At 43.6% G+C, this 115343-nt stretch carries 102 protein-coding genes, 2 tRNA genes and 2 riboswitches (2 of these 106 cut by a window edge); of the genes, 26 read left to right on the top strand and 78 right to left on the bottom strand.

Annotation, left to right across the window (positions count from 1 at the left end; translation table 11 throughout):
* A protein-coding gene (kbl, locus tag DWW23_RS07030; protein WP_122352561.1) for a glycine C-acetyltransferase crosses the window boundary here: on the top strand, positions 1-603 show its 3' portion. It extends 588 nt beyond the left edge of the window; only the last 603 of its 1191 coding nucleotides appear in the window; the start codon falls outside the window, past its left edge; it ends in the stop codon at positions 601-603.
* A gap of 207 nt (positions 604-810) precedes the next feature.
* Here kbl and DWW23_RS26530 read toward each other — a convergent pair whose 3' ends face one another.
* Entirely contained in the window at positions 811-981 is a 171-nt protein-coding gene (locus tag DWW23_RS26530) for a hypothetical protein (protein WP_187576553.1), read from the bottom strand.
* A 125-nt stretch (positions 982-1106) separates the two neighbouring features.
* On the opposite strand from DWW23_RS26530, the gene DWW23_RS07025 reads away from it, so the two are divergent.
* Complete coding sequence (locus DWW23_RS07025) at positions 1107-1958, top strand: histidinol-phosphatase (RefSeq protein ID WP_122352560.1); 852 nt, start codon at positions 1107-1109, stop codon at positions 1956-1958.
* A gap of 209 nt (positions 1959-2167) precedes the next feature.
* Here the strand turns inward: DWW23_RS07025 and DWW23_RS07020 are convergent, their stop codons facing one another.
* The 3 genes from DWW23_RS07020 to DWW23_RS07010 are packed head-to-tail and all read right to left on the bottom strand — an operon-like array spanning position 2168 to position 4880.
* Positions 2168-2734, bottom strand: a complete 567-nt coding sequence (locus DWW23_RS07020) for a cob(I)yrinic acid a,c-diamide adenosyltransferase (protein ID WP_122352559.1) — start codon at positions 2732-2734, stop codon at positions 2168-2170.
* Position 2735: 1 nt separating this feature from the next.
* Positions 2736-4364 carry a flotillin family protein gene (locus DWW23_RS07015; RefSeq protein ID WP_122352558.1) on the bottom strand — a complete coding sequence of 543 codons (1629 nt, stop codon included), beginning with the start codon at positions 4362-4364 and terminating at the stop codon, positions 2736-2738.
* A gap of 21 nt (positions 4365-4385) precedes the next feature.
* The gene (locus tag DWW23_RS07010) at positions 4386-4880 is read right to left on the bottom strand and encodes a hypothetical protein (protein WP_122352557.1); all 495 of its coding nucleotides are present in this window, start codon (positions 4878-4880) and stop codon (positions 4386-4388) included.
* Between the two features lie 103 nt (positions 4881-4983).
* Between DWW23_RS07010 and DWW23_RS07005 the strand changes: the two genes are divergently transcribed.
* Positions 4984-5691, top strand: a complete 708-nt coding sequence (locus DWW23_RS07005; RefSeq protein ID WP_187576554.1) for a DNA alkylation repair protein — start codon at positions 4984-4986, stop codon at positions 5689-5691.
* Here DWW23_RS07005 and DWW23_RS07000 read toward each other — a convergent pair.
* Together DWW23_RS07000 and panB are read right to left on the bottom strand one after the other, a co-directional pair.
* Positions 5684-7009 (bottom strand): cobyrinate a,c-diamide synthase, encoded by a 1326-nt coding sequence (locus DWW23_RS07000; protein WP_122352555.1) that lies wholly within the window; start codon positions 7007-7009, stop codon positions 5684-5686. The genes DWW23_RS07005 and DWW23_RS07000 overlap by 8 nt on opposite strands.
* Before the next feature lie 203 nt (positions 7010-7212).
* Complete coding sequence (gene panB / locus DWW23_RS06995; RefSeq protein ID WP_122352554.1) at positions 7213-8040, bottom strand: 3-methyl-2-oxobutanoate hydroxymethyltransferase; 828 nt, start codon at positions 8038-8040, stop codon at positions 7213-7215.
* A 150-nt stretch (positions 8041-8190) separates the two neighbouring features.
* Between panB and DWW23_RS06990 the strand changes: the two genes are divergently transcribed.
* The 4 genes from DWW23_RS06990 (at position 8191) to DWW23_RS06975 (ending at position 11489) form a co-directional block, all read left to right on the top strand.
* Positions 8191-8706, top strand: a complete 516-nt coding sequence (locus DWW23_RS06990) for an outer membrane beta-barrel protein (protein ID WP_122352620.1) — start codon at positions 8191-8193, stop codon at positions 8704-8706.
* Positions 8707-8850: 144 nt separating this feature from the next.
* On the top strand, positions 8851-9927 hold the full coding sequence (locus tag DWW23_RS06985) for a GNAT family N-acetyltransferase (protein ID WP_122352553.1): 1077 nt from the start codon (positions 8851-8853) through the stop codon (positions 9925-9927).
* An 82-nt stretch (positions 9928-10009) separates the two neighbouring features.
* Complete coding sequence (rhuM, locus tag DWW23_RS06980) at positions 10010-11020, top strand: Fic family protein (protein WP_233564283.1); 1011 nt, start codon at positions 10010-10012, stop codon at positions 11018-11020.
* A gap of 1 nt (position 11021) precedes the next feature.
* Positions 11022-11489 carry a hypothetical protein gene (locus tag DWW23_RS06975; RefSeq protein WP_122352551.1) on the top strand — a complete coding sequence of 156 codons (468 nt, stop codon included), beginning with the start codon at positions 11022-11024 and terminating at the stop codon, positions 11487-11489.
* Positions 11490-11575: 86 nt separating this feature from the next.
* Here DWW23_RS06975 and DWW23_RS06970 read toward each other — a convergent pair whose 3' ends face one another.
* The 3 genes from DWW23_RS06970 to DWW23_RS06960 are packed head-to-tail and all read right to left on the bottom strand — an operon-like array spanning position 11576 to position 14423.
* Positions 11576-12532, bottom strand: coding sequence for an ABC transporter permease (locus tag DWW23_RS06970; protein ID WP_122352619.1), 957 nt, complete (start codon positions 12530-12532; stop codon positions 11576-11578).
* A complete protein-coding gene (locus DWW23_RS06965) occupies positions 12525-13265 on the bottom strand; it encodes an ABC transporter ATP-binding protein (protein ID WP_122352550.1) in 741 nt (246 codons plus the stop codon). Before DWW23_RS06965 ends, DWW23_RS06970 begins: the two co-directional genes overlap by 8 nt.
* Positions 13266-13268: 3 nt before the next feature.
* Complete coding sequence (locus tag DWW23_RS06960) at positions 13269-14423, bottom strand: NEW3 domain-containing protein (protein WP_187576555.1); 1155 nt, start codon at positions 14421-14423, stop codon at positions 13269-13271.
* A gap of 323 nt (positions 14424-14746) precedes the next feature.
* Here DWW23_RS06960 and pgk point away from each other — a divergent pair, with 323 nt between their 5' ends.
* The 3 genes from pgk to nrdG all read left to right on the top strand — a co-directional run bounded on the left by pgk (position 14747) and on the right by nrdG (position 19066).
* On the top strand, positions 14747-16018 hold the full coding sequence (gene pgk / locus DWW23_RS06955) for a phosphoglycerate kinase (RefSeq protein WP_122352549.1): 1272 nt from the start codon (positions 14747-14749) through the stop codon (positions 16016-16018).
* 166 nt (positions 16019-16184) lie between these two features.
* Positions 16185-16393, top strand: a riboswitch (cobalamin riboswitch).
* Positions 16394-16515: 122 nt separating this feature from the next.
* Positions 16516-18609: an anaerobic ribonucleoside-triphosphate reductase gene (gene nrdD / locus DWW23_RS06950; RefSeq protein ID WP_122352548.1), complete on the top strand. Its 2094-nt coding sequence runs from the start codon at positions 16516-16518 to the stop codon at positions 18607-18609.
* Positions 18593-19066 carry an anaerobic ribonucleoside-triphosphate reductase activating protein gene (gene nrdG / locus DWW23_RS06945; protein WP_122352547.1) on the top strand — a complete coding sequence of 158 codons (474 nt, stop codon included), beginning with the start codon at positions 18593-18595 and terminating at the stop codon, positions 19064-19066. Before nrdD ends, nrdG begins: the two co-directional genes overlap by 17 nt.
* Before the next feature lie 7 nt (positions 19067-19073).
* On the opposite strand, the gene DWW23_RS06940 is transcribed toward nrdG, so the two are convergent.
* Positions 19074-20174 (bottom strand): Gfo/Idh/MocA family protein, encoded by a 1101-nt coding sequence (locus DWW23_RS06940; RefSeq protein ID WP_122352546.1) that lies wholly within the window; start codon positions 20172-20174, stop codon positions 19074-19076.
* 99 nt (positions 20175-20273) lie between these two features.
* Here DWW23_RS06940 and proS point away from each other — a divergent pair, with 99 nt between their 5' ends.
* The 4 genes from proS (at position 20274) to DWW23_RS06920 (ending at position 28317) form a co-directional block, all read left to right on the top strand.
* Positions 20274-21755, top strand: a complete 1482-nt coding sequence (gene proS / locus DWW23_RS06935; protein ID WP_122352545.1) for a proline--tRNA ligase — start codon at positions 20274-20276, stop codon at positions 21753-21755.
* A gap of 223 nt (positions 21756-21978) precedes the next feature.
* Positions 21979-24696: an alpha-L-rhamnosidase gene (locus tag DWW23_RS06930; protein WP_122352617.1), complete on the top strand. Its 2718-nt coding sequence runs from the start codon at positions 21979-21981 to the stop codon at positions 24694-24696.
* 199 nt (positions 24697-24895) lie between these two features.
* The gene (locus DWW23_RS06925; RefSeq protein WP_122352544.1) at positions 24896-26455 is read left to right on the top strand and encodes a DUF4435 domain-containing protein; all 1560 of its coding nucleotides are present in this window, start codon (positions 24896-24898) and stop codon (positions 26453-26455) included.
* A 95-nt stretch (positions 26456-26550) separates the two neighbouring features.
* Complete coding sequence (locus tag DWW23_RS06920; protein WP_122352543.1) at positions 26551-28317, top strand: glycosyltransferase family 39 protein; 1767 nt, start codon at positions 26551-26553, stop codon at positions 28315-28317.
* Between the two features lie 23 nt (positions 28318-28340).
* Here the strand turns inward: DWW23_RS06920 and DWW23_RS06915 are convergent, their stop codons facing one another.
* Positions 28341-29717: a DUF1080 domain-containing protein gene (locus tag DWW23_RS06915; RefSeq protein ID WP_122352542.1), complete on the bottom strand. Its 1377-nt coding sequence runs from the start codon at positions 29715-29717 to the stop codon at positions 28341-28343.
* Positions 29718-29995: 278 nt separating this feature from the next.
* On the opposite strand from DWW23_RS06915, the gene DWW23_RS06910 reads away from it, so the two are divergent.
* On the top strand, positions 29996-30631 hold the full coding sequence (locus DWW23_RS06910) for an HAD family phosphatase (RefSeq protein ID WP_122352541.1): 636 nt from the start codon (positions 29996-29998) through the stop codon (positions 30629-30631).
* Between the two features lie 99 nt (positions 30632-30730).
* Here DWW23_RS06910 and DWW23_RS06905 read toward each other — a convergent pair whose 3' ends face one another.
* From DWW23_RS06905 to DWW23_RS06860, 10 genes are all read right to left on the bottom strand, one after another.
* The gene (locus DWW23_RS06905) at positions 30731-31669 is read right to left on the bottom strand and encodes a T9SS type A sorting domain-containing protein (RefSeq protein WP_122352540.1); all 939 of its coding nucleotides are present in this window, start codon (positions 31667-31669) and stop codon (positions 30731-30733) included.
* A gap of 15 nt (positions 31670-31684) precedes the next feature.
* The gene (locus tag DWW23_RS06900) at positions 31685-33625 is read right to left on the bottom strand and encodes a TonB-dependent siderophore receptor (protein WP_122352539.1); all 1941 of its coding nucleotides are present in this window, start codon (positions 33623-33625) and stop codon (positions 31685-31687) included.
* Entirely contained in the window at positions 33622-34701 is a 1080-nt protein-coding gene (locus DWW23_RS06895; protein ID WP_147382598.1) for a YncE family protein, read from the bottom strand. Before DWW23_RS06895 ends, DWW23_RS06900 begins: the two co-directional genes overlap by 4 nt.
* 53 nt (positions 34702-34754) lie before the next feature.
* The gene (locus tag DWW23_RS06890; protein WP_122352537.1) at positions 34755-36074 is read right to left on the bottom strand and encodes a DUF5074 domain-containing protein; all 1320 of its coding nucleotides are present in this window, start codon (positions 36072-36074) and stop codon (positions 34755-34757) included.
* 146 nt (positions 36075-36220) lie between these two features.
* A riboswitch (cobalamin riboswitch) is annotated at positions 36221-36403 on the bottom strand.
* 200 nt (positions 36404-36603) lie between these two features.
* The gene (locus DWW23_RS06885; RefSeq protein ID WP_122352536.1) at positions 36604-37110 is read right to left on the bottom strand and encodes an outer membrane beta-barrel protein; all 507 of its coding nucleotides are present in this window, start codon (positions 37108-37110) and stop codon (positions 36604-36606) included.
* Positions 37111-37149: 39 nt separating this feature from the next.
* The gene (locus DWW23_RS06880; protein WP_122352616.1) at positions 37150-38790 is read right to left on the bottom strand and encodes a dipeptidase; all 1641 of its coding nucleotides are present in this window, start codon (positions 38788-38790) and stop codon (positions 37150-37152) included.
* 10 nt (positions 38791-38800) lie between these two features.
* Positions 38801-40210 (bottom strand): sodium:proton antiporter NhaD, encoded by a 1410-nt coding sequence (gene nhaD / locus DWW23_RS06875; protein WP_122352535.1) that lies wholly within the window; start codon positions 40208-40210, stop codon positions 38801-38803.
* Positions 40211-40312: 102 nt separating this feature from the next.
* Positions 40313-41149, bottom strand: coding sequence for a deoxyribonuclease IV (nfo, locus tag DWW23_RS06870; RefSeq protein WP_122352534.1), 837 nt, complete (start codon positions 41147-41149; stop codon positions 40313-40315).
* A 37-nt stretch (positions 41150-41186) separates the two neighbouring features.
* Positions 41187-41663, bottom strand: a complete 477-nt coding sequence (locus tag DWW23_RS06865; protein ID WP_122352533.1) for a PaaI family thioesterase — start codon at positions 41661-41663, stop codon at positions 41187-41189.
* A gap of 173 nt (positions 41664-41836) precedes the next feature.
* Positions 41837-42376: a pyruvoyl-dependent arginine decarboxylase gene (locus tag DWW23_RS06860; RefSeq protein WP_122352532.1), complete on the bottom strand. Its 540-nt coding sequence runs from the start codon at positions 42374-42376 to the stop codon at positions 41837-41839.
* A gap of 293 nt (positions 42377-42669) precedes the next feature.
* Between DWW23_RS06860 and DWW23_RS06855 the strand changes: the two genes are divergently transcribed.
* Positions 42670-43332: a superoxide dismutase gene (locus DWW23_RS06855; RefSeq protein ID WP_122352531.1), complete on the top strand. Its 663-nt coding sequence runs from the start codon at positions 42670-42672 to the stop codon at positions 43330-43332.
* An 86-nt stretch (positions 43333-43418) separates the two neighbouring features.
* Here DWW23_RS06855 and DWW23_RS06850 read toward each other — a convergent pair whose 3' ends face one another.
* Positions 43419-45221, bottom strand: coding sequence for a TlpA disulfide reductase family protein (locus DWW23_RS06850; protein WP_122352530.1), 1803 nt, complete (start codon positions 45219-45221; stop codon positions 43419-43421).
* A 394-nt stretch (positions 45222-45615) separates the two neighbouring features.
* Here DWW23_RS06850 and trxA point away from each other — a divergent pair, with 394 nt between their 5' ends.
* Positions 45616-45978, top strand: a complete 363-nt coding sequence (trxA, locus tag DWW23_RS06845) for a thioredoxin (RefSeq protein WP_122352529.1) — start codon at positions 45616-45618, stop codon at positions 45976-45978.
* A 94-nt stretch (positions 45979-46072) separates the two neighbouring features.
* Here the strand turns inward: trxA and DWW23_RS06840 are convergent, their stop codons facing one another.
* On the bottom strand, positions 46073-47479 hold the full coding sequence (locus DWW23_RS06840; RefSeq protein WP_122352528.1) for a Gfo/Idh/MocA family protein: 1407 nt from the start codon (positions 47477-47479) through the stop codon (positions 46073-46075).
* A gap of 229 nt (positions 47480-47708) precedes the next feature.
* On the opposite strand from DWW23_RS06840, the gene DWW23_RS06835 reads away from it, so the two are divergent.
* A tRNA-Thr gene (locus tag DWW23_RS06835) sits at positions 47709-47782 on the top strand.
* 95 nt (positions 47783-47877) lie between these two features.
* Positions 47878-47960 (top strand) — tRNA-Tyr (locus DWW23_RS06830).
* 259 nt (positions 47961-48219) lie between these two features.
* Here DWW23_RS06830 and DWW23_RS06825 read toward each other — a convergent pair.
* The 26 genes from DWW23_RS06825 to DWW23_RS06700 all read right to left on the bottom strand — a co-directional run bounded on the left by DWW23_RS06825 (position 48220) and on the right by DWW23_RS06700 (position 79837).
* The gene (locus DWW23_RS06825) at positions 48220-48465 is read right to left on the bottom strand and encodes an RNA-binding protein (RefSeq protein WP_122352527.1); all 246 of its coding nucleotides are present in this window, start codon (positions 48463-48465) and stop codon (positions 48220-48222) included.
* Between the two features lie 532 nt (positions 48466-48997).
* Positions 48998-49996, bottom strand: a complete 999-nt coding sequence (locus DWW23_RS06820; RefSeq protein ID WP_122352526.1) for a glycoside hydrolase family 130 protein — start codon at positions 49994-49996, stop codon at positions 48998-49000.
* Positions 49997-50029: 33 nt separating this feature from the next.
* Positions 50030-51976, bottom strand: coding sequence for a sodium:solute symporter family protein (locus DWW23_RS06815; protein ID WP_122352525.1), 1947 nt, complete (start codon positions 51974-51976; stop codon positions 50030-50032).
* Positions 51977-52147: 171 nt separating this feature from the next.
* The gene (locus tag DWW23_RS06810; protein WP_122352524.1) at positions 52148-53035 is read right to left on the bottom strand and encodes a hypothetical protein; all 888 of its coding nucleotides are present in this window, start codon (positions 53033-53035) and stop codon (positions 52148-52150) included.
* A gap of 83 nt (positions 53036-53118) precedes the next feature.
* A complete protein-coding gene (lsrF, locus tag DWW23_RS06805; protein ID WP_122352523.1) occupies positions 53119-53991 on the bottom strand; it encodes a 3-hydroxy-5-phosphonooxypentane-2,4-dione thiolase in 873 nt (290 codons plus the stop codon).
* Between the two features lie 37 nt (positions 53992-54028).
* Positions 54029-54643, bottom strand: a complete 615-nt coding sequence (locus DWW23_RS06800; RefSeq protein WP_122352522.1) for a DAK2 domain-containing protein — start codon at positions 54641-54643, stop codon at positions 54029-54031.
* A gap of 9 nt (positions 54644-54652) precedes the next feature.
* Positions 54653-55669 carry a dihydroxyacetone kinase subunit DhaK gene (locus DWW23_RS06795; RefSeq protein WP_122352521.1) on the bottom strand — a complete coding sequence of 339 codons (1017 nt, stop codon included), beginning with the start codon at positions 55667-55669 and terminating at the stop codon, positions 54653-54655.
* A 36-nt stretch (positions 55670-55705) separates the two neighbouring features.
* Positions 55706-56026, bottom strand: a complete 321-nt coding sequence (locus tag DWW23_RS06790; RefSeq protein ID WP_122352520.1) for a hypothetical protein — start codon at positions 56024-56026, stop codon at positions 55706-55708.
* A gap of 39 nt (positions 56027-56065) precedes the next feature.
* Positions 56066-58510 carry a cytochrome c biogenesis protein CcsA gene (ccsA, locus tag DWW23_RS06785; RefSeq protein WP_122352519.1) on the bottom strand — a complete coding sequence of 815 codons (2445 nt, stop codon included), beginning with the start codon at positions 58508-58510 and terminating at the stop codon, positions 56066-56068.
* A gap of 113 nt (positions 58511-58623) precedes the next feature.
* Complete coding sequence (locus DWW23_RS06780) at positions 58624-62634, bottom strand: SUMF1/EgtB/PvdO family nonheme iron enzyme (RefSeq protein ID WP_122352518.1); 4011 nt, start codon at positions 62632-62634, stop codon at positions 58624-58626.
* A gap of 43 nt (positions 62635-62677) precedes the next feature.
* Positions 62678-63418: a hypothetical protein gene (locus tag DWW23_RS06775; RefSeq protein ID WP_122352517.1), complete on the bottom strand. Its 741-nt coding sequence runs from the start codon at positions 63416-63418 to the stop codon at positions 62678-62680.
* 67 nt (positions 63419-63485) lie between these two features.
* Complete coding sequence (locus DWW23_RS06770) at positions 63486-64580, bottom strand: endoribonuclease L-PSP (protein ID WP_122352516.1); 1095 nt, start codon at positions 64578-64580, stop codon at positions 63486-63488.
* Positions 64581-64592: 12 nt separating this feature from the next.
* A complete protein-coding gene (locus tag DWW23_RS06765) occupies positions 64593-66365 on the bottom strand; it encodes a YncE family protein (protein WP_122352515.1) in 1773 nt (590 codons plus the stop codon).
* A 9-nt stretch (positions 66366-66374) separates the two neighbouring features.
* The gene (locus DWW23_RS06760; RefSeq protein WP_122352514.1) at positions 66375-67184 is read right to left on the bottom strand and encodes an IclR family transcriptional regulator; all 810 of its coding nucleotides are present in this window, start codon (positions 67182-67184) and stop codon (positions 66375-66377) included.
* 99 nt (positions 67185-67283) lie between these two features.
* Positions 67284-68378: an ABC transporter permease gene (locus tag DWW23_RS06755; protein ID WP_122352513.1), complete on the bottom strand. Its 1095-nt coding sequence runs from the start codon at positions 68376-68378 to the stop codon at positions 67284-67286.
* A gap of 10 nt (positions 68379-68388) precedes the next feature.
* Entirely contained in the window at positions 68389-69504 is a 1116-nt protein-coding gene (locus DWW23_RS06750; protein ID WP_122352512.1) for an ABC transporter permease, read from the bottom strand.
* A 1-nt stretch (position 69505) separates the two neighbouring features.
* On the bottom strand, positions 69506-70240 hold the full coding sequence (locus DWW23_RS06745) for an ABC transporter ATP-binding protein (RefSeq protein WP_122352511.1): 735 nt from the start codon (positions 70238-70240) through the stop codon (positions 69506-69508).
* 62 nt (positions 70241-70302) lie between these two features.
* On the bottom strand, positions 70303-71208 hold the full coding sequence (locus tag DWW23_RS06740; protein ID WP_122352510.1) for an ABC transporter ATP-binding protein: 906 nt from the start codon (positions 71206-71208) through the stop codon (positions 70303-70305).
* Positions 71209-71239: 31 nt separating this feature from the next.
* Complete coding sequence (locus DWW23_RS06735; protein ID WP_122352509.1) at positions 71240-72154, bottom strand: HlyD family secretion protein; 915 nt, start codon at positions 72152-72154, stop codon at positions 71240-71242.
* Positions 72155-72166: 12 nt separating this feature from the next.
* Positions 72167-73459, bottom strand: coding sequence for a TolC family protein (locus DWW23_RS06730; protein ID WP_122352508.1), 1293 nt, complete (start codon positions 73457-73459; stop codon positions 72167-72169).
* A gap of 8 nt (positions 73460-73467) precedes the next feature.
* Positions 73468-74109, bottom strand: coding sequence for a TetR/AcrR family transcriptional regulator (locus tag DWW23_RS06725; RefSeq protein ID WP_122352507.1), 642 nt, complete (start codon positions 74107-74109; stop codon positions 73468-73470).
* Between the two features lie 148 nt (positions 74110-74257).
* Positions 74258-75205 (bottom strand): glycoside hydrolase family 43 protein, encoded by a 948-nt coding sequence (locus tag DWW23_RS06720; RefSeq protein ID WP_233564282.1) that lies wholly within the window; start codon positions 75203-75205, stop codon positions 74258-74260.
* Between the two features lie 63 nt (positions 75206-75268).
* The gene (locus DWW23_RS06715) at positions 75269-76471 is read right to left on the bottom strand and encodes an L-serine ammonia-lyase (protein ID WP_122352505.1); all 1203 of its coding nucleotides are present in this window, start codon (positions 76469-76471) and stop codon (positions 75269-75271) included.
* Between the two features lie 26 nt (positions 76472-76497).
* Complete coding sequence (locus DWW23_RS06710; RefSeq protein WP_122352504.1) at positions 76498-77631, bottom strand: acyltransferase family protein; 1134 nt, start codon at positions 77629-77631, stop codon at positions 76498-76500.
* Positions 77632-77642: 11 nt separating this feature from the next.
* Positions 77643-78758 (bottom strand): acyltransferase family protein, encoded by a 1116-nt coding sequence (locus tag DWW23_RS06705; RefSeq protein WP_122352503.1) that lies wholly within the window; start codon positions 78756-78758, stop codon positions 77643-77645.
* 26 nt (positions 78759-78784) lie between these two features.
* On the bottom strand, positions 78785-79837 hold the full coding sequence (locus tag DWW23_RS06700) for a YhcG family protein (protein WP_122352502.1): 1053 nt from the start codon (positions 79835-79837) through the stop codon (positions 78785-78787).
* Between the two features lie 109 nt (positions 79838-79946).
* Here DWW23_RS06700 and DWW23_RS06695 point away from each other — a divergent pair, with 109 nt between their 5' ends.
* Positions 79947-81431 (top strand): cobyric acid synthase, encoded by a 1485-nt coding sequence (locus DWW23_RS06695; protein ID WP_122352501.1) that lies wholly within the window; start codon positions 79947-79949, stop codon positions 81429-81431.
* A gap of 7 nt (positions 81432-81438) precedes the next feature.
* On the opposite strand, the gene DWW23_RS06690 is transcribed toward DWW23_RS06695, so the two are convergent.
* From DWW23_RS06690 to DWW23_RS06680, 3 genes are all read right to left on the bottom strand, one after another.
* Positions 81439-82113, bottom strand: coding sequence for a tyrosine-protein phosphatase (locus DWW23_RS06690; protein ID WP_233564279.1), 675 nt, complete (start codon positions 82111-82113; stop codon positions 81439-81441).
* 391 nt (positions 82114-82504) lie between these two features.
* The gene (locus DWW23_RS06685) at positions 82505-83362 is read right to left on the bottom strand and encodes an urea transporter (protein ID WP_122352499.1); all 858 of its coding nucleotides are present in this window, start codon (positions 83360-83362) and stop codon (positions 82505-82507) included.
* 52 nt (positions 83363-83414) lie between these two features.
* Positions 83415-83912, bottom strand: coding sequence for a UpxY family transcription antiterminator (locus tag DWW23_RS06680; protein ID WP_122352498.1), 498 nt, complete (start codon positions 83910-83912; stop codon positions 83415-83417).
* 84 nt (positions 83913-83996) lie between these two features.
* On the opposite strand from DWW23_RS06680, the gene DWW23_RS06675 reads away from it, so the two are divergent.
* Together DWW23_RS06675 and DWW23_RS06670 are read left to right on the top strand one after the other, a co-directional pair.
* Entirely contained in the window at positions 83997-85319 is a 1323-nt protein-coding gene (locus DWW23_RS06675; RefSeq protein WP_122352497.1) for a Gfo/Idh/MocA family protein, read from the top strand.
* Positions 85320-85424: 105 nt separating this feature from the next.
* A complete protein-coding gene (locus tag DWW23_RS06670; protein ID WP_122352496.1) occupies positions 85425-87584 on the top strand; it encodes an ATP-binding protein in 2160 nt (719 codons plus the stop codon).
* Positions 87585-87597: 13 nt separating this feature from the next.
* On the opposite strand, the gene DWW23_RS06665 is transcribed toward DWW23_RS06670, so the two are convergent.
* The 10 genes from DWW23_RS06665 to DWW23_RS06620 form a co-directional block, all read right to left on the bottom strand.
* Positions 87598-89859 carry a Helicase associated domain protein gene (locus DWW23_RS06665; protein ID WP_122352495.1) on the bottom strand — a complete coding sequence of 754 codons (2262 nt, stop codon included), beginning with the start codon at positions 89857-89859 and terminating at the stop codon, positions 87598-87600.
* A gap of 405 nt (positions 89860-90264) precedes the next feature.
* On the bottom strand, positions 90265-91350 hold the full coding sequence (locus DWW23_RS06660; RefSeq protein ID WP_122352494.1) for a Wzz/FepE/Etk N-terminal domain-containing protein: 1086 nt from the start codon (positions 91348-91350) through the stop codon (positions 90265-90267).
* 35 nt (positions 91351-91385) lie between these two features.
* The gene (locus DWW23_RS06655; RefSeq protein ID WP_122352493.1) at positions 91386-93782 is read right to left on the bottom strand and encodes an SLBB domain-containing protein; all 2397 of its coding nucleotides are present in this window, start codon (positions 93780-93782) and stop codon (positions 91386-91388) included.
* Positions 93783-93805: 23 nt separating this feature from the next.
* Positions 93806-94195, bottom strand: a complete 390-nt coding sequence (locus DWW23_RS06650) for a lipocalin-like domain-containing protein (protein WP_122352492.1) — start codon at positions 94193-94195, stop codon at positions 93806-93808.
* Positions 94183-95646 (bottom strand): capsule assembly Wzi family protein, encoded by a 1464-nt coding sequence (locus DWW23_RS06645; RefSeq protein ID WP_122352491.1) that lies wholly within the window; start codon positions 95644-95646, stop codon positions 94183-94185. The genes DWW23_RS06650 and DWW23_RS06645 overlap by 13 nt, the downstream gene beginning before the upstream one ends.
* Positions 95647-95978: 332 nt before the next feature.
* Positions 95979-96245 carry a DUF4248 domain-containing protein gene (locus DWW23_RS06640; RefSeq protein WP_122352490.1) on the bottom strand — a complete coding sequence of 89 codons (267 nt, stop codon included), beginning with the start codon at positions 96243-96245 and terminating at the stop codon, positions 95979-95981.
* On the bottom strand, positions 96242-97420 hold the full coding sequence (locus tag DWW23_RS06635) for a DNA primase (RefSeq protein WP_122352489.1): 1179 nt from the start codon (positions 97418-97420) through the stop codon (positions 96242-96244). The genes DWW23_RS06640 and DWW23_RS06635 overlap by 4 nt, the downstream gene beginning before the upstream one ends.
* A 13-nt stretch (positions 97421-97433) precedes the next feature.
* On the bottom strand, positions 97434-98789 hold the full coding sequence (locus DWW23_RS06630; RefSeq protein ID WP_122352488.1) for a DnaB-like helicase C-terminal domain-containing protein: 1356 nt from the start codon (positions 98787-98789) through the stop codon (positions 97434-97436).
* On the bottom strand, positions 98786-99286 hold the full coding sequence (locus tag DWW23_RS06625; RefSeq protein WP_122352487.1) for a hypothetical protein: 501 nt from the start codon (positions 99284-99286) through the stop codon (positions 98786-98788). Before DWW23_RS06625 ends, DWW23_RS06630 begins: the two co-directional genes overlap by 4 nt.
* A 321-nt stretch (positions 99287-99607) precedes the next feature.
* On the bottom strand, positions 99608-100030 hold the full coding sequence (locus tag DWW23_RS06620) for a hypothetical protein (protein ID WP_122352486.1): 423 nt from the start codon (positions 100028-100030) through the stop codon (positions 99608-99610).
* 416 nt (positions 100031-100446) lie between these two features.
* On the opposite strand from DWW23_RS06620, the gene DWW23_RS06615 reads away from it, so the two are divergent.
* The 4 genes from DWW23_RS06615 to DWW23_RS06600 are packed head-to-tail and all read left to right on the top strand — an operon-like array spanning position 100447 to position 101984.
* On the top strand, positions 100447-100896 hold the full coding sequence (locus tag DWW23_RS06615; protein ID WP_122352485.1) for an HU family DNA-binding protein: 450 nt from the start codon (positions 100447-100449) through the stop codon (positions 100894-100896).
* A gap of 12 nt (positions 100897-100908) precedes the next feature.
* Positions 100909-101367, top strand: coding sequence for a glucosaminidase domain-containing protein (locus DWW23_RS06610; RefSeq protein ID WP_122352484.1), 459 nt, complete (start codon positions 100909-100911; stop codon positions 101365-101367).
* Positions 101368-101400: 33 nt separating this feature from the next.
* A complete protein-coding gene (locus tag DWW23_RS06605) occupies positions 101401-101715 on the top strand; it encodes a hypothetical protein (protein WP_122352483.1) in 315 nt (104 codons plus the stop codon).
* Positions 101712-101984, top strand: coding sequence for a hypothetical protein (locus tag DWW23_RS06600; protein WP_122352482.1), 273 nt, complete (start codon positions 101712-101714; stop codon positions 101982-101984). The genes DWW23_RS06605 and DWW23_RS06600 overlap by 4 nt, the downstream gene beginning before the upstream one ends.
* A gap of 60 nt (positions 101985-102044) precedes the next feature.
* Here DWW23_RS06600 and DWW23_RS06595 read toward each other — a convergent pair whose 3' ends face one another.
* From DWW23_RS06595 to DWW23_RS06520, 16 genes are all read right to left on the bottom strand, one after another.
* On the bottom strand, positions 102045-102527 hold the full coding sequence (locus tag DWW23_RS06595; RefSeq protein WP_122352481.1) for an ATP-binding protein: 483 nt from the start codon (positions 102525-102527) through the stop codon (positions 102045-102047).
* The gene (locus tag DWW23_RS06590) at positions 102517-103212 is read right to left on the bottom strand and encodes a helix-turn-helix domain-containing protein (protein WP_122352480.1); all 696 of its coding nucleotides are present in this window, start codon (positions 103210-103212) and stop codon (positions 102517-102519) included. Before DWW23_RS06590 ends, DWW23_RS06595 begins: the two co-directional genes overlap by 11 nt.
* A gap of 270 nt (positions 103213-103482) precedes the next feature.
* Positions 103483-104625 carry a DegT/DnrJ/EryC1/StrS aminotransferase family protein gene (locus DWW23_RS06585; protein WP_122352479.1) on the bottom strand — a complete coding sequence of 381 codons (1143 nt, stop codon included), beginning with the start codon at positions 104623-104625 and terminating at the stop codon, positions 103483-103485.
* Positions 104618-105313 (bottom strand): HAD family hydrolase, encoded by a 696-nt coding sequence (locus DWW23_RS06580; RefSeq protein ID WP_122352478.1) that lies wholly within the window; start codon positions 105311-105313, stop codon positions 104618-104620. Before DWW23_RS06580 ends, DWW23_RS06585 begins: the two co-directional genes overlap by 8 nt.
* On the bottom strand, positions 105303-106268 hold the full coding sequence (locus DWW23_RS06575) for an ATP-grasp domain-containing protein (protein WP_122352477.1): 966 nt from the start codon (positions 106266-106268) through the stop codon (positions 105303-105305). Before DWW23_RS06575 ends, DWW23_RS06580 begins: the two co-directional genes overlap by 11 nt.
* A gap of 4 nt (positions 106269-106272) precedes the next feature.
* Positions 106273-106881, bottom strand: coding sequence for a sugar transferase (locus DWW23_RS06570; protein WP_122352476.1), 609 nt, complete (start codon positions 106879-106881; stop codon positions 106273-106275).
* 46 nt (positions 106882-106927) lie between these two features.
* The gene (locus DWW23_RS06565) at positions 106928-107779 is read right to left on the bottom strand and encodes a polysaccharide deacetylase family protein (protein WP_122352475.1); all 852 of its coding nucleotides are present in this window, start codon (positions 107777-107779) and stop codon (positions 106928-106930) included.
* Positions 107776-108798 (bottom strand): GNAT family N-acetyltransferase, encoded by a 1023-nt coding sequence (locus DWW23_RS06560; RefSeq protein WP_122352474.1) that lies wholly within the window; start codon positions 108796-108798, stop codon positions 107776-107778. Before DWW23_RS06560 ends, DWW23_RS06565 begins: the two co-directional genes overlap by 4 nt.
* The gene (locus DWW23_RS06555) at positions 108737-109735 is read right to left on the bottom strand and encodes a 3-oxoacyl-ACP synthase III family protein (RefSeq protein WP_122352473.1); all 999 of its coding nucleotides are present in this window, start codon (positions 109733-109735) and stop codon (positions 108737-108739) included. Before DWW23_RS06555 ends, DWW23_RS06560 begins: the two co-directional genes overlap by 62 nt.
* A 9-nt stretch (positions 109736-109744) precedes the next feature.
* The gene (locus tag DWW23_RS06550) at positions 109745-110509 is read right to left on the bottom strand and encodes an SDR family NAD(P)-dependent oxidoreductase (protein ID WP_187576558.1); all 765 of its coding nucleotides are present in this window, start codon (positions 110507-110509) and stop codon (positions 109745-109747) included.
* Positions 110497-110736, bottom strand: a complete 240-nt coding sequence (locus tag DWW23_RS06545; protein WP_122352472.1) for an acyl carrier protein — start codon at positions 110734-110736, stop codon at positions 110497-110499. The genes DWW23_RS06550 and DWW23_RS06545 overlap by 13 nt, the downstream gene beginning before the upstream one ends.
* A gap of 42 nt (positions 110737-110778) precedes the next feature.
* Complete coding sequence (locus tag DWW23_RS06540; protein ID WP_147382597.1) at positions 110779-111900, bottom strand: glycosyltransferase family 4 protein; 1122 nt, start codon at positions 111898-111900, stop codon at positions 110779-110781.
* Position 111901: 1 nt separating this feature from the next.
* Positions 111902-112795: a phosphorylcholine transferase LicD gene (locus tag DWW23_RS06535; protein ID WP_122352470.1), complete on the bottom strand. Its 894-nt coding sequence runs from the start codon at positions 112793-112795 to the stop codon at positions 111902-111904.
* Positions 112792-113811 (bottom strand): NAD-dependent epimerase/dehydratase family protein, encoded by a 1020-nt coding sequence (locus DWW23_RS06530; protein WP_158583163.1) that lies wholly within the window; start codon positions 113809-113811, stop codon positions 112792-112794. The genes DWW23_RS06535 and DWW23_RS06530 overlap by 4 nt, the downstream gene beginning before the upstream one ends.
* A 52-nt stretch (positions 113812-113863) precedes the next feature.
* Complete coding sequence (locus DWW23_RS06525; RefSeq protein ID WP_122352468.1) at positions 113864-114580, bottom strand: 2-C-methyl-D-erythritol 4-phosphate cytidylyltransferase; 717 nt, start codon at positions 114578-114580, stop codon at positions 113864-113866.
* 16 nt (positions 114581-114596) lie between these two features.
* A protein-coding gene (locus tag DWW23_RS06520; protein ID WP_122352467.1) for a glycoside hydrolase family 99-like domain-containing protein crosses the window boundary here: on the bottom strand, positions 114597-115343 show its 3' portion. 369 nt of this gene lie beyond the right edge of the window; only the last 747 of its 1116 coding nucleotides appear in the window; its start codon lies beyond the right edge, outside the window — the gene reads right to left on this strand; its stop codon occupies positions 114597-114599.

Here is a 115343-nt window from a genome sequence, read left to right as displayed (position 1 = left end):
CTGGCTGAAAAATACGATGCACTGGTCATGGTAGACGAATCTCACTCTGCCGGTGTTGTCGGTCCGACCGGTCACGGTGTGGCAGAACAATATAATGTATATGGTAAAGTAGACATCTTCACAGGTACATTAGGTAAAGCATTCGGCGGTGCAATGGGTGGTTTCACTACAGGTAAAAAAGAAATTATCGACATGCTTCGCCAGCGTTCACGTCCTTATCTGTTCTCTAACTCAGTAGCACCTGCTATTGTCGGAGCCAGTCTGGAAATGTTCAAGATGCTGAAAGAAAGCGATGCCCTGCATACCAAACTGATGGGTAACGTATCTTACTTCCGCGATAAGATGCTGGCTGCCGGTTTCGATATCAAACCGACTCAGTCCGCTATCTGTGCCGTTATGCTGTATGATGCTAAATTATCTCAGGATTTCGCTGCCAAGATGCAGGAAGAAGGAATCTATGTAACAGGATTCTATTACCCGGTAGTTCCGAAAGACCAGGCACGTATCCGTGTCCAGTTGTCTGCCGGACATGAAAAAGAACATTTGGATAAAGCGATCGCTGCATTTATCAAGGTGGGTAAAGAGCTGAACGTTATCAAATAAGACAAAAAGAAGGAGTTGTCTAAAAAGTCTATATTAAGGAACGCAGAATACGCAGACAGAGCGCAGAGTCTCGCAGACCATATGTATTATTAATTAAAAAATCTGCGAAACTCTGCGTATTCTGCGTTATCTGCGTCCGGTAATAGCTTTTAGGCATCTTCTTCTTTTCTTTCTAAAACAATCTATTAACCTAATAAATATACGCTTTCAATAATTATTATCTTCCTCGCCATCCACGAGGTTGTTCAGTTCAAACTCCAGACTCACCAGATCCTTCTTCCACGAATTCAAAATATGGGAAGGAACATCCTTAGAAGCTTTATCTATCTTTTCCTGAATATTGGTAACTTCCAACTCCAGCCTTTCACGCCTGTTCATATCTCTTAATATTTATCACCTGTTTAACAATCTCTCAACTATTAAACAACAGTACGGAACAATATGTTTATGATAACCCGGAAAGATTTCCTATCTTTGTGTCCCTAAATAATCGACAATAATTTATGCAGCTTAGTAACTATCACAGTCATTGTACATTCTGTGACGGGCGTAGTACGCCTGAAGACTTTGTAAAGTTCGCTATATCCCATGGGTTCCGGGCGTATGGATTTTCATCGCATTCTCCCCTGCCCTTCGAAACATTCTGGAATATGTCGAAAGACGATATGCCCGAATACCTGGCTGAAATAAACCGGCTGAAAACAAAATACAGTGACCGGTTGGAAATATATACAGCCCTGGAGATCGATTATCTGGATGAAACCTATAATCCTTCTATCGCCTATTTCCGGGAATTACCGTTGGATTATCGCATCGGCTCCATTCATTTCCTCCCTATATCAGAACATTTGTGTGAAGAGAACATGGTCTGCATCGACGGTTCTTTTACCGATTACAAAGCTTCCCTCGATCACTATTTTGAAGGTGATATCCGTAAACTGGTTGCCCGCTATTTCGATTCGACCATGAAGATGATCCAGGCAGGAGGAATCGATATCGTTGGGCACATGGACAAGATTTATATGAACGGACACAAATGCGAAGGTTTCTCATTTGATGCGGACTGGTATCAGGAACCGCTCAGGGCAACCCTCGATCTGATCGCAGAAAAGGGGTTGATGGTAGAAGTTAACACCAAAAATCTGGTTAAAAAACAGCAGCTATTCCCTCGGAAAGAATATCTCGGATTACTGAAAGAGATGAATATACCGGTAATGGTCAACTCCGACTGCCACTATCCGGACCTGGTGAATGACGGGCGGGAAGAGGCTTTTAAATTGCTGAAAGAGATCGGTTTTACGACTACCCGCGAACTGGTGAAAGGGACCTGGCAGGATATCCCTACCGGGGAGTAAACCTTTACATCCTTATATGTAAAGTAAAAAGGGGCATACTTTAAGCTCATTCCTCCCTAGATTAAAATACGTAAGGTTGGCATAACAAAAAGGTAAAGCCAAAGCTACAAATACGTAAGGCATGCCTTGCTATTTAGTAACTTTGGCTTTATTTATTCAAAACTGCGGACAAAAGACATTAGATATGCTATCCTAGCATATTGAAGTTCCTATCTTTTACGCTTATACAAGAAGGAGTTCCAGCGCTCTTCGGCATGATCCTGCCTGAACATCTCGTAACGAGCCATTGTAAAGAGCAAGTCTGACAAGCGATTGACAAACTGCATGATCTCTTCCGGAAGCGGGTCTTTCCGGTACAAAGTCCAAAGGCGGCGTTCGGCACGGCGGGCAACGGTACGCGCCAGTTGCAGGTGAGCCGAAATCAATGTACCACCGGGCAGGATAAAGAAGCCGTTATCCTGCATCTGTCCCGTCAAGACATCGATCTGTTGTTCGCAGAAAGACACCAGGTCGTCCGAAAGGCTGTTCGGATTCTTATTACGGATAGCGGACGGGGTTGCCACGTGCGACATCACCACCATCAACTCCCGTTGTATTTTACCTAAGACATCCTGCCACTCATGTTCCGGAGGCAATAAAGCCCGCACGATACCGATCTGTGCATTCACTTCATCCAATGTACCGTTCGCTTCGATACGGATATCGTCTTTCTCAACCCGTTCGCCGCCGTGGATACCGGTGCGGCCTTTATCCCCTCCTTTGGTATAAATTCTCATTTTACTTCTTTGTTGTATCTTTCTTATCTTCTTTTTCTTCCGGGTGAATGATTCCTTTTACCGTATCACCGATAGGCAGCTTATCCAATACGCCGAGACTCGGAGCTACAGTTTTAACCAATTGGTTCAGGAAGTTACCGGTTGTACCCTGGCCTCCATCGAAGACAGTGATATCACCCAGTTGTATATGTTCGAATGCCTTCACTTGTTCGCCGGCAATTTCTTTCCACTGATCTACCATCTTATACTGGATAGCGATAGCCGGATTCGATTCGGCGGCCTCGACCATCGCCTTGAAACCGTCGGCTTCAGCAAGCAATGACTTCTTTTTACCTTCAGCTTCGGCTTCCAGCTTCATCTGGATCGCTCTTGCTTCGGCCTCTGCCTGCGCCAATGTTGCCTTTGCTTTTGCTTCGGCTTCACGGATCATCTTTTCGGCAACAGCTTCCGCCTGGAGGATCGCTTCCTGACGGGCGATCTCTGCCGGGACGATCTTTTGTGCTTTCAGGGCAGATTCCACCTTCTTCGCTTTTGCTTCTTCCACTTCACGCTGAGCTATTTCGCGGGCTGCTTGTACGGAGGCTTCTGATCTAGCTGCTGCTTCACCGGCCTGTTTATTTGCTTCTGCTTGTGTTACTGCTAATTCGGCATCCGATTTGGCAACCTCTTTATTTGCCTCATTTCGCCCTACGGCTGCTTTCTTTCCGGCATCGGCTTTCTTGATTTCCATGTCGGAATTCAATTCTGCGATACGGCTTTCCTTTTCTGTATTTGCTTTTTCGATATTGATATTCTTATCTGCTTCTGCTTTGGCTACCTGCGATTCTTTCGAAGCATTGGCTACGGCAACCTGCGAGATACGTTCCTTGTCGGCATTTGCTACGGAGATTTCCTGCTGCTTCTTGGTTTCGGCAATCGCGATATCCTGGTCCTTACGTGTTTCGGCTACAGTCGTTTCACGTTCACGAATCTGGTTCGCAATCTTGATAGCACCCAGTTTTTCCTGTTCTTCGATATTCGCCTGGGCTTCATTCAAAGCTTTACTTTCCGCTTCTTTACCCAGGTTGACGATATAGTTGGCTGCGTCGCGGATATCACTGATGTTGATGTTCATCAGGTAGAGACCGAACTTGCGTAATTCCGTATCGATATTGTCGCGCACTTTAGAAAGGAATTTATCACGGTCGGAGTTCAGTTCCTCGATCGTCATATCGGCAATGACCAGACGCATCTGACCGTACACGACATCGGTAATAAGATTCTGCTTATCTTCCGGTTGCAGCCCCAACAGACGTTCGGCAGCATTCTGCATCACCTCGGGGTCGGTACTGATCGCGACCGTAATGGTCGTCGGGACATCCACACGGATATTCTGGGCAGACAAGGCTCCGGTCAGTTTACAATCGATCTGAAGCGGTTTCATCGACAGGAATTCGTACCCCTGAATGATAGGCCAAACGAAGGCAGCACCACCATGATAGAGTTTAGCAGACTTCTCACCGGAGGTCTTACCATACACCACCAACACTTCATCACTCTTACATTTGCGATAACGGGAAAGGATCCCGATAAAAGAAAGGATGATAACCCCTACAAGGATGGCTACCATGATTAACATTTCCTGTGTCATAATTTACTCGCTGATTTATTATTATTGTATATAAATTGTTCCCGATTCAACTTTACAGATCAACGTCCGGTCTCCGGTCTGGTAGTTTTTACCTTCCAGGGAACGCACTTCCACTTCACGCAAAGCTCCGTTCAAAGCCACCTGTACGATATAACGTATTCCGTCGTGGGCATAAATAGTACATTCCCGTCCGACCAGGGCTTCCGTCTTCTCCGGCTTATTCTCCTTCTGAAGCTGGTAAGCTTTCTTATACAGAAACCATAAGATGAAAACAAACGCCAACCCGATCAGGATTCCGATCAGAAAAGTGGATATGGCTGTACTCTTAGCAATATACATATACCATCCGAAGCCGATACAAAAATGGGTTAATCCTTTAAAGGAAACCACGCTGCCGAGATCGACGTCGACATCGGTGTCCGTATCCAGATCACCAAAGAAGACAGACATGATGAACTGTATCAGAAATATTGCGGATGCAACGATGGCAATCCCCAGAAAAATAGTATTGACCATGGTATGAATTATTAGTTTTCACGAAAATAAGGATAATTTCGATAAAACGGACATATATAGGAAAAATATGTATGTTTGTAATCAAATATATTATATATACCTCATGAAAACGACTATAGAACAAGTATGTCAGGCACTGGAAGAAAACATTGATGAAAAGACCCGGCTGAATGCACAGAGCTTCTTCAAAGAGAAGATCTTGTATCACGGAGTAAAAATTCCTATGGTCAACAAGATCAGTAAGGAGTTTTATCAGTCGATCAAGGAACTTCCCAAGAACGAAATCTTTGCTTTATGCGAAGAATTGTGGAAGTCCGGGTATTCGGAAGAATCTTATATTGCCTGCAACTGGTCCTATTATATCCACGAACGATATGAGCCGGAAGACTTTTCCGTATTCGAGGGATGGGTGAATGAATATGTATCCAACTGGGCATCCTGCGACACATTATGCAATCATACCGTTGGAACTTTCCTGGAAATGTACCCGGAATATATTACCCGGTTAAAAGAGTGGGCGCATTCCGACAACCGCTGGACGAAACGTGCCGCCGCTGTAACATTGATCATCCCTGCCAGAAAAGGGCTTTTCCTGAACGATATATTTGAAATAGCCGATATTCTCTTCAATGATCCGGATGATCTGGTACAAAAAGGATATGGCTGGATGCTGAAAGCGGCCAGTGAAGCCCATCAGAAAGAAGTCTTCGATTATGTGATGGCAAAAAAAGCGGCTATGCCACGAACTTCCCTGAGATATGCGATCGAGAAAATGCCCAAAGAGTTGAAAGCATTGGCAATGGCTAAATAAGTCCGTTCAGATAGTCGATGAACCATTGGTTCCTTGCCGGGTCTCCCCAATAAAGATGGGTATATCCGGCGAGCACGTTCTTATATCGGTATAAAGGAGTGTCGACGGGACTGCCCTTAGCAGTATAGGCCGTTGCGACAGACAGGAGTTTCTCTTCCTGAGATTCTATACGCGAATAATGGAATTCGTGGCCCGTTAAGATGTGATCCTGATAACGTAACGTACGGTATCCGAGACGAAGTTTCATCTGTTCCATAGTCGCCGATTGGTTCAATAGGCCGACTACCGGATAACTCGTTCCTTCGGACGACTTTATATCATTACAGAGATACATCATTCCACCGCATTCTGCAAGCAACTTCCCTCCTGCTTCGGCATAATTGCGAATGGATTGGAGCATGGATCGGTTGGCTGATAATCCGGAAAGGAATAATTCAGGATAACCACCGGGCAAATAGACAAAATCAGATTCCGGCAATGTTGAATCTTTCAATGGACTAAAAAAAGTAACCTTTCCTAACTGGTGTAGGAAACGGATATTTTCCTCATAGGCAAAGTTAAAGGCGGCATCACGGGCTATGGATATTTTCAAAGGAGAAGATTGTCTTTCCTCCAGGAAAGATACGGGCGAAACAGTATCCGACCGGCAAGCTGTCAATGCTAAAAGACGATCGATATCGACATGTTTCTCCACTAATTCGGCTACACGGTCGGCAAAAGTATCGAAACAAAATGCTTCATCCAGCGTTAAACCCAGGTGACGACTCGGTATTTCCACATTTGCCTGTTTGGGTAGATATCCCAATGCTTCCACTCCGGCATCTTCACAGGCTTGTTTCAGAAAGGAATAATGGCTTTCAGAGGCAACGAAATTAAAGACTGCACCGACAATGTTTATTTCTTTATAGAAGTTCCTGAACCCATATAATAAGGGGGCAACGGAGTAAGCTGTACTTTTCGCATTAACGATCAGAATAACAGGGATATTCAGTAGTCGGGCAATTTCCGCACTGCTGCCCTTCATAGCGTCATAGCCGTCGAAAAGTCCCATGACACCCTCGGTTACGGCATAATCGGCACCGGATGTATAACGTTGATACAGTTCCCGTATATGTTGCTCCGACATCATGAAACTGTCCAGATTTACGGAAGGGAAACCGGCCGCTTCCTTATGATGGCGTGTATCGATATAGTCCGGTCCGCATTTAAACGGTCTGACTTTTCCACCCCGGTTCTTCAATGCCCGAAGCAATCCGAGTGTAAATGTTGTCTTTCCGCTTCCCGATGAAGCGGCACCTATTAAAAGATGAGCTTTCATAAATAATGTGCTAAATATACCAATGTGCCAATAGAGATAGCAATGGGAATAGTTTCATCAAATGTGAGCCATTTCAAAAGTTGACAGTTGACAAGTGACAGTTGACAGTTATGTCGGCTTTCAGCCGATTTATTTACCGAACGCGAAGCCCAACTGTCACTTGTCAACTGTCATCTGTCAACTGAAAAATGTTTCACATTTTTCTAATATTGTTCTTTTTCATTCGGGAAATCCTGTGTCTTTACATCTTCAATGTAAGCTTGTACGGCACGAGTGATCTCTTCTCCGATATTGGCGTATCTACGAAGGAAACGCGGAGAGAATCCCATATTGATGCCCAACATATCATGCATCACCAAAACCTGACCGTCTACACCTCCACCGGCACCGATACCGATTATAGGAATAGTCAGTTCGGAAGCGACACGTGCAGCCAGGTCTGCCGGAATCTTTTCCAACACGATGGCAAAACAACCGATCTCTTCCAACAGATGTGCATCGTCAATCAACTTCTGTGCTTCAGCTTCTTCACGGGCACGAACTGTGTAAGTTCCGAATTTATTAATAGACTGCGGAGTCAAACCCAAATGTCCCATAATAGGTATACCTGCACAAAGGATGCGCTCAATGGATTCTCTTATTTCACTTCCTCCCTCCAATTTAATACAATCAGCGTGAGTCTCTTTCATGACACGGATAGCGGAAGCCAAAGCCTCTTTCGAATTACCCTGATAGGTACCGAAAGGCAGGTCTACTACTACCAATGCACGATTAACGGCTTTCATAACAGACTTACCATGATAAATCATCTGATCCAGTGTTATAGGAAGCGTTGTTACATTTCCGGCCATCACATTCGATGCAGAATCGCCGACCAGGATAACGTCCATACCTGCCTGATCAATCAGTTTAGCCATAGAATAGTCGTAAGCTGTCAACATGGATATTTTTTCTCCACGTTGTTTCATTTCCATCAGGCGATGTGTTGTCACCTTTCTTGTATCATCTAAATCCCTCTTTGCAACTGACATAATGCTTTTTTGTTAATTGTTACGGCGACAAAGTTAAGGATATTCTGTAATAAGCAAGACAAACAATAAAATATTTATGCCGTACAACATATGTTTATTTTTGTATATCTTTGCAGCCGTTTACATTTAAAGTTTAAAATACAAGCAAAGATGAAAAAGTTAGTTTTTACTTTGGTGGTTGCTTTTATGGCAATCATCAGTGCTGATGCACAGGTTTATGTAGGTGGTTCTTTCAATCTGACTCACGATAAGAACACTGATATCACCAATTTTACTATCGCTCCTGAAGTCGGTTACAACCTGAACAAGAATTGGGCTATTGCTGCAGAAATCGGCTATACTCATGTCAAAAAAGATGAAGCAAAAGCAAATGCATTCAGTTTTGCTCCTTATGCCCGTTTCTCTTTCTTTGAAAAAGGTATCGTTCGTTTATTCCTGGATGGTGGCGTTGGTATTTCTACTTATAAAGAAGAAGGTTATGACAATGTCAATGGCTTCGAAGTCGGTATCAAACCGGGTATTGCACTGGAGATATGCAAAAACCTGACATTCGTTACCAAATACGGATTTGCCGGTTATCGTGACGATTACAAATATGCAAACAGCACTTCCGGTATCAGTTTGAGTTCGGAAGACCTGAGTTTCGGTTTCCACTACGAATTCTAATTAAGAAAACAAAAGACTGTGGTTTTTGACACAGTCTTTTCATCCCGGGCTTGACCCGGGATCGCTTTCTACTTCTCCCCTAAAATATCCGATTGCCCGAAATATATCATTATATTTGCATCTGCTGAAATATAAGTATATAATATGGACAATAGAAATATCACCTCCGACTTACAATTCCGGAAAGCTGAAGAAACGGATATCGAGCGTATCTGGGTCATTATCGGGCAGGCAAAAGAACAAATGTGCCGACTTAACAGCCACCAATGGGATGAAAGTTACCCGGCTCTCGAAACGATCGATCAAGATATAAAAACAGGTAACGGCTACGTGTTTTGTAAAGAGAATAAAGTGGTAGCCTATGGTGTCATCTCATTTGACGAAGAACCTGTTTATAAAGAAATAGATGGTAAATGGACGAATGAACTTCCTTATATGATCGTCCACCGTCTGGCTATTGCCGACGAAATGAAACGCCAGGGAATAGCCAAACGTTTCATGCTGGAAGCAGAAAAGGTCAGCCGTCGGAAAGGTATTTATAATTTCCGTGTCGACACCAATTACGACAATGAATACATGCTTCACCTGATCGATTCGCTAGGGTTTGAATATACGGGAGAAGTCTGTTACCGAGGTAACAATACAAGAAAGGCATTCGAGAAATGTATTTATCCTCATGTCTCGTCTTTCGGTGTTCCGGGTTATACTATCCGTGAAGCTATTTACGAGGATGCCGAAGTTATTTATAACGCGATAGATAAAAATCGTGACGATCTGCGGACCTGGTTACCGTTTGTCGATAGCCTGAAAAGTATTGCCGACGAACAATCGTTCCTGGAATCATCCTTAAAGGTCCCGTACGAAGAACGGGATATCGTCTATATCATTGAGAAAGGCAAAAGCATCTGTGGATTGATTGGCTTCCATTTTTCAGACCGCGCCAATTATCGTACGGAAATAGGTTATTGGCTGCTCCCCGAATACAGAGGGAAAGGCATTGTGACACGAGCCGTACATCATTTATGCCTGTTGGCTTTCTTTGAAAAAGGTTTCAACCGCATCCAAATAAGATGCGCCGTAGGCAACGCAGCCAGCAATGCCATTCCTCAACGCTTAGGATTCACACAAGAAGGTACGGAACGCGACGGTGAACTTTTAATAACCGGAGAATATACAGATATTAATGTATATAGTATTTTGAAAAAAGAGATTGCAGAATAAATAATTCTCAAAGGAAACATTGAACATAACTATGGAACAAGAAATTCAATTAAACGAATACAACAAACAGGAGTATCCGTCTATGCATATGGAGGGTGTTGACGCCTCCTCCATTATCATTTATACAACTAAAGATAGCCAAATATCATTAGAGGTAAAGATGAATAGCGATACCGTATGGCTCACGCAATCCCAAATGGCAGAGTTATTTGGAAGAGAAAGAACAGTAATAGGCAAACACATCAAAAATATTTTTAAAGAAAAAGAACTAAAACAGGAAGTGGTATGTGCAAATTTTGCACATACCACTTCACATGGTGCGATTAAGGGCAAATCACAAACACGAGAGGTGGCTTATTATAACCTTGATGTTATCATATCCATAGGATATCGGGTAAAAAGTCTACGCGGTACCCAATTTCGTATTTGGGCAAACAAGATATTGAAAGATTATCTTATTAAAGGATATGCCATCAACCAAAAGATAAAACTAGAACATTATCAAGAGCTAAAAGAGATGGTTCACATCCTCGGTAATACGCTCAAAAACCAAGAACAGTTAACATCTGACCAGTCCAAAGGATTATTGGCTGTTGTAACTGATTATGTCTATGCCCTTGACACTTTAGATAAATATGATTATCAGCAACTCCTCATCGAGGACACGACCCAAGGAGGTAAATTTCATGCCACATATGAAAATGCGATGGAAGCTATTCGTAGCTTAAAAGGTAAATTTGGAGAAAGCGAACTCTTTGCACATGAAAAAGACCAGTCATTCAAAAGTTCGGTTTCAACTATTTATCAAACATTCGATGGTATTGAGTTATATCCAAGTATTGAAGAGAAAGCAGCCATGTTACTCTACCTGGTAACTAAGAACCATTCTTTCAGCGATGGGAATAAACGAATTGCAGCTATGCTATTTCTCTGGTTTATGGAAAACAACGGTATCCTCTATCACCCAAATGGTGAAAAACGTATTGCTGATAATACATTAGTTGCCCTCACTTTGATGATTGCAGAAAGTCGTACGGAAGAAAAAGACGTTATGGTAAAAGTAGTAGTAAATTTAATAAATCAAAATAATTGATATGGAACAGGAAATCCAATTAAACGAGCATAATAAACAGGAATATCCACCTATGCACACTACCGAACATATTCTTAATCAGACAATGGTCCGGATGTTCGGTTGTCCCCGTTCTAAGAACGCTCATATAGAAAGGAAAAAGAGCAAATGTGACTATATTTTATCGGAAGCCCCCTCTGCGGAAACAATGGCAGAAGTGGAACGCCGTGTCAACGAAGTCATCGAACAACATCTGCCGGTTACTATTGACTTTATGCCACGTGAAGCGGCTGCCGATATTGTAGATTTGAGCAAACTACCGGAAGAAGCCAGCGAAACATTGCGCATCGTACGGGTAGGCGATTATGATGCTTGTGCCTGTATCGGTGCCCATGTCAGCAATACATCTGAAATCGGACGGTTTAAATTGCTTAACTACGATTATACCGACGGACGGTTACGTCTGCGTTTTAAACTGGAAGCTGTGTAAACCAGGATAAGGTTTCGAGAAATAAAAAAGAAAGGCTCCAATCTGATACAAAACAGACAAGAGCCTTTTCTCTATTTATTATCAAATTATCGGGAACGCACTTCTCGTCTCATAAAAGAGACATACGATAAAGCAAAACAAATAACTGTCGCAGCAATCAATCCGGTCAACTGTGGCCAGACAACCAGCAGGCTCTGCCCTAGCGGCAGCGGACTAGGAATAGCCCCATGTACCTGCTCCATAGTCAACGGTCCCAGGCTACGGACTGAAGGCATCAACAGAGTTGTCGTTGCCTCATTGAACAACTGACTCGGTGCAAACCGTAACAGATTCAGCATAAAACGCTGATAATGTACAATCTGATAATCACTGGCAAAGTCTGAAGGACTAAGTGCTTTCCCGATCAGATTAATGATCATATTATAGAAAACACTGAAAAACAGCCAGATCGCCACACAGGCCAGCGCTGAAGTCGCAGCTTGACGGAATTGTATGGAAAAGAAAATCGACAGATTCAGCCAGAATGCTACGTAGAAGATACTGACGATAATAAAGAACACCATTCGCAAAAACTCTTCCGCCGTTGGAGGAATCCCGATCGCAATCAGGCCAAAACCCATCACCAGAAATCCGAGGGCAAACAACATGATACCTATCACGATCAAAGCACCTACGAATTTCGCATTGATCAGGAAATCCCGATGGATCGGTTGAGACAGGATACGACTCAATGTACCCCGGTTCTGTTCCGAGTTTATCGCATCAAATCCCAAAGCAATCCCTAACAGTGGTCCCAGGAAACTGATAAACACGACAAAAGAAGGTAGAGTTCCATCCGATACAGTAAACAGTTTCAGGAAAAGGAACGCATTGTCCGGATCATTCGGTTTAATGGAAGCCTCAATATTCGTCAAAGCCGTATACAGTGACCCCATACAAGTCAGAGCGATAATGACGATCAGGATAATGAACCGCCAGCTCCTTACATGATCGGACACCTCTTTATTCACAATAACCCAAAATGGATGATACACTCTATTCATGATCTTTACCTCCTTCGAAATAACGATTATAAATATCATCGAGCCCATGCTCCCTCTTCTGCTGTTCGGTCAGTTCAATATCTGCCAGCAGTTTCCCCTTACAGAACAAGCCAACCCGGTTACAAACCTGCTGCACCTGGTCCAAATGATGGGAAGAAAACAAAACAGTCAATCCCTCTTCGCTACTGAGCTGATGGATCAGATCCATAAACTCACGCACACCGGAAGGGTCAATTCCCGAAGTCGGTTCATCCAGAATAATCACTTCAGGCTCTTTTATCAGAACATCTGCCAAGCCCAGGCGCTGACGCATACCTCTTGAATATTTACCAGCCTTCTTCTTTCCTTCATTGGCAAGCCCTACCCTTTCCAATAATTGCCCTGCCTTTTCCTTGGCTTCATTCTTCCGGATACCGTTCAACTGTGCGGTATATACGAGATTCTCAATACCGGTCATATCATCGTAAAAGCCGACATCTTCCGGTAAGTAACCGACTATCCGTTTCACATCGATCGGATGTGTTGTAGAGTTTATACCACAAACGTTCACTGAACCGGCAGTTGGCTCCGTTAGACCCAACATCATCAGGATCGTAGTCGACTTCCCTGCCCCGTTAGGCCCTAGCAATCCGAATATATCTTTCTTGTTTATCCGGAGGTTCAAATCGTTCACCGCAGTAAAATCACCATACTTCTTTGTCAGTCCGGTAAGTTCAATAACAGGTTGACACATGGCTTACCTCCTTCCATATTTGCGGAACAGATAATAAACACCTCCCAATACCAAAACAATAATCAAGACACCGACCCATCCCCAGATCATCGGGGTCTTCACAGAAATACGGAAATCGGCTGTAGCATTCACCTCCGGAGTTTTGGCCTCCATCTTCGTCACATAATCGCCGGGAAGCGCTTTTTTAGAAGCCTTTACGGTAGCAATCACACTGGTTGTCTGTCCGGCTCCCAGCTTTACCACTTTGGCAGGATCGAAGGTCACCTCCCAGTCGACCGGTTTACTTGCAGAAAGCTGCACATCCTTCAACTCTGCCGAACCTGTATTCTTAACAACCAGATCGATCTTTTTTGTTTCTCCCGCTGTGATATCGGAACTAAGCAAACCTCTTGGTGTGGATAGCTCCATTTCGTATGAACCCGTTATCACAACCTCCAGATCCAGATCGGCAGAAGTGGAGCCGGTAGAAGCATGAACAGGAATTTTGTAGCTACCGGCAGCAACATTAGCCGGAGGATTGATATCGATCGTTATATTTTGAGTAGCATTCGGTTCAACCTGCGCAGATGTCGCCTGCTTATAATTTGGTTTGAATACCACATTCCAACCTCTTTCTACTTCAGCCGTCAGGGCATAAAGCTGTTGTTCCGCAGTACGGTTCTTGATCGTTGCATTAAAGGTAAAAGTAGATTTGGAGTTACCCTCCATATTCGGCTGAGTTGTTGTAAAATCAGTCTGATAAGTTCCCTGCTTGGAAACGGTAATCGTAAGCGGAAGCTTAGCCATACCATCGGCCGAAACCGTAAAATTATAAGTTCCCTTATTCACTTTCACCGGCACTTCCACTTTCAGGGAAAAATTCTTCTTCTCATCAGGAAGGACCGAAAGCTGGCTGATCGAATATCCCCCGGACTTTACTTCATAACTCCATCCCCGAGGCATTCCCTCGACAGAGATAGTCGCGTTTTTCACTTCGTCACTCTTGTTAATGACGTCAATACTGTAATCGATCGACTCCCCCGGCGGAACCGCTATTTTTGTATAGGGAGTGTACAACATCACGCTCTTTTCAGAATCACCAGCGTGGACTTTACTACAAGGGATTATTCCCAATAACAGTACAAATAATAGGTTTAAACAGTTAATTTGCATTTTCATAATGATTTTTATAGAGTATACAAAAATGATTACTTATTAGCCGGGGGCAAATATATATACTGAGAGTATTAGATACTTTTAAAAGAATTAAAAAAAAGCTATCATAAAAGTTCCCCCCTTTCCTATCCGGTAAATCTCTGTCATGAATGCGATAACAAACGAACTTTTCCTTATACATTATATATAGACACCCCCCAAAGAAGCCATTTGTATGCTAAACAGACCGAATTATTCTGCAAATGTAACATTGAAATAAAATATTTTTGTGTAAGTTTGCGAGCGCTAAGAAAGACATTTTATACAGAAATTTAAATACAAGAGTTATGCAATCAATTGACAATTTCAATTTTGCCGGCAAAAAGGCATTTGTTAGAGTTGACTTCAACGTTCCATTGGACGAAAACTTCAACATCACAGACGACACTCGTATTCGTGCCGCTCTTCCTACACTTAAGAAGATCCTGGCAGACGGTGGCAGCGTAATCATAGGTTCTCACCTGGGCCGTCCGAAAGGCGTTACTGATAAATTTTCACTGAAACATATTTTGGGTCGTGTATCTGAATTACTGGGCGTAGAAGTTCAGTTTGCTAACGACTGTATTGGTGAAGAAGCTGGCGCTAAGGCTGCTGCTCTGCAACCGGGCGAAGCTTTATTGCTGGAAAACCTTCGTTTCTATGCAGAAGAAGAAGGCAAACCAAGAGGTTTGGCAGAAGATGCAACAGACGACGAAAAGAAAGCTGCTAAAAAAGCAGTAAAAGAAAGCCAGAAAGAATTTACAAAGAGATTGGCTTCTTATGCAGATTGCTATGTAAACGATGCATTCGGTACTGCTCACCGTGCTCATGCTTCTACAGCTCTGATTGCTGATTACTTCGATGCTGACCACAAGATGTTCGGTTACCTGATGGAAAAAGAAGTAAAAGCTGTAGAAAAAGTAATGAACGACATCGCTCGTCCGTTTACTGCTATCATGGGTGGTTCTAAAGTTTCTTCTAAGATCGAAATCATCGAAAACCTGTTGAACAAGGTAGACAATCTGATCGTAACAGGTGGTATGACTTATACTTTCACAAAGGCTATGGGCGGTAAGATCGGTAACTCTATCGTTGAAGACGATAAGTTGGATCTGGCTCTTGACCTGATGAAGAAAGCAAAAGAAAAAGGTGTAAACCTTGTATTGGCTGTCGACGCTAAGATTGCTGACGCTTTCAGCAACGACGCAAATACAAAATATGCTAATGTTAACGAAATTCCTGACGGATGGGAAGGTCTTGACATCGGTCCTAAGACTATCGAAATCTACGCTGATGTTATCAAGAAGTCTAAGACTATCCTTTGGAACGGTCCGACAGGCGTATTTGAATTCGAAAACTTCACTGACGGTTCTCGTGCAGTAGGTAACGCTATCGTTGAAGCTACTAAGAACGGTGCATTCTCTCTTGTTGGTGGTGGCGACTCTGTTGCTTGCGTTAACAAGTTCGGTATTGCAAGCGAAGTTTCTTACGTATCTACAGGTGGTGGTGCTTTACTGGAAGCTATCGAAGGCAAAGTTCTGCCGGGTATCGCTGCTGTTAAAGGCGAACCGTACAAATAATTTCAGATATTGTTTATAATATCCTAATTAAATATAAAACTCCGGTGAAGTGATTTCACCGGAGTTTCTTGTTTTATAATCACTACCTCATAATATCCCATCCGGGATATATTACGGAAGAATAACATAGCCATATATGTCTCCTTGCAATATTGAATTAATTCATATCTTTGTTATCGACAATGGTTTCCGAATCACAATTCAGTGAGGAAGATTAAAAGGGAATCCTGTGAAAATCAGGGACTATCCCCGTAGCTGTAAGTTTTATTCCTGCAAAGGAAAAATGTTGTAACCTCTGTATACCACTGGTCTCAGACCGGGAAGGTGTTACAACAGAAACAAGTCAGAAGACCTGCCATTTCAATCAGACAGAATCCAGCGCTTTCGGGTGAAAAGCAGTGGTATGAATCCTTTATAAGATCCATTTATCACTTTATCTCCGGGAATCATTGCGGAACTGCATGAACAGAAGTATTGTTTAATCTTAAATAAAAAGTATGATCAGCACGGAGATTTTTATTGTCAAGAGAGATGGTAAAAAAGAAGTATTCTCACTTGACAAAATCAAAAATGCAATAGCTAAAGCATTTTTATCAGTAGGTAGTTTCGCTACCCAGGAAGTAATAACCAATATCCTCAGCCGCATCAGTGTCAGCGAAGGGACAAGTGTGGAAGATATTCAGAACCAGGTGGAAGTTGCTTTGATGGCAGAACATTATTATGCGGTAGCAAAGTCATATATGCTATACCGGCAGAAACATCTGGAAGATCGGGAAGTTAGGGATAAACTGCGCTTTCTACTGGATTATTGTGATGCATCCAATCCGGCTACCGGAAGTAAATACGACGCTAATGCCAATGTAGAGAATAAAAATATCGCCACACTGATAGGTGAGTTACCGAAATCGAACTTTATCCGCCTGAACCGCCGCCTGCTGACAGACCGGTTGAAAGATATGTACGGAAAAGAAGTATCGGACCGTTACCTGGAACTGCTGAATCACCATTTCATTTATAAGAATGATGAAACGAACCTTGCCAACTATTGTGCCAGTATAACCATGTATCCTTGGCTGATAAGCGGTACAGCTTCCGTGGGAGGCAACTCTACAGCCCCAACCAATCTGAAATCTTTCTGTGGTGGTTTCATCAATATGGTATTCATTGTTTCAAGCATGTTGAGCGGTGCATGTGCAACTCCCGAGTTTCTGATGTATATGAATTATTTCGTCGGATTGGAGTATGGAAAAGATTATTACCGGCACGCTGATGATGTGGTAGACTCGTCCAGTAAACAACGTACAATAGACAAAATGATTACAGACTGTTTCGAACAAATAGTCTATTCCATCAACCAGCCGACCGGTGCCAGAAACTTCCAGGCTGTATTTTGGAACATTGCCTATTATGACAAATATTATTTCAACAGTCTTTTCGAGAATTTTGTATTCCCTGACGGCAACAAGCCCGACTGGGATTCGTTAAACTGGTTGCAAAAGCGGTTCATGAAATGGTTCAACAAAGAACGTACCCGCAACGTCCTGACCTTCCCGGTCGAGACTATGGCGCTCCTGTCGAAAGATGGAGATGTACTCGATAAGGAATACGGGGATTTTACGGCCGAGATGTATGCCGAAGGACATTCCTTCTTCACTTACATGAGCGATAATGCCGATTCGTTAAGCAGTTGTTGCCGTTTGCGCAACGAGATACAGGACAACGGTTTCAGTTATACGCTGGGAGCCGGAGGGGTATCTACCGGTTCTAAAAGCGTATTGACAATCAACCTGAACCGTTGTATACAACATGCTGTGAAGTCCGGTATACTTTATCCGTTCTTTCTGGAAGAGGTAATCGATCTCGTACATAAAGTCCAGTTGGCCTACAACGAGAATCTGAAACAGTTACAATCCAAAGGCATGCTCCCCCTGTTCGATGCCGGTTATATTAATATGAACCGCCAGTATCTTACGATCGGGGTGAACGGATTGGTAGAAGCTGCCCAGTTTATGGGTATCGAAATCAATGACAACCCTAAATATGAAACTTTTGTACAAGAAATACTCGGCATGGTAGAAAAATACAACAAAAAGTACCGTAATAAAGAGGTCTTGTTCAACTGCGAAATGATTCCTGCCGAAAATGTAGGAGTAAAACATGCTAAATGGGACAGAGAAGCGGGGTATCAGACATTCCGCGATTGTTATAACAGCTATTTCTATATCGTGGAAGACACGACACTCAACGTTGTCGACAAGTTCCGTATCCATGGCCGACGTTATATCGAGCATCTGACCGGTGGTTCGGCACTACACATGAATCTGGAAGAACATCTGAGCAAAGAACAATACCGCCAGTTACTACGTGTCTCAGCTATAGAAGGTTGTAATTATTTTACATTCAACATTCCTAATACCATTTGTAACGATTGCAACCATATCGACAAACGCTATTTGAAAGAATGTCCCAAATGCCACAGCCAGAATGTGGATTATCTGACCCGCGTTATCGGTTATATGAAACGTATCAGTAATTTCTCACAACCCCGGCAGAAGGAAGCTCATATCAGACATTATGCTACGTTACACTGATTACGATATTGTCTTTCAGGAAGTACCGGACGAGATAACGTTGGCGATCAACATATCTAACTGTCCCAACCGATGCAAAGGTTGTCATAGCCCCTATTTACTAAAAGATATCGGCGAACCACTGACAGAAGAAAACCTTACCGTACTTCTCAGAAAGTACGGTAAGGCTATTACCTGTGTCTGCTTCATGGGCGGAGATGCTTCACCTGCAGATATAGAACAATTAGCAGAATATCTGCATCGTCAGACTGTCGCTCCGGTAAAAGTCGGATGGTATTCGGGAAAGTCCGAACTGTCTCCGGCTATTGATCTGGATTTCTTTGAATACATCAAACTAGGTCCCTATATAGAACACCTGGGAGGACTGAAATCACCCGCAACAAACCAACGTTTCTACCGTATCGAGAACGGAGTGATGAAAGATATCACTTACCGATTCTTTTCTACAGCTAAATAACAGACGGCTAGAATCGGACCGGTTTACCGCTTTTAGCACTCTTTATGGCAGATTCAAGAATCTCCACAACAACCAGGTTGTTCTCCAGCGAAGACAAATCGGTGGGAGCAACCTGGATTTCTTTACGAACGGCTGCTTTCAGATAATAGAAAGAATCATTATAGGGAGCTTCCAATGCTGGAGGTTGTACTGTAGTTTCTTTCCGGTCGGTGTAAATACGCATGGAAGTCGGCGTGTCCTGATAAATATATCCTTTAGTTCCGTAAATATGCATATCTTTCCGTCCTTTCGGCCAGTTCCATGATCCCATAATCTGTACGGTTGCGGAAGGATATTCAACCAGAATCGTCGCATCATCGTCCACGTTCGGATATTTATCCGGTTTAAGCTGTTTCAGAACTGCATATACACTTACCGGCCTCTCTCCGTCCATCAGCCAGGTAACCAGATTCGCCCCGTAACAACCGAAATCGACAACAGCCCCGCCCCCATTCAGTATCGGGTCAGTCAACCAGTCGGTAAACTCTTTACCGCATCCGATCTCGATAGGACCTTCATGCCCGTCATAGACCTCCATACGATTTATTTTACCTATCGCATCCCCTTTCTTTATTAAACGGTAAGCCTCATGGTTCGTATTATACCAGGTTGTCTCATAATTGGTAAGCAACAAGGTATTATTTTTGCGTACCAACTCGGCCATCCGGTTAGCATGTTGCATATTGACAGCCAAAGGCTTCTCCACCATCACATGAATACCACGCGGTGCACAAGCCTCTACTACGGCCAGATGATCATAAATAGAACCATAAGCTACCACTACTTCCGGCTTTGTCTTATCCAGCATTTCTCCCAGATCGGCATAAAAAAGAGATGCATCCAGTTTCTTCCGAAGCGGGTTATTAGCCCTCAACTGCTCATCCGGTTCGGCAACACCTACTACTTCAAAATCTCCCCTATCCATGCGGATAACTACTTCATGGAGATGTCCGTGCGACACACCTGCCACTCCCAGACGAAGCGGCGCCGTATTCTGAGCATTCAATATAAAAGGTAAACAAACAACAGACAGTAACAAGAATGTCCTGATAATCTTGTGAGTATTCATGGCCTATATAATAAGAATTGTTTGTGACAAAGATATAAATATTTTTGTACCTTTGCCCCTCATAAAAAAGAATAGGTAACATATATAACAATAAAGAAGATGGCAAAAGAGCTGAAAGAACTGACCAAGAGAAGTGTAAACTACTCTCAGTGGTACCAGGATCTGGTAATTAAAGCGGATTTGGCAGAAAACTCTGCTGTACGTGGCTGTATGGTTATCAAACCTTACGGATACGCTATTTGGGAAAAGATGCAACGTATCCTCGACGATATGTTCAAGGAAACAGGGCACGTAAACGCTTATTTCCCGCTATTGATCCCGAAATCATTCTTGAGCAAGGAAGCCGAACACGTAGAAGGCTTCGCCAAAGAATGTGCAGTTGTTACACACTATCGTCTGAAAACAAATCATGACGGTACAGGTGTAGTTGTCGACCCGGCAGCTAAACTGGAAGAAGAATTGATCATCCGCCCGACTTCTGAAACGATCATTTGGAACACATACCGTAACTGGATCCAGTCTTACCGCGACCTGCCTATCTTATGTAACCAGTGGGCTAACGTAATGCGTTGGGAAATGCGTACCCGTCTGTTCCTTCGTACTGCCGAATTCCTGTGGCAGGAAGGACATACTGCTCATGCAACCCGCGAAGAAGCAGAGATCGAAGCAAAGAAGATGCAGGAAGTATATGCAAACTTTGCCGAAAACTATATGGCAATGCCGGTTATCAAAGGTGTAAAATCAGCCAGCGAACGTTTTGCCGGTGCTTTGGATACATATACTATCGAGGCTATGATGCAGGACGGAAAAGCTTTGCAGGCAGGTACTTCCCATTTCCTGGGACAGAACTTCGGTAAGGCATTCGATGTTACTTTCATCGACAAAGAAGGAAAAAGCGACTATGCATGGGCTACTTCGTGGGGGGTTTCCACCCGTCTGATCGGTGCGCTTATCATGTCTCACTCAGACGATAACGGTTTGGTATTGCCTCCTCATCTCGCTCCGATCCAGGTAGTGATCGTTCCGATCTACCGCAGTGAAGAGCAACTGGCACAGATCAGCGAAAAGGTGAACGGTATCGTTGCCAACCTGAAGAAGATGGGTATCTCTGTTAAGTTCGACGATGCAGACAATAAGAAACCGGGATGGAAGTTCGCCGAATACGAACTGAAAGGTGTTCCCGTACGTCTGGCTATGGGTGGACGCGATCTGGAAAACAATACGATTGAAGTAATGCGTCGCGATACGTTGGAAAAAGAAACCATCACTTGCGACGGTATCGAAGAATACGTACAGAACCTGTTGGAAGAAATCCAGCAGAACATCTTCCGGAAAGCACTCGATCATCGTACAGCCAGCACGATTACAGTCGATACCTATGAAGAGTTCAAAGAAAAGATCGAAGAGGGCCTCTTCATCATGGCTCACTGGGACGGTACTCCCGAAACAGAAGAGCAGATCAAGAACGAAACCAAAGCAACTATCCGTTGTATACCTCTGGCAGGCGACAAGACACCGGGTAAATGTATGGTTACCGGCAAACCTTCTGCACAACGCGTATTGTTTGCACGGGCTTACTAAGCGAAATACATATAACTATAGAATAGAGAGGATATGCTTGCAGAAGTATATCCTCTTTTTTGTTACAATACCTAACCATACTCCCTGAAGTAAAGTATCATTTTACAAAGAAAAAAGGTCAAAAATAGAACCTCCCCTAATACTCAAAGTTCTAATTTTGTGCAACAAGGGACATGAATTATCCCTATCTCTGAATAATAGACCTAACATAATTCAAATGCAGATGAAAATAACCTTATCCTCTTTATTAACCTCTCTGGTTATCATTCTGGCTGGATGTACTTCCGGCCAAACGGTCAATCTGAATGATCTCCGGGTTGAGATGAAAGAAAACCCGGTAGGTATCGGTGTCGCACACCCACGCTTCATGTGGAAACTTTCTTCCGGATCACCCGATCTTATGCAGACTTCGTATCAGATACAGGTCGCCGAATCGCCCGACCAACTGAAAAGCGGCAAGGACCTGTTATGGGACAGCGGCGAAGTAAAAAGCGATGAATCCGTATTGATCCCTTACGGCGGAACCCCACTGCAATCCCGCAAACAGTATTACTGGCGTGTTAAAGCCAATACAAACCAGGGACCGACCGAGTGGAGCAAAACAAATACCTGGTCGATGACCCTTCTCAACCCGTCTGACTGGAAAGCGACATGGATCGGAGAAAAGAACCTTTCCAACCCCGGAGAAACATATAAAGGTAAGACACGCCTTGCCGCCCGTTACCTTCGTAAAGAGTTCACGGCAGACAAACCTGTCCACAGAGCTGTCCTTTATATATCAGGGCTCGGTTCTTCCGAATCATACATAAACGGCAAACGCATCAGCGAAGATATCTTCGCTCCCGGACCATCCTGGTATCCGTCCCGTGTATATTATAATGTATATGACGTGACCGGGTTATTATCAAAAAACAAGAACACGATCGGCATCACCCTCGGTAACGGCCGTTATTTCGGTATGAGAGACTTGCAGGAAGCAACTTTACCTTCCTTACTGGCACAGCTGGAGATCGAATATGCCGACGGTTCACAGACAATCCTCGTTAGCGATACTTCCTGGAAGGTAACCTCCAAAGGTCCGATCATCGCCAACAACGAATTCGACGGAGAAGAATATGATGCCCGCCAGGAATTGAACGGATGGAACAAAAACGGCTTCGACGACAGTAAATGGCTCACGGCAGATGTAATGGATACTCCCGCAGGCGAATTAACCGTGCAAGCAAACCCGAACCTCCGTATCCAGGATCAAATCAAACCTGTCGGCATCACCGAAAGACCGGACGGCAAATACATCATCGATATGGGGCAGAACATGGTAGGCAGACTGGCTATCGACCTGAAAGGGAAAAAAGACCAACCTATCACGCTGAAGTTTGCAGAAATACTGAAAGAAGACGGCTCACTCTACCTGGATAACCTGCGTAGTGCCAACGTTACCGATATCTACACGCCCGCCCAGGACAGTAAGTTCAGTTGGGAACCGTCATTCGTTTACCACGGCTTCCGTTTTGTCGAAATCTCCGGACTCGACTATAAACCGGAGTTAGCATCTTTCACCGGAAAAGTCATCTACGACCAGATGAATACGACCGGTAAGTTTGAGACATCCAATCCGTTGGTCAACCAGATTTACCAAAATGCTTACTGGGGTATCCGCGGTAACTACCGTGGGATGCCGACCGACTGTCCGCAGCGCGACGAACGCCATGGCTGGCTCGGAGACCGTGTAACCGGTGCTTACGGGGAAGCATTTATCTTCAACAATGCCCTCCTTTATAATAAATGGCTGCAGGATATCGAAGATTCCCAAAGTCCGGAAGGAAGCATCTCCGATGTATCGCCTCGCTATTGGACGATTTATAACGACGATGTCACCTGGCCTGCCGCTTATTTCTATGTTGCCAACCTCCTATACCGCCAGTTCGGGGATAAGAGTGCCATCATCAAACACTATCCGTCCATGAAACGCTGGATGCAACACATGGAGGCGACGGCAATGCAGGATAATATCATGATAAAAGATACATACGGCGACTGGTGTATGCCCCCTGAATCGCAGGAACTGATCCACTCGCAGGACCCTGCCCGTAAGACCGACGGTGCAATCCTGGCAACTACCATGTACTACAGCCTGCTGAATATGATGAGCGAATTTGCCCGTTTAAGCGGACAGGAAAAAGATATTGCCACTTACCAGCAGCTTGCCGCAAAGATGAAAGAGGCCTACAATGCCAAATTCTTCAATCCGGAAACGGCCCAGTATGGCAATAACACAGTTACAGCAAACCTGTTATCATTACGCCTGGGACTCGTTCCGAAAGGCTACGAAACAAAAGTCTTCGCCAATATCGTAAAGAAAACAGAGGAAGACTTCGGCGGACATGTCAGTACAGGTGTCCTGGGTATCCAACACCTGATGCGCGGTCTTAGCGAATACGGTCGTGTAGATATCGCCTGGAAAATCGCCACCAACGAGACTTATCCCAGTTGGGGATATATGGCGAAAAAAGGCGCTACCACTATCTGGGAGTTATGGAACGGAGATACTGCCGATCCTGCAATGAACTCCGCCAACCATGTCATGTTGCTGGGCGACCTGATCATCTGGTATTACGAAGACCTGGCAGGTATCAAATGTGCCCCTGAGTCAATCGCTTACAAGAAACTGATCATGGCTCCTGTATTCCCGGAAGGATTGGATAGCGTATCCGCATCCTACGAATCAGTCTACGGAGAAATAAAAAGTGCCTGGACAAAGAAAGACGGAGCTTTCAAATGGGATATTACCATCCCGGGGAATACTTCAGCTGTGGTACGCATACCGAAAGAGTTCGGTGTGACCGCTTCCGGGCAGCCGGGCATCAGACAGACGAACGAGACAGCCGATTATACAGAATTTGAAATCGGTTCGGGTAGTTATCATTTCGCAAACAAATAATTCGTTTCTCTCAAAGGAACAGAACGTATCTCATTTGCACACACTGTGATTAACTAACATATAAGAGAACCAGAAGCAGGAAAGAACAGTCCGGTCGAAAAGGACATTCTTTCCTGCTTTTGTTTTCCGGCAGTACAGAAAATAATGACAGAATACGGATAAATTCATTATCTTTGGAAGAAAAATAAGCTGTACTTGTATGGAACTGATTCTCCCCACCAGATTGAATGCTTTGGAACCGACTGTGCTTGAAACGAAAGTACTGGTTGTGATCGGAGCTAACGGAGCCGGTAAAAGTTCGTTCGGCAGAGATTTGCAGGAACGCTATGCTGAGAATGCTAAAAAGATATCGGGAATGCATTCGTTGTTCTTATGCAGCAACGAAGAGCCAGTTTCGTCGGAAGGCAACGAACTGGCCCGCATGCAGTCGATGATAGCGGAACGGATCTTCATGCCCCGGCTGTCGGACTACGAAAAACTGATTCTCCGCTTGCAAAGTGAAGAATTTGAAGTGGCAGTAAACTATAAAGAAGCATGCAAACTGCATCCCGACCTTCCCCCACCCGTCACCAAGATCGACCGGATACAGACGATCTGGGAAAAGATGTTCCCACACAACCGGCTGGTACGTAAGTCGGGCTTTATCGAACTCGCCTCGACCAGTCGCAACGGTAACTCCTATACAGCCGGAAGGATGAGCGACGGAGAAAAGATTGTCTTCTATCTGATCGGTGCTGTGCTCTGTGCCCATCCCAATGAATTGCTGATTATCGAAGAGCCGGAAATACTGCTTCACAACTCGATCAAGAACCTGTTATGGGACGAAATAGAGGCTTTGCGTCCGGACTGCACGTATGTCTATCTGACACACGACATTGACTTTGCGACCTCCCGTCCGGAAGGTAAACGGATATGGATCAGGGATTATAATGCCGATGCCCATGTGTGGGATTACCAACTGATAGAAGGAAGCGACAGTCTGCCCGAAGAGGTCTATATCGACATACTAGGAAGCCGCAAACCGATCCTGTTTATCGAAGGGACCGACTCCAACAGCATCGACAACCGACTCTACCCGTTGATCTTCCCCGACTTTATGGTCAAACCGATGGGTGGCTGCCAGAAAGTAATCGAAACAACGAAGGCTTTCCGCCAGTTACAGGATTTCCATACACTGGAATCGATGGGCATTGTAGACCGTGACCGCCGTACGCAGGGAGAGATAGACTATCTGCGCGACCAGCATATCTTTGTCCCCGACGTAGCCGAAGTAGAAAACCTGCTGATGCTCGAACCGGTTATCAAAACAGTGGCCCGCCGTTTGATGAGAGACCCCGAACAAGTCTTCGAGCAGGTAAAGGATAATGTGATCAAACTGTTTGAGAAAGACCTGGAAAGCCAGGTGATCCTGCATGCCAAACATCGTGTCCGTAAGAAACTGGAGACAACCGTCGACCGTAAGATAACGACCGTCGAACAACTGACTGAACATGTAGAAAGCATCCGCTTCAACGTGCATGTCGACGAAATATACAGCGGCATCAAGGATAAATTCATTCAATATACTGAAACCGGAGACTACAAAAATATCCTCCGTGTGTACAATCAGAAAGGAATGCTCCCGCAAAGCCGCTTGTGTAACATCTGCGGAATCAGTAACAAAGAGAGCTATCTGAACCTCATCCTTTCCATATTAAAGGAAAACAAAGAGGATGCAGAAGTGATCCGTTCCTCTATCAAAGAATCTTTAGGGACATAAAAAGTTATCTAAAATGCGGAAAAAGTCCGTAAAAAATTGTTCTTTTGCAAATTGATATAACGACATTAACTGGTTTAGTCCTTTACAAAAAGAATATGCGTACACCGACATTACAATATCTTTACCTGCAAAAGCCGGTAACAATGGTTATCATAATCTGTATAATCTCCGTCCTTCCCTGGATAGGGTTGGGAGATTTCTCAACGAAAGGGGAACCACGCGAAGCATCTGTTGCCATATCCATGCTTGAAACCGGCAACTGGGTTCTGCCGCAGGTTTATGCCAACGAGTTTGCTTACAAACCTCCGATGGCACATTGGCTGATGGCTGCTTTCTCTTATCCGCAGGGATATGTATCGGAGTTCACTTCGCGTCTGCCGTCTACCCTTGCCTTTATCTGCCTGATGGGATGCACACTGGTCTTTTTCGGGCGAAGGATAAAGTTTCAACAAGCATTTATCGCCACCCTCCTCTTGCTTACTTGTGTGGAGATGCACCGGGCGGCCATGACTACCCGGGTCGATATGTTGCTGACGACTTTTATTGTCATCGGGCTTTACCAATTGTTCCGCTGGGAAGACAGGCTCGAACTAAAGGGCCTGCCGATCATTATCCCGATCCTATTGGGGTGTGCAGTACTGACCAAAGGGCCGGTAGGCATTATCCTGCCTTTGTTCGTATTCGGAGTCTATTTGCTGATGCTCCGTAAATATAGCCTGCTGACTATCTTCAAAGCACTTCTTTATATCGGCGTTGCGTCCTCATTCCTACCGTTATTATGGTATATTGCAGCCTGGAAACAGGGAGGGGACAAATTCCTGAATGTCGTACTTGCGGAGAATTTCGGCCGTTTCTTCCATCTCGATACGCCCGATATCACTTATGATCTGGGACATGAGAACGGAGTATGGTATAACTTTGTCACTTTAGCGGGTGGTTTTATCCCCTGGACAATCTTTTTCTTCTTTTCTATATTCGGACTGAAGTGGCAACTGAAGAATATCTCTTTCAAGCAGATCGCCAAAGATAGCTGGAACAACATTCTATCGATGGAAAAGGAGAAGTTGTTCAGCCTGGTGGCATTGGTTTGCATTATCTTTTTCTATAGTCTTCCATCGAGTAAGAGAAGCGTATACCTGATGCCTGCCTATCCGTTCATTGCTATATTCCTGGCTCAATATGCCATCTATATCACTGAATACAGGACAAAGGTAACCCGTATATTCGCTGCTTTCCTGGTCTCTGTCACAACGGTCGTACTGATTGCTATCGGATTGACAATGACAGGTATTATCGACCCGGTTGCCATTGCATCCCAATATACCAGCCGTCCTTCTACCCTTGCACAGGTAGAAGCTGTATCCAACATGTTCTCTTCCGGTTGCGGACTGACTGTCTGTATCGTTATCATCGTATTGATAGCCCTACTGACTGTGCTTTATCAAATGTCCAAGAAGATAAACATCAAGATTCTTTATGCTACGATAGCACTGACCTTTGCGATCAATTTACTGGTCGACGGAGTTATTATGCGCGGTATCCGTCAAGAAGGTTCGGCCCGTCCTTTTGCTGAAAGGGTGATGAAAGAATATCCGCTGACTAAGGATAATATGTTCGTCATGAACAACCTCAAAGTATACAGGAACCTGTACGGACTTAACTTCTATCTGGGTAACCGTTTCCATAATTTTGAGGAGGTGATGCCTAAGGAAGGATTCTTCTTTGCCACTCCCAGCGATCTGGAAATCGTACAAAAAAATTATGGAGGCCAATATACATTTAATATACTGACCTCCTCTGAACGTATCATTCACGAAGTACGCCGACCGGTTCTCCTGTGCAGCTTCCTTCGTATAGAATAAACTTATTTCAATTCAAAACAGAACTATTTTAGTTCTTTGATCTTGATACTGCGGAAAGCGACCTCATCGCCATGATCCTGTAACAGGAGGTGTCCCTGGGGAGCTTCGCCGAAGCGTCCTTTCTCGTTATAAGACGGGGCTGCATATTTACTTCCTTTTACCATTTCGCGGAAAGCATCCGAACCGCGTTCATATTCCAATGTCTTGAAACCATTCAGCCAATGTTCCACACGATTGTCAGGAAATACTTTCAGGACAGCCTGGTTCCAGTTTCCTACACCATTGAAACGTTTGTTCTTTGCGGGCATCATATCGTAAAGGCTGGCCAGTGTACGGCTGCCGGGAACGGTAGTGTATAATTTGGCATCCGGATGACGCTGGTCGTCCAATATCTGATATTCCAGGCCATAAGCGGAACCGCTCGGTTTCTCTGCTTCCGTTACAAAATATTTGATACCGCTGTTTGCTCCCGGAGTAATTTTGAATTCCAGGCTCAGTTCGAATGCTGCATATTCTTTATCGGTTACGATATCACCTCCGTTTGTAGATTCACCGCCACCTGATTTCAATACGATCAACTGTCCGTCTTCTACTTTCCAACCGTGGTCAGGGAATGCTTCTTTATGGGCACCACGCCAACCGGTTGTTGTCTGACCGTCGAATAACAGATTCCAGCCATCCGCTTTTTCTGCATCGGTCAGATAATTGGGTACACGGTTCACTTCCGGAGCTAATGTGCCCTGCATACGTTCCGCTTCCAGGTTTTCAGTCTTTATACGGATATTGCGCCATTTGATTTCCTTACCTTCCAGATCGGTATTCTTTCCGATACCATGTACCTGGAATGCAATAAAACCTTTTGCCGTTTCATCGTCATACAGATTGGCTGTATTTACACCGTTCAGCCAAATGCGGATGTTGTTACCGATAGCTTCGATGCGGTATTTGTTCCAATCTGTCTTCTTATAAGCTGCTTGCCCGGGTTTGTTATCGACAAGCGTTACCAGCCAACCACGACGGGCTTCGTCATAAACGCCACCGCTCCAGGCTCTGTCGGAAGGGTCCATCTCGCACTGATAACCATGCACACGCCCATTCTGATAATCCGGACGGCTTTCGCTGCGGAACTGTACACCTGAGTTCAGCGAAGGATCACACAAGGCTTCAAATTCCAGGATAAAATCTCCATATTCCTGCTCGGTAGCCATAAAGCTATTCGGCTGGCCTGTCACGGAAGTTCCCACCAGGCAACCGTCTTCTACCCGATAGGGTGCTTCCCCATTCAATTGTTTGAAACCGGTAAGGTCTTTACCATTGAATAACTTTTGCCAACCATCATTCGGCTGACAGGAACAAAGCAGCGCTAAAGACAAGGCTGCAAACTTCAAAGATGCTTTCATTCTGTTTTTCTTTTAGGTATTATAAATAAGTAAATAGTATCTACTGGTCTGTCAAGCAACACATGTGTACGGGCACAAAGATAAAATATTATTCATAAATGTACTGCAAAAGTGTAGCTATTTTACAGCAGAAGAATCTTTTTCAAAGAAATAGGCTTATCTTTGTTTCAAAACGAAGATAAGCTGCGCCTCGGTATAAAAAATGAACAAGTTCATTTTATTCTACTCTCGACTTGCATTATCTTTGCCACCAAAATGTAATCAATAAAAGTATTTTTATGAAATTAAAAACGGCTCTCTTTGACTTTGACGGTGTGATAGTCGACACTGAACCAATTTATGATATTTTCTGGAATGAAGCGGGCGAACGGTATGGAACCGGCATAGACAACTTCGCAGCTGTTATCAAAGGCACAACACTCCCTTACATAATGGAAAAGTATTTTTCCGACCGTCCAGAAGAATTCCGTCAGATGGTAATAAAGGAATCGACCGAATATGAAAGTACAATGCCCCTGCCTGCCATGCCGGGTTCTCTGGAATTTCTGCATTTGCTGAAAGAGCAGGGTGTACAAATGGGCCTGGTCACCAGCTCCGACAACTCAAAAGTGGAACGTGCATTCAAATTACATCACCTGGAAGGTATGTTCGATACAATCGTTACCGCCGACCGTATCACCCGGGGCAAACCGGACCCGATGTGTTACCTGCTGGCAGCAAACGATCTGGGTGTCTCCCCTTCCGACTGTCTTGTCTTTGAAGATTCCTTTGCCGGGATACAAGCCGGTACAGCTGCAGGTATGCGGGTCATCGGACTGAGCACTACCAATCCGGAAGAATCACTAAAGGATAAAGTTTATGAAGTGATACCGAACTTCGAGAAGATCACTTTAGAAGATTATATAAAATGGTAAACAACCTTTTTCGCTAAAAGAAAGTGGGACGAATCTATTGAAATAAGACTCGTCCCACTTTCTTTGTTATTCAGTAAAATAATATCTCCAAACAGCCAGTTAATCGTTTACTACAAATTTATAGGATACCGATTTATTTCCTTTGACTGCAGATAATATATAAATACCTTTTTGCAGATTTACAGGAAGAACTTCTTTTTCATCCCGGACAAGGAAATACTTTACGACACTACCATTCATCGATACAATCCGGCAAGTATAATCATTCATATTCTCCATAAATAATGTCCGGGCAAAATAATATACTTTCGTATCTGAAAACGACAATGATTCATTGCCGGTAGGATCATTAGCCTCGGCAGCCTGCATCAGTTTAGAAACCGGCGGAGTATTCTGTTCACTGACATAATCGATGGCCGACAAGGTCCAGGCATCCCAGGAACCGTTTGTCAGATAACGCTGGCTTGCCCCGAACTGCGAGTATTGGAAATCGGCTGTAGAAGGAGCCTCGTTTCCTACAGGGCCAGTATAATATGAACAATAATATTCTTTCCATCCTCCCATCCAGTAATCAGCAACATCCACCGGCCTGAAACCATCCGGATCAGCTTTGAGAGAAACTACTCCATCAACAAACTGATCCTGTTTAATGGTTACGGAAGTAGTTTTGTTCAAGAGGGAAAAAGAACTGCTGTTATCGGCATCATATCCAAATCCCCAGATGACAGGATCCTTTCCTGCATCTCCCAGCATTACATAAAAACGTGAATCATTTTGGGCAACGGCACGTATCATATCCAGGGCAGAAGGTTTCTCCCCATCTTCCCAGCGATAGCCCCATACAAGAAAATGAATATCTTCCGCGACCAGTTCAGTCGGGTCTTCACCGGTAACCCACTGAACTGCTAAAGCTGCCCGATTCGGTCCGGTTCCAGTCCAGTTCTTAATATCATCCATCGTGAAGGGAGACACATTTTGTTGTGCGAATCCTCCGGAAACCAATAATAAAGCTATAAACAGATAAAATAGTCTTCTCATATTTTCATATTATTGTTAGAAGTAAAACATCATCGAACCGAAAAAGCGCCGGAGGGGCATAGGGTAGAATTCAGTACTTTCATAATAGGCATTGAAAATATTGTTTACCCTCAACTTAAACTCCGCTTTATAACGACTCTTCGGGAAATGAAACATATATCCGGCTTCCGCATCGTGGATCGTAAAAGCAACCGTACTGTATTCCTCATCGGTCGATGTATATCGCTTATCCGTAAAAGCAACTCCATACTTAAAGGAAAAGTCTTTTACCTGCAATAAATAATGCAGGTTCCATTTATGCAAAGGGATATAAGGCAATTGTTTATCTACCGTTGCATCTTTATCCGACGAACGAGTTTTATTGATAGCAGGACTATATCCGTAATTTGCAATCACCCGGTGAGAGAATACTCCGGTCTTCAACCCTACCTCTCCCATAATTTCCGCGCCATGAGAAAAAACCTTTTGTATATTTTTGGGGCTCCACAGATAGGTCTGTTGTGTCGGAAGCCATACAATCCAGTCCTTCACCGTCATCAGATAGTAACTGGCATCCAATTTAAAAGAAAAATTACCTAACGTCTTATTCAGACTGACAGTGGCATCATAAGCAAATCCTTTTTCCGGATTCAAATCAGGATTACCACCGGGCACCCAATAGAGATCATTCAATGTCGGATAATGATAGTTGTAAGCAACACTCCCTTTCACATCCAACAAATCCCGAATCAAAGCATAACTGGCACCGGCAGAAAAAGTCGGCATGAAAAGATGATCGTTTTGTTCACCCATCAATTGCAGGTTCAGAGTAGTACGCTCTTTCGGCCTCCAAACCAGATTAGTAGTCAACGTCACCGTATTTCTTTTGATCGGATCGTCATAGTTATTGGTATGTACCCAGTCATAGCGGTAATTCAGGCTGCCGCCCAGTTCGAGATTCTCCCTGAAATGATAGGTATAATCGGTTTTAACGATCAGGCTATTCGATTTATTGTCACTGTCTGTACCACGATAATCACCGTCAAAACGCTGCGTATAATGGAGATCATCACGCAAATAAGCCAGGTTGGCCTTAAAATTATGTTTTCCTTCCACCAACTGATAACCGGCATTCAGACGCACATTTTGTGTCACCTGCAGTTCATGTTGTTTCTTATTCACAAGTATCGGTTGAGGTAATTGGTTCCGATTATACATATACCATCCGGCCAATGACAGTTGCTGTGAATCCCCCAGTTTATAATATAACTCTTGCATCAGGCCACCCTGCCAATATTTGGCTTCTTTCCGGCGTTCATAAAACGGGTCTTTTTGCAACACTTTATTTAGATATTTAAAGTCGTTATCCGATTGCTGGTAATAAAGCCGTGTATTGGATAGCAGACGGGGAGTAACATGCCTGTAAGCCAATCCGCCGGTATAGGTATCATTTGCCCCGTATTCCAGCAAAGCACGAAAACGGTTTGTTTCTTTATTCCAGTCCGGCCGGGTATTCATATTAATACTGCCGCCGAATGCACCTGTCCCGTTTTTCAGATACGTATTACCATGAAATAACGTTACCTCGTCGGTAAAAAAGTTCGGGAACTGGGAGAAGTCAAAACTCCCTCCCATAATCGGATTGATCGTAATCCCGTTCCAGTTAACCTGGGTATGACTGGAGGATGTTCCACGAAAAGAGGAGGTCGATAAACCGCCCTGTCCCAGACTTTTGATATAGACAAGGCTGTTTTCGGAAAGGAGTTCACCCAATGTTTGTGTCTTGCTGCTTTCCAATAGTACAGATTGAATATCGGAACGACGGCTTCCTATATTGTTATCCCGTTGCCGCCTTTCGGCAGAAACCGTTACATTCCGTATCTGGATAACAGTATCGGTAATAGATGTTTGTGCCTTTCCTTCAACCAGGGAAAAGAGCAAAAGACAGAAAACAAAGGATGAAATTCTTATATTCATTTGAATAATATATATTGCGGAATAATACCTACCTGATATTCATTCAGACGTTTTCCGCTTAGATCGAATTCATAAACCCAGCCACGCTGGCGGTAATCCAGGGCATCACAGATAAAGATCGTTTCTTCGGGCGAGACTACCATATTATACAACAGTTCGACTTTATCGCTATAAACGAAAAGCGGCTCTGCCGGTAATTGTTCTCCATCGATAGGGAAAGAATAAATTCCTTCCTTATTATCATGGATCACATTCAGATATAACTTATCTTTTGCCTGATTAATGTCCAAACGGGCACCGAACTTACTCACCGTATAATCCGATGGGAATTTTACGGTCTTCACTGTCTCCAGGGTAGTCGGATCGATGCCGTTCAAAGAGGTTACCGTCCGGGGAATGATACTTTCGGGATCGTCATCAAATCCGCAAGCAAGTGCCCAGATCAGGCCATTCTTATCTTTCAAGAGTTTGGAATCGCCCACCACAGGTATATCCAGTTCTTTGATCACTTTCAGGGAAGATAATGAAATAACCGCTATTTTCTTTGCTGCCAACGTAACGAACAGTTTTCCATCGGCAACAGCCATCTGCTTCGTTGAATAGGTAGATACTGGTATTTCCTGTAAAACCTTATACTCTTTCGTGTCGATTATCCACAAAAAGGCATTCCACAGATCGGAAACAACAGCCCGGTGATCGTCGATCTGCATAACGTATTGCGGACTTATCGTTCGCTCAGGATACAGGATGGTTGCTACAGATTTATAATCCGATTCATTTACAACTTCAATCTTTTCAGAGTTGTTCAGTGTAATAAATATCTTTCCATCGATGATAGAAAACGATTGCGCGACATCTCCCAGCGGACGGTTATTTGCATTTCTGAAAATATCAGTCTGCACAGTACCATCCTCCATGATAGCATTCAAAGAGGCCGTTCCTTTCGTAAAGTTTCCCTCACAAGCCACATAAGCCCTCACCTTTAAATCAGGATCAGGCCCATCGGGAATATCGTCATTGTCTGAACAACTAACAAAAAGCATACTCATGAATGCAACAGCAAGTATTGCATTCATGAGTATATTCCCTACATATTTCATCTGTTTATACATATAGAGAAACGATGTTACTATTCAAAATCATAGGTAAAGAAAATACCGGCCGGAAAACGGGTATGCCCTATATAATTTGCACTCAGTTTCGGTTCACTACCACTGAAATCAAAGAAACTAATGTTATTAGTTTCATCATAATTTTTATAATCACCAATTGTATTTAATACAACTTCACCAGAAACAGGATTTACAGCCAAATTATTATATACATAATTGGTATTATCCACCATAGTAGATGCATCTACCATAAAGTCTGTTTGATTTTTACTGAAAACATGACGATAGATTTTTGTTGTTCCTCCACTAAAATACAAGGTATCACCTTTAGCACTAATAGCAGGAGTAGACAGATAACTAATGCTAGAGAAAGGCTCTACTTCATTTTCTTGCATAACAGAATAATCTTTTGCATTAATCTTCATGATCTTTTTTCCACTTGATACCCACAAATTACCATCAGATGCTTTGATCAGTCCGGAAATAGCATCATCAAATTCTATCGTATGAGAAATAGTATCTTTTCCAGTTTCTATTGTTACAATCGTTTTCGAATTTGTCGAAGCAAAAACTTTATTATCAGCTACGGCCATTCTATTTTTCCGAGCACCTTCAGTTCCTTTTATAAATGTTACAGTTTTACTAGACGGATTAAACAAAGAAACTCCATTATTATCACGAAGGTATATATCATTTTCTCCCAATACTGCAATATGAGTAGGCCATGATAGAGTTGTTTTTAACTCATCTTGATAACCAACCTCTTTCTTCAAGGTTTCAGCATTGGCGATAACTAAAAAGCCATCCCCACCCCCATTTTGGGAAACTATATACATCTTATTGTTAGCGATAAACAAATCCTGTGAAACACCTCCCAAGAAAGAACCATTTGCCTTATAATAAATACTATCAGTTATCCCCCCCTTCGGACTGATAAATATTAATGTACCATTGCTACTGCTTCCTTCATTCAACACAAACGTACCATATTTATACTTTCCATACACCTCTACAGATGTTGTTGCCGAATGTTCCCCATCCGCATTTTTAGCAGTCAGGGCAATTTCAAATTTACCCATTTCTTCGGAAGTAAACTTCAAGATAGAATCAGTAGAAGCTTCTTTGCCGTTTACTGACCATTGGAAAGAACTTTCAATCGGACTTTCGATATTAGCTTTAAAATAAAGTGTATCTTCCTGGGCTACAGAAAGCGTTCCACTTGTATTCTCGATAGATACAACAGGAGGAATTGGAGTATATTTTTCATCATCATCACTACATGAGGCAACAAGGCCTGCAAACACAAAAAGGGAAAAATAAATCAAATTTTTCTTCATGATTGTTTTACTTAATGTTATTACTAGAATCATTTATATAGACACATTAAGTAGCTTAAGGTAAAAACACAAGAAGGGAAGAAATAATAAAAATAAGCAGAAAAGTCCTACCTATTCTATTGTTCTTCAGCTCTAATCCTCGAAAGCCTTAAACTACATTTTGGAGTAGGTTTTCTGACTTGCTTCCGGTTTTAAGCGCCTTCCCAACTTTATCGATCAAAGTCAGTGGCATGTATGCTTAACCGTTCTTGAAGCTTACAGCAGCGGGTCTGTTCAGGACTTTCACCTGATTCCCTATTCCCAAAAGGATTGCAAAAATAACAATAAACAAGAAGCGAACAAAATAATGCATATAAAAGAAACATAGGTCTTTTGACTTCAAAGCATATATGTTTTGTAATCAAAAGATAGGAGTTTTGAATTCAAAAGACCTATGTTTTGCAAAACAAAGAAGCAGCAACGAAAAAGGCCTCCCGGATGAAATAATCTTCCACCGGGAGGCCTTTCTATTTATAAAGTTATCTGTTTATCAGAAATTATATCCGACACGAACACCTAAAATAGGCTGATCGAAATCTTTAATGATATTGTATTTGAATTCCAAACCGACAGTTAACTGGTCTGTTGCATAAACTTCACCACCTAAACCGATATTAGCTCCGAAGCGGGTAGTATTTGCACTAGCTTTCACATGATTTCCATTCCAATCGCCACTTACACTAGCCTTCCAGAAAGAAAGGTCAAGACCTGCCAACGGATAGAACCCGAACATATCGCTCAGTTTGAATACATAATGGACATTCATATCGATAGCCCAGGCACTCAAACCATTATCCTTCACAAAATAAGTCAATGAAGGAGCCAGACGAACTTCGTCAGTCAAATTATAACGATAATCGAGCCCTAGCAGCGCATTACCGTTATCATTAAACCCATAACCAATATTAAAACCAAAAGACGATTGTCCTTGCTGAGTCTGTGCAAATGCACTCATGCTGATAATCGCCAGCATACACATAACAATTAATTTTTTCATACTCTCAATTAATTTAGTTCAACATTGCAACAAATATAATCATTTTACTTTAAGTCTGTCGCCTGCACTCTTCACAATACTACGATAATAATCTTCATCATAGCCTGGGAAGTCCGGATATTCAGACAATCCGTAACCATTTTGTTTGAACTGGCCGTTTTCTTCTTTCTTAACGTTTCCGTCCATATATTTTACTAAAAGATACTCACCGAGTTTCTTCCAGCGGGCAGTTGCCTGATCGGCCGTTGTCGTACTGAACCAGGTCAGGAACCTGACAGCTTCTGCCGGATTCTTTGCATACAACTCGGATGCAGCCTTGTCGATGGCCGGAATGGCTTCCTTATAGCTGTTTTCCAACTCCTGCTGAACCGGACGGATATCCCGGATCATAAAGCTGTATTTACCGTATGCCTGGTTAGCCACCCAGTTATGGATCCAGAAAGCGGAAGTCCAAGAGAAATTCATGATATCGCCGTTCCCCACCCGGTAACATTCGGGAGATTCGGTGATGGAGCAATATAACGGAGTAAATACAGCCATGTCTGCATCATCCACACCAAACCAAAGGATACCGCCGATAGCATCCGGCAACCAGTTACGCATCTGCGGAACGATCACAAAACCGGTCTGCTGCGTAGCTATAGCACGTTCGTTCGTATATTCTTCACCATCCACTTTAAATGTCATCGGACGCCAGCGGTAGGGCACTTTATAAGAACCTGCTCCGGCATCTTTCGTCATATCCAGGTCTGTCCCTTCAAAATGATCGCGCATACCGTTCTGAACATCCTGAACGGACAACAGACGATTCGGTTTTACATACAATGGCATCGGTTCTTTAGAAGGATCGCCTTTGATAAGATCCGCATATTTATCCATCGTAGTATCATACTTACGGAAGAAAGACCATACGCGAGCTTCACAACCTCTCAAGCCACTGAAGTCGTAAGGACAATATGCCTTCTGGAAACTGAAATCCTTATCTTTTCCGCTGAAATAACCTTTTTCACGGGCGAAAGAGACTACATCGGGCGAATATATACAGTTTTCTTTATCATCAAAAGGAATCTGCTGGATACGTGACTGATTGGCATGTGCAGAGATGCAATCATCCGGAATACGGATCGCTACCCAGACTGCCCCTTTGTTACCCGGACCTTTTCCGATCAGTTCCATTACCCACGCTTCGTTCTTGTCAGCGATGGAGAATGTCTCGCCGCTGCTGTAATAGCCGTGTTCCTTCACCAGGTCGGTCATAACCTTGATCGCTTCGCGAGCCGATTTGGAACGTTGCAATGCGATATAGATCAGGCTTCCGTAATCCATAATACCTGTCGTATCCACCAACTCGGGACGGCCGCCGAATGTACTTTCCGTGATAGCCACCTGATGTTCGTTCATATTGCCGACTACCGAATAAGTCTGTTCCACCTGCGGGATCTGCCCCAGCGGTTTATTTGTATCCCATTCCCTGACTTCCAGCATCGCCCCTTTTGGCCAGGTTGCTGCCGGCCAACGATACAACTCGCCATACAAAGTATGCGAGTCTGCTGCATAACTGATCATGACCGATCCGTCGACCGATGCTTTCTTTCCAACCAGCAAACCCGTACAAGCCATTGCCTCCATCCCGGAAAGCAAAACGGCACAGGCTGCTGCGATAATCCATTTTCTTTTCATATAAATAAGTTTAAGCGAATAATAGCATATATACTGCCGCACCGCAAATATAACCAATCAATGCCAATATAGAAAATCGCTTTGTATAGTACATGAAATCAATCTTCTCCAATCCCATCACCGTTACACCTGTTGCCGAACCGATAATCAGGATGCTACCGCCTGTTACGGCACAATAAGCAAGGAACGTCCAGAATCCGCCGTCGGAAACAAAGAACTGGGCATAAGGAGCCAGATCGGGAGCCTGCTGTACGATCGGGTACATTCCCATCGTGGCAGCCACCAAAGCCACGTTATCCACACAAGAAGATAAAACTCCGATCACGAAACTGATCAGATAAGGTTCATGTACATGCTGGTCGAGATAGGCAGACATGATTCCCAACTGTCCCGATGTTTCCAGTGCACCTACAGCCATCAGGATACCCAGGAAGAAAAAGATCGTTGCCAGGTCGATATTAGGCAACAACTGTGTGATACGCAACTTTTCCGATTCATGGACATGCAAACGGCTGTACATAATGTCGGTATATATCCAGAGAACGACCAATCCGAGCAATACGCCCAGGAACGGCGGCAGGTTTGTCAACATCTGAAATACAGGAACCAATGCCAACGAAAGGACACCGATCACAAATATCACCCGGCGGGAATGATTCGGTATCTCCGGTATAAACTCGTCGGCTGCCTCTTCCTCACTCATGACACGCAACCGGGCATCTTTCTTGAACAGCCAGAAGTGGGCTATCGTCAGCGGAACCAGCATATTGATCAGTGCAGGAATAAATACATGGGAGATCTGATGCATAGCCGTCACATTCTTTCCCACCCAGAGCAGGATCGTCGTCACATCACCGATCGGCGACCACGAACCACCGGCATTCGCCGCAATGATCACCATACAGGCATACTTCAAGCGGTCGGTCCTGTCGGGAACCAATTTACGAAGCACCGCCATGATTACAATCGCTGCCGCCAGGTTATCCAGTAAGGCAGAGAAAAAGAAAGCGGCAAAACTGATGTACCATAATAATTTTCTTTTGTTGGAAGTCCGAATATATCCCGTAACGGCCCTGAAACCACCATGTTTATCGACAATATCGACGATCAGCATGGAACACATTACAAAGAATAATGTCTCCGCTACGTTTCCCAGATGGTAAACGATGGAACGGTTGGTGATAAAGTTAATGAACTGATCTTTAGCCGACAGGTTTGTCATTTCAGGATTCTGTACCAGAAACTCCTCGAACAAAGGGTTAGAACGTTCGATAAAAATGTTGTAAGCATCGAACATCAATATCATCCATAAGGAAATGGCCATAAAAAGAGCTATTGCCGCTTTGTTGATCTTAATCTTATCTTCAAGCGCAATACCCAGGATGCCCAAAACAAAAATAATTGGCATTAATATAAACATACGTGTATTTTATTTAGTCTGCCCTTTCATCAAAGGGGCTTATTAATATATGGAAAAAGAGGAGGCTTGCTCAAGTGCCCCTTCTCCCGGTTCATTCTCTACTTATAAAATGTACAGATAGCTGATCTCCTCCGCCCAGATCGATTCGTCCGGCGTCTCCAATATCAGAGGTATATCGTCAAAACGGGTATCCTTCATCAACATCTGAAAAGTCGTCATTCCCATCACGCCTTTCCCGATACTGTCATGCCTGTCTACACGGGTTGCCAGGTCTTTCTTGGAATCGTTGATATGCATTCCACGCAGGTACGAAAAACCGATCACTTCATCGAAATGGCGGAATGTCTCCGTAAAGCCCTGTTCCGTTTTGATATCATAACCGGCAGCCAGCGTATGGGCGGTATCGATACAAACACCTACACGGGATTTGTCGTCCACCCGGTCGATGATAGCCGCGATTTGCTCGAAAGTATATCCCAGATTCGTACCCTGTCCGGCCGTATTCTCTATAACGGCACATACTCCCACAGTCTGCTCCAGTGTCCGATTGATCGATTCGGCAATACGTGCCAGGCAATCGTCTACCGAAATTTCATTCAGATGGCTTCCCGGATGAAAGTTCAGCCGGTCCAGTCCCAGTTGTTCGCAACGCTGCATTTCATCCAGAAAGGCATCGCGTGACTTTTGCAGGCCGTCCGGGTCCGGATGTCCCAGATTGATCAGATAACTGTCGTGAGGTAAAATATGTTTGGCTTCGTAGCCGAATTCCTCACAACGTTCTTTAAATAAGGAGATACTTTTCTTCGTCAACGGAGAAGATTTCCATTGACGTTGGTTTCGGGTAAAAAGGGCAAAAGCTTTCGCCCCGATGGCATTAGCGTTTAGCGGAGCATTCTCAACCCCACCCGACGCGCTTACATGAGCTCCAATGTACTTCATTTGTTAATCGTTTACTTTATTCTTTTCGTCCAGTGTTTTATTTTTCATCTTCGGTTTTACAACCGCAAAAATGAAACTTCTCCGTTGCCTGTTCTTTAGTGACAACAAAATATATAATGTCCGCGCGTGAACAAAGTTCGTTCTGCGAATTGTATATCTCCGTCTCTATGAATATGGCATTCCGTTTCTGCTCTTTGATACGCCCCCGTATCATCAAGCGCGGTTCGCGTGTCGAGATACTTTTCAGGAAACGGGCATCCAGCCGTGAAGTCACGCCCGATGTCTGTAATTTCCTCAATACTACCCAACCGGCCAGTTCATCCATCATTGTCGTCTGGATTCCCCCGTGCAATGTCTCCAACCATCCCTGGTAATGGCTTTCCGGTTCCCAGAAAGCAACGATGTCATCGCCATCCTCGTAAAACTCCATGTGCAGTCCTTGCGGATTTCCGGGTGCACACCCGAAACACATATAGCCCTCCAGCCCCTTCCAGGGATTAATAATCTTTTTCATACAACAACAGCTTTAAACGGATTGTTTCTTAAATAAAAAGAATTTTATGACCTAAGTCGCTTACAAATATAACAAACTTATGCCGTTTTTTCCCGTAAGGACAAAAAAACAGAGATAAGAACCTGCGCCTTACCTCTGTTTTCCATACTGATTATCGGGTATATTATCTTTCTTTAGTCCTCGATCTCAGGCATTAAGAAATCCACGAAACACAGAGCAGCCAAAGCTGTACCGTATCTCTTTTCGATGGTAATACCTTCGGTAATAAAGTTCAGTTCACCCAGATAATACTTACCGTAAGTTTTCTGGTGCAGGTCGTTGATTACACGAATCAGACGTGACTCCAACTCCTCGATACGATAACGGCCGCTAACCTCACATACCAGGGCTCCAACCTTCTCATCGAAGTTTTCGTCCTTGTACATCCAGGCGTAAACCACACCGGCAGATACAAACTCATCCTGATAACCATGCGAAACCGCCATAATGGTTTTCAATTCAGTGCCAAATGGAGGAAGATCAATTTCATCCATGGTTGCAAGATGCGCTGTTGCAGGGATTACAGACGAATAAGTCATAATGTTAAAGTCTGAAATACCAGCATCATAAAGAGCCATGTGATAAGAACCTGCATGTTTTTCCAGGTCTGAATCACCACTACCCTTTGTAATAAAAAAGGTGTTTGGAATTAAATTCCCAACTTTCTTTACCATCTACAAATATGTGTTACTTAATTAATAATATGAGGGCACAAAAATAGAAACTTCTTTGGGATTTTGCTCTCTGCTAACGATAAAAAAACAGCTTTTTACATATTATTATTCATTTTATTTCCAGCCCTTTTCAAAGATGTATAATAATCAAGCGTTAGAGGACCTTCGGTTAAAGGTCATAAATTTTACTTATCGTTTAATCAATAAAAGTTATCGCTTTTGCTCCGATTTCTTTGAACAAATACCAAACCATCCATGTTAGAATAGTAGAAACAAGATAAAACTTAGTAATTATGCTTACATTATGTCTTAGTTTATTATTGTTGGTAACTAATAATAGTAATAGTAGTAGTCAAATAACAGATAAAAAAGAAGAAATTATGAAATTCGAACTAATTAAATTGCCTTATGCTCCAGAAGCATTAGAACCAGTCATCAGTAAAGCAACAATTGATTTCCATCACGGAAAACATTTACAGGCTTATGTAAATAATCTGAACAACCTGATCCCGGGAACCAAATTTGAAAACGCTCCTCTGGAAAAGATCGTAGCAGAATCTGACGGTGCTATCTTTAATAATGCCGGACAGATACTCAATCATAATTTGTATTTCACCCAGTTCTCCCCGAAAGGCGGCGGCGAACCTAAAGGCAAGTTAGCAGATGCTATCAAAGCAACCTGGGGTTCATTTGAAGACTTCAAGAAAGAATTCAACGCAGCAGGAGCCGGTTTGTTCGGTTCAGGATGGGTATGGCTGGCAAAAGATAAAGACGGCAAACTTTCAATTACCAAAGAAGCTAACGGTAGCAACCCTGTTGCCAAGGGTCTGACTCCGATTTTGGGATTCGACGTATGGGAACATGCTTATTACCTGGATTACCAGAATCGTCGTCCCGATCATCTGAACGCTTTATGGCAAATCGTTGATTGGGATGCCGTTGGCGAAAGGTATTAATATTAATATGTAATTATATTTAGGCACGGGTTACCGGATTCTACGATTTAATGTTCGTAGAATCCGTGTAATTCGTGCCTAAGTGATTAAAAGAACGTCTTAAACACAGAGGCTCCTTTCCTTATTCCTTTTTCATTCAGGAACTTTTCTAATTGATAAATATCATATCCATCGTCCAAGATCTCCCCTTCCGGATTAATCAATACATAACGGGGAATTCCACTCATAGCGAATAATTCCTCCAAATAAGCATATTCGTAATCGGAAAGAAAATAGGACTCTTCCCCTTTCAGATGCTCGGCGATATATTTCCTGTAATCCTTCTCCGGAGAATTCTGAGAGGATGTGATAAAGAGATATGCAAAGTCCGGACTACCCGTATATGACTTTCTTAATTCAGAAAACTGATCGATATCCCCTCGGCAAGGTCCGCAAGTTGTGCCCCAGAAATCGAGTAATACATATTTACCTTTATGAGGAGCTATCAGACGACGGACAATCTCGCCTCCTTTTGTTTGTTGAAGCGGGTCTGACGAAGAAAACCGTTTTTGGTACTTTTCTCTCATAACCTCTTTTATCGTATTATCGGTAATAAAGGAAATACGCTCATTATACAGCGTATCGGCATCGGCCGGTGAAGCAATTCCTTTCAGTTGTCCGATAAAGTATTGCAATACAAATATATCGAATGCCAGCGACGGAGTTTGAGGATACATCTTTTTAAAAGTATCATTACATTTCTCCCAGCGCTTTGTCAGTGATTCCAGATCGTTTTCTACAGAACTTATATGAACGCTCAATACAGAATTACCGGCGTCCACATCTTTCTGTAACTTTACATTAAAGGAATCGCACCAGGCTTTGTATTTTTCTTCGAAAGGAGAATAAACCGATCTGTCCAGTTTTTCGTTGAAAGCTTTCAGGAAAGCCGGATTAGCCTTATGTGTTCCGATAAAGTAACGATGACCTTCGGCTATCTTGCGTTCTTCATCCGTTAAAGGAACATTTTTATCCAATAAGTAAGTGAGAAAAGTGTATTTAACCGTTATAATGGTGTCTTTAACCGAGTTTCCTGCGTCCATGATCGGTGGTGCAAACCGGATACTCCCTATCATGTCCCTGTATTGGGATAACGACACAGCATCTTTCTTTTCAAAAGGCATATCCTGTAAAAACGTATAATAATCCGGTGGTGTGGACTGTTGGAGTATCTGATTATCCGGCTTTGCTCTACCGAGGTGTCTGCGAAAATCAGCAAAGGATAATAGAATATATCCGTTATACAACTGTTCATGATAATGAATCAAATCGGCTATATCCTGAGATAGATTACGGGCAGTTTGCAAAGAGTCGATCGTGCGAAGCCTTTCAGCCAGGACCTTTTCCCTCTTGATTTTAAAATCGTTGGGAGAAAGACGTTCCATATCGGATTGCATTCCTGAAAAGTCATTGGAATAATGTGTTCTCCTGAATCCATAATAAAAATTCAGTTCTTTGGATATATCCGCACCGTCCCCTTTATATTCGCAACTATCGGGGTAGTCCGGATTCAGGGTGAGATGCAACTTTCCCTTAGGCAATGCATAAAGGGTATAATAGCGTGAACCGACATTCAAATTCATTTCCTGTGAGTGACCGAGCGGAATCGAGGCCTGGAAATACCCTCCCGGAGCTACTTCTGTTACTTTTACCAGAGGTTTACCTGTAAATAATTCTTCATAGTAGATTTTCCCTATCAGAGGTTCTGCCGCCGGTTTATATCCCTCAATATGACCGGTAAGCAGAAAGTCATCAGAATTGATTTCCGTATTGTTTTTTACAGAAGATGTACACCCCAGCAAGGCACAAGAGCAAACAAGTAGAAATACCTGTTTCATATTTTTTTCCATAAGTATTATATTTTGTCCTATCAATGCTTGTATCAACGTCAATCAGGAAAGATATCAATCTGTTATTACAAAACAAATTATCTGAGATAATTACCAAAAACAATGTGTAGCTTTCCTATGGAACGTAAAGCTAGCAAATCTATCAATGGGTTGATACGAGTTTTCATTATTTAACAGAGAAATTGTAAAACATGGGGTTCGGGAATTTTACCTTTTAAAAAGAACATGACTCTGCAACATATCCTATATAGCTTCCTTCTGCGTTATATCGCTACAGAAGGACAAAATGTCAATTATTAAGGAAAAACAGCCAATAATTACAAGAATAACAGGTAGTAACTTTGTTATGTAAATAGAGATATGAATAGTAACTAAATAACAAGGAGTTATAATTATGAAAATTAACGAATTAACAAAACAGGATTTTTTAAGTAAAGTAGCTAACTACGAAGCAAGTCCCGATAAATGGATATATGAAGGCGATAAGCCTTGTATCGTAGATTTCTTCGCGACTTGGTGTGGCCCTTGCAAGATGATCGCTCCTATCCTGGAAGAATTGGCAGACGAATATACCGGACAAATTGATATATATAAAGTAGATACTGAAAAAGAAGAAGAACTGGCTGCCGCTTTCGGTATCCGGAGCATTCCTTCCCTCCTGTTCTGCCCGATGGGCGAGCAACCGCAAATGGCAAGAGGTGCGATGAGTAAGGCCGACTTCAAGAAAGCAATCGACGAAGTTCTATTAAAGAAATAAAGTAAGCAACGCAATTATCTTACTGAAGGAACTCCAGAAAGTGCAGGCAGACAGAAATGACCGCCGGCTTTCAGGAGTTTTTTATTTTTACAATTTATCCGTGTAATATCTCTTTCATGTCAATAACAGGCCATGGCTTATAATCGCGCCAGGCACCACGTGTAAAGTCAGGAACAGCCACCGAACAGCTCTTATTCAATACGGAGCGCTCGCTCAACTCGACGATACACGACCAGGCTGCCGCATCATATACACTCTGATCCAGCGGATAACCGTTACGCAGACAGTAGATCAGGCGCCAGTCCATGATAAAGTCCATACCACCATGTCCTCCTACCTTCTTCGCCCGTTCGCCGATATATTTGCTTAACGGGTGTTCATATTCTGCCATCACGTCTTTTTGCGGACCTTCTTGCAGGAATGAATGTGTATCAGGTTGGATAGCCACCTTCTGTTCAGGATACTTGACAGCCATACCTTTGGTACCCTGTACCAGATGGATGCGGGAATAAGGGCGCGGAGAAGTCGTGTCGTGCTGGATCATAATGGATTTACCGTTCACGGTATGAATGATCGTGGTATTCATATCGCCCATTGCATAACGTTCTGAAAGGGTGATACGTTCGTCGTCCGTCAGGTTTTCTTTTGCCCAAAGTGCAAGACCGAACTGGTTGGTGGAAACAGACGAAAGATAATCCATACGGTCCCCCTGGTTAATTCCCAGTATCTGGGCTACCGGGCCAAGTCCATGTGTAGGATACGGATTGCCTGTATGGTACTTGCTATATTCCAGGCGCCAGTGTTTATAATAACCTTTAAATTTCGAACTTCTCAGATCATGGATATAAGCGCCTTCGGTGTGGATAATCTCTCCCAGCAATCCCTGGCGTGCCATATTCAGTGTTGCCAGTTCAAAGAAATCATAACAACAATTTTCCAGCATCATGCAATGAAGCTGGGTTTCTTCTGCCTTATCAACCAATGCCCAGCAATCTTTTACCGTGAGTGCAGCAGGGACTTCGATAGCTACATGTTTTCCATGATCCATGGCGTAAAGGGCAATCGGTACATGTAATTCCCAGGGAGTAGCATTATAGATCAGGTCGATGTCATCGCGTTCGCACATCTTTTTCCAGTCTTCTTCGCCTGTATAAGCAATGGCTTCTTTCCGTTTGCTGTTGTTAAGGGTTTTCTGGCTGTTGGCAACTCGTTCCGGATCCAGATCACAGATAGCAACGATCTCCGCGCCTTCAATCTGTGCCAACCGCTTTACGGCTCCGGCTCCCCTACCCAGGCCAACAACACCGACACGAACGGTGCTCAATGGTTTGCAACGTAATCCTAAAACGGATTTCCCTTTTGCAGGGGGAGATAAATCCTCCATGGGAGAAAAAGAAGGGGCAACAGCCGGTGTCGAAGCAGCATTCATGTCTTTACCTACAACGATAGCCGCGCTTCCAGCCAATGATCTTCTTAGAAATTGTCTTCTGTTAATGCTCATGATAATAGATTTTAGATTAAGTGAGATTATATGAGTTGACAAAATAAGAATTAATTTTCACATCTGCTATTTTTCTAAAAAAAATATAGATTCTTTTCTTATTATTAATCAGGAAGATAGATTCGATCTTACATAGGCAATGAAAAAAAATGCGTAGAAAAATGCACTCCCCTATTGCGAGATTAGAAATAATCACTACCTTTGCACTCGCAAAACAGAAATACTGAATGCCTCTTTAGCTCAGTTGGCCAGAGCACGTGATTTGTAATCTCGGGGTCGTTGGTTCGAATCCGACAAGAGGCTCAAAAAATTAACAGTGGAAAGTTGACAATTGACAGTTAATGTCACTCTCCGATTTTAATCTGTCAATTATCAGTTATCAACTGTCAACTTTAGCGGGGCAGTTACCAGAGTGGCCAAATGGGGCTGACTGTAACTCAGCTGTCTTTCGACTTCGGTGGTTCGAATCCATCACTGCCCACAGAAACCTCAGGAATTTATTTCTGAGGTTTTTTGTTTTATATACTATCCTGTTCCGATAATCGGGATTGACAAAAGCAGGAATCCTATTTCGAGACTGCCACTTCCCAGAGTTAGAGGATATTCAATGCCAATCCGGCAGATAGTCTGAAGTCAGAATGAGAGAAGGAAAACAAAGTATGCATCACTAAAATAAAAAAGGATATCCATTACCGGATATCCTTTTTCTACTGATGTATTAATTATAATGTGTCAGTTCATTAATTCTTAGGAAGTGCTTCTTTTACCACCATTGCACGGCCTTCATATTCTGCTCCGTTCAGTTCGTTGATAGCTTTGATAGCTTCTGAACTTTCAGGCATTTCTACAAAAGCAAAACCTTTTGATCTTCTTGTGTCGCGATCTACAATAAGTTTTACAGAATCAACTGTTCCGTACTCTTCCATTACATCTCTCAAATCTGATTCCTTAACATTGTAGCTAAGGTTACCAATATACATGTTCATAAATATAAAAATAAAAAATTAATAATTTAACAATAAAACTTTAGGAAGGTCTTTATCAGAGATGGAAATACCCGGTGTTTGAAAACCGGAAAGATACATGTTAGAGTAAGATCGAAATAAATCTCTTATTGTTTCTGATGCAAAGTAACGGAAACTATTTGGATAACGAACTATACATACTGATATTTATTCCATAATAAATCTTTTTTGTAAAATAAGACCATAAATTGGCAAGGAATAGGGTGTTTTTACTTTAGAATAAATCGGTAGGCATTGCACCCTCAAGGAAGGCTTTTTGTGATTATAAACCATGAGAAAAGATACAGCAAAAACACATACAACAAAAATGATATTCAGACAAATGACAAAAACCTTACCCACTAAAATACCGATTTTAAAAAACTGGGTAGAGATTTTTGAGACTTTTGAGACTCTCCGATAAAAAAACTTCTAAGATCAAAGTGGATATACTTTAATCTTAGAAGTTTCATATAAAGACAAATTCTATTTCAATATCCCCAAAAGGATTTATTTATACAATAGAATTCTTCTTTGTAAATTCAATGATCTCACTGATATGACCAAAAGCAAGACCCGTTACCGTATCGGCACAACCATAATAGATCGCAATACGGTCCGATTCAGGATCATGCAGCGCAGCACATGGGAAAGTAACATTAGGCACATCCCCTACACATTCATAATCCTTCTGCGGAGAAAGCAGATAAGGACCTGTACGATATTTAATCTTCCAGGGCTGATCCAGATCCAGCAAAGCTGCACCGAAGCTATATACATAGCCGTTACAAGACTGCAATACCCCGTGATAGATCAGCAACCAACCTTCCGATGTTTCGATAGGAATAGGACCTGCACCGACCTTCAGGCACTGCCATGCACTCACTTCGAACGGAGCCGGAGCCATCACATGACGATGCTTTCCCCAGAAACACATATCAGGAGATTCGCTATAGAAGATATCCCCGAACGGAGTATGTCCGTTATCACTCGGACGGCTCAGCATAGCAAAGTTGCCGTTGATTTTACGCGGGAACATCACACCGTTACGGTTGAAAGGCAGATATGCATTCTCCAGCTGGTGGAATGTTTCGAAGTCGAACGTATAAGCTACGCCGATCGTCGGACCATGATAGCCGTTACACCAGGTAATATAATAACGATCTTCGATGAAACACACACGCGGATCGTAGGCATAAACGAACTTTCCGATCTCTTCGTCTTCACATTCGAACTCCAGCTTTGTTTCGGAGATATTCCAATGGATAGCATCGGCACTGAAACCTACATGCAAACGCATACGGCGGTTTGTGTCGTCACAACGGAATACACCGGCATAGCCTCCCTTGAACGGAACGACCGCACTGTTGAATACACTGTTAGATGTCGGAATGATATCACGCGGTATCACCGGATTCTTCGAATATCTCCAAAGTACTTCCTTACAATCGGCCGGGCGGTCTTCCCAAGGCATATCTGGCAACGGTTCGCCAATAATTTTCAGTTTATCCATTTCTTTTGATTTGTTTTATTTGACAATACAAAGTTACTTCTTTTCGTCCAGTTTTAATTCTTTCATCAGCTCATTATATTCCACTTCATCTTTGCTCATCTTATCATACCAGTTCTTCTTCAGAACAAGCGTCGTGATAGCAAGGATCAGGACACTGGTCAACAACGGCATTCCTTCACGAATCACGATATACATCGGAATAATGGTCAGGCACATCTGCCAGATAATCCCCACAGCCACATTGAACATATCACGTTTGAAGTTTTTGTTAGCTTTCACCTGCGGATATTTGGCAACCACCTTATCGTGAACCGGTTTCCAGAATCCCCACGGACGTATGGTAATATAGAAACGTTCCAGCGTTTCGTCTTCTACCGGAGGGGCGGAGTAAGTGCCGACCACACACCCGATCAAAGATACGACCAGTAATACAGGGAAATAGAACAACGGCAACATCGGAGCATTATTAGCATATTCTCCCACTCTTTCTACAAAATGACCGTCCACCATTGTGTAACCGTCAAAGATAAACGGACATACCATAGCTGCCAGGATACCCGTGATCATTCCCCAGAAATAGCCGTTGCCATTGAAACGCCACCAGTGCCATTTCAATAAGTTTGCAGCGATATATCCACCATACAATGCAGAAGTGATCCATTGCAGTACAGAGTTCACACTCTCAACAAAGAATCCGATCACAACACTAACAACCACAACACCGACCGTCACAATATAACTGGCACGGATCATCGTCTTGTTGCTGGCATTCGGATTCATATATTTCTTATAAATATCGTTCACGATATAAGCAGGAGCCGCATTGGCTGTAGATGCGAAAGTAGACATAAACGCAGCAAGCAACCCGGCTAGCAACAAACCGCATACACCCACAGGAACAAACTGGTTGATCGCATTCGGAAGAATCAACTCAAAATCGATCGCTCCTGTTTTCGTTGTCAGATCCAGATCTTTGAAAAAAGCCAGGGCAAGGATCGTGAAGCCCATGATCATCAGATAACGCGGTATCAGCAAGATAACGGGAACCGAGCCACTCATTAAAGCGGCCTCTTTACCACTACGGCAGGAAAGGATCTTCTGCATATCATAGTTAGGTGCAGGACCAGCCATACTGTTGAATACCCCCTTAAAGAGCATCATCATAATGAAGATACCGAACAGGCCGAATTGGTCGTTCATGATCTTTTCATTCACGTCGCTGAAGATATCAGTCCATTTCAAATCGAGCGTCCATCCGGGCATCAGACTGTCCCATCCGGCAGGCACGATAGAAGCGATTGTTTCCGGACTAACTTTCATCATGGCAATAACGGCAATCGTTACACCGGCAACGGTCATAATAGCGAACTGAACCACGTCGGTCCATACGATACTCAGCATACCGCCCAACATCACATAGATGGTGGCAATGGCAGTAAAAAAGATGCCATAAGCATGCGGCACATATTCAGCCGGAATATCGAACGGGACAAACTGGGAAACGTAGTCCCAGGGGAAGAATATTTCCATAAACTTACCTACACCGATAAAACCGTAGCTAAGGAAACCCAGCACGCCGATCAGGGCATAGATAACGACAATTGTATGCGACAAATTAGCACCCTTGTTCTTACCGAAACGTGTCCGAATCCATTCGGCCCCCGTCAACACATTTGAACGACGCAGCCAGACAGATAGATAAACCATCAGGAAGATCTGGTTGAACACCGGCCACAACCAGGGTACCCAGGCACTTTTAATTCCATAAATAAAGGCTAGTGTAACCATCCACATAGTGCCGGAAATATCGAACTGGCCGGATGCGTTAGACAAGCCTAACATATAAAAAGGTAGAGTTTTACCTCCCAAGAAATAGGAGTCCATGTTTTTCGACGCTCTTTTCTTCAGGATCAGTCCGATGACTATCATCGCCACCAGGTAGAGTCCGATGATAAAGATGTCGATTGGTTGCAATTTCATGATATTGATTTTGTTTTTAGGTTTAACGTTTGGCAAAGATATATAAATAGTTGACAGTTGACAAGTGACAGTTGACAGTTATTCCGGCTTTCAGCCGAATAGGTTCATTTTCATGAAACAAACTGTTACTTATCAATACTTGTCAACTGTCAACCGTCAACTGTCAACTTGTTAGTCGATCGGACAAACAGAAGAGATCATGCCGAATGTTTCATTATCATTCAGGCTCCAGATAACTTTATTATTACCGTCGATCTCCATCAACTGCGGATTGTTCGATTCCTTTGCACTCGGATCGTGTCCCTGCCAGTTACAGATATACAGACCGTTGTTAGATGTCGGCAGCAACTGGGCTACAAAGAACAGAGAAACGCCGTCGATATCGGTAGCACCGATTTTACGGATCACTTCGCCTTTGTCCAGATTCACTTCCATCAAAGAATGACCGTCACCACAGGCTACCATGTAATTGCCGTTGTTCAGCAATACAGTACTATACGGAGTACCTTCCAGTTTGGTTGTTTTAACCAGTTCGCCGGCCGGAGAAATCTCACGTACTTCAGAAGTGGCGAACAGAGGCATCAGGTAATTACCAGCCTTGTTCTTATTCACCTGACGGAACTGGGCATGCGGATGATCAATACCTGTCTCGTATTCTGTCGCCGAAAGTATATCACCCTTCGGACTTACCTCCATGACCTTTGCCGGGTGTCCGCACCATGCCAACAGGTAATTGCCATCGGGCAGGACACGTGCCGTCTGCATTTCGCAGCCTTCCGGAGCAGAGATGTTCCATATTTCTTTCTGGTCGCGAGTGATCAGTTTAGCTCCTTTTGCATAGGCAAACAAGATGTTACCGTCGGGAGTAGCTACAGCCGAGTTACATTCCCAACCTTTTTGCAAAGGATGTTCCCATTCTATTTGTTTTGTATTCTTGTCAATGATAACGATCTTATTCCAACCGGAACCTGCCAACAATAATTTCTGGGCCTTTTGCTGGCAGGAAGTGGCAGCAAACAAGAAAAGAGCCGAGCATAATAATGTGAATATTTTCTTCATGGCAATTCAATATATGTATTAATTATGTTTGGATACAACAAGGGGCAGAGTAGCGCCCCGCCCCTTTGAAGTATACTTATCAATTATTTAGACAAATCCTGGAACATTTCAAATCCCTGCTGTGGAGTCAATCCTTCATGCACTACTGCATGAACAGCCTGGATCATAGCGATCGGATTTTCTGACTGGAATACGTTACGTCCCATATCGACACCGGCAGCACCGTCGTTGATAGCGTTGTAACACAGTTCCAATGCTTCCAGTTCAGGTAATTTCTTACCACCTGCGATCACTACAGGAACCGGACAAGCAGCAACCACCTTTTCGAAACCTTCGCAATAATAAGTCTTCACGATATTTGCACCGTTTTCAGCACAGATACGAGAAGCCAAACCGAAATAACGGGCGTCGCGAGCCATTTGTTTTCCAACAGCAGTCACACCCATTACAGGAATACCATAGCGGGTACCTTTATCTACAGCCTTGAACAGGTTAGCGATCGTTTTAGCTTCGTGAGCTTCATCGCCGATAGCCAACATAACAGCCATAGCTGAAACGTTCATACGGATAGCATCTTCTATATCGATCAGAACGTTGTCGTTCAAGTCTGTCAGGATAGAAGTACCTGCATCCGAACGCAAACAGATAGGTTTGTTTGTTGTAGTCGGGATTGCAGACTGAAGGATACCGCGTGTACACATGATACAGTCGGCATACTCAATCAGCGGTACGATATTCAGGTCGATACGTTCCAAACCAGAAGTCGGTCCCATAATGAAACCATGGTCGAATGCCAGCATTACAGCTTTGCCTGTCTTCGGGTTAAAGATACGGGATAAACGATCTTTCATACCCCAGGGAAGGTTTTCAGCACCCTTCACATGGAAACTTTGTTGTTGAGAGCTAACACCTAAACCGAAGTTACTGCCTTCTCTCAAATCATCTAAATCTGCCATTTTTCTATTTTCTATATTAAAAAAGTGAATTATTCAATTATAATGCTTCTGCAAAAGAAGCCAACATACAGCTCCATGATGTAGCACCGCTATCAGCATAACCGATAGAACGTTCGCCGTAATTACGGGCACGTCCGAAGTTCGCTTTCATATCTACTGTTTTCTTCGCACCTTCCAGAGCTGCATTAGCACCGGCTGTCAGGATCTCTTTGATATCGTCCGACGTACAAGCTTGCATAGCTTCTACGGCAGGAACCAAAGCGTCCATCATCGTTTTGTCGCCCGGTTGTGCCTTCGTCTGTTTCTGCACGTTGGCAAGGCCACCGGCAAACATTTTCTTCACACCTTCGGCATCCAGTTCAGATCCGGAAGCACTGTCGCTCATTCCAAGGAAGAATGCACCTAACAGGGTACTTGTCGATCCGCTTGTTTCCAGCATCACACCAAATCCCATATCATTCAGCATAGATTTGAATTCCGTTCCTTTTTCCGAGCCTTTAACGACAACAGAAAAAGCCGTTACGATAGCCTGTCCGTGATCACCGTCACCGATTACCGCATCCAGTTTAGAGAATTCGTCTTCGCGGGCTTTGATATGCGTTAAGGCGTTATTCAGCATACCTTTGAAAGCCTCAATAGTCAGTTGTTTCATGTTATTTGTTTATTTACCAATAGTTGTCCAATACGGTGCGTTTGCACTCTTGTTCTTCAAATAATCGATGTGGTCTGCATCCAAGATACCCATGATCATCTGGAAACCAGCTTGTTCCTGAACAGTCAGGATTTCCTGGATACGGCCGAACACGACTTCCATGCCACGTGCTTCCAGTTCTTTGTAAGCTTTACGGAAGATGATATTCAATTCCATATGGGTAGTTGCACCAACACCGTTGATGATAAGCATCATCTTGTCACCGGCTTTCGGTTGCAGTTGCTGGCAAAGCAGGTCAACCATTTCAGCAGCTGTAGCGTCGGCAGACACTAACGGTTTCTGACCGCCACCACCTTCACCATGCTGTCCCATACCGATTTCCATTACACCGGCAGGCAGGTCAGTGATTGTAGCATTATTCTGCGGATGCGTACAAGAACGCATAGCAACAGCCAGGGTTGCCACCTTATCGTTATAACGTTCACCGATCTCGATCAGTTCGTCCAGAGATTTGCCTTCGTCTGCAGCAGCGCCCAGGATTTTATACAAAGGAACGCAACCGGCCAAACCACGACGATCGTCTGTCGGAGCACCGATACCTGCACTGATATCGTCATGAGTCAGGATCTGTTTTACTTTGATACCAACACGTTCAGCCAACTGACAAGCCATGTTTGCACTCATCACGTCACCAGAATGGTTCAATACAACCAACAAGATACCTGCTTCACGTTTCATCAGCTGCAAAGCCTGGAACAGACGCTGTGCACCCGGAGCAGCAAATACGTCGCCCACAACAGAGCAGTCCAGCATACCGTCGCCAACGAAACCGCTCAATGCAGGTTCGTGACCGGAACCACCTAATGTAACGATAGCTACTTTGTCTTCGCTTTTAGGATTTGCACGTACAACAATATTTTCTGCAGCCAGTTTTACCTGATCAGGATAAGCCAATACATAACCTTCCAGTAATTCCGGAGTTATTTGTTCAGGATCATTTATAAATTTAGTCTTAATTTCTGCCATGGTGTTTTTCCTCCTTGTTTCGTTTAGGTTTATAAATTATTTAATTTCCATTAATTCGATAGCGATACCTTCTTCTTCGATGAAAGCAATAGTCAAATGTTCGTCGCATACAGCCGGGCCAAAGATAACTTTTGCATCTTTCAGCGCTTCCTCCAATGAAGGAACCGTATAAGCGATATGACCATTCGTTTTAACCAGATCAGGCAGGCAGCTCTTAGCAGGATCGTCAAACTTCAGATATTCGATCTTGTTAGGACTCTTGCTGTAATCGGTTAGCCACACGTTCAAACCTTCGTTGAACATTGCACCTTCTTGGTTTTCGTTGGTAAGGATACCTACATGATTAAATGTTCTCATGATCACTAAAATTTAATGTTTAACTTGTATATTAATAATTCATTCATTTCCCTTTATCTTATTATATCCGATCCTCGATAAGATCCCCAGGATCACCACTACGACCCCGGCTATATAGAGATATGTAAAGATTCCGTGTACATTATCGTTCTGTCCGTATGAGTGCATTCCGCTCAGGAAATAATTCACTCCGAAGAATGTCATCAGAACAGAAGAGAAAGCCACCACCGAACAAAGGTTGAACAGCCAGTCACTATACCAGCGTTTCACCAGATGCAGGTGAGTAACGACTGCATACACTACCATCGTAATCAGCGCCCAGGTTTCTTTCGGGTCCCATCCCCAGTAACGTCCCCACGATTCATTCGCCCAGACAGCTCCCAGGAAGGTTCCGATCGTCATCAAAGCCAGACCGACCCAAAGTGCCATTTCGTTTACGATGGTCAACTCTTTGATACGGGCTTTCAACAAGGCTGTATTTTTCTTTCCAGCAATACTTGTCAGCACCAGATTGGTCAGTCCGATCAGGCAGCTGATACCGAAGAAACCGTATGCAGCCACAATAACAGCCACATGGAACATCAGCCACGGCGATTTCAATACGGGAACCAGCGGGTTGATCTCCGGGTCCATCCAGTTCAGTCCGGAAACGAACAGGATAATTCCACCGAACAAAGTAGCCAATGCAAAGGTCACCGTACTACGACGTACGAACAACAAACCAGCCAGGACAGTTGCCCAGGCCACATACACCATTGTTTCGTACGAATTACTCCACGGTGCATATCCGCCGATATACCAGCGCATTCCCATTCCATACATATGGTAAAGGAACACGAGCAACACGCCTACCCCCAATATCCAGATACCGAATTTCATCCACTTCTGCTGCTTGAACAGCATAACGAACGAAAGGACCAGTAACAAACCACCCAAAATCAGATAACCGATCTTACACTGACGGAATATATCCATCTTGTTATATTTAAGCTCGGCTTCAATCCTTTTAGCCGAGATATCGAGTGTCTTATTTTTTGCCTGCTGATATGTGCCGATCATATCGACCACCTCATCGGCCTTCGACCAGTCGCCTTTCTGCAAAGCATCCTGCACTTCCGCCAGATACCATCCCATAATACGGGAAACGAACATGGAATCTTTTCCTGTAAATGCAGAGAGGTCGTCACCGGCCGCATACCATTTGTGATTAGGATCATCCTCTTTCGGGAAAAGATTCAACATCTGGTAATTGATCAGCTGGTGGAATATATTGATCTGCTCATCCAGTTTAAGCAGGTCTTTATCGAAACGGGTACGCTGGGCAGGCATCTTGTTATATGCCTCTTCCAACTTTTCCTGCAACTTATAATCGCCATTGTTATCGAACACCTGCAGATAAGCACATTCACCGTCTGTCAGATCATAATAATTTGCCAGTTCCGGATTGGATAAAGCGATGAAAGGTACACGCATCCACATATCCGGCATAGCCAACAGGCTCAACAGGAACTGATCGGAATCCAATTTACCGATCTTATCTGCTTTATGCAGTTTACGCAGGATTTCCGAAGAGAATGTATTGATAGGCATCATACGTCCGCTATGGGACTGAATGGGCAATGCCCCGAATTTTGCCGCATGTTCAGGAGATACCGTATATTTCTGCACGGCATCCAGCATGGGCGAAGTTTCTTCTTTTGCATTCACTGATACCGACAGGGCCAGTAACGCAAGGATCATTGTTGCCGATTGTGCAACAGAACGTAATTCTTTTAAGCGACGACTCAACGTCATAAAGCGGCAATTCTTCCCTACCAACGAAATAATAAGTCCGATCACCAACAACAGGTAACCGGTATACGTTATGTTCCGTCCGGCTACATCGCGATTGACGGAAAGTACGGTACCCTGTTCATCCGGATCGTAAGAAGCCTGGAAGAGACGGTACCCTTTTATATCTAATACATTATTCATAAATACCCGTTCGCGACGTGTCTGACCGTCTACACGCACCACTAATTCGCTTTCGTAAGAAGACGGGCTGGATGAACCGGGATAACGGGTCAAAGTAAATTTTTTCAGTTCTACAGTGAAAGGTAAGGTATTGAAAGTGGTCAGATCGCCCTGGCGGACCGCCATCTGATCAGTCGATTCTCCTTCGCGAATATGAAGGATTCCCTCTTCGCCGAACTGGAAAGAAGCAAGGGCTCCAAGAAGGATAATAATAAAGGAGGTATGAACGAGCATCAACCCCCATCTGCGGAGTTTTAGATACTGGTACTTAATAGCTATGACAAGAAAATTAACCACCAGAAGAAATTGCAACAAAAAGAATAAAGGGGAATAATAGATCATCGCTTTGGCAGCAGCCGTACCATGATATTTTTCAATAAAAGTGGCGACAGCCAGACCAAAACCATAAAGAAGTAACAAAACGATTGTTGTTACAAAGGAAGAGAGTATTCTTTCAAGAGTTGCTTTCATTTGTTGTTTTAATTAAGTTATGCCGCCAAAGATAAGAAATTTCAATTAAGTGACCCCGGCCACACCGGGGCCACCTAATAGATTTTATCTATATCTAGGACATATCTCAGGGATTAGTCTTCGATTATTACACGGAAACCTACGTTAAATACACGCTGATACGGATAGTATGCTTTACGTGCATAAGCTGTAGAGAATTTCGGACGTTCGATATATGAACCACCACGAACCACTTTATGATCTGAAGTCAGTTTAGTCTTCGGATTATAAGGATAAGGCACATAATCTGAACGGGTCCATTCTGAAACATTACCGTGCATGTTATACAAACCGAACGGATTGGCTTCGTAAACCTTTTCGCCTGTCTGGATCAACTGTCCGTCGTCTACACCTTCTTCTTTCGGCAGATAAGTATAGTACTTATACCACATAGAGTTCGGAGACATAGGTTGCGGGTCGATACCGCTAACAGCGAACAACAACGTTGTCTTGTCAGCCAAGTTTTCATATTTACCGAAGTCAGTATTCATATCGCCATACCAGAAATCGCTGTCGCTACCTGCGCGGCAAGCCCATTCCCATTGTGCTTCTGTCGGAAGCGTAATGTTCAAGCCTGTCTTTTCACTCAGTTGCTTGCAATATTCCATAGCATCGTTATAGCTTACACGGATAACCGGTTGATTCGGCTCATTAGCCGGATAACCCTGGTGTACGTGGTCTTTCCACAACTGGTCGACGAAACGACTGTCGTGTTCAGGATAAATAACACCAAACTGCTGGTTGGTTACTTCCATTTCACCCATCCAGAACGGTTTGTCGATCTTCACCTTAGCTGTAGGATAAGCATCCGATTCGCCGTTATAGCTACCCATTACGAATTCACCTGCAGGGATACGAACGAAGTTGATCTTCACACCCGGAGCGATTTCGATCTCTTTACGGTTGCTGGTTTCCTTAGCAAGCATATCTTTGATAGCTGCCTTATCGAACGGCCATCCTTTCGCTTTCACTTCTTTCACCTTTACAGGAGCTGCTTTTTCAGGCATAACCGGAGTGATCGGACCTTGTGCTTTCAAATAAGAAGCATAGTCAGCGATTTCCTTCTTCCAGTCTACACCCATACCGTTAGCATACTTGTCTGTCAGTTCTTTACGACGTTCGATCTGATCGAATCCCTGGTACGGAATGATTTCCTTACCCAGAACGTTTGCATCGAAGTAACCTTTATCAGGAGCGTTATAGTCGATCCAGTTATACAGTTTCAACCATTCTTCGTCTGTCAGTTTCACGTTATGGTGACCCTTCTTCAGGATACGAACCAATTCGCTGGTGTTCGGATGATATTCATACGGCTGAAGAACAACCATATCACCTTCACCACCCTGACGGTGTACGTACGGATGGATATTCAGATAAGAAGTACCATAACCCAGTCTGTCTTTCTTACCACCACGCAGGTCGAATGCTTTGCCTTCGCCATTGTGACAAGCGATACAAGCACGATCCAGGATCGGCTGAACTTCCAGGTCGAAGGTGAATGAACGAACACCACCTACAGGCGCTTTCAAAGGAGCAGCAGCTTTCTGAGAAGCGATCACACGTTTAGGAATAGGAATCTGGTTCTGGTCTTCGTGACAACCGATACAAGAAACCACTTCACCCGGCTGACCGGTTACCCAACTACGCATCCACTGGATAGCAACACCATCCTTGTCGATCGGCTGGATAGAGATCGGAGTATTAGCCGGTACCTTGAAGATAGCCGAACCGTCTTCTTCAACAGGTACAGTACCTAACAAACGTTTGATATCCCAACCACTCTGAATACCATGCCAGTTATGGTCGGAACGAGTCTTCACATAAGCATATTCATAAGCATGCAGACGAAGTTCTTTTACTGTTCCGCGAGGAATACCGTGCAGACCTTCACCTTCATAAATATCCTGAATAAAGATAGTAGCTTCTTTTTCATTCAGCTTCACACGATCAGGAATTGCCGGAGGTGTTTTTGTTTCTTTCACCAGGATCGGGCTGATATAACCTTCGCCTTCTGCCTGTTGCAGGCAAGTTACGTTATCATAGATGTCAACCAGATAAAGTCCCCACAATGACTGAGGATTCAATTTGGCAGCAACCAGGAAATATTTGTCATTCAACGGAGTCGGTTTTACGAACTGCGGCCATACGCCATTTACCAGTTCGTCTTTGATCAGCTCAACAATCTGACGATTGCGGTGAGGGATTTCCTGCACCATACCTTGAACATTCTTACGTCCCTTTGTCGGATCGAAGATGATCAGACGACCGGAACGAGCTACACCGTGGTGGCCGGAAATGATACCTACGAAAGCAGATCCATGACCTGGCAACGGCTGGATATCGAATGTACTGTTCGGGAACATGGAACCGCTACCATAGAGTGCCTTGTTTTCTGTTCCGTCCGGGTTCATGTGCATAACGATACGAGAGTAATAGTGAGTCAGGTCGGTATATTCCCAACGAGTGTACATAACACGTCCGTTATTCATAACAACCGGATTCCAGTTAGCATCCTGGTCGAAAGTCAGACGACGCAGGTTCTTTGATTCCGGTGTGTAAAGAACCATATTACCTACCGGGTCATCACCGCTTACACAAGGAACACCCTGATAACCGATGTTAGAGTTAGCGATAATACGTCCGTCCGGCAGATAAGTACCGTCGTAAAATTCCAGATCCGGTTCTTCGTTCTCTACCAGTTTCTTGCAACCTGTTCCGTCCAGTTTTACTTCATATACGTTCCAACGTTTGTCGTTGTCACCCATTAAAGTTGTGAACATCACACGGTCGGCATTCCAGTGCAATCTCAGGTCAGCGATAGAAGCGTCGGCAACGATCGGTTTGAAGATGCTCTTCATCTGCATATCACCACGCAGGTCTGTCAATTCAATGATCTCAGCATCGAAACCACTACGGCGTGCAGATTCCTGATTACTCCAGTTATTAGCCTGTGTTCCCAGATCCGGAGCCATTGCCTGACGTGCTCTTGAACCTAATTTATAACGTACAGCAACGATCTTGTCGGCATCCAGCAACGGGTTACCCAACAGGATAGCCTTTTTGTTTTCCAATGCTTTGCGGGCATCGGCTATCGCTTGTTCATCACCTTTGTAAATACCGCTGAAACCTTTCTGCTGGAGTTTTACCAACTCATCCAACATCGGCTGATATTTAGCAGCATCAAAACCTTTCTGCTTGCTCATATCGGCAAATGCCAGTTTGATAGCATCGATATTCAACCATTCCAGGTCACCCTGCAATGCATAAACATCCTGAAGTTTTTCAAACAATTCCAGATATTTACGGATCTGGGTATTCACTTCTTTTTCATTAGCGATCTGCTGAACGACATTCTTATAATAAGAACCGTCTTTCAACTTATCCACCATTGCTTCTACAGCTTGTTTTTCAACAGAAGCATCCGGAGTGATCAACCAGGTATCCAAGCCGTCCATCATAGCGCCCAGCATACCGATCTGTCCCGGATATTTAGCGATCAGTTCGTCACCGACAAATTTCGGAACAACGTTCAAAGCCTGGAAATAAACGCTACCGCCGGAAGAAGTATCGTCGATACCTACTTCTGCTTCAAAGCGAACATATTCACCTTTTATCGGATAAACCAATGTACCGTTTGCATGACAGAAAACACCGTGTTTGTATTCCTTGCCACCAATAAAGATCTCATGGTCATAAGCGTTAATATTCATTTTAGGCTTTGCCCAACCGGCAACACCATATTCGTAAGGAACTTCATCCAACCAAACAGCAGTACCGTCCGCTTTAATCAAACGAGCGTTACCCCAAACAGCCTGGTCGTAATCCGAACCATCCGGACCTCCGGCAGTGATAAGCACCAGCTTATCCACGCCTTTCAAATCCACAGCAAAAGGTTCTGCTTTTTCCTTATGCTTCTTCCAGGTGGAAATAACAGGCATATTAGCCTTCTGAAGCTGGGTCTGCAGTTCCGTTTTTGCTTTAATTGATGCATCAATCCAAGTATCTGCCTTCTTTTGTTTCGGACCTGCCGAAACAAGGAAGGAAGTAGATAAAAAGAGTGATACCAATAAAAAATATTTATTCATGTATCTTTTTAAATAAGGTAATAACAACTAAGATTGAATATCATTAAAGAGAAGCCTTAGGATTTGTAAAACGAAGACCATCGTTATCATGATAACATGCCCATTCGTCAACAATAGCACCTTCCGGACCAGCCATCATGAAGTGGAATGATTCCAGTTCTTTCAAACGCAAAACATCGCCTACTTTCTGAACTGCAAAGTTTTTGCTCTTGATAGGACCATGACTAGCCGGGATTGCCGGAGCATTCGGAGTTTCATCACCGATTACAGAGAAGTTATAAACCCATCCCTTTTCAACCATCCATGATTCGTGTTTTGCAGGGAATTTGGTTTTTACATGAGCGTGTTCAGGGATCATCTGTCCCGGAAGCAGGTAGATAGCGTGAGCAAAGTATCCGTGTTCTGCATCGTTGATCCAGAAAATACCGCCCATACCAACATTTTCAAAGTCACCCAGACCGAAGTCGGTTACCCACATGTCTTTAGCCATCAGTTCTGTGAAAGGAACATCATAGAACTTGAACATGTCTTTCATTGCTTCGATAGCCACTTGCTGATCGAATTTGCCGTCTTTGTAGAAGTCGGCGTTTGTGTACTTCTTAGAATAAGTCATTTCTTTTTTATTTTTACAATTAGAATCGTTACTGCATTTGCATTGTTCAGTGCATCCGTTTTCCCCATTACAGCAAGTTGCATCACTCGTTGTCTTGTTACCGGTACATGCCACCATGGAACTTAATAATAGCCCCACTGCCATTGATTTAATACTTAATCCTTTTTTCATTTTTGTTTTAATTTATGTTAGTAATATTTGCTATTTTTCGCTAAACGGTCAACATGATCCGGCAGGATTACAACACTGCTATTCCCTCAATCTCAATTAATAATTCATCCCGACAAACATCAGCCCACATATAAGATATGGGGATGTTCAACTCATACGCATTTAAAAGTCTTTCAGACTCTTCATAGAAAGATTTATCTTTCAGATAAACCCGGAGCATTTTAAGTTTCGCTTCCCCGATCAGTTCCGCGATATTCTCCATCGTGATATGAAGCTGGCGCTCCAGCCCCACTCCTATCAGGCTTTCTTCGCCGCGAATGGCTGCCGTACCTGATATATAAACCAACTCACGATCTCCGAACGTCATGCTCTTGGCACGCTCGAACTTCGGAGTTGTTTTCTTACAATGGGCAGCTTCCAGCACACCGTCGGAGTAAGCATGTGCAGCAACCTGCAGCTTATTGTCGATCGGTGTCGTATAACAATCCGGATTCGAGAACAAGGCTGCATCCAAGTCTACCAATATACCACCCAAGTTCGCACCGATACCCGTTGCTGCCGGATATCCGTTTTCCCAGGTTGTCATAGCGTAATAGTCGCTACGGGCATTATTGAATATCTGGTAATGCTGGTCTTCACCGTCAAACTTCGTGATCTGCTCGATATAATTCCACTGACGGATAATACTGTTGATCGGGAATCCTTCCTTTCTCAACAGGTCGGATACCAGCTTGAACACTTCCTTCGACTGTTGTTCGATACCAAAATTGATTACATCACCGTGGAAACCTCCGGCAAACAGGAAACGGCCGCTGCCATTTTCCAGCAACACATACGGAAATGTTCCGATATGTTTATATGTAATATGGTCACCTTCATCCGGCGTATACATATGAGCTTCCAACAGCAGCCCTCCGTTCAACGGCGGCTGAGAGACATAAGTCAATACCGGCTCATGGTTCCCATAATATTTACGTACCTTCTCGCGTAATAATATACGACGGGAAACATACTGTTCATTATCACTCGGTGTGCCGAAAAAGGCCAACCTGAATATTTGTTTATCACGGGGCAACTGAGCAAGCAGTTTATCCACCATTTCCTCAAAACCCGCTTTTTCTGTAGAATAAATGTTATAGTTTATCTTATCGCAATAATTCATCGATCCCTCCTTTTAGAGTGAGTTTACATATTCAACCAAAGCCTCAATATCTTTCTTGGACACTTTCTTATCGATTCCATGTTTGTGCACTTCAAATACTTCTCCCATTGTTGCCGCACGACCATCGAATAGATAAGGAGCCGTACGCCAAACTTCTCTTAAAGTCGGAGTATCCCATCCCTTTTCAAATTCAATATCCTCACCGATACGATGATATTTCATATCTGTATAATAAGGTCCGCTATGACATTCGCCGCATTTCAGTTTCTCAAATACTTTACGTCCTTCTTTTGCCAAATCCGACAGTTCGCCATTTACCAGAAGAGGGCTCGGCACCGGACGCAACGATTTCAGATATTCGTCCACGCAGACTGCATCCTCTTCCGTAATATCGAAGAACTGGATGAAATTATATCCTGCGCGTACAGCGATTTCTGCATGGGCACGGATACCGGAAATCATATTAGGCGGTGTCACATGGCTAAATAACAAACTCTTGCAATTCTTGGAGTTACCAACCCCGTCATTCATCAGGTCCCAGTTCATACCGTCCGTACGGGCATCTCCCGGATGACAACCGTTACAACTCTGCCAGTTCTGGAAACAGTGAGAGGCATCATTGAAATATTTTTCTCCTTTATTGATATCAGATTCCGTACGTCCCGGATTCAGTTCCGTAGAAGTTATTTCCCGTGTATTTATATCCATTACGTTCAGGACATCTGCAAAATAAGTCGGAACTATCAGCTTCTCATTGGTAAGCACCATCGAACGCGGACCGTTACCCTGCAAAGGTACACGTTCGCGGATACCATACAGGAAGTTCAGGTCATAATCCAGCATCGCTTTATTAGGATACGATTCAAACTTCTCACGCAAAGCCGGATGGTCGATCACACTGACTTCGTGAGTTCCTGAATGAGAAATAAAGATATGATCGTCATTACAGTCGATACTCCAGATACCGGCAGCACCTCTTTCCGGTTCGTCGACAACAACAGCACCGACAAACTCCTGCTTTTCCGTATCGATCACACTGAATGCACTCGTATTCATCCAACCCTGCTGCAACTGTGAAGTCGGCACAGTGAAACGTCCCAGGTTATGGGAAACATAAATATATTTTCCGTCCGGTGTAATACAAATACCACGCAAAGCATTACTACCGTTAGCCAACTTAATATCTTTTACTTTGGTGAAACCATCCATTTCAATAACAGAAACACACGCAGCCACATAATCCAGGTCCGCACGCTGTGCAGGAAGGAAATTTGTCACATACATATATTTTCCGTCTTTGCTGAATACGGCTGATTTCGGTTCACGCAACACTTTTACGGTACGCAGTACCTTATGATTTACCGGATCGATCTCCGATACACTGTCATCGAACTGGTTACATACATAAATAGTCTTCTTGTCCGGTCCGAACATCGGATGGCAAGCACCGGAACCTGTTGGGATAGCAGCTTCTATCCGGCCTGATTCCAATAATAATATCTGTAGTTTTCCAGTCTTCTCAAACGTCGTCACATAGGCTTTATCACCGTCAACCAGAATACCGGTCGGCGTTTCATCCATCGGGAAAGAACGTAACAACTTACCGTCAGGAGAAAAAATATCCACCCGTTTCAACCCTTTTTCCGTCAGGAACATCTCTCCTTTGTCATTCAGTTTAATATCGGTTGTAAAAAACGGAGGATTGTCAGCCGATGCAAACGAGACGCAACAACTGACAAAACAAGCCATCAATGAAGTTTTTAATATGTATTTCTTTGTGTTCATGGTATGTTGTTATTTTTTTTGTGTTTTACTATATCCTAATTCTCCCGAGATGTTCTGTGCCACCTCCTTAATACTCGCAACCGTCGAACGGAATATTTCCTTCGTCAACCTGTCTTTCGGCCCGGATATCCAAATCGCCCCACAAGGATATCCTGTGTAATTAAAAATAGGAGCACCAACACATATCACTCCATTCAATTCTTCTTCATTATCCATAGCATAACCTAACTTACGGACCTTTTCCAATTCCTCCAGATAGGCTTCCCGGGTAGTAATTGTCCGCGAGTTATATTTCTCAAATGTCATATACGACAGATAGCGGTCGCGGACCGTGTTTGGCAGATAAGCCATAATCGCTTTACCGGGTGCTGAACAATGCAGCTCAAATGGTTTTCCCGGTGATAATACAAAACGGAACGTATGATGTCCCTGTGCCTGTTCTATAAAAATACCCTTTTGATCTCCTAGTACACCAAAGCAGGCAGTCTCTCCTACTTTATCGCGTAAATCGCGTAAACAAGGCAGCACTGTCTCCAACAAATTATGCTCATTCAACGATCTGAAGCCCAAAGTTAGCAATTTTCGCGACAACTTGTAGCGCTTCGTATCTTCATTATAGTTAAGATAATCCAAACGAACCAATGTATTCAAAATACGGTATGCAGTAGTCTGGGAAATATCCAGCTTACTTTTAATATCCTGCAGCGTCTCACCCTGTGGACGGAGCGAAAGATATTCAAGCACCGCAATTCCTTTCTCCAGATTCGGCACTTTATAATTCTCTTCACCTTTTTCCATATTTGGAATAACGCTTTCCATATTTGAAATATTGTTTCAGATTTGAATCAAATATAAAAGAGTAGCGTTAATAAAGTGCATATTTGGTGTAAAAATTGGTTAAGTCTGCTGTAAAGCATATTATTTCTTCCTATAGCTGGCCACAGCCAGAACATTAAAGAAGAGAGCAAATAAACATACGACCACAAAATGCCCTGTTAAATCAGCAAACTGGCTGCCTTTCAGGTAAACCATACGCATCACTTCCACAAAATAACGCACCGGATTGAACAGGGTTATTTGTTGCGCCCAGTGGGGCATACTGCTAATAGGTGTAAAAAGACCGCTCAGCAATGCAAAGATAATTAAAAAAAAGAAAGCCGTGAACATGGCCTGCTGCTGGGTGGAAGAAATGGAGGAAATGGCCAATCCCAAACCGGTAAAGGCAATGAGGTAAACCGCGGCGAATAAATAAATGATCCCGATATTTCCGACAGGCAACAGGCCATAAATGATCCAGGCCACAATAACCCCGATTGTCAGGAGAATAAAACCGATGATCCAGAAAGGGATCAGTTTCGAGAGCAGGAACAGTGTTTTGGGAACCGGGGTCACATTGATCTGCTCGATCGTCCCCTTTTCCTTTTCACTGACAATATTCAGGGCGGAAAGGAATCCTCCGATGATCGTCAGCAAAAAAACCATGATACCCGGAACCATGTAATTTTTATAATTCAGATGCGGATTGTAAAGACTCGTAGAACGTATTCCGCCGGATTGTAAACCGGAAGTAAAACCTTTCTCTTGATTAAAGTCCTGAATGATCTGGGAGAGATAAGAGCTTCCCATCCCTCCTTTCGTCCCGTTCACAGCATTGGCAGCGATCAGCACTTCAACCGCTCCTTCCCGTCCCAGTTGCTGTTCGAAGTTCACTGGAATCTCCAACAACAAGTCCGATTCGTTACTTTCTATAGAGGTTATGCCCTGATCATAACTGTCCGAAACATTCGTCAGACGGAAATAACCTGAGGCCACAACCTTTTCGACCAACTGGGCAGACAGGACGGAATGATCGTTGTCTATCACACCCAGGTTGATATTACGCATTTCAAAATTCGCAGCAAAAGGCAGAATGATCAGCTGCATCAGTGGAACCAGAAAGATAATACGCGGCAGGAACCGGTCGCGCTTGATCTGTTTGAACTCCTTCTCAAGTAAATATCGTAATGTTCTCATAACTTTCTTGTTATAAACGGATCTTAAAACGTTTCACACTCAGTATCACTAGGAATACGACCATAAACAACAATATCCCCACCTCTTTCATGATGGCACCGGCACCCAAGCCTTTTATCATTACATCCTTCACAGCGATGATATACCATTTAGCCGGTACGATATTCGAGATCCATTGTAATATATCGGGCATATTCTCTATCGGGAAAACCATACCACTGAGCAGAATAACCGGAAGCATCAGTACCATCGCACTGATCAACATAGCAGCCTGCTGCGTATCGGCAATGGTCGAGATCAGCAGCCCCAGGCAAAGAGAAACCAAAGCATACAGAATAGAAACAGCCACCAGCAAAGCCAGACTGCCGGAAATCGGCACCTTGAGCAGAAAATAAGACAAAAAGAGAATCGTCGCCACATTCACTATACTTAATAATAAATAAGGTATCGCTTTTGCCACGATAATATAAACCGGCTTCATCGGAGAAACCAGCAATATCTCCATCGTCCCCATCTCTTTCTCCTTCACGATACCGACCGAAGTCATCAGGGCACAGATCAATATCAGGATCAATCCCATTACACCGGGAACAAAATTATAGGCCCCTTTCATCGTCGGGTTATAAAGCAGATGAGTGACGGGGGTAACACCAGCTTGCATTAACGCCGCCCTTTCAGCCGGTTGCAATAGTTGCCCTTGTATCTCTGCCTTTGCAGAAGCAATAACAGCCGTTGCATAGGAAGTTAGCTGGGTTGCTTCATTCGGATCGGTCGCATCCGCCAGAAGCTGGGCATCGGCATCAGGCGAAGAAGCATACTGCGGAGGAAAGACCACAACCATTTTCACTTTTCCCTGCTTGAAGAGGGACTCCGCCTCGGACATATTTTCTATCATCTTATAAAGCTCGAAATATTCGCTGGCCGCCAAGTGGGCACCGATCTTTGTCGTAACCTCATCCCGGCTCTGGTCGAATATGGCGATCGGCACACTTTTGATCTCCGTCGTTATGGCATATCCGAAAAGTAATATCTGGACAATAGGCATAACCAAAATGATCAACATCGTCCGTTTATCGCGGAAAATGTGATAAAATTCCTTTTGTATAAAAGATATAAATTGCTTCATACTATTCTCCTCTTTTCGCTTTTCGTGCCAGAGCATGGAAAACGTCATTCATATTATCGACATGGAAAGAAGATTTCAGGGCAGCCGGACTATCCAGCGCTTCGATCTTCCCGTCCACCATAATGGAAACCCGGTTACAATACTCAGCCTCGTCCATATAATGGGTCGTGACAAAAACAGTAATATTCCGTTCGGCAGCCTGATAAATCAGTTCCCAGAACTGACGCCGGGTGACCGGGTCGACACCTCCGGTCGGTTCATCCAGAAAGACGACACGAGGCTCATGGATGATAGCAACGGAGAATGCCAGCTTCTGCTTCCATCCCAAAGGGAGTGCATCGACCAGCGTATTCCGTTCTGATTCCAGATCCAGCACAGCAAGCAATTCATCCGTCTTTTCCGCCAGCCTCTTCTCCGACAGGCCGTAAATGCCACCATACAAACGGATATTCTCCCATACTTTCAGATCACCGTAAAGAGAAAACTTCTGGCTCATATAACCGATATGGCGTTTGATCTGTTCCGTCTCTTTATAGACATCGAAACCGGCGACACAAGCCTGCCCGGAAGTAGGAGTCGACAGTCCGCAAAGCATACGCATAGCAGTCGTTTTCCCAGCGCCGTTAGCACCCAGGAAACCGAATATCTCCCCTTCGCCCACCTCAAAGCTAATATGGTCGACTGCCGTAAAGCTTCCAAAACTCTTAGTCAGGTTGTTTGTTTCTATTACGTTCATTATATATTTATATGAAAGTTCATATTTTTCTATTATTGCAACATTGACTCAACTCTTTCTAATCACAATGCCATAAAGCAATCTTCCACGCTCGGCTCTACAGATTCTATGGTCACATCGGTATAACCTTTTCCTTTCAGGAACTGCATCAAGTCATCCATCTCACGTCCATCCTCCTTCAATGTCAGATGATGCGCATCACCAAAAGCATAGCAGGAATAAGTGCCCGGAAAACTCCGAAGATCTACCAACAGTTTATACATAGACGAAGCCCGTACAGTCCACAGATGCCTACCGAAAGAGGAGCGGATGCCTACCGGTGTATCGACGGACAGGCATCGGCCGGAACGCATCAAGGCAATGCGGTCGCAACGGGAAGCCTCATCCATATAAGGAGTAGAGACCAGGATGGTAATACCCTGTTTCTTCAAACGGTCCAGCATATCCCAAAATTCCACACGGGAAACCGGATCGACACCAGTCGTCGGCTCATCCAGGAAAAGCACCTCCGGACGATGGATCAAAGCACAACTTAACGCCAGTTTCTGCTTCATACCTCCTGAGAGTTTTCCGGCTTTCCGTTTCTTGAACGGTTCTATCTGGACATAGATGTCGCGCACCAGTTCATAATTTTCGGCTATCGTCGTATTGAATACCGTTGCAAAGAAGTTCAGGTTCTCTTCTACCGTCAGGTCCTGATACAAAGAGAAACGTCCCGGCATATAACCGACCATTGTACGGATTTTCTTATAATCACGAACGACATCCAATCCACAGACGGTCGCTTTTCCCTTATCCGCCAGTAATAAAGTGGTCAGGATACGGAATAAAGTCGTCTTCCCCGCCCCATCCGGCCCGATCAGACCGAACAGTTCGCCCGAATGTATATCCAGGGAAATATCCTGCAAGGCCTCTATCAGTCCATAATTCTTACTAATCGCCTCTATCTTAACCCCATTTATCCCCATTAGTTTTCAATTCTCAATTTCTAATTTTCAATTACTCAAACACCGTTTCGCCATACTGCCCGATCTTGAGATAGCCATCATTCTTGACAGCGATCTTGATGGCATAAACCAGGTTGGCACGTTCGTCTTTCGTCTGGATACCTTTAGGCGTGAACTCCGATTTGTCGGATATCCAGGTAATCGTTCCCGGATATTCACGCTGTTCATCCGCTCCGTAATCAGCGAAGACACGTACTGTCTGGCCTTGTTTCAATGTCGAAAGCTGGTCGGCCGTAATATAAGCCCGAAGGTAAAGCAGATCGGTATCCGCTATTTTATACAGCGGTTTGCCCGCAGCCGTCACTTCACCCGGCTCTGCATATTTGACGAGAACCGTTCCCGCCTGGGGAGTTACGATACGGCTTTTCTGTAATTGGTCATCCAGTTGCATGATCTGATAAAGGATGCTTTCGGCTTCGGCATCAGCTCCCCCGGTCGTTTTGTTCAGGGTAGAATATTGTGCATCGAGTTGTTTCTGCAGATATTTGATATTGTTTACAATGTCATCCACCTGCTTCTGGTTACCCGCTTTTGCCTTTACCAGGTTCTCCATTCGCTGCTGCTCCGTACGGGCCGTAGCGATCTGCTGTTCCAGAGCTGCGATCTGTTTGCGGATATCCGGTTTACGGATATCAACGGAGCGTAAGCCCGCCGAAAGCTGCATCTTCTTCAAATATAACTGGGTACTGTCGATATATCCCACCATTGCTCCGGCATCCAACCGGTCGCCTTCCTCTATATTCAGTTCCATGATCTTCCCGTTAGCCTCGGAAGACACCAGGATCTCCGTCGCCTCAAACGTACCGGTCGCATCGAAGTTGCCATCTCCCCGGTTACATGCAGCCAGGCCCAATAATGCGGTTGCTATCAAGGTATAAGAACTCAATCGTTTCATATTACTTTTCATGATTCTTTTTGATTATTCATTATTCGTCGTGTACATATAATTATAGACAGCATTCAGATGCTGGATACGATGGGCTGCCGCCGTCTGCTTCGCCATATCCTCCGCATTGATCTCACGGATCAGGTCGGTAACGGAGATGACCCCATTCTCCAGTTTCACCTCCGCAGCATTCTTGATACTGGTGCGCAAGCGGATTATTTCATCGTCTGCCTTCATCAGGTCGGATATCTTCTGTATCTCCGTGTTTTGCTGCATCAGCTCAAGCGAGGTATTAAAGAGGAATGTCTCACGTTGAACTTCCACCTGCTGCAATGTCGTAGCGACTTTACGGCGGTCGTTCTTCAATGTATATAGTTTACCCATATTCCAGGAAAGGCGTACCCCCGCTATATAGAACGGATCAAAGCTATCCTCCAGCATATTCAATCCCGGTCTGCCGTATCCGCCCTGAACAAACGCACCTATACGGGGCATTAAACCGCTCGTGATCTGTTTATTCTGTAGCTCCAGCAAATAGCTTTTAGCATCCAACGCCTTCAGTTCAGGACGGTTTATTTCTCCGGACAAAGGATTACCCGGTACGTTCGGCACCTCCAAAATCCTGTCTTTATCATAAGGCTTTCCTATCATCGCACTCAACATCCTGCCGAAAGCGACGCGGGAAGCTTTCAACTCGATCTCTTTCTGGCGGGCATTCAGAAGTTCCACTTCCATGCTTTCACGGTCGGATTGGTTGGCTACCCCGTTAGCCATCATCGCCGTTATACGATCGATATTGATCTGCAGCTCTTTTTGTAACAACACATTCTGGCGGATCAACTCCTCTTGGAGCAGACAACCGAAATAAAGCTGGTTCACCCGGTCGTTCAATGTATAGAGATCGCTTTCCAATTGTTCCCGGTCTGCTGTAGCCTGTGCTTTGGTCAGTTGGCGGGAAGTATGGATCGTGCCGCCATCCCATATATTCTGGTTCAGTTCGGCTACTACCTGATACTGGTCTTTACTCAAGGCAGGGATTTCCAGTCCCGGCATGACAGCCGACAGCTTGTCCGCATCAAAAGGGAGTTTGGTCACATCGCTCTGATAAGTAGCTTTCGCATTCACCGTCACCTGAGGCAACCAGCCTTTTACGGCATTCGACAGATTATACTGCTCGGTCTGCCCTATCAGCCCATACTGGCGTATCTGGGGATAATTAGCCCGTGCCCATTCGTAGCATTGCGCCAGTGTTATCTTCTCCTGCCCCTTCGCAATTCCCTGTAGCAGGGGTAAACATAAGAATAGAATTACACAAATCCGTTTCATAGAGGTATTTATTTATTTTGTGTATGATCGTCCGGAGTCAGCAACCGGATCATTATATCGGTAACAAAAGGGATACGTTCCTGCAGAAATTTATCGTATTCCCCGGGATCGCCATTCATAAATATGGCGGTAACCGGATTCCGTATCAGCATCGGGAAGACCAACAGGCTGATCAGGGTTGTCGCCATATAATACAATGGCATTTTCTTTATCAGCCCTCTATCCATTTCATCCATCAACTGGGTATGCAGATGCATGATCGGCTCTACCCGCGGCAGGTCTTTCAACACTGAACGATAGATATGCTCCGGATCCCGCTGCAACTCATTTAAAACAAAAATTGGAAATAAAGGATTTCTCTGCAGCGTATTTACGTATCGTTCGATAATCTTAGGCAGCTTCTCCAGGAAAGGGAGCTTCTCATCGATAATAATTCCCAGGTCAGGCAGCAGGCTGTCCATCAACTGGTCGAAGATCGCATCGAACAGCATATCTTTTGTGCGATAATAATAATGTAAAGCCGTACGTCCTATTCCGGCCTCGGCCGCCACGTCGCCCATCTTTGTCGCTTCGTATCCTTTCCTTACAAAGACTTGCTTTGCCGCTTCCAGGATCCGGTTCTCCATTGTGATTACTTCTTCTGTACCCATTGTATATCTAGTTTTACTTCATTTGTCTACACTGTCTGTCAAATATGTTTGACACTTTTGTTTGACAGATGTGTCAAAAGTAATATAAAAAAATAAGGATGCAACTATTGCACCCTTACTTTAATATATTTTATACAATTGAAGAAAGCTATTTTATCTTTCTTTCCGCTACGCCATCGAAGGTCATCTTGACCGGATTGATATATCCGTCTTTATCGAAAGTCATCCGGTCGATACAAGTCGCACGGTGGTCGCGTGCCGTATCGTTCAGCGGACGGCGATGGTAAACGATATAATAATCCTCCGAATTCGGTACATGCATAATAGAATGGTGGCCGGCACTGGTCGCTACCGCCGAATCCTGCTGGAGAATCTTGGCTATCCGGTTAAACGGTCCGAAAGGCGAATCAGAAATGGCATACGCAACCGAATAGTCGGGATTTCCCCAACCACCTTCGCTCCACATGAAATAATATTTACCGTTCTTCCTGAACATAAATGGTCCTTCGGTATAATTAGCCGGAGTCACTTCTTTATAGACCTCCCCGTCTTCAAACGGTACCAATCCGGTAAAGTCGTCGTTCAGTTGTACGACATTACAATGTCCCCAACCACCGTAATACATATAATAACGATTATCGTCATCTTTGAAAACAAACTGATCGATAGGCTGCGCCCCGTTCACAATCTCGTTGATCAACGGCTTACCCAACAAATCCTTATACGGACCTTCAGGGCGGTCGCTGACAGCTACACCGATACCACCTATTTCCCCTTCATGCACATCGTTCGCACCGAAGAACAAATAATACTTGCCATCCTTGCGGATAACCGACGGTGCCCACATAGCCCGCTTTGCCCACTTCACCTCGGTCGTATCCAGGATAGAAGAATGCTTCGTCCAGTTTACAAGGTCTTTAGAAGAGAAACAGTCGAAGAATGTCTGATTCTCATACAGATCGCTCCAGGTTGGATAGATCCAGTATGTATCATCATAAATAATACCTTCCGGATCTGCATACCATCCTTCAAATACAGGGTTGCCACTCGTAGCCACCTCTTCAGACTGCTGTTTCGGTTGTCCGCAAGCCGCCATCAAGGCTGCGGCACAAACAGCAATAACACAACTTTTATTCATATACAATTAATATTAATACACTTAATCGCCATACTTTTTAGCCAGGCCGCCTTCGGAAGTCTCCTTATACAAGCTGGGCAGGTCGTTACCGGTCTGACGCATCACCTCTACCACCTGGTCGAAACTTACCCGGTGCTTTCCATCCGAGAAGTTTGAGAATGTATTCGCATCCAATGCACGCGCCGCAGCAAAAGCATTACGTTCGATACACGGGATCTGCACCAGTCCGCAAACCGGATCACAGGTCAACCCCAGGTGATGCTCTAACCCCATTTCGGCAGCATACTCGATCTGGGCAGGCGTTCCGCCGAACAACTGGCTGGCAGCTCCGGCAGCCATCGCACAAGCGACTCCGACTTCACCCTGGCAACCTACCTCCGCCCCGGATACGGAGGCATTCGTACGTACCACATTGCCGAACAACCCCGCTGTCGCCAATGCACGCAGGATACGGGAGTCACGGAACTCGCGGGTATCTTTCAGATGATATAATACAGCAGGCATCACCCCGCAGGAACCACAGGTCGGAGCCGTCACGATCTTACCCCCACAAGCGTTTTCTTCGGAAACAGCCAGAGCAAAAGCATAAACCATGCCACGACTCTTAATACTGCTGCCGTATCCTTTGGCACGTATCAGATAATCAGACGCTTTCCGGCGTATTCCCAGGCCACCCGGCAGGATACCTTCCGCTTCCAGACCATTCTGCACAGCCTTTTGCATCACATCCCATACTTCTGCCAGGTAATCCCATATTTCAGGGCCCTCACATTGTTCCACATATTCCCAGTAAGAATGTCCGGTCTTTTCACACCAGGCCTGTATATCCTTGATGGTACTCATCTCGTAGACCTGAGCCGTCTTCAGCTCGTTAAAACTTTCATTCGCCAGTGTTCCGCCACCGATACTGTAGACTGTCCATGATTCCAGTTCTTCGTCTTTCTCGTTGAACGATTCGAACAACATACCGTTCGGATGGAACGGCAGGAATATTTTTGGTTCCCAGGTAATATTCGTTTTGGCAACCGGTTGCAACACTTCCAGGATGGCGGCATCGGTCATGTGACCTTTCCCTGTAGCAGCAAGGCTACCATACAATGTTACGTTAAAACGTACGGCTCCTCTGTTACGTTCCAGAAACATCTGTGCAGCACGCATCGGCCCCATCGTATGACTACTCGACGGACCGTGTCCAATCCGGTATATCTGTCTGATTGATTCCATTTCTCTTTTCCCTAATTTTGTGTTTTCTATACTTTAAGAAATATATTACGTTTATATAGCAGCCACAAAATTACATAAATAACTGATACGTTTGACAAGCTGATCAAAAAGGAATAATAATTGCCCAGATATTGTTCGAAGCCATAAAATAAGGACTGTCCCAGACAGCTGAAATTAATGACATTTGCCAGCATATAAGCCAAGATCGAATTCATTCCGTACACCTTCAGCCAGGTGATATTCTTATTATATCCTTTATAGTCTATCAGATAATAGAACAACCCCATCAGCAAGAAGCAATAGCCGCTACTTACCAACACCATCGAGCTGGTCCAGATCGTTTTGATCACCGGCATCTGCAATCCCCATAACCATCCGGCAGCAACCATTACGGCACCTGCACCGAAATACCATTTCAGTTTATAAATATCGCTCGTTTTATCCTTGGCTATGTAACCGGCAAACAAACCTGTCAACACCGTCACTCCAAAGTTCAGGGTACTCAAAATCCATGTATAATGATACCACGGTGCAAAAACAATTTCACCGTCCACCACTTTCGCTCCATCGCGGAAACGCCCCAGCACGGCACGGTCTATCCATTCCGCCAGGTTCCCTTCGGGCGTATAGTTGCCTCCGCCATAACTACCGACCGTGATAAACTGCATCGCCGCCCAATAGACAAGCAGCAAAGCTACTGCCACCCCGATCTGGGTCCGCCGGCTGGTATAAAGGAACAACACGGCCGTGATCAGATAACCGGCTGCAATCGACTGCAATGTATTTGAATATAGATAGATACGATCCGGATCGAGTCCCAGCAGATTCCCCTGGCACATCATACCGAATATCCAGAGCAACAGGATACGTTTTCCCAGGCGCCGGAAAAGTCCTTTTTTATCGGAAACACCTTTAAAACGTGACAGGGCAAAAGGCATCGATGCCCCCGACATAAACAGGAACAACGGCATGATCAGATCCCAGGGAGAGAAACCTTCCCAGTGTACATGGTCGAATGCCCACATACAATCGTTCAACCATCCCACATCAGCGGCCCTCGCCAACGAATGGGCGAGCGGTCCCAAAGCGACCAGAAAGAAAAGGTCAAATCCGCGTAAAGCATCAAGCGACTCCAATCGCTTGTAAGTAGTTTTTTCCATTTGTAATTATTTTAGACTTTTAAGAAGATGCGTTGACGGTAAAGGAAATACAAGAATCCCCAGCAGACGGCGATATAAGCCATCGCTCCCAGCAAAGGCTGGACTGTTTCAGGGAACAAACCGATAAAGCCTCCGAAAATTGCATTCGCAGTAAAGGTAAAGTTGATAAATACCTGTGCCAGATAAATTGTGATCGAGTTCGTCCCGATCACCGTAAAGAAAAGTGTCCATCCCCGGCACTCTTTCACATCGACAATATAATAGAAGGTGGCGAACAACAAAGCAGAGATACCGCCCACCGTACAAACGAACGAACTGGTCCATAAATATTTATTGATCGGAAAGAAAAATCCCCACAACAATCCGACTATCAACAGGCAGCAGCCTGCCACTAACATATACACCACCTTTTTCGTTTCGCTCAACCCTTCTTTCCTGAGTTTGACGAATTCGCCGGTAAACATGCCCAGCAAAGCAGTACCGACAGCCGGTAAGGTAGACAGAAGGCCTTCCGGGTCATAATTTCCTCCATGCAAACGCCCCGGCAACAGCAGGCGGTCGATATAACAAGCCAGATTTCCTTCACGTGTAAACAACTCCGCCCCATTCCCGTCGGGTGCCGGAATGAACAGCAACAACCAGTACCCTATCAGGATGGCCGCCACGATCCACACCCGTGTGATTGTCCGTGTATTTACAAAGATCAATGCACCGAACATCCATCCCAGACCGATACGGGCCAGTACGCTGGCATACCGTTGCGTTTCAAAATTCAGATTGAGCAATCCGTTATATACGAATCCGAGTACCACAAGTGTAATACCACGCCGAATGATCTTCTTATAGATAGCCGCCTCCGACATTCCCCGCTCCCGCTGTTTCTCCAGCGAAAAAGGAAAAGAAATACCGGCAATAAACAAAAACAACGGAAAGATAATATCCTCGAACGTAAACCCCGCCCCCCATTTGGCATGGCTCATCTGATCCGCTATCGATTGAAAGAAAGGAGTAGGTATCCATGTTGCCAGCGCAACGAACAGCGCACCACCTCCCATAATAAAGAACATATCAAATCCCCGTAAAGCGTCCAGCGACTGAAGCCGCTGGCTCTGTTTCTGTTTTTCCATGGTATTTTATTTAAATCGTATAATTATTAATCGTTTACCTCTTTCAATAAAGCTTCAATTTCTTCTATTGAAGGTAATTGACTCTTAAAGTCTTCAAGAGTCAATGCTTCAAGCTGATATTCTGAAATTCCTATAGGCTGACTACTACCTTCTAAAGCATATTGAGCCGTAACATCATTTTTTGTCTTACAGATAATCAATCCTATAGTCGGACCATCTGTCTCCTTTTTCTTTAAATGATTGATAGCACTTACATACATACCCAATTGCCCTACAAATGCAGGTTGAAATTTACTGACTTTTAATTCTACCACCACATAACAACGCAGTTCCAAATGATAAAACAATAAATCTGCAAAATAAGTATCGTCTCCTACCTCTAATGGGACTTGTCTTCCCACATAAGCAAACCCCTGCCCCAATTCCAATAAGAATTTTGTCATATTAGTAGTCAAAGCATCTTCCAATTCCTGTTCACGATAATTATCCGTTAACATCAGAAAATCGAAGTTATAAGGATCTTTGATGGTTTGTTCTGCTAAATCACTTTGAGGTACAGGTAAGAACCTACTGAAATTATTTACAGATTTTCCCTGACGTTCATATAAATCCGTATCGAGAAAGTTTAATAATACAGCACGACTCCAATTATTTTCAACTGTCTTACGAATATAAAAGAGAGCTTTCTGCAAATTATCACACTTCTCTATTATATTACGATGATGTCCCCAAGGCACTGAGAAAAAAATATCTCCAAAATCGTCCACAAGTTGTGGACGATTTACCGTATCCTGATTATAAAACATATACCAGCGACGAATATATTTTAAATTCGTAACTGAAAAGCCTTTCATATTGGGAAATTCCGATAATAATTCACGACTAAGCGTATTGAAGAAACCACTTCCATAAGCAGCAAATTCATAACGTAATGTTATTTCGCTCCCCAAACTCCAGTAAAGGTGTAATAATTCACTATTAACCCTCACAGCTGCTTTAATTTGCGCTTGCCTGATCTGTACTTTTAAATTTCGTACCCATTCTTTAAACTCAGGATCCACGACAATGTTATTTTCCATATATTAGATTAGCCTATCATATGCAAATTTATACAAATACCTGATATTTCGATTATTTTATACAAATAAAAAAAAGATCACGTAACTTTTCATTAGTTTTGCAGCCATTATGAAACAGCACTTGAAACCGATCATGTTCGTTGGCACTTGTTCCGATGCAGGAAAGAGTGTGATCAACGCAGCCTTCTGCCGTATCTTTAAGCAAGACGGATATCAACCTGCCCCATTCAAGGCGCAGAATATGTCTTTGAACTCTTTCTCCACCCCAGAAGGGGGCGAAATGGGTCGTGCCCAGGTAGTACAGGCGGAGGCATGCGGCATTGCCCCGCATACGGATATGAACCCGGTTTTGCTGAAACCGACCAATGACAAAAGTTCGCAGGTGGTCTTGAACGGCCGTCCGGTCGGCAACATGTCCGCCAAAGACTATTTTGGTGTCCAGAATCAGAAAGAAGCCCTTTTCAGAGAGGCTATCGAAGCATTCAAACGTCTGGAAGCACGCTATAACCCGATCGTATTGGAAGGGGCAGGCAGCATCTCCGAACTGAATCTCCGCGACCGTGATATCACCAACATGCGGATGGCGATACAGGCAGATGCCTCCACCTATCTGGTTGCCGACATCGACCGGGGTGGCGTATTCGGTTCCGTTTACGGCACGATCGCCCTGCTCAAACCCGAGGAACGGGCACAGATGAAAGGGGTCATCATCAATAAATTCCGTGGAGACGCATCGCTGTTCGAGGAAGGCAGGACAATATTGAAAGAATTGACAGGAATACCTGTCGTAGGTGTTATCCCCTGGTTCCGCGATATCAAGATAGAAGAAGAAGATTCGGTCGCGCTGGATATGAAAACGAATACCTGGCAGGATGGAAAGATCAATGTCGCCATTATCCTGCTGAAACGCATGTCGAACTTTACAGATTTCGACGTACTGGACATGGACCCACGCTTCAATCCTTACTACACAAGTAATATAGACGAAATAGAGAAAGCTGATATCATCCTGTTGCCAGGCTCTAAAAATACACTTGCCGACCTGCAAAGCATCCGTGCCAACGGCATAGCCGATGCCGTTGTACGTGCAGCCAAGAAAGGGAAAAAAGTGATCGGTATCTGTGGTGGTTATCAGATGATGGGTGCCCGCCTGGAAGATCCGGAAGGGATAGAAGGGAACCTGCCTGCCGTACCGGGATTGGGACTGCTCCCCCAATGTACTGTTATCGAACAGGAAAAGATAACGAAGCAAAGCCGTTTCACGTTCCGCTCCGGTTCACAAATGGCTTGTAAAGGATATGAGATACATATGGGACAGACAACTCTCCTGGGTAATGCCCCTGAAAGTCCGGTAGCCTTGCTTGAAGACGGAAGAAAAGACGGTTATTACCTGAATGCCCGTTGTTGGGGAAGCTACATGCACGGTATCCTCGACAACCCGGAGGTGCTCGACAACCTAGCCGAAGGTTTCAACAAAGAAACCGATTCGGCTCCGTTCGATTATGCAGCATTCAAGGAAGAGCAATATGATAAATTAGCGGAACTGGTCAGGGAGCATGTGGATATGGAGTATATTTATAGCACGTTGATGTAATCATCAGTCATTGCTTCCACAATGTCTCATTCCCATGCAGCAACTTTTCAACCGCTTCGTATTGGTCTTTTTTCAGTGAAAGAGTGTCATAACCACGACGGTAGTTCAGCGAATGAATATCAGTTCCGGCAAAATCATAATATCCTTTTTTCAATAACGACAAGGAGGTCTTATGAGGTAACGTACCATAAAATCCGGCTAACGAAAACAGGTTCAACTGGAATTTACAGCCATGTTCCTTCAGCTTCATCAGCCCGCTTATATCCCAGAAAGGATACCGTTCCGGATGTGCCATCACCGGGATAAACCCATTCAACTGAATAGCATACAACTTTTCAAACAAATCACCCGGAGCCTGCAGGCAAGAGACTTCCACAAGGACATGTTCTCCGTCATACGACAACAGCCCCTCCTCCATCCGCTCATAAAAACATTCATCCAGCATATACTCGGCCGCCAGACGCATATCTACACTTATGCCTTCACAACTTTCTCTGAAAGTCCCGAAATGTTCTTTCAAAGTCACAGCCCTGTTTTTCGCCAGATCAGCCATAATATGAGGAGTCAGAAACATACGTTTCACACCGAGTTCCTGCAGAAAAGCAAGCATTTCCCTACTATCTTCCAAAGAGGAAAACCCATCATCCACTCCCGGCAACAAATGAGAATGAACATCCGTCATACCGGGCCATATATCTTTTTTCTGAGAAAAAAACGAGGAAAATAATGCACACATAATTCTCTACTCTATTGAATAATAAATCATACAAAAGTAATCAAAATAGGCCATTCACCAAACGATTCCGTAACACCTTCATCCCGAAGGTACACCAATTTTACCACATTAACCACTACAGACACTTTCCGGGCAACGACATTATATTAAGTACCAAATTTCTCTAAAGTCATACCAAACATCCATTATCCACATATATTTGATCTGTGTATTTTCAAAATATATACATTTGTATTGAAATATTAGTTTGTATCGTAAATAACTATAGAGAATTATTATTTTACTGTTTATAAAGGAAAATGTCCGAATGGCATTACTTGTGAAAGCGATGCCATTTTTATTTTGTATAAGTTTTCCACAAATATTTCATTCCTAATACAATCCATACAGAAAGGACAAAAGGGGCTGTTAATGTTGTCAAGCCAATCTTCATACCGGCAATCTGCAATAATACGGAAAATATGATCGCAATAGTAGCCCAACCTGCACTCTGCCAGTTGTTTCTCCCAAGCGCAATCCCACACAATACACCATTATACCCCAATAATCCGGTATTCAGCACCGCATAATCCGTCCAGAATGGCAGAATAATAAATATCGGCAATAAAGCACCCCAGACCGTATACAAAGCATCCCGGCGCGAATTAACACATATAGCTATCAGAAAAAACAATCCCGATAAGACCGTCCCTCCCTGAAACATCACCTGTCCGATATTCAAACTGAAAGCACGAAAAAAATCAATAAATGATTCCGTATCTGCCTTTACAGAAGGGAGTAATAATGAGGGAAACAAATAAATACATCCGCCCAATATCAGCCAGACAGTAAAAATGAAAGGAGCAGTAAATCCCGGTATTTTATTCCATCGATTAAAATAATGAGCTATCCATGTGGATAACGCAGAGCCAACCAACAATAGCAACATAGAGCTAACCGAAACCGGCATAAATACCCCTATGGCAATAGCCACCAAAGTTCCGTTAAATCCATATAAACCATCCTCGATCTCCTGCCTGTCATATCCGGATAACCAGGCAGTCAACGTACTGATAAAGTTCCCAGCTACAGCCAATAATGCCAATAGCCATGAATTACATAATATCCCGATCAACATCAATAAACCGGAAAACACATTATTCTGAAACATCACTTGACCAATACCACGAGCTAAAATAAAAAGCCACTGATACATAGAGTGATGGGTAAATTGTAAACTTTTCACTCTTCCAGGAAATATAAAATAGTTATTTAAGACGATTCACCCGCGCCACATCATCCATCTTCACGCAAACAGTTGCACCCAGCTGTTCGAGGTAAAGCAGCAAATGATTCTTCTTTATCTTCTTGACCTTACCGGAAACATGTTTCATGGCTCCCGCCAATATCTCCACTTCCTCTCCCGGACAAAGAGCATGTTCGGCAGCCTGGTCTAGAAACTCCTGAATGGCATCTATCTCTTTCTGACGGACTATAGCCGGTTTCTTATTATAAAAAACAATACGGATAACGCCGTATACACGAAGCAGGTCGCGCAATACATCATCCGGACAACGGACAAAAATATAGGAAGTGAATAAAGGAACTTCGACGATTTTTACGCGGTCGGACCAGACACGTGGCGTTCGATGCAAAGGTAAAAAACATTCAACCCCAAGGGCTTCAATGCGTTCTTTTACCTGTTTTTCTGCCCGGGGGGCAGTGTATAGTACATTCCAATTGGTTGTATTTAAAGGAGGTGTCATTATCTTTTTTTGATTAAGGGCACAAATATAGGACTATTTTTCGTATAATTGCAAAACTGTTTGCGAACACATAATTTAAATACCATGAATAGAAGAAATTTTTTGCAAAAGTCCGCATTATCAGCTGCCGGACTTGGTCTTTCGCCGTTATTCGGCAGTGCACACGGAGCGATTTTCGGACAGACTGCTCCAAGCAACAAAGTGAAGGTAGCCCTGATAGGATGCCGTTCGATGGGATTCTCCAATCTGAGTAATTTCCTGAAGTATCCCGAAGTGGAGTGCGTAGCTCTCTGCGATATCGACGACGAATGGCTGAACAAACGAGCTGCTGATGTGGAAAAAAGTACCGGGAAGAAGGTCCCCCACCTCTACAAGGACTGGCGTAAGGTGATCGACAATAAGGACATAGATGCAGTCATTATCGGAACTCCCGACCATTGGCATTGCCTGCCGACCATCTATGCCTGCCAGGCAGGGAAAGACGTTTATGTGGAAAAACCGCTTTCCAACACGATCGAAGAATGCAACCTGATGGAAAAGGCGGCCCGCAAATACAACCGGGTGGTCCAGGTAGGACAATGGCAGCGCAGCGACCCGCACTGGGACGAAGCTGCTAATTTCCTGAAAGCCGGAAATATAGGACGCATCCGCACGGTAAAAGTCTGGGCTTACCAGGATGGAAAACCAACCTTGCCGGTTGTTGCCGACAGCCCCGTTCCTGCCGGAGTGGATTACGACATGTGGCTGGGTCCGGCCCCGAAACGTCCGTTCAACATCTACCGTTTCCATTACAACTTCCGTTTCTTCTGGGACTATGCCGGAGGACTGATGTCCGACTGGGGTGTTCACCTGCTCGATTATGCTTTGGAAGGCATGAACGCCGACCTGCCCAGCCGCGTTTGTTCCGGAGGCGGCAAGTTCGCTTATCCCGACGATGCGATGGAAACACCCGATACATTGATGGCTACTTATGCTTACAAGGATTTCAATATCATCTGGGATCATGCCTGCGGAATCAACCACGGCCCGTTCGATAAGAAAGAAGGACTGGCATTCTTCGGTGAAAACGGCACATTAGTACTTACCCGTGCCGGTTGGGAAGTCCTCCCTGTCATTGCCGGAAAAGAAGCGCGTATGGAAGCTGTACCGTTCAAAAAAGGGGAAGGGAAAGGATTGTATAATCATGTCGGGAACTTCCTGAGTTGCATCAAGAGTCGGGAATTGCCTCATGCCGACATTGCCATCGGCGCACGGGTAGCCAAGATGTCGCACCTGGCGAATATATCCTGCCGCCTGCAACGCGAAGTACGATGGGATGACACCAACAGCGTGTTTATCGGTGATAATGAAGCGACTGCCTTATCGAAGGCCTATTACCGGGCACCCTGGGAATTGCCGAAATTGTAAGAAACAAAATATAATTAGCATGAAAACGTTGAACATCATTTGAAAATCAATTATTATATGTACATTTGTTCCTTATACACGAACATATAAACTTGATATACCTAAATGAGCAGCGTATATGCTAATTATTCGAGAGAAGACCTGATCCGCGAAATCGAGAGATTAGAAGCAAAAGGCTCCTCCGTTACTGATGAAAAAGCATATAGAAATCGTATTCTGAACAATGCAATAGCATTGAGGAAAACCTTCTCGGATGTTTTGTCATTATTAATGAAGTCCGGACAAAAAGATGTCATTGACCAGTCACTCCTGATCGTCTTGAAATTTTTTGATGTAGACAGAGTATATATCGGAAATTACGAAGATGATAAACCAACTTTCGACTTCACGCATGAAGTAACCGGACAAGGTGTTATTTCCATGCGTGAAGATCTGTTGGTAGGCATGCCCAAGAAAGATTTTCCCTGGTGGATAAAAACGATCAACGACAGGAAAGATATTGTCATCGACGACGTTACCCGGATGCCGGAAGAGGCTATCGCCGAACAGAAGATATTAATGCTCCAGGAAGTGAAATCATTGCTTGTGATCCCTATCTTCTTCGAAGGGGACATCAATGGCTTTATCGGACTGGATTCAGTAAAAAAACGACGTAACTGGAGTGCGTTGGATGTAGAGAACCTGCGGATGCTTACCGATATCATATCTATCGCCATCGAGCGCGAGATGGCGCAAGGAATGATGGAACACTCTATGAAACAAGTGTTGAGAAGTGAAGCCAAGTTCCAGATCATTTTCGACAAACTCCCATGGGGGGTCGAACTGTATGATGAAAAAGGTATTCTACTGGATATCAATAATGCCGACCTGGAAATATTCGGGACTACACGTGAAGAGGCGATCGGATTGAATGCCTTTGAAAATCCCAATATCCCGGATTGGGCCAACGTAAAGCTTAAAAACGGAGAAGACGTTGAGTTCCTTTTGAAATATAACTTCAAAAAAGTAGCGGAAAAAGGATATTATTCCAGCACCGTAACCGACCAGATCAAACATTTAAGGGTGAAAGGTGTCGTTTTGAAAGATACGCAGGGACAACAACTCGGTTTCTTCTATATCGTTTTTGACGATACCGAAAGTTACCATAAGACCGAAGAAATACAATATAACCTGACCAAACTGAAAGCGGCCGTCGATACCGGCGAATCGGTTATCTGGGAATATGATATCGCAACAGATAGTCTGTCGGTGGATTTCAGCCTGAATGACGACGTGGAAAACAGCCTCTTCCTGACTTACCTGAAACAGGACAGATTCGGTTGTATGGCTGACTTCATAGAGACTTTGCATCCGGATGACCAGTACAAAGTTTACAACCGTCAGTTTAAACGTCTCCTCACCGGAGAGATCGATAAATATGTGTCGGTATACCGCAGGATATTCGACGGTAAAGTATACTGGCTTAACTCGAATGTCCGTGCTTACAGATATACCGAAGACGGGAAGCCCAGCAAGATAATCAGCTATACATCCAATATTACAGATCAACGCGAGATAGAGCTGGAACTGCTGAAAGTGAAGGAGGCAGACAAATTGAAGTCGGCTTTCCTAGCAAACATGAGCCATGAAATACGCACTCCGTTGAATGCGATCGTCGGCTTCTCCGACCTGGTAGCGGAGGCGGACGACCCGGAGGAACAGGCTACTTACCTGGATATTATCCATAAAAACAATGATCTGCTGCTGAACCTGATCGGGGATATTCTGGACTTTTCAAAAATAGAGTCGGGTATGCTGAAATACAATATCGAAGATGTCAGCATCAGGGATCTGTGTACGGAGGTCTACATGGGAGGCACATTGAAAGTAAAACCGGGGGTAAAACTTCTCTATGACAGAAATTCGCCCCAGGTCATTGTCCGGACAGACCCGCAACGAATTACGCAGGTAGTTACGAACTTCCTCAACAATGCAATCAAATTTACCGAAGAAGGCAGTATCACTATTTATTACGAGACGGCAGAGGATACACTGAAAGTCAGTGTCAAAGATACCGGGATCGGTATTTCGGAAGAGAACAGGCCGCGTGTATTCGAACGTTTCATCAAAATCAACGATTTCCATCAGGGCACAGGCCTCGGATTGACGATCAGCAAGACGATCATCGAATATCTGGGAGGTACTATCGGGGTGGATTCGGTGAAAGGTGAAGGTTCTACTTTCTGGTTTACACTGCCTCTACATTATAAAGGGATCAACGCATAACAGGTTAAGCAGATCACTTTAGGCTCCAGGGAAAGCCGATTCGTTCAAGCTGTTCCTTACGTTCGGGAGAAAGCTCGCCTTTCTTCCGGCTTCTTCGTTGTACAAAACACCAACTGCCCAGTTTGTTTTCACGGGCAGTTGGCCAACGTTTATTATCCGCATAAAAACGTTTAAGCATCTCATAATTCTCCTGCCATTTTTCATCTACTGTCCAGATAAAACCTTCCGCATCCATTTGGGCGATACGAACCGCAGACAGCAATCCCTGTTTACGGGCTTTGCGTTGCGTATTACACCACGCCCCCAAACGCCCTTCCCTGCTTTTGGGCCAGCGTTCATATTTCTTGTAGTAAGCAAGCACCTGCTGCCAGTTCTCCGTCCAGAGTGAATCCAGATCCTGCTCCCACCTGAAACCGATCGAGTCGAGCAACCGGGTTCTTTCGTCCGACAAAAGTCCTTTTTTCCATGCCTGCCGTTGCGTGTTGCACCAGGTATTCAGATTGTGTTCGCCACGTTTGGGACAACGGTGTTCCGATGCCATAAATGCTTTCAGTTCTTCAAAGCAATTCATCCAACGGCTGTCCTGCACTTCCCACTCAAAACCGATCCAGTCCAGATGTGAGATATAATTGTCCGACAGCGTCCCTTTCTTCCGGGCAATCCGTTGTGTGTTGCACCAGTTACCCAGCTTCCCTTCAGCTACCAGCGGCCAGCGGCCTTCCTGTTCCTTATATTCGACCAGCCGTTCATACATCACCGGCCAGGCATCCAGCTCCGACAGCATATCATCCACCCGGGCACGGATATCGGAAAGGAATCCGGTCACCTGAAACTCCACAAAGCCTTTAAAACTCTTCGGGGCACGGATGGCCGGATGATAGGCCAGTTCCCTCGACATGGCCTCATAAACCGAACGCCCGGAAAGGTTATTCACAAAATCGAGTACCACCGGATGACGGTCCGACCCGGCTTTCAGACAACGGCCCAGCTGCTGCAAGGCAACCACATACGATTCTGTCCGGCGCAGGAACATGGCGGCATCCACCCCTTCCACATGCAGTCCTTCGATCAGCATGTTGATGGAAAAAAGGACATGTAGTTTTCCCGTTTCCCGGCGGAAACCCCGCAGTGTCTTTTCATTCTCCCGGCTACTCAATCCGTTATGGATCTCAAATGTCTCCGTTTCAAATCCGGCCTGTCCGAGCCAACGGGACACTTCCGGGATCATATTCCGAAGATCCTCCTTATCTTTACAAAAGACCAGCATCTTCTTTACCTCTTTCGGCAGATACCGCCGGATCAGTTCCGAAGCACTCAACGATCCGCGAAAATCCAACCGGGCAAAATCTATCTTATCCTGAATACGTTTCCGTCTTTCAGAAGTACAGTCACTCCTGTTCAATATCCGTTGCACCTTATCCAACTGGTTATTCAGGTCGAACACACTCTGTACCAGGACTGGGACAGGAAGTATCTTATAATACCAGGCCATCGAGAGGGATAACTCATGAAACAGGTTACCTTTAAAATAGACCTCCACGGTGTCGAGCATCTCTTCGGGACGTATCGGAGTAGCCGACATTCCCAGTACACGGGCATCGGGATTAAGATCGATCACCTCCTGTACGGCTTTACCCCATACTTCCGCCCCGAAATGATGAAACTCGTCGATAATGATATGATCCGCCTTGAGTTTTCCGGCATTCTCCCGATTCAGGACCAGTGCCTGAAAAGTCCGGTAGGTAACCTGTGGCATCGTCCTGCCGATTGCTTTTTTGATCTCGTCGATGATCGTCACGTTGGGAGCTACAACCAATATATCGTCTGCCGCGTGATTCACGATATATCTGGCAATCAGGTAAGATTTTCCCGTTCCGGTTGCCTGTACGACAGCTCCGATACGGTTCGTTTTAAACCCTTCTTCAATTGCCCGGTAAGCAGCTTCATTATGTGAAAACAGTTCGACATGCTTTCCACCGGCAAGGCTTTCCAAATAGCTCTCATCCGATACTGTCAGTCCGTGCAGCTCAAAAGAAAGAGCTTCCGGCAAATACCCTCCATGAGCCAGGATACGAAACTGGTTACAGCCGCACATTTCCCCTACCTGTTGCATTTCAGTATACAACCGGTCCACTTCCGTCAAACCGACAGGCCCCTTATTCCATATTTCTTTCACAATGAAAGTAACGGAATCTTCCCTGAACCCAACCAGCAAACAGCCGGACTCTTCGGTTACAAAATAATTATAAGAATGGTAAAGATCGCGAAGGGACATAAAAATGTGAAACATTTTTTAGTTGACAGTTGACAAGTGACAGTTAACAGTTAGGCTTCGCACTCGAGCATAGAAAGATTTGAGCCAATGTAGCAATATGTCCATGTGCCAATTTAGAAAGAAGTGAGTTATTCAGCTATAAACCATCAGTCATCAATAGGGCTGGTATAGTTACAGGTCCATTTGCCGTCGGTTTTAACCGACGGATTAGTAAATGCTCTATCTATTTGGACTTTAGTCCCATTTAAACAGTTTCAGAGAAATGTGGCTGAAGCCAATAAGGAGAAGCAACTTGTAAACCGTCAGTTAAAACTGACGGCAAATGAACCTGTAAGGGCGGTTCGCGAACCGCCCTTACCAACGACACTACATTCAATTCTGATAAGAACTGTCAACTGTCACTTGTCAACTGTCAACTTTAAAGAGGTCTTTGATGAATAAATATCCTACTGCTCCGAATATGGCTAAGAACACAAAGCCGATCAATATCAACGGTTTCTTTGGGGATGATGCTTTCAGCGGGACAGTGGCAGGCTGTATGACGGTATAAACCGGCGTTTGCTCCTGAACACGGAGTTTATCCTGTTCCAGCTTCTGGGCTAATGTGTTGTAAACATTGAAGGTCAGTGTCATTTCATTCTTCAGTCGTTCCTGTTCTGTCCGGTAACTGGCGGAAATGATATTTTTATTGGCATCTTCAAAAGCTGCATATGCACGTTGTGCTTTATAGTAAGATTCGCGTGCCTCACCGAATACCTTCTCTGTAAACTCCAAATCCTGTTTGGCTTTCTGCGTACGGTAACTGGTGATATAGTTCTGAAGGTTATTCAAAACGACCTGCGTAACGTTAGCCGATATCAAAGGATCCTGCATCTGAACGGATACGGTTATAACCAACGTTTTTTTATCAACGGACACCGATATACGTTCCTGCAAATCCTCAATGACATCCGATTGCTCTTGAGTCAACAGAAAAGAGGATAACTCATTACTATCTTTTTCTTTCTCTTTGGAGAACATGTCTTTCACTACACCCAGCAGTTTGAACGGAGCCCGCAAAACAGAACTCCACCATGCACTTTTCTGATGTTCATCCATATATTCGTAAAAAGAAGTAGAAAGTGTCGCATCCTCATCCGTCACCTGTACCGGAAACAATTCCAGCAAAAAAGGAACACTGCCGACCACATCCGGATACAAATCCGGAGAGATGGCATCCGCTCCGGAAGATGTATTCAAATTGATCCCAGCCATCGCAGCCAATCCTCCCAGGTTTCCCATCTTCTTGGATGGGTCGGAAGTCTCGGGGGCCAGTTTTACAGTCGTACTATATTCTTTTGGAATACTGAAAGCCACCACCAAACCGACAACAACAGCTATACCGCCACATTTCAAAAGAAACCGGCGTTCACCCCATAACCGTTTTGCCAACTCTACCAAATCGATCTCCTGAGCATCGTTTTCTACATCAGGAACATTATTTTGAACCATAGACATCTTTCTAATTGATAATTGAAAATTGAAAATTACTTGAGAGTATTTATAATGGATGTTACCATTGCAGCCATTGAAGTCGTTGAACTGGCAATACTCAATACTTCCGCCAGGCTTGTCTTCCGATCGCGTTGTGTCTTGGTCGGGACAACGATCTCACACCCCGGCTCTACCTTCGGATAACGTTTGAAGAAGATAAAACATCTTTTGGTTGTCGCCACCTTCCCGTTCATATAGATCACGATCGGATATTTACGGGCAATATCATTATATCCTCCTGCCTGAGACAGGCATTTCCCTACTGACATACCCTTTGTATAAGTGACACTGTTCGGGTAAGTGACAGCACCGTTTATCTTAACCGTACTTTGTAACTGCGGGATATAAAGTGCATCCCCATCACGAAGCACAACGTCATGGGCACTTCCCGGACTAGCCAAGGCCTTTTCCAGATCGATACCGACTGAATAGTCTTTAATATTTTCCAGAGACAAGGCAACCGAGTCACGGCTTTGTTTATTGGAACTCAATTGTAGCAAGGTTTCAAGGCGGCGCATTTCATCCTCTGTCAACCGACGTTTCAAGCTCGCTCCTTTTACATAAGCATCCGGAGTTATCCCTCCGGCTTTAGCAATGATATCACTCAGACGGGAATTCTTTTCCGCCAACACATAATCGCCGGAGAAAGTGATTTCACCATCGACCTTTACCACCTGTTGTTCCTGATATCCCGGAGAGAAACGCACATAAACTTCATCAAACGGCTCCAACGTAAAAATTGTATCACTCTTCTTTCCATCTATAGATATCAACCCCAGATTGTCGTTCAATTCAAAATTGAAGACCTCGGCCGTACGGTTCGTATTCTCGTGAGTCTTCGCATCTTTTATCCGGCGGGCAACTTCCACATTAACAGTCGCTGCCGATTCCTTCAACCCTCCTGCCATCATAATAGCATCTTCCACCGTCAGATTATTCCGGTAAGGAAGAACCGTGTCCGTATAATTGACTGCTCCGCTCACTTTGATCGTATAAGGTTCGCGAAGGTCAAACAGAGAGGGGATATTCAGTTGGTCTTCCGGCTTGAGTTCCATATCCGGAGAGGTTCCATTGAGGATACTGCGGATATCGACGGCTATAACAGTCGTTGTGAAATCCGGATTCAACCGGATGATCTGGGCACGGCCGGTAAACTCATCTCCTTTCAGACCGGCTGCCTGGTCAATCAATTCTTTTACTGTATGCACGTTCGCATTTAATTCGTATTCTCCCGGACGCCAGACTGCACCTGTCACTATCAGGCGATTTTCATAGAAAGGAATCACGGAATCCACCAACAAAGAATCGCCGTCCATCATCGCAAAAGTGGGATATTTATCCGCTGTAACAGTGGCGATCTGGTAACGGCTACCCGCCTTACGCTTTACACGGACATCTTTCGTATAGGCATCTCCTGTGAAACCGCCTGCCATATTCAATAGCCGGGACAACGTTTCCCCCTTCTTCAACTCAAAAATACGGTTACGCTTCACCTTCCCCCGCACGACCGCCAACTGATCGTAAGGGGAAACGATCACCATATCGTTCTCTTCCAGACGGATATTCGTATCGTATTTGCCATTAAGCAGATAATCATACACATCCAGACAGGCGACTTCCTTACTATTCCGGTATACTTTGATTCCGCGAAGCGAACCGATCTCATTCACCCCTCCGGCAGCATACAACGCATTGAATAAGGTCGCAAAAGATGGAAGCGTATAGGTTCCCGGAGCAACCACCTCTCCCACTATGTTCACTTTGATGCTGCGTATCTGGCCCAAACTGACCGATACAAACGTATTGGCCCCGTCCGTATCTCCGGACAAGGTCGACATGATCCGTCCCAACTCCTGGCGGATACGGTTCTCGGCTGCACCGATCGTCAATCCGCTGATAGAGACAGGTCCCAGGTTAGGGATCAGGATCGTCCCTTCGGGGGAAATCTTCAGTTTCAGGTTCAATTCGGAATCGCCCCATACATTGATCAGCAACTCATCTCCGGCAGACAGAATATACCCTTTGGGAGTCGGTACATTCAAATCCGGTTCGAAAGACAGGTTCTTGTTCGAAAATATTTCACGCCCGAACACCGTTCCGCTTAAATCTCCTGCCGGACGATTGGCTTCCCGCTGGATCTCCAAAGGAGGTATTTCCTTACCTTCCGGAGCCATAACCGTACGATCGGTAACCACAGCATCCGATGCCGTACGGCTACTCTGTTCAGCACCAGACTGCCCCATCCGTTTATTTATCTCCTGACGGATCTGATCGTCCGTCATACCCGAGGCTTTCGCCTTGTCTATCAACTCCTGGGGTACCTGTGCCGCCAATGGTACAGCCAACCACACCAATCCCCCTAATAAAACATTTCTGATTACGGTATTCATATTGTTATTTGTTTTTGTTGTTTTCAAAACTTTCTGAACTCCAACCGGGCATAATCCGATTGCAAAACCAACTGTTTAGAGGTTAATTCTTTTACCCCGAAACGTTGCTCCGTTCCGTTCATGCCGAAAGGCAATAGATTTTCAATTTTACTGATGGGCATTTCGACGAACAATGAATCCCCGGTATATTCCATATTTCCTGTCTGACTTGTCACACCGACTTGCATCAGATTGATCGTATGCAACGACACACTATAATATGCCCGTTCCGGTGTTTCTTCCTCTCCGGAAGCATATTCTATCTTCATGATCTGCCAACGGCCATCCAGATCCCCATTGATCGGCATTTTACCACAAGCGCCGACTATCAACATCAGCAATATTGCTATCATATATCTTTTCATCGTATCCATCCTGTTTTTCTGATTGTTAGCATTCCTCCGGCACTTTCCCCCAACATCGCACCCCGGTCCATACCCAACGACGCTGTAAAGCTCCAGCCTTTCAGTTGATGCGGTGTATATTGTAATTCAATCAACGCATTCCCGTTCTTTTTGATCTCATAAAAAGGCATACCATATGTTCCCCAGTTACGAGTAACCGACAGAAGAATACGATACTGTAAGTCGCTAACCGGATTCCCCATCACCCCGAAATGATGTCCCTGCATACGTGAACTTTTAAAACTGATATCACCGTCAGTATCATAGACAGGAGACATCACCAAAGGATTTCCGATCCCCATCCCCCAGTGCTGCCAACCGGTATAAATACCATGATTATAATAATTATCCGCCCCACTCACCTGTTCCGGTATCTCCGGCGTATGGTCCCAATAAACAGGCCCCGTCTGATCTTTTGTCGACAGATATTCATACACAAAACGACTAATGACGGGATTTTGGGGAAATGTTATCTCTATCCCTGCCAGGCAGTCCTTCCAGCCATACTCACCGAACATCTGCGAGTGGTCTTCAAAATAATGCTCATAATAAGGACGAACCGTCCAATCCTGCGGAGCGTACCAGGTGAGTGAAAAATTCCAGCTTCCCAAATGATTCCCGTAAATGTTGGTTTGCTCTCCCATCGGAGTTTCACTACTTCCTCCGCTCGGAATAAATACTTTAAAGAAATCCTTGATCCCATTCGGCATATCGATCTTCTCATTTCCTCTAAACGCATTCCCTCCGAACTGTGCTGCCATCTCCAGTCCTCCTTCAAAGATCAGTGGAAACTTCTCCCGGTTACCTACCTTCACATACAAATCTTTGGAATGATAAAGCACATGTTCCGTATATGTATTCCCCGGAGCCACGAAATCCTTCTGCCAGCCATCGTCCGTAAACATACCGTAAGCAATATGCCCTTTGAAGGCCAGCCACCCTTTTGTCCCCGGCACAACGGTATATTCCGGAATACCGATACGCACTTGCGGAATCGGTCGGGCATTCCCCGAAAACGTCAATCCCCCGCTACTTAAAAGCGGATTATTAAATTCACTATACCGTTCCTTGCTGCCGATACTCAGTCTCAGGCAACGATATTTCAAATCGGCATATAATTGCTGGACAATGAATGTCGACGTAAAACTATAGGCTACAGCCAGATCCGCCCCGAAAGCATACGAAAAGCGTTTATCCTCTTCCATCTCCCGGAAAATCCCGGCACGCAGATAACCGTTATTCTTTTCGATCGATGAAAGTCCTTGTTTGTTAGCCACCAGCCAGAAAGGTGTATGTTTCCCTCCGCTAAAGCTGATCCCGGTCTCTGCCCGGTAACTCAGTCCTTTGGCAAACTGAGCATACGTATTCCAGGGAAGCAGTAAAATACCTCCCCAAATAATTAGTTTAGATATAAATTTCATTTCTTTTCGATTTAAAAAGATTTGAGCTTATTCGAGCATAAACCACCAGTCATAAATAAGACATGCTTAGTTACAGGTTCATTTGCCGTCTGCTTCAGCTGACGGTTTACAAGTTGTTTCTCTTTTTGGCTTTAGCCACATTTCTTTTAATATAGAGAGTGTGTTTAAAATGGGACTAAAGTCCAAAGAGATAGATCATTTACTAATCCGTCAGCTGAAGCAGACGGCAAATGAACCTGTAATGGCAAAGTCACATTGATAAGGGGATAGCTCAACTCTGATAAATACTGAATCTATTGCTATCTCTATTAGCATATTGGCAAATGAACCTGTTAAGGTCTCCCCAGTATCTCGACAATACATTCTACCTGTTTCGGAGTCATGATCCGTTGCTGCCTGTTCCATCCGGCGGTATTCAAAAGAGAGACCAGTACCTTGTTTGCCAATACCCATGCCTTCAATCGGCGGGATGCTGCGGCAGGTGTGAGCGTCGGACTGTACAGAATCCCCAGTTCCAGCCAACTGAAACTACGGTTTTTCCATTTTTCCTCCTCTTCATCCTCCGGTAACGGATGCTTTTTTTCCCGATCCTCTTTCATAGCCACCTCCAGTCTGATGTAGCAGGCCAATTATCCCTGAGCGACAATCCTGTCCGGTAGGCAAGCATCTTTGTCAAACCATCGAGCAACACTTCCCTTTCTCCGGCAGTACGCTTCTGCAACAACCGTTGGACCTGTCCGCTTATCCGGTTGAATAAAGCCAACTCTTCCGACGATAACAATTGCCTCCGTACCCCGCGGATAAAAGAGACGAAAGCCTCTTTGCCCCGACTCCTGAACAGCGAATCTGGATCTTCCCCGTCAGGCAAATGTCCTCTGACAGCCCAAAGACCTTCCCTGCGAAGAATTGCCACGGCCTCAGCCGAAGCCTTCTCGCCCGGTCCGTCCCCGTCCAGCAAGACTGTCACCTGCGAAGTATATTTCTTCAGTAATGCAACATGCCCGTCACACACAGCCGTCCCGCACAAAGCAACCGTATTCCTGAAACCTGCGGCATGCATGGCTATGGCATCTTTATATCCCTCCACCACAAAAACAAACCCCTCCTGCCCGATCGCCTCTTTCGCCAGGTTCAGGGCATACAAGTTCTCACTTTTCCGGTAACCTTCCTCCACTGAGGTATTGATGTATTTCGGATCGCCGGGCTTCCCTCCGGATTGTTTCCGGGCTGCAAAAGCAATCAACCGTCCCATCTCATCACGGATCGGAAAAACGATGCGGTTCCGCATCTTATACCATTCTTTCGGAACCAGCCCCGGCGAAATGCCCACCTCAAAATCCAGATAAGCAGGTGTCAATTCCGAATTGCCACAAGCGTAAGGCAGAAGGGAGGAAAAAAACTGCACGTTTTTTTCAGGTGACAGTGGACAAGTGACAGGTGACAGTTGCTTCGCGTCACTATTTATTTTCTTCTTTCTTCCACCTGTAACCGTATCTGTCATCTGTCCACTGTCAATTGTCAACTTTCTCGCAGCTTCCGCAAAACTGCATTTCTCCGCTTTCTGTACAAAAGCAATCACATCCCCATGTTCTCCACAGGCATAACAGGTGAAAGTCTGCTTTTGCGGATCGACGGTCAACGACGGATGATGGTCAGCGTGGAACGGACAAAGTCCGATAAACAACTTCCCCCGGCGTGACAGTTTGACGTAACGTCCGACCACCTCTTCCAGGCGGACCGACCGTTTTATATGATCGATATTATATTGTGCCATTTCGTTCCGGGTATTAATAATCCGTTATTTTCGTAAAGGAAGCATTATAACGGAAACGGGCAATGCCGGTTGCCCCGTTCCTGTTTTTCACAATATAGAGTTTGCCTACTCCTTTGAGGTCCTCCCCTGTACGTTCGTCCTTGACGATCCCGTAACGTTCCGGGCGGTAGACAAAAAATACACAATCGGCCACCTGTTCGATAGTGCCGGAATCACGCAGGTCGCTCATCACCGGAATATGCGCCTTGTCGGCACGCTGATCGCTGGCACGGTTCACCTGCGAAACGACAAGGACCGGACAATCGGCATCCAAAGCCAGCTGCTTCAATGCCGTGATGTTGCGTCCTACCACCTGCTCCTGCGTTTCATTTTTCTGGCGGATACTTCCCAGAAGATGCAAATAATCGAGGATCATGAAATCACACTCTCCCTTCTTGCTTTTCAATATTACTTTCGAACGGATATCCGCCAAGGTATTACAAGCCTTATAATCGATATACAAAGGCAGATGCTCCAGGTCTTTGCCCGCTTTTTCCAATTTTTCCAGATCGCGAGCCGTCAGTCCCGAGATACGCAGATGATCCGGATCGACATCCGTCATACCCGCCAGGATACGGTTCAGCATTTGCAGGTTCGACATCTCCAGACTGAAAAGGCAGACATACTTTCCGGCACGTGCCGCCTGGACGGCAATATGCAGTGCTACTGCCGTCTTTCCATCGCTCGAATGACCGGCCAACACCGACAGTTCGCCTTTATGAAAACCACCGGTGACGTAATCGAACTCACCCAACCCGCTCCGTATACGGTTCCGGTCGTACGCCCCGTCCAGCCGCTCCCGGTGCCACGCCACCGCTTCGGCAGCCAACACACCCACCGGACGTATCGGTTCGCTTCCGGCCACTTCCGTCTGCAGTTTCAGCAGCGAATCCTCCGCTTCCGAAATAATGGCTCCCGGATCGGCTTCGAAAGTACTGCTCTTAAAATTCAGCATAGCAAACAACTGTGCCAGGCAGCGCAAAGTATACTGCCGCTTGATTTCCCCGGCATAATGCAACACATTACCTCCGTGGCGCACATTCAGCATCGTAGTAAGCAGAAACGACACCCCGTCCAGTTCCTTCCAACGGGCCTCATCCATCCGCCGCATCTCCGTTTCGACCGATATCATATCCGGTTGCACACCCTGTTCGTACAAATTCATTATCGCCTGGAAAACAAATCCTGCCGCGGCATCCGAAAACATTTCCCTACGCAATAAGGATGATACCAGACCCGGTGCCTCCACACTGGTCAGCAGGCAGCACACCAATGTGTTCTCCACCTCCGCCAAAGTCAAATCTTTCTGTTCATCGACAGCCTCTTTCATGCTTCGCCTCCTCTTCCTTTCGGCGTGAATTGTTTGCTGCGTCCTCCCATAGTCTGTTCAGCGGCAGCCATTGCCTGAGCCGCTGAAATATCGTTTCCGTTGTCTACCGTATTTTCTGTCAGATACCCCGAGAAAAAATCGTAATTGCAGACCTTGATCCGGGTGCCTCCGGCTATTGCTTCGTACTCGATCAGGCAGTCATCCGACAATGCTTTCAGATAATGCCCGACCGATCCGAAACTGATATCGGTACGATCAGCCAGTTCACGATAGTTACCCAGATACTCACCACGGTGGCATGTATAAAAATATTTACCCAGCTTCACCATACCATCCTTGAAATAACACATAGAAACCAAGGCCATGAAAATTCTTGCATACAGGCGGTCTTTCTTTTGTAGGCTGAAAGACATGAGAAGCACTTTGCGAGGCATTTTCACAAAAGAATTTCCCAAGCTTTCCAATTTGCGTTCTACCCTTTCCTTCATCTCATTCATAATCCATTCAATTTAGGTTACTAATTATACGCTGAGTTATACGGATCTTATACGCCGAAACTGTTGAATTTTAAAAGCCTGATATAAATCCTCAAACACTCTTTATACGAATGGGCCGGTCTCTCTTTAAATATAGATAGAAGTATCTTTTATATAGAATTTATAATTAGCGACTTCTCAACATTTTTTGATATCAGAACCGTTCTCTTGCGCTCTGATACAAACTTAGTCATTACCACTCGCCTTGAAAAATATATATTGAGGGTATCTCTCAATTATAAATCCTTCGATTACAGTTGTTTAAACAATATATCTGTCACTTCAATTTTTCTTATGTTTCCTTTTCGTCTCTCTAACCGCTTCACAAATGTCAAAATACACATCATCCGCATCGCTCAGATGGTTGCAAATGGTATTTATTTCCTTACCGGTACGAAAAACCAGATCGATATGATCGGCCACATGTTCATACGTCCCGTCCAGTATTCCGCAACGAAGCATAGCCGATATATAAGCGATAAATAAATCCGGCTCGTTCACCACAATACGTTCGATCAGCAAACGGCAGGCATCGATTTCGCAATATTCCAGAATATCATCCCGATGATGTTTATTAAAACGTTTCCTCAACACCTCCCAGGTCGCATATTGCTTTATAGCCGGTTCTCCCAGGAGCCACGCCAACAACATCACATAGCGTCCTTTATCCGGTAGCTTTTCAAGCCAATTTGACAAGGATTCCAAGGACAAATGATTTCCTGTTATTGCCCTGATTGTTTTTTTAAAACGTCCATTAAATTATTCACTATACGATTTATTTTATTTGTATTCATAATTCTCTGATTTTAAATCGTAATCTTGGTTTTATTCTTGTGAAATACCCTATTCTTCATTCTTCAAAACATATATGTTTCGTTCGCAAACCATATATGTTTTGCCGTTAAAACACCTATGTTTCAACAGCGTTTTTCATTCCTTTTTCTTTCAAAAATAACTGTCTTTATCCGCCGTTAACCATCGCTATCTGCTCCTATCCAGCAGGCACTTTTCGGCTGTATTTATCTTTGTAATGTTATCGATAACCAACTAACCGCCAGAATGCCGGAAAAGTTTTTTCATTGGCACATTGGCATATTATCCACATTAAATAATTATTTCCCATGCCATTAAAATTCAGACTTGTCAAAAGAAGGGACATGAGTAAGGATGCGGCCGAAGGAGCCGAACTTTACTATGCACAAACGAGCATCACCAAAAAGGTCGATCTGAACCGTATTTGCAGCCGTATCAGCAAATACAGTACGGCAAGCCGTGGTGATATCCTGCTGGTACTCGACGGCCTCTTGTCCGTCATGAATGAATCGTTAGGTGACGGCGAATCGGTGCACCTGGGCGATTTCGGTAGTTTCCGTATGGTTGCCGGCAGCAAAGGCTCTTCTACGGAAAAGGATTTCAATACTTCTCTGTTCCACCGGGCACATATCGTTTTCTATCCGGGTACAATGCTGACGGACACAATCCGCAATGCCAGTTTCGAAAAATACATCATCCCCGGCACGGAAAACAAACCGGAAGAAGGTGGCGGTAGCGACCGTCCGGAAATCGAGTAATAATTATTCAGTATGATAAAACAGGAATACATCAAACAGTACCTTTTCCCCGCCCGAAAGGCGGGGGAATGTTTCGGAATCAATCCGGTGGTTATCCTTGCCCAATCGGCCATCGAAACCGGTTGGGGAGAAAGTACCCTGGCAAAGGAATATAACAATTTCTTCGGCATCACAGCCTATGGACGTCCCAATGCTTTCTGGAAAGGCACAAAGACCGATCTTTCTGAAAACAGCGGCCATGCCGCCCTATGGTTCCGCACCTACGAATCGACGGAAGACAGTTTCATGGACTTCGCCCGTCTGATCCACACCGCTTATCCGGTAGCTGCCTCACTAAGCACCCGTCCTTCAGCTTATGCCAAAGAGATCGCTTACAGCAAATACATCAGCGAAGTGAACGGTGACAACCGCGCGGCTTACCAGAGGATGTTGGTGTCGATCTGCGGGTCGATCGAAAAGATACCCATTTAATTTTCAATCTTCAATTTATAATTTTCAATTAACATGAAGTACCTTGAAACCATTCTCACCTTCCTCACCAGCCTTGCCTGGATCATCTTTCCCCGCAAGCAAAAGCCGACAGCCGGTGACTGTCCTTGTCCCCATCCCTACCCTCGTCCTCTTCCTGATGGCGATCACCCTGCTGTCTCTTCTGATGGAACAGACGGAAGTGACGCTGACAGCTATCGGAGCGATACTCTCGCTCTCAACCAGGGCGACCGGGGAACCAAACAACGTGTCGAACCCATAGACATCGCCGGTTACAGCCTGATGGCTGCGGGACTAATCGGTGGTCTGTACAAATTATTTACTGCATGAGCTACAAAGAAAATTATCAACGCATGATCTGTTGTAACAAAGCGACCGGATATGCTATTTATGACTGTCTGTTGAAGACTTACCGAAAACATGCCGAAAGCATGGATGTCTCCGGGATTACCAACCGGGACATCTCACGAATCAGTGAGATGCTATTGGTGAGCGAACGTTGGATACTCCATATCTTATGCAAATATCATCTGTTTTTCATTATCATCGACCAGTATTATCCGGAAGAGGAATGGAAAGATGAAGAGACGGATGCTTGATTGTTTAAAGTCTGTTATCTTCTCTAAAATGGAGGGGGTAACAGACTTTTCCGGTATTAGTTACTCCAAAACCTCCCAATGACCGGATTTAGCGTTTCCAATTCGTTCTATTTTATTTCTTTCCCTCAGAGTCCGGATATTCTCTTCTATCTTTCTCTTTGAAATACCTATTTCTTCTGATAAACGTTGAGCAGATACAGACGGATTTTGTTGCATTAAACTCAATATTCTTTTCTGTGTTTCAGACAATTTATCACCGACCCTATCACCGACCCTATCACCGACCCTATCTATGACCTTATCACTATCCACTCTTTCAAAAGTCTTTGAATATACCGTTACATTCAATCCGCCTGAAATCTGTTCGAATTCCGGTAATGGCAATCCTGCTTCTTTAAACAGTGTGATAACCCTACGAATTCCCGAACCATATTTCTCTATCAAACCCAAATCTTTACAGAAATCAGCAACCATTTTATTACGTGGTGTCGATTTATAACGATTATTCATTAAATCATCGACCGTAATATCATCAGGAAGCATACCCGGATTGGGTTAGTACATCCGACTTCGAACGGGCAGAATCTTTAATAATAATATCCGTTTGAAAACGCCCCAACTCTACTGTTGAGATAATATTATCATCTTTATGAAAGAGTAAAAAAGCTGCATTTGTTATTTTATCCTCTCTTAGCATATTATATTTCAACAAAAAGGACAAAGGATCTTCAGTAATACTACGACCTTTGTTTTCTAAAAAATTAATAGCTTTCTGAACCTTCTCCAACGATATATCATCAATTGTATGTAACGTATCGACATAGGTATCCCAACTGGAATTGATTGTATGCAAATATAAATTTACTACTTCACCGACTGTCAATTGATGATTGGAATTATTAACCCGTTTATAATACCGGCCTTGAACTGCCACAGGTTTAATCGGATATTCTTGAATCTGAAAAGCTACAATTTGTTTATCTTCAACATCTATTACATTGACATCGGGTATTAATACCGGAGCAGTCTTACTCTTAATCTCATTTACGAAATTTTGAACACTTTCTTTAGCAAGTTGTATCCCCAGGAGTTTACCACTATCATCGACTCCCACGTATACAGTCCCTCCACCTGCATTTGCAAATGCAACCAAAGACTCAATGACTCCTGTATTGAACGAGGCTTTAAATTCTGTATTCTGATCTTCTATGGCTGGGATGTTGTGCATACTTTTTTTACAAACTTACACAAAAAACAAATATAGACTATCTTTATCCTCAAAATAATCATGTTGTGACAGCGCATAATCCCCCATAACAAAGCGACCAAGATATTATAATCTTCTCTGCTTCTTCATTCGTCACATATTCTCCTCGTTCGAAAACTGCTTCTGCTTTATCCAAAATCACATTCAGTACCTCTACCGAACAACTCCGCGGACATTTTTCATCTCTAATGTTCCCTAATGAAGCAACATCTAAAGTCTGTTATTTCTACTCTATCGTGGAGATGACAGACTTAACATTGTTTCCACTACCTTGCAAATATCATCATCGGTCAGTGTAGGTCCGGAAGGCAGACAAAGTCCTTTATCAAACAATCTCTCCGATGCCCCGTCACCATAAAAAGGTGATTGCTTAAATACCGGTTGCAGATGCATCGGTTTCCACAAAGGGCGTGTTTCTATATTCTCTTCTGCCAGATGTAACCGGATATCTTCACGACTAAAGCCTGCCTTTTCCGAATCTACCAGAATACAGGTCAGCCAGAAGTTCGAATCGAAATCCTCCGACGGATTTTGCTGAACCGTAATTCCCGGAACATCTTTCAATAAATCCGTATACAACTGATGTATTGCCCTACGCCGTGCTATATGTTCATCCAGTACGAACATCTGTCCTCTACCGATCCCAGCACAAATATTACTCATACGATAGTTATATCCGATACATTCATGCTGGTAATGTGGAGCATTCTCTCTGGCCTGGGTAGCATAAAACATCGTTCGTTTGGCTTGTTCTTCCGTTGAACAAACTAAAGCGCCACCGCCGGAAGTCGTAATCATTTTATTCCCATTGAATGATAATGCGGCAAATTCTCCGAAAGTACCACATTTCCGTCCTTTATATTCTGAACCCAAAGCTTCAGCGGCATCTTCCAAAACAGGTATTCCGTAATGAGAAGCAACAGCCATAATTTCATCCATTTTTGCAGGCATGCCGTATAAATGGACCGGAATAATTGCTTTCGGAAGTTTTCCTGTTTTACGCAAACGATCTTTGATTGCTTCCTCCAGGAATAAGGGACTCATGTTCCAGGTATCCTGTTCGCTATCTACATAGACCGGAGTAGCTGACTGATACGCTATCGGATTAGCAGAAGCAGCAAAAGTAAAGGACTGGCAGACGACTTCGTCGCCTGCTTGCACTCCTAGTTCGATAAGGCCTAGGTGAAGGGCGGCTGTACCGGAAGATAATGCTACAATATGTCGGCCTTCTTTAAGATATTCCGCTAGTTCTTTTTCAAATGCATTTACGTTAGGACCTAGGGGAACTACCCAATTGGTGTCGAATGCTTCTTTTATGAAGTCCTGCTCATGGCCGGACATGTGAGCGAGAGAAAGGTAGATTCGCTTATTCATAATTATTTTTTGTGATTAAAATATCTTCATTTTTTCCAGGCAAAGACAATAAATCTTCCAAGGTATTTATTGTCAATTGAGGTAAATAAACTTCCGGACAAGAGAAATCCTGCCTGTGGATATTCCGCCCATCATCTATTAGACAAATCGTTGTCCAACCTAAACGATTAGGAGTTATAAAATCCTTCCGAAGATTATCACCTATATAAAAAAAATCGGTATTAATATATTTATCTTGGAAAAATAGAAAATTCTTCTCCGAAGGTTTTTCAGAACCAAATTCTTCTGATATAACCAAATCATTATCATCTATAAACCGATCAAGTTCTAAGGCTCGATATTTATTTCGTTGTGTAATAGAACGCCCATCCGTTATCATACCCAACCTATAATCCAAATTCAAAACGTTTAATACATCTTCCGTATCACTATCCAAACAAATAACGGGAAAATGTAACCGGTACATATCCAATAGATCATCCTTCGTCAGAGGCAAATTATAAGTTCTAATCAATAATGAAAAAACATCCGATTTATTTTCATAAGCCCTCAACATAAATGGATAGATGTCGTTTAAAGAAAACTTCAACTCGACCCATTGAGCAATCTCCCGATAAGCCGAATGCAAAAAGTCAATCTCTTTATATAGCGTATCGTCCAGATCAAACACGAATATTTTATTTTTCATAGACGATCACCTCGCTATCGTAGCGTAACATCAACGTATTATCACGCCATGTATCCATGTATTCTAAGGTCTCTCCTTGTATATATTCCCTAACAATATATTCCGGAAAGTTAGCTCCTGCATAATAAGAAAGCGGATATCCTCCTCCAAAACGCGGATTTATTTCGATACCCACCACATCTTGGTCCGATTCCCTGTAGAACAATTGGATACAAATACAACCAACTACTCCTGGTAAATAGTCCAACCGCTTTTTTAGAAACTGAACTAGAAAATTTTTTCTAGTAAAGCCTTTGTTTATCTCACCGGCCCGGATCTCTACTCGTTCACGAGGGATAATAGCTTTCACTCGATAATCTTTACCATAATACATATCCACCGTAAACTCCTTATACTCATGTTTGTCTATGTACTCCATAAAGATCAATTTGGGATGGTTCAAAATTTCCGGTGTCAGTTCTTCTCTATTTCTTACTACATACAAATCCTTACTTAAAGAACCATCATAAGGCTTAGCAAAAAGAGGAAATATAGGATGGTACTTATCAACCGGAGCAGGTACACGTATATCATGTTCATTCAAAAAAGTACCTGTATTCCGTTTATCACGGCAAACTTGTATGAAAGCTAAGTCCGAAACAATAGGCTCTATCCCGTTTTTCTGAAACAATTCCTTATTCTCTGCCAAGACCAAAAGTTCGGTATCAATTGTAGGTATGATTATGCCAACCTTTTGTTCTTTACATATTTGCATTAATTTATCTATATAATCCGTTGCCGTAACTCTTGGAACCACAAAACATCCATCCGAAATAATCCCTGCGGGAGCCATATCCGGATTCATGTCTGTGGTGAAGACTTTTGCAGCAGAATAAAAATGTTTCAGTGTTTCTTGAAATTTTTTTGTAAGAACCACACGTTTTCCTGCGGAAGTAATAAGTATATTCATCTCCATAGGTTTAGTTGTTACCTGTAAAATATTCCATCGTTACCTGCCCCTCTTGATAAATTCCTTCACGAACAAAGACTTTCTTTATCGTTAAAAATATAATTTTCAAATCAAGTAAAAAAGAGCAATGATCCACATACCAAACATCCAGCTCAAACTTCTTTGTCCAACTAATTGCATTACGCCCGTTACACTGTGCCCATCCCGTAATACCCGGACGGACCTCATGTCGACGGACCTGTTCTCTTGAATATAGAGGGAGATACTGCACCAACAATGGACGTGGACCAATTAATGCCATATCACCTTTAAGAACATTTATCAATTGCGGTAATTCGTCAATCGAAGTAGAACGAACAAATTTCCCGACCTTCGTCAAACGTTTCTCGTCTGGTAAAAGATTTCCATCAGTATCACACTCGTCCGTCATGGTTTTGAATTTGATAACTTTGAATATTTTGCCATTTATACCTGGACGGTCTTGTAAAAAGAAAGCACCTGCCCCCTTGTTTGCAAAATGTAGCCAAAAGGTAATCAGAAGCAATATCGGCCAAATAATAGTTAATACACAGAATACGAGGATGAAATCAATCACTCTCTTAAAAAAGTTTTTATACATGGTAAATGAATATTACAACAACCCGCTAAGCTCATCACCTACCGAGTTACATATGAATCACCGGTAATTCATCCCAGTTAATTTTAACATCAGCTTCTTTTACGCTACAAAAGTCAAAATCATAAATATATTTCGTAAACTTCTTAAAACAAGTATTTAGACCTACATAATTCTTAAAATACCGAGCAAGAGCAGACTCCCCATCTAAAGTCGTAAACAAACGTTTCTGCTCTTTATCAAAATCCTTGATATGAAAATAGCTCATAACATAATTCGAATCAACTGTCAAAGCCTTTATCTTAAAATACGGGAACAGACGAAAGTAACCTCCCCCTGAATATACGATTTCACGTCCCCATATTGTAGATGGAGCTATCGGAAACTCTTTGATAGATACTCCATCTATCTCTATTTTACCAGGGAACTTACTTTTATACTCCGGGAAACCACCAAAACTGCGACTGGTAGGAAAGATCGAACAATCATATAAAATACCAGCCTCCGCAAGAACAGACAAAATCCAACAATTCTCTCTCGTGATAGAAAACGCGGGCGCACGGTAAGCCGTCACTTTTTGACCGGTACAATCCTCTATCGCATTCAAAGCTTTATATGTATCTTCTCGAATCTCTTTTTCCGTAGGTTGTTTCCAAAAAGTATGGGAAAATGAATGACATCCTATATGATGTCCTCTATCCGCAATGCATCTAACGACACTTGGATTTGAGACTGCAACTTCTCCTAAAATAAAGAAAGTTGCTTCGATATTTCTTTCATCCAATAAATCCAAAATATCCTGAAGGTATTTATCCAATCGTGGTTTCCAATCCGACCGATCCCCTAACTGATAATAATCGTATCCCCACCAATCCTCTATATCAAATGTCAGAATCCTCATAATAAATCGTAATTTGACAGATTAGTATCCCAAAGATGTAAATTCCAAATAGCGTTATCGATACTTTTAGAATCCAATATATACCCCATAAAATTAAAACGTTTAGGCTCAAACCTTTCAGGTATACGGATAAGACCGGTATATAGAGAAGGTATACTGCCTACATATAAAATCAAGTCAAACTCTTTTCCATGATGTCTTATCAGATATCGAAGGGCCTTATTGAAATTCCTTGAAGATTTAGGAGACACGTCTATCAAGAAAGCCGTCCGGATATGATCGTATCTCATTATTTTATACACAAACTCACACCCTCTTTCGCTTATTTTACGATAATCCTCATCCGGGCGGCTGTAACGCTTTCGGTTATAACTCTCCTCCTCTTTATGTACCGGATAATCACAAATATCAGGACTCGTAAATAAACCTAAAAGCCCAACCCATAATCGACTGATACTCAAGGAGAATAAATTCAAGAATGATAAAGCAGGCTTTATCCCCCCAATCCGGTAGGGTAGACAATGAATACTCATTTTCCCGATCTCTCTCATCAATTTCGACTTCAGCAAGACCGGATAGGAGTTATCGTTCGGATAACCAAAGACAAAAGAAACTCCATGCTTAGCCATATAGCTATATGCGGCTTTTACCATATCAAAAAAGCTGAAAAAATCTCTGTATTTCTTCGCGACCATCGAAGTCACGCTATTCGCGAACAACATCTTTTCCCCTTTAAACAAATAGTAGGCCGGTACATAAGAATTAAGTCCTACAATTTGACCGTCATCTTCTATGATAGCATGAAAAGAATAGCCCAAGACATTTTGGGTATATGCCTCCTTTAAATGTTCAATCGAACTTTCCCGTTCGAATACGGACTCAAACAACGCCACGATTTGCCTCCATTCGCTTGAAGACAATTCATCCGTCCTTTTACAAACAATACGCATACCCAACTCACGCTTTAAGTACCACTCCAGCCCAAGAATAACCAACCCCAAAGCCGGCAAGAAGTACATTTCCGTTTAATCTATTTTCTCGTTTTGCCTCATAAAGCGCCAACGGAATACTGTTCGAGACCGTGTTTCCCACTTCTGACAGAAAATAATAGAATTTTTCTTCTTCGATTTTCATCTTCTTCCGAAGAAAGTTCAACATATATTTATTAGCCTGATGTAAAACAAACAAATCAATTTCAGGCTGTTCCAGATTATTTTTCAACAATGTATCTTTCACCACTACAGGAACATTCTTTTGAGTGAAGGTGAATATTTCCGCACCATTCATATGTAGGTAATCGGATGAAACAGGATTGCCATTCTCATCAAAAGACAAATCATTTTTAGCCTCCTTTTCCCTAGATGCTCCTGTACGGACTATGAGATTATTAGCACCTTTCCCATCTGTACCCAAAGCGAATTCTCCTATTTCGGCAAATCCTTCGGTCGAGATAATCGACGCACTAGCCGCATCTCCGAATATGGTACGGTTCCCCTTGTCTCTCGGATGTAAAAACTTCGAATAAGTCTCTGCCGTCAACAGTAACACATTCTTTGCGATTCCCCCTATTATCAATCCCTTAGCAATAGCCAATCCATATACATAGCCGGAACAACCCAAGTTGTAGTCTATCGCCCCAATATTGGTACGTAGCCCCAACTGTTCTTGAATCAAACAAGCAGAGGTGGGAAGGAAATAATCCGGACTTTGTGTACAAAAAAGCACAAAATCAACATCCTCTCGTTGTATATCAGAATCTGCAACAAACAAATTATTGGCAGCGGCCACCGCCATATCCAAAGCAGTCTCCTGCTCACCTGCCACATGTCGATTGTTCACCCCCACCTTCAAAGCAATCTTATCAACTGTCCATTCAGGAAACTCCTCTACCAACTTTTCATTGGAAAGAATCTTTGGGGGCAAATAATATGATATTCGTTTTATATATGCTTTCATACCTTATGATTATACTAAAGTTAATTCACCTCCACCTGTTATATCTATAGCCGACCCCGTCATCCAAACGGAAGCATCCGAAAGTAGATAAACCGCCAAATAAGCGATATCTTCCGGTTTTCCGTACCGCTGTAAAGGATACGATTTTTGTACCTCATTATAATCAGCCCCCGTCTTAGTTTCATCCTTTCGAGTCAAGTTCGTCCAAACCATAGCCGGACAAATACTATTCACACGAATCTGACGTGACGCCAACTCCAAACCTAGTACCTTGGCATAAGATAAAATCGCACCTTTTGAAGCAGCATAAAGCGCATTGCCTACGGTCGGAGCAAAAGCCGCACGGGAAGCTATAAAAACAATAGAAGCTCCTTTGAATATTTTTTTCTTTCGCAACAATATACGTTGCAATAAAATCGGCGCATTGAAATTAATAGCCATTATGTTTTCTATATCCGAAGATTTAAGCATCTTACACAACATTCGCTCCTGTATTCCCGCACAATGCACGACTCCATCCAACGGAGGAAGCTTGTTCACTAAAAGATCAATATCCCCTTCCTCGGACAAATCGGACAAGATCATTTGATGTCCTTCACCTTCCATCTGTGATAAGGTTTTACATAGACGTTCCTCATTGCGAGCGGTAATATACACGTTAGCCCCCAGTCGAGAGCACTCCACCGCAATAGAACGTCCGATACCGGAAGAAGCCCCTGTCACAAGAAGTGTCTTACCCTCCAATGAAAAAGGATTATAATTCAACCTATGCATCCTTTAGCACACACGATTTCAAACAAATCACCTATAGTTTCAGCTTTTCTTAAGTCATCTGCCTTGATCTCCACACCATATATCTCATCAACCATGGCGATAATAGAGAGGGTTGTCAACGAACTCCACTCTTCCAATTCTCGAAACTTCGTTTCAGCCGTAAACAAGTCAGTCGCTGTATCATCAAATTGATCCGCAAAATTTTGTACAAAATCTTTTATTTCCATAATAACAAATTTTTAATCCTCATTAAAAGTAAAATCCTAAAACTATAAATACAATTTATAAATATTGATCAGAGAATTTTGAGCTTCTTCTAATATAAATCTCTTTATCGACAAAGCAGCCATTGAAGACATTTTCAAACGTAAATTCTTATCATTTACAAGTAGCAGAAGGTCTTTCACAAACGTTAAACTATCACCCTGAGGATAGATAAAACCATTTATACCCACCTCAACCAATTCTCGATGTCCTCTATCCTCACTTACAACGACAGGAAGTCCCGAATAGAGTTCCTCTGCAACATTCAAACCTAATCCTTCTGATAAACTTGATGATATTCCTATATCAGAAAGGGCTATTAAATCACCTATATTTTTACAATATCCAAGAAAATCCACATAAGAAGATAGGTCCTGATCCGATGCGTATTTTTTCATTTTTTGCAACAAAGGTCCATCACCAGCAAATATTATTTTGCAATTAGGGCATTCCTTAACCAGATCAGGAACACAATCCAACACAAACTGATGATTTTTTCTCTTGATAAATTCAGCAATATAAATAATAATAACAAGATTATGATCATATCCATATTGTTTTCTTAACTTAAGTCTCAAAGAATCATCAGTAACATATAGACGATTTGTATCAACCCCTACTCCCGGAATCAAATAAGTACTTACATTCTTAAATCCTCTATTTTTCACTAATTCATAATCCTCTTTATTTATTGTCAATAAAACATCTGTGTATCGAGATAAATATTTTTCCAAAGGATAATAAATAATCCAATATATAAAAGGAGATCTTTTATAAAAGTAAAATCCATGTGCTGTATAGAACAATTTTAACCCAATATTTTCCCGAAAAGATCTTGCGGACAATCTCGCCACAACAGACGCTATTGGTGTATGACAATGAATTATGTCATACTGTTCTTTTTTAATAAGTTTCTTAAGATGAATATAGGCAACTATATTTTTAATACTCCAAGGAGAACGTTGAATACATAAATTAATTTGTCTATCAACAAAAGGCACTTCTATATCAGATCCATTAGCCGCACAATGAACTATACAACCATTATCTTTAAGCCATTTTATATAAGGTATATGAAAAGCAATAAAATGCTTATGAACATTAGCAACAAAAAGTACCTTTTTCATATCATTCCTCAATTTTAACACATGTGTAAAAATGTCGTTCTCTTTTTTCTATAGATGGAATTTGCATATAATCCCCATAAAGATTTCTCAAATATGTATCTGAATCATATGGTATATCAACATTAACATTTTCAAAACTAGCATCAACAACAGGGAAAAAAGTACTTCGTGTAAGACATTCTCCTCTACTCATTTTTCTTCCTGTAGGTATTGTACAATATTTCATACCCCTACTATTTGACGCAAAACGATCAAACAAATCATAAAGTCTAGATTTTCCTATGAAAGAAAAAACAAAGCCTATCAAACATCTTAAATTATAATAAATTAAGTACTTTCGTTTCACAGAATATACACTTAATCGTTTACTTCTCAATTTATACTCAGCCACGGACAATACTATAATTCGAAAAATATCAAGTGCTATACATTTCAAAAAACGGCATAAAACAAAATTTGGCATTTTTTCTATCGGATAAATATCAACAAGAACACCTGAAATTATAGAATCATCCCACAACCCTTTTAATATTGTTCTTTTTTTAGATATCTGCATAAATAAAGAATTACTTTCATTTTTATATCTAGGTACTGATAAATTATATTTATCTGAAAGCTCCTTCTCAAACACCTCCTTCAATTTATCATAATCTTCTCTTGGCATCATCATGTCTAAGTCATCATCCCAAGGAATAAAACCTTTATGCCTGACAGTACCCAATACAGACCCTCCACCCAACATCAAAGTAAGACCATATTTATCACATATCGATTTAACATCGATATAAATGGATAATAGACACTTTTTCAAGGCATCTCTTTCTTCATCAGTCAATTCATAAAAAAGATCTGACTGCCTCGCTATTTCATTTAAATAATCAGATGTTCTTTTCATTCCAAAGCATTATTACAACATTTTACTACTCGACTAATACCATCTTCCAAGGAAACTCGAGGTTTCCAGCCTAAAGATTCCAATTGAAACGTATCCAATCTCACTCTTTTATAATCACAATAAACATTCGGTAGTCTTTCCGGAATGTCATAATCTATACGTAAGCCTTTAACGGGGCTTAAACCCAACAACATATCAGCTAAATCTCGAATACCAATCTCCTCTGTCTCATTGGCAAGGTTATACGCCAATGATTTCTCTCCATAAAAAAGAATATACATCAGCCCAACTACCGTATCCGTCACATAGCAAAACGCCCGCAGCACATTCCCTTTGCTCTTTAAAACAATATTACGGCCTTGTATCGCATACTTCAACAGATCGGCCATCACTCTTCCATCATTCTCCAATTTCATACCTGGACCATAGGTATGAGCAATACGAACCGAGTTAAAGTCAACCCCATATTGCAGAGAATAACTCTTGCACAAACTCTCCGCAGCACGCTTGCTCTCTGGATAACACGAACGTGCATCCAAGCAATCCAAATATCCAAAAGAGGTTTCTGTCAAAGAGTTTCTTTCTACATTCGCTCCATATACCTCTCTTGTAGAAGCAAATATCACCTTTTTCACAGCCTTGTCCTTAGCGCATTCCAATACATTGATCGTACCCAACAGATTACTTTTCATAATCCCCACAGGATCATTCTCTATATAATAAGGACTCGCATTTCCGGCAAAGTGAAATATATAATCCAATCGCCCCTCCAAATGGATAGGCATACATACATCTTGAGTCAATAACTCAAAATGAGGATCATCCAAAAAATCTGCGAACAATTCCTCGGATCTCTGCCGGTTGCGTGACAAGGCTATGACATGGATATTGATCCTTCTCTCCCTTACAAGAGATATTAGAAGGTAAACCACATACGTGGCGATCATCCCATTCGCTCCTGTCACCAAACAACATTTGTTGTCCAAGCGATCCCAAGGAAGAGTGGTTGCCATCATCTCTCGCACATCGTTCCAGACAAAGTCATTCTTATACCTAAACATAAATCAATTAAAAACCAAATATTTGTTGATTCTCATGCACGTCCACCATCGCCTTGAAAATAAAATAGTCCGTTGGTGTCGTGATCTTTATATTCTCCATCGGACCAATCATCGTGTGTAATTTATATCCATAGCTGCTCATCATGGAACAACTATCAATAAAATCATGCCGTCCCTCGCCCCGAGCCTTTCGGTGAGCTGCCAATATATCAGACAGCACAAAACTCTGCGGAGCCCTCGCCACAAAAGAATCCTTACGAGAAGGTATCTCCAAATCTCCATCCGATTTGGAGACCACGAATGTCTCTATAGCAGGGATGCAAGTGATACACGAGCCAAATTGACGAACGGCTTCTATGTTATCAGAGATGGTCTGTTCGGTAATCAGCGGACGAACCCCATCATGGATCAGCACACAACTATCCAGCGGAAACAATCGCTCCGCCTCCACCAATCCATTATGGATAGAATCTTGTCCCGTATCCCCTCCAGGAACAATAGAACGAAGCTTCATAATATCAAACTTATGGATTAATTTTTCCAGATAAGGAATCCATCCCTCCAAACAGGCCACAATAATCCCGTCTATATCCGGATGATTGTCAAAAAGCTCCAATGTATAAATAATGATTGGCTTCCCTCGTAACTCCAAGAATTGCTTCGGCTTAGCCACCGTATTCATACGCTTACCTGAGCCACCAGCGAAGATTAGGGCGATGTTCATGATATATTCATTTTAATCATTCAGCAGCCTCATCCAAGGCTTCTCTCAAAGCTTTGATATATCCTTTTCCCCACTTCAAATCAGGCTCCATATAATTACCCTCGGCCCACTCATTCCATGACTTAAGGAAAATAACCTTATCCTCATCCGGTTTATCTTTAATCCTATTCAATATCATCTTCACATGTTTCTTAAATAATGCGGGAGTGGAATTATGATAAATCAAAGATGAAATCCCCCTTCTTGGCGAAGGATCCCACATGGGAACAACAGTTGGATAAATTGTAGGTAATTCGAATTTATCTGTATCAATTGCTTTTATAGCATTCGAATACTCTACCACATTCATAGGATATTTAAATAGTTTTGATAAATATTGATTTATCACAAAACTTTTAATCTTATGAAAAATAGATCGTTCAAAATTCAAGACCGAACTGATTCGGCAAAGAGAAATAGCATCAAAAACTTTAATTTTTCCAGAATCCAAATCATTGATATTTTCAGAGTTTGCGATAAAGAAGAAGGAAGGCAACCCATTTAAACCTGCCAATTCATTCCAAGTATTTTTAAACAACTCAAAATCAGGCATTCGTTTTGCATCATATATTAAAAATAGTAATCTATCATGTACACGCAAATACCGAGAGTCCTTAAACGCAGGCAATAGACGATAAAAATGTTGTATCATATCCTCTTTTCCCGGGTAGTTTTGTTCCATTAACGTTTTAGAAACGACATTTGACTTCCTAATATTCCAATT

It is taken from the genome of Parabacteroides sp. AF14-59 (genome assembly GCF_003479515.1).
In the GTDB taxonomy this organism is placed as follows: Bacteria; Bacteroidota; Bacteroidia; order Bacteroidales; family Tannerellaceae; genus Parabacteroides; species Parabacteroides faecis.
This window is presented reverse-complemented; position numbering and strand designations above follow the sequence as displayed.

Excerpts from the sequence above, each read along its gene's own strand:
- DWW23_RS06965 (WP_122352550.1), bottom strand. The coding sequence starts at position 13,265 with ATGTGTCAACCTGTTATTGAACTTACCGGACTGACAAAGAAGTATGGT.
- DWW23_RS06600 (WP_122352482.1), top strand. The coding sequence starts at position 101,712 with ATGAGCTACAAAGAAAATTATCAACGCATGATCTGTTGTAACAAAGCG.
- DWW23_RS06780 (WP_122352518.1), bottom strand. The coding sequence starts at position 62,634 with ATGAATAAATATTTTTTATTGGTATCACTCTTTTTATCTACTTCCTTC.
- DWW23_RS26530 (WP_187576553.1), bottom strand. The coding sequence starts at position 981 with ATGAACAGGCGTGAAAGGCTGGAGTTGGAAGTTACCAATATTCAGGAA.
- DWW23_RS06810 (WP_122352524.1), bottom strand. The coding sequence starts at position 53,035 with ATGAAGAAAATATTCACATTATTATGCTCGGCTCTTTTCTTGTTTGCT.
- DWW23_RS06750 (WP_122352512.1), bottom strand. The coding sequence starts at position 69,504 with ATGAAGCAATTTATATCTTTTATACAAAAGGAATTTTATCACATTTTC.
- DWW23_RS06865 (WP_122352533.1), bottom strand. The coding sequence starts at position 41,663 with ATGAAAAAGATTATTAATCCCTGGAAGGGGCTGGAGGGCTATATGTGT.
- DWW23_RS06635 (WP_122352489.1), bottom strand. The coding sequence starts at position 97,420 with ATGGCACAATATAATATCGATCATATAAAACGGTCGGTCCGCCTGGAA.
- DWW23_RS06730 (WP_122352508.1), bottom strand. The coding sequence starts at position 73,459 with ATGAAACGGATTTGTGTAATTCTATTCTTATGTTTACCCCTGCTACAG.
- DWW23_RS06695 (WP_122352501.1), top strand. The coding sequence starts at position 79,947 with ATGAAACAGCACTTGAAACCGATCATGTTCGTTGGCACTTGTTCCGAT.
- DWW23_RS06630 (WP_122352488.1), bottom strand. The coding sequence starts at position 98,789 with ATGAAAGAGGCTGTCGATGAACAGAAAGATTTGACTTTGGCGGAGGTG.
- DWW23_RS06645 (WP_122352491.1), bottom strand. The coding sequence starts at position 95,646 with ATGAAATTTATATCTAAACTAATTATTTGGGGAGGTATTTTACTGCTT.
- DWW23_RS06605 (WP_122352483.1), top strand. The coding sequence starts at position 101,401 with ATGAAGTACCTTGAAACCATTCTCACCTTCCTCACCAGCCTTGCCTGG.
- DWW23_RS06615 (WP_122352485.1), top strand. The coding sequence starts at position 100,447 with ATGCCATTAAAATTCAGACTTGTCAAAAGAAGGGACATGAGTAAGGAT.
- DWW23_RS06545 (WP_122352472.1), bottom strand. The coding sequence starts at position 110,736 with ATGGAAATAAAAGATTTTGTACAAAATTTTGCGGATCAATTTGATGAT.
- DWW23_RS06595 (WP_122352481.1), bottom strand. The coding sequence starts at position 102,527 with ATGCTTCCTGATGATATTACGGTCGATGATTTAATGAATAATCGTTAT.
- pgk (WP_122352549.1), top strand. The coding sequence starts at position 14,747 with ATGCAATCAATTGACAATTTCAATTTTGCCGGCAAAAAGGCATTTGTT.
- DWW23_RS06885 (WP_122352536.1), bottom strand. The coding sequence starts at position 37,110 with ATGAAAAAATTAATTGTTATGTGTATGCTGGCGATTATCAGCATGAGT.
- DWW23_RS06530 (WP_158583163.1), bottom strand. The coding sequence starts at position 113,811 with ATGATGGCAACCACTCTTCCTTGGGATCGCTTGGACAACAAATGTTGT.
- DWW23_RS06790 (WP_122352520.1), bottom strand. The coding sequence starts at position 56,026 with ATGAGAACATTTAATCATGTAGGTATCCTTACCAACGAAAACCAAGAA.
- DWW23_RS06575 (WP_122352477.1), bottom strand. The coding sequence starts at position 106,268 with ATGGAGATGAATATACTTATTACTTCCGCAGGAAAACGTGTGGTTCTT.
- DWW23_RS06535 (WP_122352470.1), bottom strand. The coding sequence starts at position 112,795 with ATGAAAAGAACATCTGATTATTTAAATGAAATAGCGAGGCAGTCAGAT.
- DWW23_RS06665 (WP_122352495.1), bottom strand. The coding sequence starts at position 89,859 with ATGTCCCTTCGCGATCTTTACCATTCTTATAATTATTTTGTAACCGAA.
- DWW23_RS06800 (WP_122352522.1), bottom strand. The coding sequence starts at position 54,643 with ATGAAACAACTGACTATTGAGGCTTTCAAAGGTATGCTGAATAACGCC.
- DWW23_RS06770 (WP_122352516.1), bottom strand. The coding sequence starts at position 64,580 with ATGAATTATTGCGATAAGATAAACTATAACATTTATTCTACAGAAAAA.
- DWW23_RS06880 (WP_122352616.1), bottom strand. The coding sequence starts at position 38,790 with ATGAAAAGAAAATGGATTATCGCAGCAGCCTGTGCCGTTTTGCTTTCC.
- rhuM (WP_233564283.1), top strand. The coding sequence starts at position 10,010 with ATGCATATGGAGGGTGTTGACGCCTCCTCCATTATCATTTATACAACT.
- nrdD (WP_122352548.1), top strand. The coding sequence starts at position 16,516 with ATGATCAGCACGGAGATTTTTATTGTCAAGAGAGATGGTAAAAAAGAA.
- DWW23_RS06795 (WP_122352521.1), bottom strand. The coding sequence starts at position 55,669 with ATGGCAGAAATTAAGACTAAATTTATAAATGATCCTGAACAAATAACT.
- lsrF (WP_122352523.1), bottom strand. The coding sequence starts at position 53,991 with ATGGCAGATTTAGATGATTTGAGAGAAGGCAGTAACTTCGGTTTAGGT.
- panB (WP_122352554.1), bottom strand. The coding sequence starts at position 8,040 with ATGTCAGTTGCAAAGAGGGATTTAGATGATACAAGAAAGGTGACAACA.
- DWW23_RS07005 (WP_187576554.1), top strand. The coding sequence starts at position 4,984 with ATGAAAACGACTATAGAACAAGTATGTCAGGCACTGGAAGAAAACATT.
- DWW23_RS06725 (WP_122352507.1), bottom strand. The coding sequence starts at position 74,109 with ATGGGTACAGAAGAAGTAATCACAATGGAGAACCGGATCCTGGAAGCG.
- DWW23_RS06610 (WP_122352484.1), top strand. The coding sequence starts at position 100,909 with ATGATAAAACAGGAATACATCAAACAGTACCTTTTCCCCGCCCGAAAG.
- DWW23_RS06990 (WP_122352620.1), top strand. The coding sequence starts at position 8,191 with ATGAAAAAGTTAGTTTTTACTTTGGTGGTTGCTTTTATGGCAATCATC.
- DWW23_RS06820 (WP_122352526.1), bottom strand. The coding sequence starts at position 49,996 with ATGGATAAACTGAAAATTATTGGCGAACCGTTGCCAGATATGCCTTGG.
- DWW23_RS06550 (WP_187576558.1), bottom strand. The coding sequence starts at position 110,509 with ATGCATAGGTTGAATTATAATCCTTTTTCATTGGAGGGTAAGACACTT.
- DWW23_RS06740 (WP_122352510.1), bottom strand. The coding sequence starts at position 71,208 with ATGGGGATAAATGGGGTTAAGATAGAGGCGATTAGTAAGAATTATGGA.
- DWW23_RS06715 (WP_122352505.1), bottom strand. The coding sequence starts at position 76,471 with ATGGAATCAATCAGACAGATATACCGGATTGGACACGGTCCGTCGAGT.
- DWW23_RS06590 (WP_122352480.1), bottom strand. The coding sequence starts at position 103,212 with ATGCACAACATCCCAGCCATAGAAGATCAGAATACAGAATTTAAAGCC.
- DWW23_RS06855 (WP_122352531.1), top strand. The coding sequence starts at position 42,670 with ATGCTTACATTATGTCTTAGTTTATTATTGTTGGTAACTAATAATAGT.
- DWW23_RS07015 (WP_122352558.1), bottom strand. The coding sequence starts at position 4,364 with ATGACACAGGAAATGTTAATCATGGTAGCCATCCTTGTAGGGGTTATC.
- DWW23_RS06690 (WP_233564279.1), bottom strand. The coding sequence starts at position 82,113 with ATGACGGATGTTCATTCTCATTTGTTGCCGGGAGTGGATGATGGGTTT.
- DWW23_RS06720 (WP_233564282.1), bottom strand. The coding sequence starts at position 75,205 with ATGGCGGCTTGCGGACAACCGAAACAGCAGTCTGAAGAGGTGGCTACG.
- DWW23_RS06580 (WP_122352478.1), bottom strand. The coding sequence starts at position 105,313 with ATGAAAAATAAAATATTCGTGTTTGATCTGGACGATACGCTATATAAA.
- DWW23_RS06910 (WP_122352541.1), top strand. The coding sequence starts at position 29,996 with ATGAAATTAAAAACGGCTCTCTTTGACTTTGACGGTGTGATAGTCGAC.
- DWW23_RS06840 (WP_122352528.1), bottom strand. The coding sequence starts at position 47,479 with ATGAGCATTAACAGAAGACAATTTCTAAGAAGATCATTGGCTGGAAGC.
- DWW23_RS06670 (WP_122352496.1), top strand. The coding sequence starts at position 85,425 with ATGAGCAGCGTATATGCTAATTATTCGAGAGAAGACCTGATCCGCGAA.
- DWW23_RS06815 (WP_122352525.1), bottom strand. The coding sequence starts at position 51,976 with ATGAAATTGCAACCAATCGACATCTTTATCATCGGACTCTACCTGGTG.
- DWW23_RS07025 (WP_122352560.1), top strand. The coding sequence starts at position 1,107 with ATGCAGCTTAGTAACTATCACAGTCATTGTACATTCTGTGACGGGCGT.
- DWW23_RS06940 (WP_122352546.1), bottom strand. The coding sequence starts at position 20,174 with ATGAATACTCACAAGATTATCAGGACATTCTTGTTACTGTCTGTTGTT.
- DWW23_RS06710 (WP_122352504.1), bottom strand. The coding sequence starts at position 77,631 with ATGGAAAAAACTACTTACAAGCGATTGGAGTCGCTTGATGCTTTACGC.
- DWW23_RS06900 (WP_122352539.1), bottom strand. The coding sequence starts at position 33,625 with ATGAATATAAGAATTTCATCCTTTGTTTTCTGTCTTTTGCTCTTTTCC.
- DWW23_RS06570 (WP_122352476.1), bottom strand. The coding sequence starts at position 106,881 with ATGTATAAAAACTTTTTTAAGAGAGTGATTGATTTCATCCTCGTATTC.
- DWW23_RS07000 (WP_122352555.1), bottom strand. The coding sequence starts at position 7,009 with ATGAAAGCTCATCTTTTAATAGGTGCCGCTTCATCGGGAAGCGGAAAG.
- DWW23_RS06825 (WP_122352527.1), bottom strand. The coding sequence starts at position 48,465 with ATGAACATGTATATTGGTAACCTTAGCTACAATGTTAAGGAATCAGAT.
- nfo (WP_122352534.1), bottom strand. The coding sequence starts at position 41,149 with ATGAAGTACATTGGAGCTCATGTAAGCGCGTCGGGTGGGGTTGAGAAT.
- DWW23_RS06585 (WP_122352479.1), bottom strand. The coding sequence starts at position 104,625 with ATGAATAAGCGAATCTACCTTTCTCTCGCTCACATGTCCGGCCATGAG.
- DWW23_RS06905 (WP_122352540.1), bottom strand. The coding sequence starts at position 31,669 with ATGAGAAGACTATTTTATCTGTTTATAGCTTTATTATTGGTTTCCGGA.
- DWW23_RS06860 (WP_122352532.1), bottom strand. The coding sequence starts at position 42,376 with ATGGTAAAGAAAGTTGGGAATTTAATTCCAAACACCTTTTTTATTACA.
- DWW23_RS06925 (WP_122352544.1), top strand. The coding sequence starts at position 24,896 with ATGGAACTGATTCTCCCCACCAGATTGAATGCTTTGGAACCGACTGTG.
- ccsA (WP_122352519.1), bottom strand. The coding sequence starts at position 58,510 with ATGAAAGCAACTCTTGAAAGAATACTCTCTTCCTTTGTAACAACAATC.
- DWW23_RS06975 (WP_122352551.1), top strand. The coding sequence starts at position 11,022 with ATGGAACAGGAAATCCAATTAAACGAGCATAATAAACAGGAATATCCA.
- DWW23_RS06985 (WP_122352553.1), top strand. The coding sequence starts at position 8,851 with ATGGACAATAGAAATATCACCTCCGACTTACAATTCCGGAAAGCTGAA.
- trxA (WP_122352529.1), top strand. The coding sequence starts at position 45,616 with ATGAAAATTAACGAATTAACAAAACAGGATTTTTTAAGTAAAGTAGCT.
- DWW23_RS06660 (WP_122352494.1), bottom strand. The coding sequence starts at position 91,350 with ATGGTTCAAAATAATGTTCCTGATGTAGAAAACGATGCTCAGGAGATC.
- nhaD (WP_122352535.1), bottom strand. The coding sequence starts at position 40,210 with ATGTTTATATTAATGCCAATTATTTTTGTTTTGGGCATCCTGGGTATT.
- DWW23_RS06705 (WP_122352503.1), bottom strand. The coding sequence starts at position 78,758 with ATGGAAAAACAGAAACAGAGCCAGCGGCTTCAGTCGCTGGACGCTTTA.
- proS (WP_122352545.1), top strand. The coding sequence starts at position 20,274 with ATGGCAAAAGAGCTGAAAGAACTGACCAAGAGAAGTGTAAACTACTCT.
- DWW23_RS06555 (WP_122352473.1), bottom strand. The coding sequence starts at position 109,735 with ATGAAAGCATATATAAAACGAATATCATATTATTTGCCCCCAAAGATT.
- DWW23_RS06890 (WP_122352537.1), bottom strand. The coding sequence starts at position 36,074 with ATGAAGAAAAATTTGATTTATTTTTCCCTTTTTGTGTTTGCAGGCCTT.
- DWW23_RS06960 (WP_187576555.1), bottom strand. The coding sequence starts at position 14,423 with ATGAAAATGCAAATTAACTGTTTAAACCTATTATTTGTACTGTTATTG.
- DWW23_RS06915 (WP_122352542.1), bottom strand. The coding sequence starts at position 29,717 with ATGAAAGCATCTTTGAAGTTTGCAGCCTTGTCTTTAGCGCTGCTTTGT.
- DWW23_RS06560 (WP_122352474.1), bottom strand. The coding sequence starts at position 108,798 with ATGTACTTCTTGCCGGCTTTGGGGTTGGTTATTCTTGGGCTGGAGTGG.
- DWW23_RS06525 (WP_122352468.1), bottom strand. The coding sequence starts at position 114,580 with ATGAACATCGCCCTAATCTTCGCTGGTGGCTCAGGTAAGCGTATGAAT.
- DWW23_RS06745 (WP_122352511.1), bottom strand. The coding sequence starts at position 70,240 with ATGAACGTAATAGAAACAAACAACCTGACTAAGAGTTTTGGAAGCTTT.
- DWW23_RS06895 (WP_147382598.1), bottom strand. The coding sequence starts at position 34,701 with ATGAATGCAATACTTGCTGTTGCATTCATGAGTATGCTTTTTGTTAGT.
- DWW23_RS06735 (WP_122352509.1), bottom strand. The coding sequence starts at position 72,154 with ATGAAAAGTAATATGAAACGATTGAGTTCTTATACCTTGATAGCAACC.
- DWW23_RS06650 (WP_122352492.1), bottom strand. The coding sequence starts at position 94,195 with ATGGATACGATGAAAAGATATATGATAGCAATATTGCTGATGTTGATA.
- DWW23_RS06970 (WP_122352619.1), bottom strand. The coding sequence starts at position 12,532 with ATGAATAGAGTGTATCATCCATTTTGGGTTATTGTGAATAAAGAGGTG.
- DWW23_RS06675 (WP_122352497.1), top strand. The coding sequence starts at position 83,997 with ATGAATAGAAGAAATTTTTTGCAAAAGTCCGCATTATCAGCTGCCGGA.
- DWW23_RS06700 (WP_122352502.1), bottom strand. The coding sequence starts at position 79,837 with ATGGAAAATAACATTGTCGTGGATCCTGAGTTTAAAGAATGGGTACGA.
- DWW23_RS06565 (WP_122352475.1), bottom strand. The coding sequence starts at position 107,779 with ATGAGGATTCTGACATTTGATATAGAGGATTGGTGGGGATACGATTAT.
- DWW23_RS06920 (WP_122352543.1), top strand. The coding sequence starts at position 26,551 with ATGCGTACACCGACATTACAATATCTTTACCTGCAAAAGCCGGTAACA.
- DWW23_RS07010 (WP_122352557.1), bottom strand. The coding sequence starts at position 4,880 with ATGGTCAATACTATTTTTCTGGGGATTGCCATCGTTGCATCCGCAATA.
- DWW23_RS06655 (WP_122352493.1), bottom strand. The coding sequence starts at position 93,782 with ATGAATACCGTAATCAGAAATGTTTTATTAGGGGGATTGGTGTGGTTG.
- DWW23_RS06625 (WP_122352487.1), bottom strand. The coding sequence starts at position 99,286 with ATGAATGAGATGAAGGAAAGGGTAGAACGCAAATTGGAAAGCTTGGGA.
- DWW23_RS06930 (WP_122352617.1), top strand. The coding sequence starts at position 21,979 with ATGAAAATAACCTTATCCTCTTTATTAACCTCTCTGGTTATCATTCTG.
- DWW23_RS07020 (WP_122352559.1), bottom strand. The coding sequence starts at position 2,734 with ATGAGAATTTATACCAAAGGAGGGGATAAAGGCCGCACCGGTATCCAC.
- DWW23_RS06765 (WP_122352515.1), bottom strand. The coding sequence starts at position 66,365 with ATGAACACAAAGAAATACATATTAAAAACTTCATTGATGGCTTGTTTT.
- DWW23_RS06760 (WP_122352514.1), bottom strand. The coding sequence starts at position 67,184 with ATGGAAAGCGTTATTCCAAATATGGAAAAAGGTGAAGAGAATTATAAA.
- DWW23_RS06685 (WP_122352499.1), bottom strand. The coding sequence starts at position 83,362 with ATGTATCAGTGGCTTTTTATTTTAGCTCGTGGTATTGGTCAAGTGATG.
- DWW23_RS06540 (WP_147382597.1), bottom strand. The coding sequence starts at position 111,900 with ATGAAAAAGGTACTTTTTGTTGCTAATGTTCATAAGCATTTTATTGCT.
- nrdG (WP_122352547.1), top strand. The coding sequence starts at position 18,593 with ATGCTACGTTACACTGATTACGATATTGTCTTTCAGGAAGTACCGGAC.
- DWW23_RS06755 (WP_122352513.1), bottom strand. The coding sequence starts at position 68,378 with ATGAGAACATTACGATATTTACTTGAGAAGGAGTTCAAACAGATCAAG.
- DWW23_RS06850 (WP_122352530.1), bottom strand. The coding sequence starts at position 45,221 with ATGGAAAAAAATATGAAACAGGTATTTCTACTTGTTTGCTCTTGTGCC.
- DWW23_RS06775 (WP_122352517.1), bottom strand. The coding sequence starts at position 63,418 with ATGAAAAAAGGATTAAGTATTAAATCAATGGCAGTGGGGCTATTATTA.
- DWW23_RS06680 (WP_122352498.1), bottom strand. The coding sequence starts at position 83,912 with ATGACACCTCCTTTAAATACAACCAATTGGAATGTACTATACACTGCC.
- DWW23_RS06640 (WP_122352490.1), bottom strand. The coding sequence starts at position 96,245 with ATGAAAGAGGATCGGGAAAAAAAGCATCCGTTACCGGAGGATGAAGAG.